The sequence below is a fragment of the Wolbachia endosymbiont (group E) of Neria commutata genome (assembly GCF_964026735.1).
GTDB lineage: Bacteria > Pseudomonadota > Alphaproteobacteria > Rickettsiales > Anaplasmataceae > Wolbachia.
The window spans coordinates 173,015-288,357 of the sequence record NZ_OZ034692.1 but is presented as its reverse complement, the minus strand read 5'-3'; the positions used below and the strand labels follow the sequence as shown (position 1 = coordinate 288,357).

The following is a 115,343-nucleotide window of genomic DNA, read 5'->3' as shown; positions in this document are numbered from 1 at the left end:
TGTATTCGCTGTTGCCCATGGTTTGATTGATGACGTCATATATTGTGTCACTGAAATGAAGTTAGAGGACCAAGAAGATCAACAGCTGAGCAAAAAAAGATTTTCAAATTTAGAATCACTTAAAAGTAAGTTTGAAGATGTTTTTGCAAAACTTGAAGAGGGTAAAATTACAGAGGCTGAGATATATGAAAAAATAGATAAGTATATCTCTTCAAAAAGAGGAAATGAAAAAAGCGAGAGAAATAGTCAAGTTCTTGAAGGAATGAAGTTAATATGGAATCTTTTTGTAAAATATAAAAAAGATGATAACAAGTTAACTGTCTTACTAAGTAATCACAACTTAAGCAGAGAAATCCATAAAATGATACCACCTGACTTTAGTGGATTATCGGGTGAGAATATTTTTGAGATTTTTGCTCAAGGTCGTAGTTATAATGTTTTCAAGTACTTAAAAGATAATTATGACGTTCCGCAAACAATGGGTAGTGAATGCGAAACACTCTACAGAGAGTGGAAAGAAGCAGATAAAGATGCGAAAAATTATGAACTTGATGATCTAGAGAAAGCAAAGCAAAAATATGATTATGCGAGTAATCAAGTAGTATTCATGCAATTGCGCAATAATAAACAAAAATTGCAAGACTTAGAAAAAGAGAAAAGTAGGCTAAGTAGTGAACATAATAAGTGCGTTACAGAACATCAAAATCTAGAAAGAAACGCAGATAATAAAAAAAAGGATTTAATTACAAAATTCAAGAAGGAAGTAGTTGAAGCTTTAAAGGATGAGAAAAAATATGAATTATGCAAACTAAGATCAATCTGCAATGTAGATGCGATTGCAAATCCCCAAGATAAATTCAGAGTTGGCTGGCGCTTCGATAAAGAAAAAACATCAGCGTTTAATGACCCATGGTTATATAATGCTATTATTAGGCAGACAGAAAAAGATGATCTACAACAACTGCAACAGGGTGTTGGTAGGTCTGGTCGTAGATCAGGGGCAGACGTATCGTCATCTTTTGTTAGTTCTTCTAAAATTGGCAAGTCTGCTAAGAAGGTGAAAAAACAACTTGACGATGGCGATCCTTTTGATGTTGGTGCAACAGAAGAAAGTAAAATTGACACACGAGAATTTGCTAAAAAAGTGACTGAGCAGATTAAAGATATTATTAGTGGATATGATGACGCTGGGGAAAGCGAAGTTGCCTCAGCAGTTGTTAAATGTGTTTTTGATGCACACCATGAGCTATATAATCACAGCGGATATAAAAATGTTGAGGCATTCAAAACTTTTATTAAAACTTTAGAAAATGTCACTTCCACACTGAAAGCAGAGTGCGAAGAGAAAGACATAAAAATAGGGGATGGCGCAATAACAATTAACATCAATGGTCTTGATTCAAAAATAGATAAAATTACGGGTGAATTGAGCGAGCTCTATGAAAAACTTAAGCCTCATAAGAAAGAAAGAGATAAAATTAAAGAGAAATTGAAAATAGATGGCAATTTTCTTAAACGTTTAATCATAGAACTGTGCACATTAGTGTTGCGTTTATGGCATTGGAGGCTTAATCCTACACAAGAAAAAATTACTGAAGTTTCGAAAAAAGTTGATCCACTTACCCTTAATGATAGGATGTTGCTTAAAAAAGCAGCAGCTCAACTTGCAAAAGAAACGAAACCTTCAGAGGCAGAGATAAAAGAGCTAGAAGCAAACAAGGCGAATTTGGTTAATGAAAGGACAGAGCTTCAAGATGCGTTCAACAAAATACACGAAACTGTTGGACCGATAAAAAGAGAAGATGGTGTAACGCAGAAAGAAATCACTGAGAGTGAAAAGAATAGCATTATAAAAGAGCAACTAGGCGGCATTGAAGAAGAGTTAAATAAGTTAAAAAAATCTTTAAGCGAATCTAAGAAAAAACATTATAAGGACTTGAATGCTTTTGAAACTGAAGGTTTGAAAGGCGAAATTGATATCCTGGAAATAAATATAAAGGAACTAAAAAGTAAATTAGAAGAGGCTGTTAAGCTATCAGATCTTGATCAAGCGTTACGTAATGCGCAAGAAAAACTTCGAAATGATATAAAAAATATTCAGTTGGTCTCTTCAGTTCCTGATTATACAAATAGAGAAAAAATCGAATCCTTGAACCACACAATAAAGGAGATTTCAGTTATTACTGAAAAATATAAAGATTTTTTCAACGAAGAGAACATTAGCATAATCAAAGAAAAAGTAACTACATTATTATCTTCATACAAAAGCACATCGTATTCGCTTCAACGCAGTGAAAAAGATAATATAGAAAGAGGAGTAAAAGAACTAAGCACAGCACTTATGGAAGGTGCTAAGCATATAAAAGCAATGCCAAGAGAGCAAGAGCAAGATATTAAAGAAAACTTGAAAAAAGCTCAGGAAAAAACTCTGAAAAACATAGAAAAGTGTAAAAATAAAACTCAGATTGAAGTATTGTACAATTTGATATGCGAAGGTATTGCTGATTTTGACATAGATAAAGCAACATACAATGATGCAAGAGAACTGCTTTCATACATTAATAAATTGACAGAAGAAAAGACAAGGCTTGAAAAAATACAAAAAACGCAAAAAGGATTAGCAAAAGAAATAGATGAGCTAAATGAAGCAAAGCGAAATTTACAAGACCCTGCTAAGCAGACGAATATATGTAATAGGTTATTAGTATATAAAAGTATTGAGAAGAATTATGGACTGAATCGCACTATATGGACACTGGCAGTGTTTTGCTATTTTCTCACAAATGATAAAGATAAGGATGATTACATCTCTTCTACGGTCTTTCTAGAGTTATTTACTAATATAATGATGCCACTGATGAATGACGGAGCTCTAAAAATGGCATTTGAAGCAATGGAATCCAGTGGTAACAGTTCAGCGGATAAAGTAGAGGAAATCAATAAACTTTACCAAAACTTAGTGGATAGAAAGTTTGATAAAATAGGAAAAAATGATGTTTCTAAAGTTTTCGGGTATATGGGCGAGATCCTATTGATGATTGCACCCGCAAAAGTTAATCATCATATCAATGGTATAAGTAAGGGCCTTAACTTACTAAATAATATTAATTTTGGTCAAACTAGTAATCCATCCAACAATGTGACAGCTAAGTTACAAGAACACTTAAGTAGCTTATTACAAAATCACTTAGGTAGCTTATCACAAAATCACTTAGGTAGCTTATTACAAAATCATTTAGGTATCAGTAATAATGATCTATCTAGCATGCTTATTAATTCACTGAGAGAGGGGTTTGAAGGAAAAGGTCTGAATTTACAATCGTTTAATCCTCTTACTCAAGAGATTTATACTGCTGACGTCAAAAGCGGAATTCCTATGTTTACAACAATGAACCTCCTTAAAAACGCTTTGTGTTTTGCAGCAGCTGAGCTAGATACATCAAAAAGCAACAAGTTTGTTAGAGCAGTAGTCAAAAAGGTCTCAGACACCAGTATAAAGGAAGCAAAAAAAACAATTAAAAAATTTGGTGAGGGAAAAGACCAAGATGATATTCTGAAGGACGTTTATGAATTTTTGATGATACTTTTAAATAAATTACAAAAACCTAACTCTGAAACTATCTGGAGTGATGATCTAACAGCAAGAGAGGAATTTGCTCAAATACTTCAACAACTTGCAGTTGCAGCAATAGCTGCATCCCAAAAGAAAGACTGTCCTGCTAGTTCTTTTATAGATCCAAGCCCAGATAGCTTAGATCCTGTGCAGGCTACAGCCAAAGATTTTATTGCTCGTCCGCCAAACCTAGATAACTCGAATACTACGAAGCGGCCTACAGCCAAAGGTCGTCCTCCTGTTGATTCTAATCTAAACTTCTGTCGCTTAGAGTCTGGGAACGATTGGTGGCAGAATCTGTCTATACCCATATTTAGTTTAGGGTAACTCATCACGTCAACTGATAATTCAGCGCTTTCTTGGATTACAGTTGATAATTTAGCCCAACAATTCTTTTCTAATTTCTTCCTTAATAGTTTCTATTATCTTAGGATCAAGTTTGCTTATCAGAGAATCGCCAATAAGTTCCTTTATCGGAGAGTCATCACTGAGCTCTTTTATTAGAGAACCATCACTAGTTATGATGTTTGGATTGTTTACAATCCGATTAATAGCATCGTCTACTGTTTTGGGATTAATTGCTTTCAGTATAGGTTTAATAATTGCATAGCCAGGAGAACCTTTACTATAAATTTCATTACTTTTATTAATGCAACCACCCGCACCATGTATGGTTCTTCTTGAGTTACTGCATTTACTTACCGTTTCATACTCTATTTTACCGTCTTTTATATATGGTATTTTATTATCTTCAGTAGGCTTAAAATTTTCTGCTTTTACAATTTTTCCTTCCAACTTTAAGTCTTCTCTGTGCAGCACCGTTTCTTTCTCCTCCCAAGGTTCTTTATCGGCACCCCCACCTGCAACTGTAATTAATGGCCGGCAATTTTGCTTTTTTAAATCACACATTTCTATTACAGTTGCACCTCCATTTTTATCTGACTCTATGTCTTCCCTATTACCACCTCCCTCAGTAACTTTAACTCGAATTATAGGGTAGTTAGGATCAATCTTCAATTTAGCTTTTATGTAGTCCCCAGGCATTCCTGATCTATCTTTCGTAGAATAAGCTTTGCCAATTATATGACCTGGTTCACCGCCACCCCATGCTTCTATTTCAACATGGTCATATTGTGACAAATTACCTGTATACTTGTCCCTGTTTGAAGGACCGTAAGTCTTAGTATTTTCCCAATGGTCTTTCTTAGCTTGCAACTGCTTCATTATTATTTCATGCAATCTCTTTTTTAAACCTTCTAAATCAAACCTGCATAATCTATCAGCATAAAAAACCTCTGTGCTGTTTGCTTTAGTCGGTACTTCCAGTATTTTAACTGTATCATCTTGTTCTTGTGAAATTTTTAAATAGAAATGTTGATTATTATCTTTATTCACATATTGTGTTGAGCGTTCACATACATTATTAAAACGCATGCAGCCTTCATCGCATTGATTACATCGTTCATTGCTTTGATTACATTGTTTACCATCTTGCTTACATTCTGCTTTGTATTCTGCATCTTTCAATTCATATACTATTTTACATTCATTCCAGTCTTGTTTTGCGTCCACTTGGCTAGTCTCTTTCACAATGCAATTCTTCCTACCGTTATTTTCCTCAGGAATGGAAACATATCCATGCTTATTAAATATCATTTCATTTAGTTGACTCTGGGGCTTTGCCAATAAGTCAACTGTTTCATTGCGTGGAAAGTAATAAAATTGATTTGATTCCTTTGAGTAAACGGTATTATACTTGGCGTAGTTTGCTCCAATCTTTTTTAGTGACATTACTTTATCTTCTCTTTCAAGAACAAACTCTTCTGGTTCTGGTTTCCAACCAGAAAGACAAAGCATTCTGCTCTTGTCATTTGCTTTATATTTTATTTCTATTTCTGGCTGTCCTAAATCATTTGATTTACAAATAGTGTTACCTTTTTCATCCTTTGCTGGTGCTTTGCATTCTGCTTCTATATCAGGAACATAGCCATATTCTTTCAAAATTTTAAAATCTTCACCTTTGCTTTGATTTAATATCTTTTCTATAATAGCGCCAATAGCACTTTGATTGTCACTGCTATCAGCAGTTTTTTTTATTATTTTTGGCTTTTCTACTTTTAATGATAGAGGGCCAATATTAGTAGAATTGGTATTAACGTTAAAAGTACAAGAATCACCACTGTAATCTCCACGTGCCTGCCTCGTACAACTTTCTTGACTCATCTTTATTTTTATTTTTAACGTATTGCTTGGGTTTCCAAGCGGGTCTTTTACTATTTCGACTATTTCAGGTTCTGGAGCATGTGGCGCAGGAAAACAACGACTGAATTGCCAATTTTTTTTGTCTATCTCTTGAGTTCCATAATATTCAGCACAGAGCTTACTTTTTTCTTTATAAGTTTCGAAATAATGTTTAGTGTTCCAGTTATCTGAAATAGAGAGCTTCTTAGCTTTATCTTTTCCATACTCTTTAGGAAAATCTATTTTTTTTCCAACTTTTCCGTTTTCATCTTTCATATTTCCAATAATCACTTTAACTTTAGGATCGAAATAATCATTCCTTTCATCGTCATCCTCTTTATTTGTTATAGGGACAATTCTCACTTGTGGTGGTGACATTCCAAGTTGTGTGCAGAATGGTGGAGGTCCAGGTGCAAGGGGAACCGGAGCACATTTTACTTTTGTTTGATAGCAAGTATCACAAACGTTTTGCATTTCGCCAGGGCGGAAAATATTATATCCTGAAAATGCTTTAGCACCCCATGCAGAAGCACCACTCATACAAGCACCTTTTTGCATGCAAGCACATATCTTAGGAGAATTAGCAAATTTCTCTTTTTCTTTATCAGTTAGACCATCTGCCCATTCCCATTTAAGACCTTCTCCCATTTTTGCACCAATGGATGTCTTATTTCCTTCCCAATCAATGAAAGTCATTGCAGAAACTGCAGCACCGGAAGCTTGAGTTGTGCCATTACCATATATTATTCTACATGAAGTTCCACTATATAATTCGTGGCAATACTCCGGATAACTCTCTCCACCCTTACTGCATACCTTGATTTTTGGATTGAAATAACCATCAATGCCTTGATCTTTTATCGCTATAACTTTGATTTCTTTACGCCATCCTTTCCATCCAAATGCTGAGGAAAATTCAGTATTACTTTCCGCATTCCATGGGCAATCCGCATATCCTTGATATGAAAGACCAAAGATCAAAAAGAATATCAATAAAAAATTAAACTTTACATTTCTCATAAAACACCGGTAACCAACCATTCACTTCTTCTCCTTGTTCCTTTATTGCCTCGTACATAAATTTTATAGTCTCTTTATTAGCTGAAAGCACATGTATTTCTTGCATATCTTTCAAATTTAAATTTAAAGTTACTAACCCCTTATATTGCTTTATTAAAAACAAGCCCTCCTGAGTAGGTGTTTGAAGAATTATATTCAATTCCTCTTTAGATAAAGAAAACGCCTTCATATAGAGTCTATTTGCATTGATATTCGGCATTAAAATTCTTGTATCGATATGTTTATCTAAATATTGAGTAAATTTACTTGCAAATGCTAGATTTAAGTTCTCTGTACTTAAAATTACTACAACATTTAATTCCGTCATTCTTTGCATCCAGTTATCAAACTCTTTCTCTGTAGGAAAAATATTGCTTATTTCCCATGCCTCATCCAAAACAAGTATTACAGGTGAACCGTCACATTTTGCCTCAAAAGAATATAAAAAATAGTAAAGTATCACGGACATACATTCTTTTTGTTTTGTGAGGTTTGCAGTATTGAGAGATATAGTTTTAGTTTCCCAGTCAATATCTGATTCATTGCCATCTTGAAATAAATAGGCGAACTCCCCATCACCACACCACTTACTTATACTGCCTCCTAAGAGACTTAACACCTCAGAGATTTGTGAAATGGAACGGGATTCCCTTGGTATTGCAAATATGGAATCCACAATTTTTTTTATCTTTTCTTCTATTTCTATAGAGATGTCACATACCATCCTTTTTATCAATTCAAACAGCATATTGCGATTGGCAGAGTTATCTTCAATGTTTAATGGATTAAACTTCAAGCTTTTATCTTTATATTTTGAATCAACTATATAATATTTACCACCCACCGCTTTAGTGAAAATTATCGATTTTCCAGTGTTATCTAATATGACAATTCTGGGATTAAATTTCCTTGATTCTGATAGTAGAAAATTAATAAGTGAAGTTCTGCCTGAATTTGGAGCACCAAGTATTGTAGTGTGACCATTTCTTTTTTTTCCATGAAAGTTAAAGAAGTAAGGATTCCCTATTTTTGAGAAAAAAACGGTTACTGCTTCCTTCCACTTTCCACCTTTTAGTGTTCCTGATGTAACATCATGCAACATGGCAAAACTGCAAGCGTATTTTGTTAATATATTTTTCGGTTGTGTAATGAAAGTAAAATTACCTGGAAGCTGCGCCCAAAAATGATTCTCCATATGTAAATCAGCTCTAAACATCATTAAACCAACTAACGCCATTATGGAAGATAAATCGTTAACATTCTCAGCTAATTTATTTCTGTCATCTGCAAATATTGTAAAAATAATTTTCTGTTGGCAAAAGTCTATACCAGCAGTCTTTTCAAGTTTTATTACTTCTTCTATGCCTGAATTTTGAATTAAGTTATTATCTTCACTAATCTGTAATATATTAATTTGTTTTTTAAACTCTTTTACTGCTTTGTTATTACTACTAAAGATCATTATTTCTGTAATAATAAGCTCAGAGTCAAGCTGCAAGCACTTATCTATATTGCTCAAAGTAACTTCCCGGTATTCCTTTATGCTAAAAATAGAGCCAAATTTCTGTTGATTTTCAAATATTGTTTGAAACGTATTGAAACCAAAAGCTATTTTTAAATTTCTAACATATTGTGAGAGGTCTTTTTCATGTATTGGATAATCTTTATGCGTCAACGTTACAATGTAATGCAGAAACTCTATCATTTCAGAGTATATTTCACCTTCATGAAATCTTAGACTCAGTTTTTTAGCCCCAAAAGGCTCTAGATCGTCTTGAATTAAGTCAGTTACTTCCTTGAGATTCTGATATCTTTTTTGTAAAGATAACTTATGTTTATTCTTTATATGATTGAAAAATAGTGAATTATTGCTAGATTCGCCAAAATCGCTAAGTAATATAACCACATACAATTCATTGATATACTGCAATTTACTATCAGTTAATTTATCAAACCAGGTTGAATGTAACTGGTCAGAAAAATCGTTAGTCTTGTCCCACTGTAAAGTAAGTTTATTAGGCTTTCTAACAGTATGAATCCAAACAGTAAAATATAGGCTATTAACATTTTTTGATATGCTCTTTCTAATTTCAGTTCTAAGGTCACTGTAATTATCAGCGGAAGAGTAATCTTCTAATTTGATTATTTTTAATAATTCTCCTTGCTTGGTTAGTATAGTTTCTTCATTGTAATGGCAAGCATAAGGAATAAAATCTAAATCAATATTTTCTAATAACGCTGAATTATTTTTCTTTTCAAGTTTATAGTTAATTGCTGGTGCTTTTATTTTCATACAACATATATATGTAATAATGTGTATTCACTTAAGAAATTAAAAATATTATAATAATATTTAATTAGCCTTTTTCTGCTCCGGAACAATGGACTTTAAGTCTTTTAAATTAAATTTCTCTTTTAAATAGTCTGTTGCTTTATCTGCGCTACCAAACATCATGATTAGTATACCAAACATTATTGCGAAAAAAATCAGCCCTCTGAATATTATTGCAAATGCCACTGCAGCTATACACACTCCTATAATTGTTGAAGGGCTCATATTTTCTACAGTTTCTTTGACCGAAAATGAAGAAATAAAGTTTTTTACCGTCTCTTGTATATCTTGTAACTCGTCACTTAAAGAGCTTGCTTCACTGGAATATGGTATAAAGAGGAAGCTGAGCAGAGTTATTAAAACCAAAATTTTATTCAATTGAATACACATCAACTAAATACCTTTAAAATATCTTCTTAATTATAACAACTTTTACATTAATAAACAATAGCTGAGTTCATTTGTACATCACAAGTAACCTATATTTAATTTACTCCCTCTCTTTTTGCAGCTTGATGAGTTAAACCCGTAGGTGATAATTCGCTTGAAGGAGAAGGAATGCACAACGCAGCTAAAGCTCCTATAGCAAATAATACTCCTATTGCTACTACCAACGAAGTTGCAATGGCAGGTGTTTTATTAGCTGACATAAAACCTGCTATAGCAAAGCAAGCCAGTGCTGCTACAGTACAACCAACTGTACAGAAATTTCTACTATTATCCTTTGTCACCCGAGTAGCTGACACTGAGATCTGCTTTTGTTCTTTCTGGATTTCAGCGTCACGCGCTGGAGTGACAACAGGTGTTGGCTCTCCTTCATTTGATCCAGGTGAATTTATACTACTATCATCATCACCTTTAGACTTATGTAATTTCTTACCTAATACACTTGGCCTTGGAGCTGGAGTAGGAGGCTCAGGATTTGTTTCCTCTTGTGGTTGTGGACCACTGATTTTTTCAACATCACTTAATATTGAACTTACACTTACTGTTCTTGATAATGTACCACCCTCAGACGAAATGCTTGTTACTGAACTATTTGTTGGTGATTCCGATCTTTCTTCACCGAATAGAGGTGAACCCATATAACCACTATCGTCGGGATTATATGGGTTCTCACTTGGTAGGCTTGGCCTTGGAGCTGGGATGGGAAGCTCAGGTTTTATCAGCAACTTGCTTCAAATTGTTTAGCAGGGGGTCTTAGCTATATTCCAAAGATCGGAAAGGCTTGTCTGTGTTAGCTATATGTCTTGAGTAAAAGCCTTTCATTAAAATTGTACTTTCATAAAAGCAGCTATATACTTTGTTAACTCATACAGACAAAGATGAATCAAAAAGAAGTTACAATATATACAGATGGAGCGTGTTCTGGTAATCCTGGAGCGGGAGGATGGGCAGCTATTTTATTATTTCAGGATAATAGAAAAGATGTATATGGTAGGGAAGAAAACACTACCAACAATAAAATGGAGTTAACAGCGGTGATCAATGGGCTGAAAGCGTTAAAAACTTCTTGTAACATTAGCCTGTATACGGATAGTCTTTATATTAAGAATGGCATAACAGAATGGATAAATAAGTGGAAGATCAATGGCTGGAAGACAAGTAATAAAAAACCGGTAAAAAATATGGAATTGTGGGAAGAGTTAGATAGTGTTACTTCACAACACAAAATTGATTGGAAATGGGTTAAAGCACATAATGGAGATAGATATAATGAGGAGGCTGATAATTTAGCGAGAAAAGCAATAATCGATGCTTAAAAAAATCATTATATTATCCTCTATAGTTCTATTATTCATATCCTGCTTCTTTGTTTTCTTTAAAGGTGAAGACTCTTTGGAATTTGATATTAGCTATATCGATTTTTACGTAAAAAATAAAATATCAAAAATATTTGCAGGCTCAGAAGTTAATTTGGAGAATACCTCAGTCATTTGGCACAGAGATGACAGAGATTCGCATCTAGTTATTACAGATCTGACGGTAGCAAATCCTAATTTTGCTATAAAAATTCCTAAGCTTTTTGTACATTTTAAGTTCAGTTCCTTATTCAAAGCTAGCACAAATTTCTCTCAGGTTTCGGCTGATAATATTCATGTATATATTAAACCTCCAATCACACCTGTCATTCGAGTAGCCGAAACTGGAATCCAGAAAAAAGAAGAACTAAGTGGTCAAGCTATTCAGATGACATCCGCTCGTGTTAGGGAGTTCTTTTTTAGCTTAAATGTAGGGTCGCAAATTGAATTTACTAACATTGCAATTAATGAAGGTACAGATGATGAGTTTTTTGTCGATAAATTATATATAGGCAAGAGAGAAAGTTTTAATGTTTTGAATATCAATATCCAGACAAAAGATAAAAAAGGACTACTGGATGATTTGTCCATTACTATAAAAAATCGCAATAATTTATTAAACATATATGGGACATTTTATGACCTAAAATTGCTACTATTTAGCAAGCTCTCTACATTAGTTAAAAGTTACAATTTAGATGAAAACATAGGATTAAAAGGAAATTTCTCATTAAAAATCAATGAAAAGAGTGAAATTGTAGATGGAAGCATATACGCATTAAATACAGAAAGTAAGAACTTAATTCACAATAGTGTAAATATAAATTTAATATATAGTAACAAAATTATTAGCGTAAAAAATTTCCATTTTAAATTAAAAGACACGTATCTTTCTTTGATTGGAAAAATGAATTTTAATACCAACCATGCTTTAATGAGGGTGAATATCAGTAAATTTACTGCGCAAGACTTATGCATTTATGTACCGAGCGGTATAGTAAACAATAAATTTCAGAGTTGGTATTGTGACAATATTGATGGAAATATTTTAAACACAGTTCTAAGCTTCAATGGCAAAATCAATGATTTAATCGATGATGATTTATCAGATATAGTAGTTACCGCTGATATAGAAAATGGCAGCGTAAAATTTGACGAAGATTTTGAACAAATTAAGGAATTAAATGGAGATTTGATTCTCAAGAACAACAATCTTAAAATTGCTGTAAATAGTGCTAAATTTCAGAATTTCACTATTAGTAGTGGCGATATTGAAATGAACTCTTTCGATAAGGAAAGTTCAGTGTTAACCATTGACGGCAGAGCTACAAGTGATGCTTACGCTTTATATGAGCCTATAAGATTTAAGCTGGATGACGTTATCACGATTGAAAGAGATCAAATAAGCGGAATGGCAAAATCTGCATTCAATTTTCGAATTTATAATCTAAGGATTGATGGCAAAAAAGTAGACTTTTCAGCAGATTTCCATTCTGAAATTGATGATTTAGCTATTTATAATGCAAGCCTTGGCGAATATGATATTAAGCTTAATTTTGGTAGTGATTTTATAGATTTAAATGGTAGTGGGATGGTGAATAATACACAACTGCTATTTGACCTAAAAAGTAACAATAAAAATGAGAGTTTTGCTTGGAATTTGACTGGAGATTTACCCGCCAAAATATTTAACCTTGATGGAGGCATTAGTGGTTATGTGAATGCAAATATAGAATCAGTGATAAATCAAGACAGGACTGGGCATGTGAGTGGTAATATAGATTTATCAGAGCTAGAGTCACATTCAAGTTATTTGGGATGGAAAAATCACTTTGAGGATCACAATAAAATTGCGTTTTCTGTAAATTTGAAGGGTAAGGATAAATTGTCGTTAGATAAATTTGATATTACGGGAAGTGATTTAAATATAAAATTGAGTGGAAAAGTAGAAAATGAAAATTTATATTTAAAATCTAGTAACTTTCAACTACCGGGCTATAATTTTATTATAGAGGTTGAATCAGGTAAAGAAAAAAATACCGTAACTATTTATGGCAAGACAATTAACTTAAGCGATGTTTTGGATTTATTCACCAAAGGTAATAGCAAGTCACATAACGACATAGAAGTTAACATGAACGTTGACAATGTAATGATGAAAGAAGGGATTATTATCAAAGATGCTAAGCTAAATCTCACATGTACCAAAGGTGATTGCAATGGAAGTCAATTTACGGGACAATTCTTGGAGGATAAAAGTAATATACTAGCGGAATATAGTGGAATAGGGCTAGAAGTATATGCCGATAATTCAGGGATGCTCTTACGTTCCTTGGGCATTAGTAAATCAGTGAAAAATGGTAAACTGTCTTTTTATCTGTCTCCTCAAAGAGAAGGTGAGGAGCATTATGGTATGCTATCTATTAGTAATTTCTATATCAGAGATGCTCCACTACTTACTACTTTATTATCTATGTCTTCACTTCCTGGTATTATGAACGCTATAAAAAATGAAGGTGTATACTTTTATAAATGTAGTGCACCTTTTTCATACAAAGACGGCATTATTAAAATTGAAGAATCTTGGCTTGAAGGTGCAGAATTAGGCATTAGCACTCGTGGTATGCTTGATATCAAAGATTATAAATTTCAGGTTGAAGGACAGGTAATACCGGCATATTCAATTAATAAATCTCTGCTTAGGATACCCATAATTGGAAAACTTCTTACCGGTGGAAAAAGCAGAGGAGTTGTGTCAATAGACTATAAAGCAAGTGGGGATGACAAAAACAGCAGCGTATTTGTTGATTTTATCTCTTCACTAACTCCAAGCCTATTAAAGAGGGTATTGGGAATATTTGATCACATTATGACAAAAACTAAACAACCATCACCTTATAGGTGATGGTTGTTTAGTTTAGAAAGTACTGTAGCTGTACATATTATTTTATGTCAAGAATAATCATGAATTCATTAGGGCTTGCATAGCCTAAAGAATTTTTTGCTTGCTCGTCGAGGAGGTCTAAATCTAAGCTTTTTTCGTATAAACCAAGGATTTTATTACTTAACTTTTCTCTTTCAAAAGAGATGCTCTTTAGCACAATTTTATTGTGCTCTATATCCTTTTTTAACCTTATTAGTACTGATAAACTGCGCTTACCTGTGACTATGCTAGCACTAAAATATAAAGTAAAAAGAGAAACGAGCAAGGCTAAGCCTAGATAGAGCAGATTTTTCTTCTTTTGAATTGTAAATACCACAACTTTAAGTGTAGAAATTGAGATATATATGATATAAAAAGGTGAATAAAAAACTAAGAACCTTGACGTGCTTTACATCTTGGCTTTACTTTATTTATAATGTAGATCTTACCACCCCTTTTCACAACTTTACAATTTTTGTCTCTATTTCGATGAGATTTTAGTGATCCTTTAACTTTCATATTCACAGTAAGAATGAAATTATCTTATATTGTGATAAATTATAAGAAGTTAGTCAATTGATAAATTTCTTACATTTTGTTGAAATATTGTATAATTGTAGCCGATACTTCCTCTATTGATTTTTGTGTAACGTCAATAATTGGCCAATTGTTCTGCTTAAAAAGCTTCTCTGATTCCTCAATTTCCTGTTGTACTTTATCATAATTAGCATACACGTTATTACTTTCATTATTAATTGAAGTAAGTCTATTTTTACGTATTTCTATTAGCCTACTTACATCTATTGTTAACCCTATTGTTAGCTTGTTTTTTAATTTTGCTAAGTCGACATAAAATGGTATTCCGCTAACAAAAGGAATATTTGCAACTTTATAGCCTCTATAAGCTAAGTACATACTAGTCGGAGATTTTGACGTACGCGAAACTCCAACCAAAATTATATCTGCTTTCTCAATATCTTGAATATTCTGACCATCATCATGATTAATAGTATAATTTATTGACTCAATGCGCTGAAAATATTCGTCATTTATTTCAGTATGTAAATTAAGTTTTTCGTCCTTTTCAATTTCAAGATAGGAAGAAATCTCTCTGATAATATGTGATAATATCGCGCGATACGGGATTGCCAACTTTATACAGTTGTCTTTTAAATATTTCCTTAGGTTATCATCAGTAATGGTGCATATAACAAAGTGATGCTCATCACTTTTACTTTCCATTTTTTCTAAAATTCCGTCGACCTGATCTTTTTCTTTGACAAAAGACCAAACATATTCAACTGTTTCCACAGAGCTAAAATGCTTCAGCGCTGATTTTGCAACTGATATAACAGTTTCACCACTTGAGTCTGATACCAAGTGCAGATTAAGTTTTTTAAGAGTCATGGTTTATAATAATATAAGATTATCTATAAAACACAACAAGCTATAATTTAATTAATTCCTATGAATTAAATATTAACTCTCCTGTAATGTGGTGAATTGTAAACATACAAATTGTAATTTTGAAGTTTTTCAACTATATAGACAAGAAGTAAGTAGACATTAGCTCGATGGAGAACCGCCAACATTTGCAAATTCTGCGCTCAATTACATTTATTGTTGGAATATTCCTATTATTGTTTAGCTTCACAATGACTGTTCCTATGATTACTAATAAATATCTCGGTTCTGAATGGAAAAACTTTTCAACTGGATTCATAATTACTTGCGCATTTGGTATAACTTTTATTTTATTAGGTAAATTAAATAAGTTACATGGCACAACAGCGATTTTCACGATTACTAGTTGTACCTGGATTGCTTTATCTCTATTTGCAGCTATTCCATTTTATTTTAACAATCTAAGTTACGTTGATGCACTATTTGAAGCAGTGTCTGGTATTACAACAACAGGAGCAACTATATTTGATAATATTGAAGAACAATCTCCAGGAATATTGCTATGGAGAGCAATGCTGCACGGCATAGGCGGTCTTGGTATAATAACTACAGGAATTGCAGTTTTTCCTAGTTTCAAGGTTCTGAGCTTAAACAATTTACTTTACTCTGAATATTCAGATGCTATCAAAAAGAGATTGCCACATACACGAAGCGTAGTAATTCACATTACAGCAATATATTACAGCCTTATCTTATTATGCATATTTTTCTATTATCTAGCTGGTATGTCACTATTTGATGCTATATGTCATGGTATGTCTACTGTATCAACTGGTGGATTTGCTAACTATAATGATTCTATAGGACACTATAACAATCCTACATTAGAAGTCATAACAATTATCTTTATGATTTTAGGCTCTCTGCCTTTTTTCAGTTACTTAAAAATTATAAGACGCTTGAATGTTTGCCATGATGAACAAGTTTCTTACTTTATCAAAATAATTATTATTTCATCTTTGTTTTCCTATCTTTGGTTGTATAAAAATACTGATCTGGGCATGCTGCTATCATTTAGATGCAGCACATTTACTACTACATCTTTAATTACATCCACCGGTCATGCAATTTGTGATCATGTAAGTTGGAGTTTCATTTCAGTCTTAACCTTGTTCTTGACCTTTTTTGGTGGTTGCAGTGGCTCTGCGAGCGGCGGCATAAAAATCTTCCGTTTAATAGTTCTTCTCAGGTCTATAGAGAATTATTTTCGTCTTTTATTAAACTCAGACGCAGGTGATAGGGTAAAGTTTAATAATAAAATCTTGGAAAATGATGAAGTTCATTCTGTTTTGATATTTTTTGCAATTTACATATTAACATTCACTATTTCATCAATAGTGATGTCTTACTTAAGTAATGCTGACTTTATAACCAGCATCAGTTCAGTTTCCGCCATGCTCACAAATTCTGGTCCAGGATTTAGTAATTTGATAGGTCCTTCAGGTAATTACGCTTCTTTCAGTTATGAAGTAAAATTGCTTTTATCGGCTTTAATGCTGCTTGGCAGGCTCGAGATATTACCTATTTATTTTTGTGCATACAGCTTATTTTCAAAGAAGTAAATTAAAAAAATTAATAAAATTATATAAAAACATAATATAATTATTGTATGGTTAATAATTTAAGACTATAGTTACCATATCATTAATAACTATCACATGGCAAGAATAGATATTACAGATTTTGAAAGGTTAATGTGCGATGGTAGGTTAAACAGAAAGGATAGATCACATATTATAAAGTATCTAAGTTATATCATAAGCATAAATAAGGGGATGGAATGTGAATTTCTAAGTAGTGAAGGTTTTCTTAAAGAAGCTAAGATTGTTTTAAAAAAGCAAGATCCTGAGATATGCGCACTACTGACTAGCTATACAAAATTTGGAAGATTAATAAGCAATAGTAAACTTAGCGAACGATACAAATTATATGCTATAAATTATGTAACATGTATTATTAATACAAATAAAGGTAAAAATTCTGACTTTGTTAATAATGAGGATTTTCTTAAAACAGTCAAAGTTATTTCAAATTGTAAACAGCAGGATTCGGAAATATATACACTGCTAACTAGTCATGTAGAAAGTTATATAAAAAGCTATATACAGCTAATAAACAATATAAGACTAATAAACAATAGCAGATTATATAAATCATATGAGATTATTTTACATTCTCCTATGCAACTTCGTTTGAAGTGTTTGAGTATTATGAGCATGGTGTCATGTGTTAATAATAACCAATATGAAAAACTTAACTTTATACCATATGCATTACTAGGCTCTGTGAACAAAATTTTGTTATGAAAGAATAATATGGAAAAAAGGATATAAAAAATGAGGAAAAAGCGGTAATTTAACCAAATTAAGCAATAAAAATGGAGAAATTACCATGAATAAAAGAAAACAATAGGAAGCAAATTTTAGAGTTTTTAAAAAACATAAAAGGGATACACAAAAAAGATGAAAACCGGCTGAGAAAATTCATGGAAGCAATATGGTATATAGTCTGGAAGTGGCGACTTTTGCCAAAAATTTACAGTAATTTACAGGAATATACACAGGAGATTTAAAAAGTGGTGTGAAAAGGGAATTTGGCAAAAGCTGCTTGAATATACAAAGCGGGATCCGGATCTAGAAGTTTCCATAATAGATGAGACAATCGTCCGAGCTCATGCTTGCTCTGCAGAATACAAGAAAAATTCCGGAGCTCAAGAGGCTCTGGGGCGGAGCAAAGGTGGCTTCACAACGAAGATTCATGCACTTGTTGATGCTCTCGGAAATCCACTTAAATTTATCTTGACTCCAGGTCAAAGGAATGAAATTACGCAAGCCGAAGCGTTAGAAAAAATGTCCATAACTCCGTTGTAGTAGCGGATAAAGGCTACGATAGTAATGCTTTTGTGGCTAGTCTTGAGGACAAAAAATGCGAAGTCTCCAAAAAGGAATTGAAAAGTGCAAAGAGATTATGACAAGCACGTTTATAAGGAGAGACATTTGGTTGAGTGTTTTTTTTGTAAAATAAAGCATTTCAGACGCATCTTCTCTCGTTTTGACAAAACTGCTGAAGTTTTTATGGGCTTTTTAAATTTCGTTGACGCACTTATATGGCCCTCATAAAATTTTGTTCACAGAGCCTAGAAAGATCATTATTCATAAAATGTCTTTCTATCTCTTCCAAAGATAGTGGTGTAACATCTGGTCCGTCTACACTTAATCCAAAAAGCCATCTTCAATGGTTCATTGATTTTATCAAGAACATCAATTTTATTAAGGATGTACCCACCAAACTCACTAACGGCATATTTACCAAATTCAACAATACCATAACCTTCAGCCAAACCTGCTAATGTACCCCTGACACCTAACACGCGAAATACATCTAACATGCTTTTGGCATATTGTACCACTCGCTTTGAGCGATGAGGTTTAACTATATCATTTTTACTTATACTGATTATTAACCCACCAATTTCTATACTAGCTTTATCACTAATATTTCTTTGCTTTAAAACATCGTTCCGTAACAACTGAACAACATCATCTTCCATAGTTGCAGCACTACTTAACTGCTCCTGATTCACACCTATTTCACCCTCCTCAAATGTAATTAATAAATTATCGTCACTATGAAGCTAAATGGTTATAAAAATTTACTCACACACCAAAATATGGTCTTGTTTTTAACACATGTGTTTTTAGTGTCAACAATCTTTTTAGGTGAATTTGATATGAATTAAAAATTCAATGAAAGGGAGAGGTCAAGTAAACAACTAGCTTGCAGGTTTACAGTCTATTACTATTGTGTTTACAATCTTATCATGAAAAAACTGCTTTCGTTTGTCAAATACTGCAAGTATTATCAAAATTATTAAAGCTCCCGACCACCATGTTGAGAGGTATATGATGAGTAATCCAACTTTTCTAATAACACATCTAATGGTTGCTTGCATTAAAGAAACATTTTCAAGTGTATTTGCATCTTTTACGCGTATACCACATAGCAATTTTCCTGGAGTCCAACCAAATTTTGTTATCATCAATGTTTCCAATACTACGAACAGTAATGTTTCTAATGATTAACATGGCACTGACATAAAAACTGAATCAGTACCAGAAAAGGCACCACTAAAAAAGTCAGCAAGAGATTCTCCTGATAATATGAACAAAATTAATAAATAAAATAATGCATAAAAGAGCAGAGATATCACTGCATCAACAAAATATGCTATAACACGCCTAGTTATTCCTGCATAATTTACTTTAATATCCATTTTCATACCTCACATGATTATGTAATGTATCGTGTTAGCAATTAAATAATAGTAAAATTGGTTTGCTGTTTGAATTAACCACAAAAGGAAAATTATGGACGTATAGTAAATCTTCATATATTTTAAGTTGAAATGATACGAATAGCACTGCTTGGTGGGAGCATAATGACTGCTCAGAGTAGATAAGGGTAGTTGGCTAAAATCCATTTTTCTCACATTTATCTACATTCATGTAGAAAACATATCTCTCTCCAGCATCACACAAAATTTAATTGTTTACTTCTCTTTACTCTTTGATTTTCTCAAAAAGGGCAAAAAAGCCACACTAGGTTGAGACAGTTTTCCATAAGATATGCATTATGAAAGTATAGTTAATGAATTATGGAAAATAATTTACCTACGCGGCTAAAATATATTAGGGAAAAAGTAGGCCAATGGCACGGGTTTTAGGGCTATGCTAAATTTGGCATAGATAAGTTGATGAAAAAACACGGTGGGACTGGTAGGACTCGAACCTACGACCAATTCGTTATGAGCGAACTGCTCTAACCGACTGAGCTACAGTCCCTTATTATCAACATTTATGATACACAAAAAAGTGAATTTGTCTATTAGCTTATTTCGCTATCAACCCAACTTGGTAAATCACTAATTGCTCCTACCCTTCTTGCAATTTCTTCACCATCTTGAAAAATAATTAACGTGGGTATAGATTGAATTCCGAGTTTGCCTGGCATTTCACTTCCTTCATCTATGTTAAATTTGCAGATTTTAATCTTGTCTTTTTTATCTTTAGCCAATTGTTCAATATGTGGCATTAAACTTTTACATGGCCCACACCACTCTGCCCAAAAATCAACTAATACAAATCCTTTGTAATCAATAATCTCAGATTTGAAATTCTGATCATTTACTGATTTAATATCATCACTCATAAAATACCTAAATTTAAAACGATTGTTTCTAATCTATAGCACATCAATTGGTAATTAATCAACCAAATTCTTACCAATGCTCAAACCTCGAATACAGCAGCCAAGAAAATCTAGAGCTAACTCAGGTAGGATTTACCGATTCGTCATCCCGCTGCTTGTTAGCGGGATCTACGTGAGATACCGGGAATAAGTCTTAAATTGTGTAAAAGATCCCCTGCGAAACGGCAGATATGATTTAAGGGTATTTTTTGTCATATCGAGTATTAATATAAACACTATTTAATATAATAAAAATAATTCTTTGCATAAAAATTTTAATAAAAAGCTGTAGACTTAAATAATTTATCGGTTATACATAGGGAAATATTTGTTAATTCAAATGTTATTTTTATTAATTAATTTGAGGAGTCATATAATGTTCACAGGATTAATAGGTCTACTTACGAAAGATCCAAAACAGAAACTAGCTGATGAGTTTATAAAATTCGTTGAAACTGGTGATAATGAATTGTTAAAAAATTATCAAATCCAAATTGGTAACAATTTTTCTAGAGGTGATAAAGGTTATATTAATCTTATTCTAAAAAATAAAGCTACAAAAGAAAAAGAATATTTCTCTGTAGGTGTAACGCCTTTCTTATGTAATCGAGAATCAGGTAATTATGGACAAGAATTTGCGTGTATTCGTAAAAAACAAAATGGCAAGAATACAAACATCAAAACTTATGAAATTCCTGGTGAAATGTCTTCTAGAATACAGCAACTTATAAGTAAAGTGACATCTAGTAGAGACAGCAGATTTCAAAATATTGAAGACTTTGCCGAGACATATCTTCCATTAAATAGTGAGTATGTATACCCAGCTCCTCTAATGCGACAAATAATTTCAGACGGAGCATTTGACGTTAAAAATGGAACAACAGCTACATGGATTAACAGACCGACAAATAGAACTGATGAAATACTTCCTGTATTCAATGGAACAAACGCAGTAGAACCTACTGCAGTACCAGCTATTGAAGGACAAGGGCCAGGAATATCAGCAGCAGAGTACTGGTTGGGCAGCATTAGGAGTAGGATTATTTATACTAGGAGTAGGAGCAAAAAAGCTTTATGATTATTGTTATAAAACCAGTGGATATGGTCTTCAAGACTTAGAAAGTAATTCAGGTAAGAAAGACGGAGCTAGACTCAAATCAGGAAATAATGCACCTAATACTGGCCCAGAAGTGAATCCATTACTTCCTGAGGGTGATGATCCACGAGAACAAGCTGAAACTACTTCTAAAACACTGGCCTATACGCCATCAAATAGTGTTACAAGTTTAGAACAAAGTTCAAGAAGTCCATCATCAGGCTTAAGTGTTTTACAAGGAGCTATTCATGAAGCGAGAAAAGTACTTGAAATGGTAAGAGCAAGTAGAGTTTCGGACCAAGGAACAAGTGATCAATCACCTCAAGCAGAAAATCCAAATAGTCCTAGCCTAGCACCATCTGGATCTCTTACAAGCTTACATTCTAATAGTACTGGAGTAAGCGGTGGAAGAGGCTAATTTCAATATTTAGGCCCACTAACCTAAAAACCCCGCTACTTGTTAGCGGGGTACCTGATAATTAATAATACCTTTACTATTATATGAAATAGGTACATCAGCATTTATAATTTTTCACTGTGTTACGTATATCAATTTTTATTATAATTTTATTACAATTTTCCGATCTCCATGCTAGTGAAGATTCTGAGATACAAAAAACCTTTAATAACATTGCTAAGCATATAAAAGTTGATAAAAAGCACGAAGATAATGATATTATTGAGAGAAAAAGTAATAAATTTAATATTAAAATCGCACAAAATTCTGACAAGAATTTTGATATACGTTCTACTTTTAGAAAGGCAAAAGGTTATTTTGAATCAGGGGACAGTGAAACAGCAATTTCTCTTCTTAATCAAATCACTACAAAAATTCCTTATCATAAAAATTCTTTAATTGGATTGGGCAATATTTACTATACCAATAAAGAATACAAAAGAGCTAAAGATATATACGTAAGGCTACTAAAAGAATATCCTAATAACTCTTATATATTAGAAAATTTTCTAACAATAATTGCGCAATACGATCCTGATTTGGCGTTGGAGGAAATGTTAAAGTTGTACAATACACACAAAAATTACGCTCCTTTATTGGCAAATTTAGGTTTAATCTATATGAAACAGAATGATTTTGCAAAAGCTAAGGAGTGTATGGTAACTGCAGTTTCTCTTGACCAAAATAACGCTTTTTATACCTATAATCTAGCTATTATTCTGGATAGTCTGTCAGATTTGAAAAATGCTGCAGCGTTTTATGCAAAACTATTGAACATGGCTACAGTCTCAAAAATCGTAAGTGAAAAAATACCTACACACAAAGTGGCAGCAAGGCTAAAATTTATAAAACTCCACAATACACGCTCAACAGCTTCATAAAAATTCTAACCAGCCGATTAAGCGAACGGTCTATTTTAACAAAACGTTTACCATAATAAACCATCATACTAACATGATTGTTAATTTATTATGGGTAATAATATGACAAACGAAAACAATACATCAACCAATAGCAAAGCTAACATAACAAGTCAAAATATGTTAAGTGTCAGCGGAGATTCGAGAGCACGTAGTAGCTCTGTTAGCGGACTGTCAAGTAATAACCGACTAGGTTCAACATTTAACCTTATGAAACAACAAAGTATTGGCTCACAAATAGATCTCTCTATAAATAATGGAGAGAATATAACAGAAAAAGATTTAGTGAAATTATATGATCGTATTAATGAGATATCAAAAGATAATTTCTTGATGTCTATTGACGAAATCATACAAGAATTACAAAAAGACCAAACAGATATAGCCTCCATATTAATTGATCGTTTCTTAAGTCAAGAATGGGATACTAGAAGTGATGATGGGCATTCTCTTCTCACGATAGCTATTCAAAGAGGTGATAAAGATAACATTAATTATTTGCTTGGTTATATGAAAGAAGAACTAACATTACATGATGCAGCTAAGCAAGGAAAATCGGAACCATTAAAGATAATAGTAAACTTTCTAAAGAATCAATTCAAGTTAGCGAGGGAAATTAATAAAAAAGATAGATATGGAAAAACACCATTACATTGTGCTGCTCAATCTGGAAGTCAAGAGTGCTTTCAGTTATTACTCACAGAAGGTGCAAGATTTTCTGATGACATATACAACAGAAGTGAACTGCTCTTTGTTGCTCAAAGTGGTAACATTAAATGTCTTGATTATTTAAGAGATAAATTTAAGAAAAACGGAATTTTTCAATTTGAAAATGAAATTCACAAAAAAGATAAATATGGTAATAATTTGCTACATTATGCTGCCAAATCTGGTAATAAAGAGTGTATAGAGCGTATAATTGGTGATCATATAGCATTTATAGAAAACAACAATGGTGACACTCCTCTACATCACATAGCAAGTATAGAAACAATTGAAGATAAAGAAAAGCATGGTGAAGCCATGGCCTTTTTAATAGAGAAAATGGCAGCTATGTTAATGACTGATGCATTCTTTGTAATCAATCAGACTAATAGGCTAGGCTATACACCATTACATTTAGCAGCAATCAACGATAATACAGTTGAAGTCATGAACATTAGTGGCAGTGCAGATGAGGGGAGTTTTAGATTAAGGACTCAATCTGACGGTCGCCAAAGAAAGGAAAAAATTATGAGCAATATAACAGAAGTACATGTTTCCTCCCCTCTTTCTAAGCATCTTTCTGATGTTAGGCCTTTCAAAGTAAGTGATAAGAGAATAATGTAAAATTTGACTATAATACCCCTTCTCCCAATAATCCAAATAGTGTAGGCTAAGGATTTAGGGTATGAGGAGTGTTGAATGCCGGCAGCATATAGATATAGTTAACGATTTAAGGAAAAAGCAATGGAGGCTCTGGACGCAAGGCGAAAGCAGAGAAGTTGTGGCAAAAAGATTTAAGATAGGAGAAACAACTTTGTATGAATGGCAGGTGAGGAAGAAGGAGACGGGAGATTTTGCATCGAAAAAGCCGGGAAGTGTAGGTTATAATCACAAAATTACGGACTGGAATGCTTTTGCTGAATTTGCGAAAAAACATGACTCAATCGGAAATAGCTGAACTTTGGGGCAATATCAGTCGCCAAACGATTCATCGTGCTCTCAAAAACATTGGATTTACAAGAAAAAAAAAGACCTATGGATATAAAGAAAGAAATGAAGAAAAACGAGCTGAATTTTTGAAGATTATAGCAACGTAAGCTCCTGATAATCTCGTATATATTGACAAATCTGGAATAGACAACACGGAGGATTATGAGTATGGATATTGCAAAAAAGGAGAAAAATTTCATGCTCTTAAATTTGGGTCAAAAAGTCAGCGAATTAACATGTTTGCAGCACTAAGCAAGAGAAAAATAGTGGCTCCATTGACTGTTGAAGGATACTGCAATACAGAGCTTTTTAACGCCTGGTTTGAGCAATTTTTAACTCCAATTTTATAGCCTGAGCAGACGGTAATTTTAGATAATGCGAGTTTCCATAAGTCCAAGAAAATGAGTGAGCTTGCCAAAGGAGTTGGTGCTGAAATTCTTTATCTTCCTGCGTATTCTCCTGATTTTAATGAAATTGAGCACCAATGGTTTCCTATTAAAATAGAGCAAGGAAAAATATCCCTCTCTTTAAATCTTTCTGTCAAGCTGTCGATTCTGCCTTTTTATGAGCCATTTGGATTATTATGAGAAGGGCTATAAAATCTGGTAAAAAATCCCCAGCTCAAAAATTATTAAAAACTATGCCGCAAATTTACAATTCCAGCAATAATATTAAATCTCATGTTATATTTTTTCTGAAAATTGCGGTAGGTGTGAGTCAGCATATTTTATACTATCTACTGGTGGTTGTTTTCTTTTTTTCCTGAGTAGCTTCTCTTACGTTTTTTGTTGTCTTTCGGCCGCTGCATAGGCTGCTCCGTAACGTCTGCTAAAATTTTTAAATCCTCTCTGGAGTCAGCGTTCTATCCTTTTTTATCGCAATTTTTTTGGCCAATAATGGCTCCATTTTCTTCAAAAGTCGGCAAATATTTGAGTTGTGCAAATTAAACAAAAAGCCCAAAAATGGATGCGTTATGTACGTTCTGTAATAAATTAGAACACATAAAATCCTGTCTTCTAGCTCCTCAACATGCGATTTTCTTCCGTGACATTTCTTTTTCGCCTCCATTTTTTCCCACTCTGGACGCACTTTTGCCACAATTTTTTCAAATTCAGATGTTGTGAGCCCTGTCAATTGTCTAAAAACATATGGTGTTTTTGCTATTTTTACGTAACTTATTGCCATCTTCCCTCTTCTAAAACTTTCATTTTACATGCTTTTTAGTCGTTTTCACCTACTTTCTACCTTTTCGCAGGAGGGCTATTAGAAAAAGATCAAAAAAATGATCCAAGTCTTTTTAAAAAAGTAAAAACTGTTGCAGATAAGGTTAAAAATGAAAAAGCGGATAGCAAGAAAATAAATTTTATACGGAAAGCATTGGTTCTTTTGGTGAAAAGGAAAAACTTGCGAAGGAATAGGCTTATCACTTCTTTGTGTTCCAGTTGTAGCCATTGCTGCTGCTCTTGCTATTCCTGTTGTAATGTTTTATGACGATATGAGAGAAGTAAGTAAATATGTTGTCCTAGAAGTCAAGCAGAAAGATATTATTGATAAGGAGGCAGATAATAAAGAAGGAGAAGCTACTAAACAAGGTGTAGAAGATAATAAATGGACAGAGACGATAAGAAAATAGCACTTATCTAAGTCACATACACATTTTATATAGAATATCAGCACTTTATCTGCATTAAATATGTAGATGAGGAAGAAACTTTTTGAAATCGTTGACTACCTTTTTCATATTGTACGATCAGAAGTCCTTATACCTTTATCGATAATGTACCTTACTATGTCTAGGTTCCCATATTCAGCAGCTAAAAGTAGGAGAGTCATGTTGTTACTTGCAATATTAACAAACTCCCTAACCTTTTTTATAGTATGTGGTATTACATAAAACCACACTTATTATTAAATATACTCAATTTAGTATCTTCAAATTTATTTACAAGGCAACATTTTTTTTGAACTAAATATTTTTTAAAAGAAACATGCTTTTTAGCGTTATCTTAAATTCTTTTATTTACTTATTTACTCTTTATTTTTTCAAAAATGGGCAAAAATCCCTATATAACGGAGAAATAGAGAGCTTTATTAACAGATTATGTAAAAATATGGGGATTTTTTAGGGAATAATTGAATACAAAACACCCCATGCACAATGGATTAAAGCTAGCTACTGTGGCGGATTTTGAAATATTCTGGAATTACCTTATAGAAAAGTTCATGGACATCAAAAAGTGGAGGTAAGCGGGATCGAACCGCTGACCTTCTGCGTGCAAAACAGATGCTCTACCAGCTGAGCTATACCCCCATCCAAGAAATTTCACTTAAAGTGTAAACCATTCAGGTTAAAGTGCAAGAAATATTATTTGCAGAACCTGCACACGAAAAAGTTATTGACATGTGAATGCAAGCTATAATATTAAGGCGGGATTAAGCTTTAGTAAACCTCTAAAAAATATACAAGAAAGTTTATAAAAATTTAACATAATTTTATTATAAAAATATCATCCTTAAGTTTGATATAAAAGCAAATTTTGATGTTAAGCGAATCTTTCTTAATTTAACTATGAATTGGGTAAACTGGAAAATAAATTTTATTTACTTTTGCAATATCTTAAGATCTAATGTCATTTTACCAATCAAAAGTATTGAAAGGGTTGCAACCTAAGCCAGTATGTTTTTTACTCTTTTTCTCAAAATATTACCTATTTATATCACAATATTTATTGGTTATTTAGCAGGAAAATTCCTTAAGATTGATAGAAATACTATATCTCAAATACTCTTTTATGTAGCTAGCCCAACAGTGATTTTATATGGAGTGTCTCATACAGAAGTTAATTTAAAAGTAATTTCTCTACCAGTTTTGATATGGTTTATAGGCAGTACAATGTCTTTATCAGTGTATTATATTTCTTCCTTTTTATTTAAGGATAATACAAGGAACATATTAGCATTTAGCTTGGGAAGTACAAGTATGGGCTATTTTGGCTTGCCAATTGCTATGGCTTTATTCGACGAAGATTCAGTATCTGTATATGTTGTCTGTTATATAGGGATGGCGCTATTTGAAAATAGCTTAGGATTTTACATAGCTGCAAATGGTATTTATACTGCAAAAGAATGCATGTTAAAGTTGTTCAAACTTCCTTCATCCTACGCAATGGTTCTGGGCTTTATTTTAAGTATATATGGTATACAAATGCCTACTTTTTTGACAGACGTGATGCTAAATATTAGAAGTACATTCGTTACACTCGGGATGGTATTACTTGGGGTAAGCATTGCACAAATTAAAAATTTTAAAATAGATTGGAAGCTTGCTTTAACCACTATCACAGCAAAGTACGTATTTTGGCCATTATTTGTCCTAGGAATTGTCCTTTTAGATAGGCATGTTATAGGAATATATGATGAGAGCATATATAAAGCATTGATGCTGCTTGCTATTATTCCAGTTTCTGGATCCAGTATAGTACTTGCTAATATCTTAAATTATCAACCGGATAAGGCTACTTTATTACTTTTAATTAGCGTTACAGTAGGGCTATTTTATGTTCCACTAATAATATCATTATTTTTCACTAAACTTGTCCCTTTTTAGTCAAAAAATCAAGCGCTGTAACATTTTTATGCTGAAAATGTGGAAAATATAAAGAGCGCGGCTATAATAAACTAGCTTTTAACCTTGAAAGATCTGAGTTCAATACTTAAATCTACTATAATAGTAGGTAAATAACGGAGCTCAAAATGCATAGCATAAAAGAAACTGAAAATTTAAAATTTGATGCTGAAGTAGGGAAGGTATTAAATATAGTAATTCATTCTCTTTATACCAATAAAGACATTTTTCTGCGCGAACTAATATCAAATGCATCAGATGCGTGTGACAAATTGCGCTATAAATCTCAATCTAATTCAAATTTACTGGATTCAAGTGATGAGTTAAAAATCACGATCAGAGTTAATAAAGATGAGAATGAGCTATGTATAACTGATAATGGCATTGGAATGAGCAGGCAGGACTTAATAGATAACTTGGGTACAATTGCGAGCTCTGGTACACAGAAATTTTTGGATGCAATTAAAAATAACAAAGATTCAAACCAAGCTGTTGAACTTATTGGTAAGTTCGGTGTCGGTTTTTACTCAAGCTTCATGGTTGCCTCAGAAGTGATAGTTGAGTCCAGAAAAGCAGGCGAAGAAGACTCATGGGTATGGAAATCAAAAGGAGATGGAGAATATTCAATAAGTAAACTAGATGAGCAAATTCCAAGAGGGACGAAAATCACGCTAATCATGCGTCCTGAAGAAAATGAATTTTTAGACAAGTTTCGTATTGAAAATATTGTCACTACTTATTCAGACCACATAAATTTTCCGGTTGAGTTTATAGATGAGAAAGGGGAAAGCGAAAAACTAAACAGTAAGGCTGCAATTTGGACTAAGCCGAAAAATGACGTTACTCAAGAAGAGCACAATGATTTCTTCCGCGGCGTTGCTCACGTTGGTGGGGAGCCTTGGATGGTATTGCACAATAAAAATGAAGGCGCAATTGAATATACGAATTTGCTTTATGTTCCATCCATCAAACCCTTTGATTTATTTCACCCAGATAGACGTTGCTCTATTAAATTATATGTAAATAAGGTTTTCATCACTGAAGATAATGTGCAAGTTATACCTCAATATCTACGTTTCTTGAAAGGCGTAGTCGATTCACCAGATTTACCACTAAACATCAGCAGAGAAACCCTGCAGAACAACCGCGTTGTTGAGCAAATCAGAAAATCTCTCACTAAACGTGTGATATCAGAGCTTGGAAAAAAAGCAAAAGACAACCTGGAAGAATATACAAAATTCTGGACAAATTTTGGTGCAGTTTTAAAGGAAGGCCTTTGTGAAGCTATGCCCACTGACGAAAGAGAAGCATTGCTTTCAATTTGTAGATTTCATAGCACAGAGGGTGATAAATTAGTCAGCATTGATGACTATATAAGCAGAATGAAACCTGAGCAGGAACAGATCTATTATCTAACTGGAAATAGCCTTGATTCAGTAAAAAACAGTCCGCAACTTGAAGGGTTTATCAGCAAAGGATTGGAAGTGCTCCTATTTGTTGATCTGGTTGATGATTTCTGGACTAGTGTAATTCATGAATATAAAGATAAAAAGTTTAAGTCTGTCACTCGTGCGGATGTGGATTTAGAAAAATTTTCTTCTGAAGAAGATAAGAAAAAAGATGAAGAAAATAAATTGGGTGCAGAAGAGTCAAAAGAAAGTGCAGAGTCTATACTGCAATATTTTACTAAAGTACTTGGCGATTTAGTAAAAAGTGTAAAAATTTCTAAAAAACTAACGGGCAGCCCTGTATGCCTGGCAGTTGATGAAGGCGCCATGGATCTTAGAATGGAGCGTTTTTTACGTGAGCAAAAGCAACTAAATTACCGCACTCCAAAAGTTCTGGAAATTAACACTAAGCACCTAGTAATCAAAAGTATAATGAAATCCCACACTGAAGGCGGTGAAAATTCTACACTGGAGGATATGATCCACTTATTATTCTATCAGGCTTGTATTGTAGAGGGTGAAGAAATAGACGATGCTAGCAGCTTTTCTAAGAAGTTAAATAACTTACTTGGCAAAATTGCTGTTTAGTGGTATGCTTTATTAGTTATTTTTATGGGGTAAAACATGTTTGGTTCTAATTTTCGCGATTTTGTATCACAAGATCCAGCTGAGATCAAAGACGAAAGATTGACTAAGAGTTGTCCTGAATTTGGAAAATCAGATTCTGGAAATTCTGGTAATTGCTCAGAGACTGAAGAAGGCAAAAGTTCTGATAGAGAGGCCGTATTAACACCTCAAGATGATAATTCACTTATTCAGTTTCTTATTGGAAATATTGGTGAAGGCCCTAAGTCATTTATCATTGAAGATGATAAAGAGGAGTCATTTGTTACTGTACCTAAAAATCTCACTTTTACTGAGATGACGGATATTCTAAATAGCAAGATTGATGATATACAAGACTATGAGAACAGATTGATTACGGATCTGGGTAGCGAGAACTTTAGAAACTTCTGTTCACAACAACTTAATTTAGACTTGCAAGGAAGAAGTGATCATCAGCATATATATTCAAATATACTTTCCATGTATAAGCGCAATATGGAGAATGGTAATCATGGTTACTCAGTGAAAGAACTGTTGCTTTTAGCAATTGCAGCTAATGATGATCTGGCAAAGAACTATCAGAATGTACTTTTTGCTGAAAAAAACTTAAGTATTTTACCGCTACTTGTTGGTGGTGAAAAGTATATTGAAATCTTCATAGAGAAATTTCCTGATCTTTATCAAAGCTTAAAAGAGAAAACAATTAAAACGCAATGTGGTCAAGTTAATTTCTTTTCAGCTATAGCGTTAAGAAAAGAGTCGAAGTTATTCAATGGAGTTTTTTTTATTGCTGGAGGGAAATTTCAAGACTTAAAAGAAATTTTACAACAACGACAAAGTATATCTGATTCTTTGTATGGTATATTTGAGACAGCATCACTAGTGCAAAACATAGGATTTATAAATATAGTGCTAAATTCTATAAAAATGGATGCTAAAGATACTAACGATCAAGATAAAAAAGATCTATTTAAAAGTAGTTTTATTACTCTTTTAGCAAGTGCAATAAGCCAAGAGCATGCTTCAGTTGTTGAACATCTGTGCACAAGATGCACTAAGAATGAAGATCCGGTAATTCAACAAATTTATAAAGAAGCATTTGCGGATGACAAAGTAATTCAGACATTTGATGCACAAATTATTAGTAAAATAAAAAATGGCGGTAATAATGGGGCAAGAAAAAGAAAAGAAGAAGTTTACAATTTAATTTTAAAAACAGCTTCACAAACTGGCAATATAGAATTCATAACAGAGGTATTAAAGTTAATTGAGAATGATCCTCAACTATCAAATGATCAAGATAAGCAAGTTTTCTTGCAAGATAGTCTGATTACTATTTTAGGGAGTGCTGTAGATGCAAAGAGTGCTCCAATTATTAAAGATTTGTGCACAAGACATAGTGACAGTATTATTAAAGCGCTGGAAAATAAAGAGGGAGAAGAAGTTAAAAAGCTAGCTGCAAAGAACATACTAAATAGTGTAGAGAAATTAGTACAAAATGCAGTAGAAGATAAGGATGTTAGTGCCTTAAGTTCTTATGTGAATAGTCTTGAATCCAGCGTTAAGTCCGCGCAACATGAAGAAAATTTACCAATAGTTAAAAGAATACATGAAATAGTAGATAAATTTGCTAAAGAGCATGATAAGGCATGGAGCACTTACGTTGATGGGTCTGCTTATGCTTTTCTACAAAAGACTATGGGCTATATTTCTCATGGTGAGTATAAAATAGTTAAAGGCCTTATTGCTAGATTAAGCAATTTAAGAAGTTTACTAGAAAATAAGAAAAATATCACAACACCACCAGTTGCAGAACAGTTGATTTCTCCAGTTGCAGCCAATAGTGCGGAGCCTAAAAGTGATAGCGGCGAACAGGCAGGGGAGAATGTTCTTGCAACACTGGGGCCTGCAGAGAATAATAGTAATTTAATAAGTAATAATAAGGGGGGTGTAATGGGTAAAGACGAAAAAAGAGATCTTGATAATTATTTGGCACAGTCGGAAGCAAGGGTCAATGAACTGCAAAGGCAAAATATTCTACACGCAGAAAGTGCTCAAAAAATTGGTGAGCAGTTTCTCGTAAGGGTTGAAGAAGTACGTCGTGAGGCAGCCCTGAGATACTATCAAAAAAAACATGGGCAAACCATTGACAAAGTTCTTGCAACGGGAGAAGAAAATCATGTTGATCCTAATGTTACAATACCAGAAAATAGAAAAGACAGTGGTTGCGGCAGTGGTAGCAGCACTCCAGAGCCAGAGACTCCTGCTGCAGTAAGTGGTGATCATTTCATTGAAGACGTGGTATACAAGGAAAATAATCGTGTTCAGCCAACACGGCCTAGTGGTAGCAGCACTCCAGAAATTCCTGAAAAAATACCTGTACTTAATGATACTCATACATCAGAAGCAAGTGATGAAAAACAAATAATAAATGACTATAACAAAGAAGGATTTACTCCTTTACACGTTGCAGCACAGAACGGCAATGTTAATGAGGGGAAGCGCCTAATACGATTGGGTGCGAATATTGAGGATACGTCAAAGTCAAGACATAGTGAAGGTAACACTGCATTACACTTAGCTGCAAAAGAAGGCCATAAAGATTTTGTGGAACTTTTACTTAATAGTGGTGCAGATGTTAATTCAGTAAGCAGTACAGGAAGTGGAGCTACTCCTTTACATGAAGCAGCGTACTATGGACGTTTAGATGTTGTAAAGTTGCTAATAGAGCGTGGAGCAAAGATTAATGCTGGAGATCGGCATAATGATACTCCTTTGAAGTATGCTTCTGCACAAGGCAACTCAGAAGTAGTACTATATCTTTTACAAAAAGGAGCAGACCTTTATTTACAAAGTAAAGATGGTGAAACTGCGTTACATAGTGCTGCTGAACATGGTCATCCTGGTGTAGCTTCTATTTTGATAGATGCAGCAGAAGATAAAGAGAAATATGTTAATGTACAAAGTCATTGTGTCGGTACTGCGTTACATATTATAGCTTACAATCGAGAAATAAATGAAGAGCACAAAAAAGTTATAAAATTACTACTGGATAATGTTGTATGTCCATATTTAGAAAATAATCCGATAACTAATGCTCTACTACAAAATGATTTTATAAAAGAAAACTCTTTAAGTATGGCAATAATGCGTAAGAATACAGAATTTATAGAGTTTATGACTTCGCTGGGTTATCCAGCTCCTCCACAAGTAACTCAAACAAAAGTGTCAGCACAAATCAGTGGTAATAATGCTCCTGGCACAGCTGAACCAGACCAAAATGCACAGGAAAGCAAATTGCCTCTTGCAGCTACTTTAGCGTTCACAGCAACTGGAGCTGGTGTTCTGATTGGTGCATTAAGCATGTATTTCGTTTTGGATGCTAGCTTGCTAGCAACAGGGATAGTAGCAGCTATAGGGGTTTGTTATCTGGCTGCTGCTGTTACTACTGCTATTGTATACTGCTGTAAGCCTAAAAGCTCAGGGGAATATAATAGCGTTACTGATGTTGGTGAGGGCAAACTTGCAGTATAGTAACTTGAAGAATAAAGATTGTAGTTTACCACTCAATAATTTATTATAATTGTATTAATTATTAGTAGATCAAAACTTGGTAAACTACGAAGAAATATTTTCAAACAAAATAAACGATATAAAAAGCGAAGGTCGTTACCGCGAGTTTACGCACTTTGCTTCTTTGCCTGGAAGACTTCCTCATATTATGGATTATGAAAGAAATAGGGAAGTAATCGTTTGGTGCAGTAATAACTATCTGGGAATGTCACAGAATGAGAGTGTCATTGCTGCTATTCAAAATTCATCGGTTGGTGCCGGTGGAACAAGAAATATATCTGGTACAACAAAAGAAGTTGTTGAGTTGGAAAAATCTTTGACTGATTTACATCAAAAGGAATCTGCTTTAACATTTGCTTGCGGCTACCTTGCTAATCAGACTACGCTCAGCACTTTGTCATCCGTTATTCCAAATGTGGTAATTTTTTCAGACGAGAAAAATCATTCTTCGATGATAGAAGGTATAAAGTCGGGAAAAAGACCAAAGCATATATTTAAACATAACGATGTTGCACATCTAGAACAGTTGTTAAATTCTATAGATAGAAAGACACCAAAAATAATAGCTCTTGAGTCCGTATATTCAATGGATGGTGATATAGCACCACTTAAAGAAATATGTGACCTTGCTGATCAACATAATGCAATTACTTACCTGGATGAAGTGCATGCAGTTGGAATGTATGGTCCACGTGGCGGTGGAATTGCAGAAATGGAAAGTTTGATGGATAGAATAACTGTTATTCAAGGTACATTATCGAAGGCGTTTGGAGTTATGGGTGGGTATATAGCATCATCAAAAAGCCTGGTTGATGTAATCAGGAGTTCTGCCCCAGGGTTTATTTTCACCACCGCTATGTCACCCGTTCTTGCAGCGGCAGCAAGGGCCAGTGTTGAGCACTTAAAGTCAAGTAATATTGAAAGAGAGAAGCAAAGAGAAGTTGTTGAAAAAGTTAAAATCTCATTAAAAAATGCAGGAATTAACATTATTCCTACAGAAACTCACATAATTCCAATAATAATCGGTAATTCAGAATTATCCAAGAAAGCATCAAAGTTATTATTTGATGAGCATGGGATATACGTACAGCATATAAATTACCCTACAGTACCCAAGGGAGCTGAGCGTTTTCGCATTACACCAACCCCTTACCATACTGATGAGATGATAAAACATTTGACTGAGTCTTTGGTGACAGTGTTTAAAAAATTAGAGCTAACTCAAATGAGGTTTACGAGTTGATAGCCAGTCAGTAAAGACGACTCAAAAGGGACCAGAGATTATGATGCTAGCAAAAAAATAATTTGATATGATTACTCTTACGCTTACTAAATTAGCTACTTAAATGTACAGTCCCGGAGTGTGATGGTATAATATATGAGAATGTACCATCAAAGGAGGATGCTATATGTGCATTCATTCGTGATGTTACGGAAAGCTCAATGCAAACCATCTGCTCTGTCAATTATCTGCCTAGTTGTTTGTAAAAGTTGGTATTAATATTAAAATTGATGAATTGATTTTATTTCCATTGAGATTTATTATTAGCAAATAGCCTGAGTAAAAATAATGAAATTAAGCGCAATCAGAGAAAGGTTTTTGAAGTTTTTTGTAGGTAATGGCCATGAGCAAGTTTTCTCTTCTCCTCTCATTCCAGAAAGTGACCCAACACTCATGTTCACAAATGCTGGCATGGTGCAATTTAAAAACATTTTTACTGGTATGCAAAAAACTGAAATGAACCGCACTGTTTCAAGTCAAAAGTGCTTAAGAGCAGGTGGTAAACATAACGACCTTGAAAACGTTGGCTATACAACTCGGCATCACACATTTTTTGAAATGCTCGGTAACTTTAGCTTTGGTGATTACTTCAAAGAAACCGCAATAGAGCTTGCGTGGAACTTTATTACTAAAGAACTGTCACTCGACAAGAGTAGACTGTCCATAACCATTTACCACACTGATGATGAGGCATATGATATTTGGCGCAAGATAAGCGGTTTTTCAAACGATAAAATTATAAGAATTGCAACAGATGACAATTTTTGGAGTATGGGAAACACCGGTCCATGTGGACCATGTTCTGAAATTTTTTATGACCATGCAAATCCTAATTTACAAGGCGACGATAGAGTGGTTGAAATCTGGAATTTGGTGTTTATGGAATTTAACAAGGATGAAGAAGGTAATTTGCATAAGTTACCAAAAAAGTGCATCGATACAGGAATGGGCCTTGAGAGAATAGCTGCAGTGATGCAAAATGTTCATGACAACTATGATGTCGATCTCTTTGCTGCTCTGATAAACAAATCACGAGAATATTGTGGAGGCATAGAAAATAAAGTAGCGCATAAAATAATTGCAGATCACCTGCGTGCAGCTACATTTCTTATCGCAGAGGGAGTGCTTCCTGGAAATGAAGGTAGAAATTACGTTCTACGCCGACTGATTAGAAGAGCTGTGCGTTATATCCACCTGCTTGGATATAATGACTCTCTATTACACCGTGTTTTTCCAGTGTTAATAGATAGCACAAGTTCAGCTTATATGGGAGATGTTTATCCAGAGCTAATTAGAGCTAAAAGCTTAATAGAGACAACATTAAAATCAGAGGAAGAAAATTTTAAGGACACTCTGATGAAAGGTATCAACCTTCTCGATAAATCAACTGCAAATTTAAATGCAGGTGACACTTTGCCTGGTGCAACAGCATTTAAACTATACGACACCTATGGATTTCCTTTGGATATTACACTGGATATTTTAAAAGAGAGAAAAATAAATTTTGACCAAAAGGGTTTTGATGATGCAATGGAAGAGCAAAAAGAAAGAGCGCGTGCTAAATGGGCTGGATCTGGTGAAAAATCAGTAGAGCAAGTATGGTTCGATTTAATTGATAAATTTGGCAAGACAGAATTTGTAGGCTATGAGCATAACGAAATAAATGATGCAAAAGTACTAGCCATTATTTCTGCCGATAATAAAATACTTAACTCTGCAAATGAGGGAGAAAAAGTAACTATTATACTTGATAAAACGCCATTTTATGGTGAGTCAGGTGGGCAGGTGGGAGATATTGGTAGTTTCATCAAGTCCGATGGAAGTATAACGATGGTGGAAAATACCAACAAAATTAATGATCTATACTTACACAGGTGCATTATTAAGTCTGGTTCAATTTCCGAAGGTGATATAGTTACAGCAAGTATTAATAAAGAAAGGCGGATGAACTTACGAAGAAATCATTCAGCCACACATCTTTTACATTTTTCGTTGAGAAAAGTTCTAGGTGATCATATAACCCAAAAAGGATCTTTGGTTGCACCAGATAAACTACGTTTTGATTTTAGTCACAATGCTCAGGTTACTCAAAATCAGCTATTTGGGGTAGAAGATATGGTAAATAGTCTAATAAGAGAAAACCATTGTACTACTACAAAGATTCAGAACATGAACCAAGCAATAAATGAAGGGGCTATGGCGCTTTTTGGTGAAAAATATGGTGATAAAGTTAGAGTTGTAAATATCGGAGACTCAAAAGAATTGTGTGGTGGTACGCATGTACAGTACACTGGAGAGATAGGTCTTTTCAAAATAGTCACAGAGAGTTCCGTTGCGTTTGGAGTGAGAAGGATTGAGGCTCTAACAGGACAAGAAGCAATTGATTATGTGCGTAATAATGAGATTAACCTAAAAAAAGTTGCAGAATTCGTAAAAGCACCAGTAAGCGATATAATAAATCGCTTGAATATTTTAAATCAGGAGCGTAAGGAATTCGAAGCTAAAATAAAAAATTTATATAAAAGACTTGTAAGCGCAGAGAATATAAAAAGCACTGAAATCGGTGAAATAAACTTTTTGAGTCACGCTTTTACTGGCATTCCAGCAAATATAATAAGGGAATTTATTTTGCAGCAACAAAAGTCAAAAGCGGTCATAGCTTTCACTGTAACAGAAGAAAATAAAACAGTGTTGATTGTGAAAGTCAGCAAAGACTTAATTAATAAAATAAACGCTAAAGAACTAGTATCTATAGCAACTGGAAAAAATTGTGGAGGAAATGCTGAACTTGCACAAGCAGGCTGTGATAGTAGTAATGTAATCTCAGATATTTATAATCACTTAGCAGGCTACACTGGTGCTTGAACAGCTATTAATAGATTAATCTATTAATAAAGAGTTGATTTGCCAGTATTTGGAATGCGGTCCCATGATTAAAGCTAAGTTTTCATAATTTGACTTTTTACATATTTTGATATATTATTTAAGTAATATCAATAATAAAATTAAAATGCCAATATTCAAAGAACTCAAAGAATATTTAATGGGATTATTCAAAAATAAAGTTAAAACCCCAATATCCAAAGAACGCAAAGAATATTTAATGGAAGTATTCAAACGTTCTTCCAGGATATTTGGAAAGATTGCTACAAGATCAGAATATCCTGGAGTGCCGAAAGAACAACAATTATCTATCGATTTAGGTAATAAAAAAATTTTTGGTATAAAAAACAGGATTTTACATTGGATAGAGAGTAAGTTTAAATATTTTTTTAAGCGTTATAATTTATTCCCAGAGGTTGGAACTGAAGAAAGAACAATTCCTGGAACTAATACAAAGGTTAAATATTTTACTCCAGATGAGCAAATTGAGCATGCTTTATACATTGGTGAAGAAAATGGAGATTTAAAATTATATACCTTAGAAGGTAAGTTATATGATACAACTAATGAGACAAGTAAAGGAAAAGAAGGCTATGTAGCTTATGTACTCACGCTTGATGGAAGATTAGTAACTCATGCACATGTTAATACTCGCACAGAAGAATATGCTTATCGTCATTCAATGCTTGCTGGCGGCGAGCCAGTTATATGTTCTGGTTTGCTTCAGGTAATAAATGGTAAGATAACGCACATAGATAATAATAGTGGGCATTACAAACCAGAAGCAGCAAACCTATATAAAGTTGTGGAAAAATTTAAGGGGCTGTTTTCAAAGAATGCAAAAGTTGTTTGTTATGGTTATTTTTACAGATTATTACAGCAAATTCCACTCATACGTAAAATTCCAACAAAAAAAGAAGAGTCAGTAGAAAATTTCTTAGAGAGAATGGAAAAAAAGGGGAAAGATAAATTAACTGAATATGAAAAATATTTTGCTAAAGTAAAGGAGCATAATGAGCAATATAGACAAAAGTTGTTTCTTACAAGTTATAAATCACCTACTCTTAAGTTTTTGAAAGAACTCGATGAAGATTTCAAAGTAAAAAAAATAACAATAGAGCATTCAATAAGAAAGATCATTGGAGCAGGTTATGGTCATAAACCAAAAATTGATATAATATATGATCAAAAAGAGATTTTGGGCATTAATATAACTTTTAGTTGTGAAGACGATAGTAATCGTTTCATCAAACTCTTAAAAGGTAAAAATTTTACCTACGAACTAAAGGACAAATTGACTATTTTTATAGACGGAAAACAAGCAAGTAAGTTCATACAAAATACTTTACAGATTAAAATAGACAGCATTGAGCAGTTATCTATAGCCCCCCTGCGAAACAACGTGAAGCAAGTTGCTGATAAAATCTGGTAAGAAATCCCCAGCCTAAAAATTATTAAAAACTATGCCTCAAATTCACAATTCCTGCTATAATATTAAATCTCATGTTGTATTTCTTCTGAAAATTGCGGTAAACATTTGACATTATTTTGAAGATTTTTATCTCGCGAATCTTATTTTCCACACGCATCCTGAACGATGCCAGCTTCCGATTATGCTCCTTTTGCTCCTCCGTTAGTGGCTTTTTACGGTGTTTTTTGTACGGAATCACAACGTTTTTCTGCAGTTTTTGCCAACCTTGATACCCAGAATCGGCATATTTTATGCTATCTTTGGCCAACAATTTTTCCTGTTTCCTTATGCGAAAATCATGCATTTGACCTCTATGCGACTTCGAAATCGACAGAATTTGCCCATTTCCCTCGATCACAATTTCGGTTTTTATTGTGGTTGCTTTCTTTTTTCCGGAATAACTTTTCTTACGTTTTTTGCTGTCTTTCGGCCGCTGTATCGGTTGCTCCGTGACGTCTGCTAAAATTTTTAAAATCCTTTCTGGCGTCAGCGTTCTATCCTTTTTTATAGTAATTTTTTTGGCCAATAATGGCTACATTTTCTTAAAAAGTCGGCAAATATTTGAGTTGTGCAAATTAAACAAAAACCCTAAAAATGGATGCGTTATGTACGTTCTGTAATAAATTAGAACACATAAAATCCTGTCTTCTAGCTCCTCAACATGCGATTTTCTTCCGTGACATTTCTTTTTCGCCTCCATTTTTTCCCACTCTGGACGCACTTTTGCCACAATTTTTTCAAATTCTTCTGTTGTCAGACCCGTTAATTGCCTGAAAATATACTGGGTCTTTGAAACTTTTGCGTAACTTATTGCCATCTTCCCTCTTCTAAAACTTTCATTTTACATGCTTTTTAATGTTTTTCATCTGTTTTTTACCTTTTCGCATGGGGTCTTATAAAGCATTCAATAAGAAAAACCATTGGAGCAGGTTATAGTCATAAACCAAAAATTGATGTAGAGCGTGATAATGGAAAGATCTGCGGTATTAGTATAACTTTTCATTGTAAAGATGATCGCAGTAGATGCATTGAGATTTTAGACTCACGACAATGTAGCTATCTATCATGTATTCACGAAAATAAATATAAAATTACGATGAGTGTAGAACAAGCTCATAAGCTTATAAAGAATACTTTACAGATTAAAATAGACAGCATTGAGCAGTTTGTACAACAACTCGATGTCATTCCAGCATAAGTGCTGGGTAAATAAATGTAACTTGCATTTTTTATGAATTATTGTTAGTATATGAAAGAAGTCGGGTGTAGTGGAGCATTTGGTTTGAATCCAAAGAGATGGGAGTTCAAACCTCTCCGCTACGATTTAACACACACTTTCATGCGTTATAGCTTTTTTAATGTATTACAGTTACATTATAACTCAACTCTCAAGTTTATAAAATAATTGACAATGTTAATTTTCTAATTTATAAATAGATTTTTGACCGAAGGAGGTATAGAATTTGATTGAAGTATCAGTTCATCATGGTGATGTAGACAGAGCTCTTCCAGTATTGAAAAAAACAATCCAAAAGGAAGGAAGAAGCTTGAAAATAAAAAAACGGTATCATGAAAAAAAATCAGAAAAAAATGCTAAAAAAAAAGCTGAAGCTAGAAAAAAGAGGCACCAGCAACAGTGCAGAATGCAGCGTTACGGTTGGTAGTTTTTACTTAAGTTAATTATTGGTTATTTTATGAATATTCACGAATATCAAGCAAAAGAGATTTTGCATAAATTTAATGTTCCAGTGCCAAGAGGTTTTATCATTATAGCTTCAGAGGGAATAGAGGCTCAGCTAAACCAATTAAAGTCTGATGTGCTTGTAGTTAAAGCTCAAATTCATGCAGGTGGAAGAGGTAAAGCTGGCGGCGTCAAACTTGCAAAATCTTCTGAGGAGGTTAAGAAGTTTGCACAAGGTATGTTAGGGTCAACTTTGGTTACTCATCAAACAGGACCAAACGGGCAGCAAATAAGAAAAGTGTACATTGAAGAAGCCTCAAGCATTAAGAAAGAATATTACCTAAGTTTAGTAGTTGATCCAAAATTAAGCAGGCCAACATTCATATTTTCCTCAGAAGGTGGAATGGATATTGAAGAAGTGGCAAAAAATTCTCCTGCAAAAATTGTAAAATTTGATATTGATCCTGCTGTTGGCTTTACGAGTTTTGATAACAGCAAATTGAACGGAAATTTTAGTCTGAATTCAGAACAAATAGAAAAGATATCAAGCATTGCAAAGAATGTATATGATGCATTTATAGCAACTGATGCAAGCCAAATTGAAATCAACCCACTGGTTGAAACTAATTCTGGAGATTTTATTGCGCTGGATGCCAAAATGAATTTCGACGACAATGCTTTATATCGTCACCCAGAAATTATGGAACTCCGTGATTATGATGAAGAAGTGAAAGAGGAAGTAGAAGCTTTAAAGCATGGGCTTAGTTATATCAAAATGGACGGTAGTATTGGCTGCATGGTAAACGGTGCAGGTCTTGCTATGGCAACGATGGATATAATAAAATACTATGGAGCAGAGCCTGCTAACTTTTTGGATGTTGGTGGTGGAGCAAGTAAAGAGACTGTAACAGAAGCATTTAAGATCATATTGTCTGATAGTAACGTAAAAGGAATTTTGGTGAACATATTTGGTGGCATAATGCGTTGTGATATTATTGCAAATGGTATTGTTGAAGCTGCAAAAGAAATGAGCATTAAAGTACCTTTAGTTGTTAGGCTATCTGGTACTAACTTTGAAGAAGGAAAAAAAATCTTAGAAGAATCAGGATTAAATATTATTGCTGCAGATGAACTTGGTGATGCTGCACAGAAGATAGTAAAAGAGGTGATGTAGAGTATGTCAGTTTTAGCAAACAAAGATACAAGATTAATATGCCAGGGTTTTACTGGTGCGCAAGGTACATTTCATTCAGAGCAAGCAATTGATTACGGAACAAAAATGGTCGGAGGTGTAACACCTGGAAAGGGCGGTAGCACTCATCTGAATCTGCCAGTTTTTAACACTGTAGCAGAAGCTAAAGAAAAAACCGGTGCAAATGCCACAGTTATATATGTACCAGCTAAATTTGCTGCAGACGCGATACTTGAAGCAATAGATGCAAGAATAGAGTTGATAGTTTGCATCACAGAGGGTATTCCTATACTTGATATGGTGAAAGTTAAGCGCGCCCTTATCGGCTCAAAAAGTCGATTAATTGGCCCTAACTGTCCTGGAATTATTACACCAGGAGAATGCAAAATAGGCATTATGCCAGGCCACATTCATAAGCGTGGACACATAGGAATTATGTCTCGTTCTGGAACTTTAACTTATGAGGCGGTCGCACAAACAACTGCTGTTGGTCTTGGCCAATCTACGTGCATCGGAATTGGAGGAGACCCTGTTCACGGTATGACATTTGTTGACTGTATGGAGCTATTTCTAAAAGATGATGATACTCATGGTATTGTAGTTATTGGTGAAATAGGTGGAAATGAAGAAGAGGATGTAGCACATTTTGTAAAGACAGAAAAAACTAAAAAGCCAATCGTTGGATTTGTTGCAGGTCAAACAGCTCCTCCAGGTAGACGAATGGGACACGCCGGAGCGATTATCTCTTCTAGCGGTGGAAGTGCTGATGCAAAGCTAGAGGTCATGAAAAGTGCTGGTATTGTAGTTGCAGAGACTCCAGCAGTAATTGGTCAAAAAGTGTTGGAAGTTATGAATTAGGCCCGCATTCGTAAACATTCGATGAAACAAACGGTTGGTTTTTTAGCTTTAAATTGCATCTGGTGATCAACGAAAAAGGAGAAATTCAAGGGGTTACACCACAAGTGTTGAAAGTGTCAGAAATGGTGTTATATAAGGTGATTAACGGCATCCTCCTGATATTAGCACAATCGAGCGTATAAAAGAATCATTAAGATCTAATGTAAATTGTAATAGTGCTATTTTAAATCCGTGTAAGTTGTGTCTGATCTTATAAACAAGAAATAATAAAGCCGTAATAATTATCATGTAAATATACACCTTCATGCCATTCATGGTATGACTCAAAAAGTGCTTATATCCAAGGTTTTGCTTTATAAATTTAAAGAATACTTCTATGTACCACCTGCGCCTATATACCTCTGTTACTTGCATAGCCGGCATTTCAAACAAGTTGGTCCAAAACCATATTTCATCTCCGGCTTTGTTTCTAATTTTTATTAAACGTAGTTCATGCTTTTTTGCTACTTTACTTTTTGCTTGATAGAGATTGACTATTATGTCCTCCAAAATTTCTGATCCATCTGGTTGTTGTTTTTGGGTAATTTCATTTTCTTTTATAATGTCGTACCTTCTTTTTAAGTGCATTCTTGTAATAAATTTATATTCCTTTTCGTCAAACTCAGCGGAAGTCCCTGTTTTTGCAATTCCCCTATCAAATAACAAAATATCCTCTTTTTCAACTTTAGCTTCATTAATCGCTCTTACCAATTCTATCTTCGCTACCTTCTTCTTGCCCTTTGCAAAATCTTATACTTGTTGGCAATTGATTCTTTAATCCCACACTTACCTTAACTTGACTGTCGTTACTCTACTTTTAACCCATCCTTTATAAGATATCCTGATAGATTTATAATTGTTGAATCGAATCTGTGTAAATTATGTGACGTTTTTTTGGTAATAGTTTTTCAACTTTGTTCATCAAATCAGTATATACTCCCTAAAAATAATCAGGGTTTATAAATTTTAGTCTCTTTGATAAACCACTATATGTTACTTTGTTTTTATCATCATTTTTGTCCATCACACACCTATTTATTACCATCTCTAGCGCTCTCAGGCTTGTTTTTTGTCCCATTAATATTAGTCTCATTAAACCCTTGAATACCATCTTATCAACTATTTAGTATTATATTTATCCACCTCATTTAATTTTCCTAGCTTTTCTAAATCCTCACCTTTGATTAAGTTTAGTATGCCTTCTATTTGATCCATTATTGCCTCCTTTCTTCTGCAACAACAGCTCTTTTATATCCTTTTTATATCACTTTCAACACTTGTGGAATTCGGCCTCGATATGATCTTGAAACAGACAGAATTTGCCCGCTTTCCTCGATCACAATTTCGGTTTTTATTGTGGTCATTTTTTTCTTTCTGGAATAAGATTTTTCACGTTTTTTTGTGTCTTTTGGCCGCTGTATCAGTTGCTCTGTGACGTCTGCTAAAATTTTTAAAATCCTTTCTGGCGTCAGCGTTCTATCCTTTTTTATAGTAATTTTTTTGGCCAATAATGGCTCCATTTTCTTCAAAAGTCGGCAAATATTTGAGTTGTGCAAATTAAACAAAAACCCTAAAAATGGATGCGTTATGTACGTTCTGTAATAAATTAAAACACATAGAACCCTGTCTTCTAGCACCTCAACATGCGATTTTCTTCCGTGACGTTTTTTCTGTCTTTCCTCTTTTTCCCACTCTGGACGCACTTTTTCCACTATTTTTTCAAATTCTTCTGTTGTCAGACCCGTTAATTGCCTGAAAATATACTGGGTCTTTGAAACTTTTGCGTAACTTATTGCCATTTTACTCTTCTAAAACTTTCATTTTATACACTTTTTAGTGTTTTTCATCTGTTTTTTTACTTTTCGCAGGGGGGCTATTGCTTTTCTTCTCAAGTTGTAACTATAGTACTTTCTAATACAAGTGATAAACTTCCATAATCGCCTTACCAACCAAAAGGTGTAGATTTTCTTGGTTGTTCATTCGAGGTCTGAGCCAACTTTTATTGTATGCCAACAATGCTCAATTGGATTCAGATCTGGCGAATACGTAGGCAGGTAGAGCAAATGGCAACCAGCGCTTTCTATTAATTCCTTCGTTTCAGGAGTTTTATGGAAAGTAGCATTGCCCATAATCACTGTGGTACCACGACCCAATTGTGGCAGCAACACTCCCTCCAACCATGCATTGAATACTTCTTTGTCACAACCTCCAGTGAAGGTCATGGGCGCAATAAAATTTTTCTTAATCCACCCACCTATCATACTGATTCTCTCGCGTTTTTTGCTAGGAATATCCGCATAAATTTTCTCTCCTCGTGGAGCTCTTGCATGTTCTCTATACGGCCTGTTGTCGACTCCAGCTTCATCTATATATACGATACTCAAATGGTCTATTTTGGCAATCTTGTCAGCAAATTGTTTTCTATCTTCATGGTTCCGTTCTCGGTAAAGCGTGGTCTTTTTTTTAAAGTAATCTTTAGCTGTTTTAGCCTATACCAAATCGAGCTAATTCCAAAACCAAGGTCATGTTTCATCTCCATTAGAGTATGATCTGGGTGTTTTTTAACATACTCTGCAAGCATTTCCGGGTCTATTTTTCGTATGAAACTGCTGTTTTTTGCTGGTTTTAGGCTTTCGCCATCAGCCTTCTTTCTTAGCCATCTGTATAACGTTGCTATTCCTATTTCTCAAAGTTCTGCAACCTCAGTTTTGGCTTCCCTTTTTCAACCAGAGCTACTGCTTTTTCCCTTAAATCCACACTATATACCATCTCTTTCCTCTTATACCTAAATGGTCATTATACCTTTATCATTCGTTTTGAAAAGTACTATATATTAGAAGTTACCATTAAAGGAGGAGTTGTGGTTACATGGGTGCGCCAGAACAACAGAGGAAGTAGCAAGAGCAATGCAAAATAGTCAAGAGAGCATAGCAAAGCTTGCTGAGCACTATACCAAAGACCATTATAAAATGGAAAAAACGCTTATTCACTAAAGATGTCACAATGGGCCCAAAGCAGCCAAGATCAACGGTTTTAACCAATGAGAAGGAAGCTATAATCGTTGCTTTTCGTAAACATACGCTTCTTCTGGCAGCATTCTCTCCTGCTTTCGTATCCTAAAATCATGCATTCGACCTCTATGCGACTTCGAAATCGACAAAATTTGCCCATTTCCCTCAATCACAATTTCGGTTTTTATCGTGGTTGTTTTCTTTTTTCCGGAATAACTTTTCTTACGTTTTTTGCTGTCTTTCGGACGCTGTATCGGTTGCTCTGTGACGTCTGCTAAAATTTTTAAAATCCTCTCTGGAGTCAGCGTTCTATCCTTTTTTATAGTAATTTTTTTAGCTAATAATGGCTCCATTTTCTTCAAAAGTCGACAAATATTTGAGTTATGCAAATTAAACAAAAAGCCCAAAAATGGATCCGTTATGTACGTTCTGTAATAAATTAGAACACATAAAATCCTGTCTTCTAGCTCCTCAACATGCGATTTTCTTCCATGACATTTCTTTTTTTTCTCAAGTTTTTCCCATTCTGGACGGACTTTTTCCACGATTTTTTCAAATTCAGATGTTGTAAGCCCTGTCAATTGTCTAAAAACATATGGTGTTTTTGCTATTTTCACGTAACTTATTGCCATTTTACTCTTCTAAAATTTTCATTTTACATGCTTTTTAGTCGTTTTTACCTACTTTCTACCTTTTCGCAGGGGGGCTAAGGTTGTGAAAAAGGGTGAACTCCAAATCACCCCATTTCAATTCTAGTATCACATTAAGCCATTATCATAAAAACTAAAGTGACTTTTACCTGTGACTATTATGTGGTCGATTAATTTAATTTTTACACCTTCACATGCTGCAGCTAAATCTATTGTATTTTTTTCATCTTCCTCCGATGGTTCTTGATCTCCGCTTGGATGATTGTGTGCTACTATAGCAGACGTTGCCTTGACCAATAGCCCTCTTTCGACTATTTCTCTTACGTAAAAAGGTGTTCTGTCTACAGTTCCGATATTTTGAATATACTCATGTGCCAAACGTCTACCTGAATCCAAGTATATCACTCGTAAACTTTCTTTTCTGAACTGCCCTATTGTTGCTTTCAAGTACTCTATTAGCTTTTCCATATTATCCATAATCGATAATTTTTTTAACTTACCTTTTCTGCTTTCTCCTTTTTCGCATACGGAATATAGTATAATCTCCAACAACTCATAATCAAGCAGAGAGCAGTCTTCGATTGATAGAATTCTAGTTTCTAATTTTTCTCTTCTTTTATTCTCACTATTACTCATAAAAACCTCCAAGTTCAACATTATATACAAATTCAGCGCCAGCTTTCTGACGCAGTAGTTCTCGAGGAATCACCCTTTTGAACTCCAAATTGTTTTTTGCAATGTTGTCGATGCTGTTTTTACCACCATATTCCCCTGATTTAAACCCAATTGAGCACTTTTGGTTTGCTATTAAACATGCTGTAAGAAAAATTCTACCAAATTTTTGGCCAAATATTAACAATGCAATTGAGTTTATATTTCAAGAATCCGGGAAAGCTTTTTTTGATTAGCTATATTATATTTTTAGCATTTCTTGTCTACTACTTATTTTACCGCTCCGCTGAACGGATACAGATGTACAGTCTCAGAGTATAATTGCATACGATCAAAAGCTGGCTCAGACTGAGAATGTACCAATATGAAAATCTACAGAGTTCATCCAGAAGATTTGCTAAGTGGCAAGATTTCTCCTGATATGATACAATCTCCAGATGCTAACTCCACAAATTTATCTGTTAGTTCATAAGGCGATATTAATTCTGATATATCTCTTCCAGAAAACGCTTGTTTATATATTCCACTATCCACAGGTCCTTCTGGATATACAGCATTTATGCATAGTTTTGTATGCTTTGTTTCAGATGCGTATATTTTCACCATTGTTTCCAGCGCAGCTTTACTTGTAGCATAAGGCACCCAATATGGGTAAGAAGAAGGAGAAAATGTCACTTCTGAAGTGATAAATATTATTCTTCCAGCATCAGATTTTTTTAGCATTGGATCTAAATTTTTTAGTAAGTACCAATTGGCAGTAAAGTTCGTATTCATTATGTTCTGAAATTCTTCAAGCTCATAATCTTGAATGAGGCTCAGTTTACCTAATACTCCAGCACATGTTATTAATATATCGAGCGCTCCTGATTCTGATAGATTCAAACTCTCTACCATACTTGCTAGTATCTCTACATTTTCAAAATCCAAAAGATCAAGCTGAATTAACTTCACAGAACCTTCTTTAAATTCTTCAAACCCTTCAATTTCACTATATAGTAGCTTTAGATTAGCAATAGATCTTGAAACCAAAATTACATTAGCACCTTCTCTCACAAACCTTTTTGCAACAGCAGACCCTATTCCACCTGAAGCTCCAGTAATTAAAGCTACTTTACCTTCTAATTTACCCATTTCTTTTCCATTAGCGAGATTCATTGAAATATTTTAACTGAAAATTAAATTTTGCTCCATAGATAAAAATTAAACTTAGCATATAAAAAAATAGTAACGACACTACCACGCCTCCTAAACTGCCATATATCAAGTTCAGCTGATCAAATGAAGCTTTCAAGTATTGCTTGAAGGCCGAAGCAGAAATTGTCCAAAGAATAACGGCTACACAAGATCCAGGAAATACATCTGAGAAATTTTGTTTTATGTTTGGTAACATAAAATATAACCAAGAAACAATCGTAAAAAGTATAAACTCAATGAGCAGGTATTTAGTATAACTTATGCCCTGATAGGTAAAATCAACTAGCATTGGTACGAGCGTAGAGAACACTATAGTTAGAGTTATAATAAGCGTGATCACTAAAAACTGTAATATACTGAGTACTCTTCTCCATATATAAGGTGGAGAAACAGGAACTTTATAAGCCTTATTTAATACTGTTCTGAATCCTTCAACTGTCGATGAAGCAGTCCAAACAGAACCTACTATTGCTAAAGTTAATAGACTTTGCGGTGGACCTGAGATTATCTCTCTAATACGCGGCATCAAAGATGCGAGAATATCCTGTGGCATGTTATCAATAATAAACACCCAGCCAATGTTATATTGGTCTAAGAAATTTGCAAACGTTGACGCCAAGGCCATTAAAACAATTAGAAAAGGAAATATTGATAACAAAAGTAAAAATGACAAGTACCCAGCATGCTCTATTCCATCATTGTAAATCGTGTCAATTAAAGCACGATAAAGGCAATAAACAATAGTATAAAATTTCTGTAGTAACTTATTCACTATAATCATGAACAACTAGGTAGAATATTCTAAATGAAATAAAATATATTTATAAGTAAAATAATCTGCCTTGCTATGCCAAAAATTCCCTACCATTTGCTAAAATTTCATCACAATGGAAAATAATTGAATATGAGGTAGATCATAAGAGGCATAATGAGAAAAATTTTTCTAATCATGAGACCCCCTGCGAAACAACGTGAAGCAAGTTGCTGATAAAATCTGGTAGAAATCCCCAGCCCAAAAATTATTAAAACCCGTGCCTCAAATTCACAATTCCTGCTATAATATTGAATCTCATGTTGTATTTCTTCTGAAAATTGCGGTAAATATTTGACATTATTTTGAAGATTTTTATCTCGCGAATCTTATTTTCCACTCCCATCCTGAACGATGCCAACTTTCGATTATGCTCCTTCTGCCCCTCCGTTAGTGGCTTTTTACGGTATTTTTTGTATGGAATCACAACGTTTTTCTGCAATTTTTGCCAACCTTGATAGCCAGAATCAGCATATTTTATGCTATCTTTGGCCAACAATTTTTCCTGTTTTCTTATGCGAAAATCGTGAATTCGGCCTCGATGTGATCTTGAAACAGACAGAATTTGCCCATTTCCCTCAATCACAATTTCGGTTTTTATTGTGGTCATTTTTTTCTTTCTAGAATAAGATTTTTTACGTTTTTTGCTGTCTTTCGGCCGTTGTATCGGTTGCTCCGTAACGTCTGCTAAAATTTTTAAAATCCTTTCTGGAGTCAGCGTTCTATCCTTTTTTATAGTAATTTTTTTGGCCAATAATGGCTCCATTTTCTTCAAAAGTCGGCAAATATTTGAGTTGTGCAAATTAAACAAAAACCCTAAAATCGGCAAATATTTGAGTTGTGCAAATTAAACAAAAACCCTAAAAATGGATGCGTTATGTACGTTCTGTAATAAATTAGAACACATAAAATCCTGTCTTCTAGTGCCTCAACATGCGATTTTCTTCCGTGACGTTTTTTCTGTCTTTCCTCTTTTTCCCACTCTGGACGCACTTTTTCCACTATTTTTTCAAATTCTTCTGTTGTCAGACCCGTTAATTGCCTGAAAATATACTGGGTCTTTGAAACTTTTGCATAACTTATTGCTATTTTACTCTTCTAAAATTTTCATTTTACATGCTTTTTAGTCGTTTTTACCTACTTTCTACCTTTTCGCAGGGGGTCTACTATCGTAGGAGCAACCGGAATTGTGAATTTGCAGCATGGTTTTTAATAATTTTTGGGCTGGGGATTTCTTACCAGATTTTATCAGCAACTTGCTTCACGTTGTTTCGCAGGGGGTCTAGTATGTCTAGTGATAAGCTGTTGAAGACAGCAACTCACCACCAAACTCACTGATATGTTATTTATTCAACAAGTAGTTGAGCGTGTGTATGCTCTGGTAATACATGTGTACGATCTAATGGTAATGGATAGACACAAATCCAGTCTAGAGGTGAGAAGGTATCATGACGCTCATTTACCATTGACATTAATTCATTTATATTCACAACTTCACCACTTACTTCTATGTTAAATTGCTCATGCTCAATCTTTATTACATCAAGAAAATTCATATATTCTAAATCAAGTTCCCTATTCCAATCTTCGATTGCCTTTACCCAATTTTCCCCATCTTTTTCCCAAACTACTTCTACTCTTATTGGAAAGCTATCAGTCTTTTCTTCATTTTCATCTTTTTCATAGTGCTCTGTCCAACTTATGCTGTTAGGATAATCTTTCATAAGTTGTTTAATTTTCACTATATCTTTTTCATCAAATCCTACATCTTTCATTTCTTCAAGATTAAGCAAAACTCCTACTTCAATTTTATTAGGTAGCATATTTCTTTCAATGATTGTATTGAGAAGATCATTATTGTCTCCAGCCTTGCAATAGGCAATGTCTCCTGAGTTTATTTCCCAAGTTATAGATACTTTGATTGTGGTGTTATAATTAACTTCTTCAGCATACACGCTAAAATCTATGCCGTTTTTCCCAAAAGTGCATATATACATATTTACCTTTTCAATTAATAAGGTAATAATATTATGCCATAAATATCTGATAAGTCAATACTTGCACTGTGATAAATTTTTTATTGTGTACAGGGGATAAGTTGCTACAATAAAAAAAGCAAGATTAAAGGTGTCAATGAACATACGTTCAGAAAGGTTTGAGTTATGCAGGAAGATGACAAAAAAGAAACAATAAAAGAAGAAAAAGGCATACTAGGATGGATAGAGTATAGACTGCCTATATTTTCTTTTCTAAAACATACCGCTTCTTATCAGGTGCCAAAAAACTTGAATTATGCCTGGAATTTTGGTTTTTTGGCTGGCATAGCACTGATTTTACAAATTATTACAGGCATATTTCTTGCTATGCACTATACTCCGCATGTTGACCACGCATTCAATAGCGTAGAGCGTATAATGCGTGACGTAAACTATGGATGGCTGATACGCTACACTCATGCAGTTGGAGCATCACTTTTCTTCATGGCGGTTTATGCACATATAATGCGAGGATTATATTACGGTTCTTATAAGAGACCGCGAGAGATGGTGTGGTTTGTTGGTATATTCATATTTTTTGCAATGATGGCCACTGCCTTTATGGGATATGTCCTACCTTGGGGACAAATGAGTTTCTGGGGTGCAACGGTTATAACTACCATGTTTTCAGCAATACCTTTGATTGGTAATAAAATAGTTATATGGCTATGGGGTGGCTTCTCTATCGATAATCCAACACTCAATCGTTTTTTTGCTCTGCATTATTTATTACCTTTTATTATTGTAGCGCTTGCTATGCTGCATGTTATTGCACTACACAGATTTGGCTCCGGTAATCCAAGTGGAGTGGAAGTAAAGTCAAGTAAAGATACCATTCCAATTTATCCTTACTATATAGCCAAAGATTGCATAACGTTTGGTTTGTTTTTTGTAATTTTATTTGCGTTTGTTTTTTATGCTCCCAATTATCTTGGACACCCAGACAATTATATAGAAGCTGACTCTATGGTAACTCCGGTTCACATAGTACCAGAGTGGTATTTTTTACCTTTTTATGCGATGCTACGTTCAATTCCAGATAAACTTATTGGCGTGCTTACCATGTTTGCATCTATTTTGGTTTGGTTTCTTTTGCCTTGGCTTGATAAATCTAAAGTCAAAAGTGGTGCTTATCGCCCCATATTTAAGAAATTTTTCTGGGTCTTTTTAGTGAATTTTTTGCTTCTTGGTTGGCTAGGTGGGCAGGAAGTAAAAGAGCCTTACATTACTATGAGTAGGTTATCCACTTTTTATTACTTTGCATATTTTGTAATAATTTTGCCGCTTCTTAGTAAGTATGAAAAGCCAAAGGAACCACCAAAAACTTTAAGTGACTCTGTGCCGGAGATGAAGTAATGCTGGTGAGAAATGTGTTGGTAATGCTTTTCATATTATTTCTGTCTAGCTTTGTATTTGCTGAAGAATTTCAACCATTGCCAAACAAAAAAATGGACTGGAAATTTGACGGAATTACTGGATCTTTTGATAGAGAATCAATTCAACGTGGCTATAAGGTATATAAGGAAGTCTGTGCTGCTTGTCACTCGATGAATAGGGTGGCATTTCATAATTTACAAGATGTCGGATTTTCTGAAGAAGACGTAAAACAGATTGCAGCTTCTTATCAAGTGAAAGCTGGCCCTAATGATTTAGGTGAAATGTTTGACAGACCTGGAGTACCTTCAGACTATTTTATTGCACCTTTTGATTCAAAAGAAGCAGCAGCGGCAAGCAATAATGGTGCAGTTCCACCAGATTTATCGTTGATTGCTAAAGCAAGACATGATGGTGCAAATTATGTTTATTCACTACTTACTGGTTATAAAGGTGATGAGCATGATGAAAATGATTTGTATTTTAATCCTTATTTTTCAACGGGCAGATTAGCCATGGCGCCACCATTGTCTGAAGGGTTAGTGCAATATGACGGTGATAGGGAAGCTACAGTTGAAAATATGGCATATGATATAGTGAGCTTTTTGCAATGGGCAGCAGAACCAGAAATGGAACGGAGGCACAAGCTTGGGTTAAAAGTAGTGGCATATTTTGTAATTTTAACAGTATTTTTTGTGCTAACTAACAAGAAAGTATGGAGTAAACTTTATAAGAAGAAATAGTTGTTAGCTCCCAATAGGTCATGTAGGTAGAGCCAACCTTTTGTCATTCCAGCGATCCGTATGATGTTATCCCAGTACCACTCCTCTTGTGTCGTTCTAGTGCTTATTTTTGTCATTAGACCTCTTTGAAACTAGCATAAAGCCAAAAAAGATCTATAATGAAGGTTTTGAGGTAAGGAAAAATAGCCCCCCTGCGAAACAACGTGAAGCAAGTTGCTGATAAAATCAGGTAAGAAATCCCCAGCCCAAAAATTATTAAAAACCATGCCGCAAATTTACAATACCCGCAATAATATTGAATCTCATGTTATATTTCTTCTGAAAATTTCTGTAAACATTTGACATAATCTTAAAAATTTTTATCTCGCGAATTTTATTTTCCACACGCATCCTGAACGATGCCAACTTTCGATTATGCTCCTTTTGCTCCTCCGTTAATGGCTTTTTACGGTATTTTTTGTACGGAATCACAACGTTTTTCTGCAGTTTTTGCCAACCTTGATAGCCAGAATCGGCATATTTTATGCTATCTTTGGCCAACAATTTTTCCTGTTTTCTTATGCGAAAATCATGCATTCGACCTCGATGTGATCTTGAAACAGACAGAATTTGCCCATTTCCCTCGATCACAATTTCGGTTTTTATTGTGGTCATTTTTTTTCTTTCCGGAATAACTTTTCTTACGTTTTTTGCTGTCTTTCGGCCGCTGTATCGGCTGCTCAGCAACATCCACCAAAATTTGTATTCTATACACTTTCTTGTGTTTTTTACCTATTTTTTGCTTTTCGCAGGGGGGCTATTGACATCACTGCCATTAAGTTAAGGAAGGAATGGCTAAAAATTGAACAAAAAAGTTTGTAGTGATTAAGGAGTTATGGCAAATGCTAAAACAAAATAGAGCAAACTTTAAAGTAGATAAACTCTTAGATGTAAATTAGTTAAGAAATAGCTTATTTAAAAGTCATTTTACAGAAGATTTGACAAAAGTTGCTCCAGGAATACTGTCTTTCAGAAATGAGTAGGGTAGTATTCAAAATACGTGTTTTCTAGCCCTTTTTTGGTAATTGAGTGAACGAACATCAGATATCTTATGAAGATCAACTTTCCTCCCCTTCCTTACAACTAAAGTGTTTGTTAAAAATAACTTAGATAATTGCTCCATAACGCAATCCATGTCCGATTCTGTAGAAAAAATATCGAAAGCTAAGTTTTTAATTGCATTAAATGAAACAGATTTATTAATGCTTTTTTCAAGCTTACTATCAGCTAGGTCTGCATTCAATGCCTCTTCTACATCTTCTGTCATAATACTTTCTAGGTTGCTAATAAAAATGGTTGACCAAAAATCCTGCTTAATAGTTTCAACACTTTTACCTGTAAAATTCTCTAAGCCTAACCTTCCTTTGAGTTTAGAAAAAAATGTTTCTATTCCCCAACGTAAGTAGTATAACTCTTCAAATTCCTCAACCTTAAATTGCTGCTCATCTAATAATGATGTAATTAGCACTTCAATTTCACCAGAGGAAAGTATGATTTTAACTAGCCTAAATTCCATTTCATCAGGTAATCCTAGCTTTCTTAGCTGCCTTGCCACTTTAATAGGTGCAGTAGCTACTGCTATTGTACTAGAGGGACTGCCCGGCTTAAACATATCGTTTACTTCACTAAAAGATGAACTTGGACAACGAATTACATAATTAATTTTCCTTTCCGTAAGCTCGGCAATAAATCGATAAGATACATACCCTCTATCACAGATTAGTAAGTCATCTGAACTGAGGCTTTCAAGCATATCGGTTGCTAAATCAACTTCATAACTGTCACCTCTACTTAACACCGATTTTATTGCAATATTATTTAGCACATCATAACAAGCTTCAAAGGTTGCACTTGTATAATCTTCAAACCTCTGAACTCCATTCCATACTGCTCTTGAGCCAAACTCCTCTATTACCTCATCACTTTTTGGTAGAATTAATATAGAAGCATCAAATGCAAGTACCCTGAAACCATGGTGAGTTTTAAACTCCTGATCCTGGTAATATAGGGAAACTACATCATCATTAAGTTCTGAAAATGCAGTATACTTTAGCTTCTGTCTTACTTGGGTAAAAGCACTTGCAGTAACTGTATAATCTCTCATCGTGTACAGAATAAATTCATTGAGCATCACTTGTAATGATTTCACACTTTTTCTGAAAATCAAAATGAATACATCAATAAAAGGCAATTTTCTTTTTCGTAGAAAGTCTTTTGGTGATACTTTGTGATCATTTATAAAGTTTAAACTTATCAATTTATTTTTTATGAATTCGATTATTGTTTTTTTTACTCATATTATTTTTCCTTTAAGTTTAGGAATTTTACTTGATTTATTAATATAGTCCATCCTTTTCTCTTAACTTAATGGCAGTGAATAAAACCTGAGCTTCCCATCCCAGCTCCAAGGCCAAGCCTACCAAGTGAGAACCCATATAATCCCGACGATAGTGGTTATATGGGTTCACCTCTATTCGGTGAAGAAAGATCGGAATCACCAACAAATAGTTCAGTAACAAGCATTTCGTCTGAGGGTGGTACATTATCAAGAACAGTAAGTGTAAGTTCAATATTAAGTGATGTTGAAAATAATTGTGAACGTTAAGCTCAAGCTTAACTTTTTCGCTTATTCTTTTTGCTTTTCATTATACACTAGATTTACCCTCACTATGCATTTGTAGCTAATATTTTACATAATAACTTAGCGTGCAAAGCTATGCAAGCATTTTTTTATTGGATGTTATAAATATGAATTTCAAAAGAATTCTGCTGTGTAACAGCCATTTCCTACAACCCAAATGTTATATTATATTCCTATTATTTACTTTGAAAAGTGCTATAGGTGCTTATTCCTCATTCCAGTCCTTCTTAAATATTGCAAGGCCCTGATCGGTAAGTGGATGTTTGATTAATTGTCTTAGTATTTTTGCCGGCACAGTAATTGAGTCAGCACCAAGCTTTGCAGCTTCTACAACATGCGCTGGACTTCTTACTGATGCAACAAGAATTTTAGTATCAAATTTGTAATTAGAGTATATAGTACGTATATCCTTAATCAGAGATAGCCCGTCATAACCTACATCATCAAGACGACCAACAAAGGGAGAAATAAAACAAGCACCGGCCTTAGCGGCGAGCAGTGCTTGTCCAGGAGAAAAACATAATGTGATATTAGCATGAATATTATGCTCTGTCAACAACCTTTTACAAGAAATTAATCCATCACGTGTAAGTGGTAACTTTACTATAATATTATCAGAAATTTTTGCCAGCTCGAGACCCTCTTTGATCATCTCTTCACACTGATCAGCAGTCACTTCAACACTAACAGGCCGCCCCTTCATAATAATGCATATTTCAGTCACTAAATCCTTACTCTGACCTTTGCGTTCGGATTTTGCTATTAATTTTGCTATTAATGAAGGATTAGTTGTTAGGCCGTCAGCGGAACCTTCTAATTCTCTAATTTCATTTAAATCAGCACTATCAAGAAAAATTTCCATATTAATATCCCCTTATCGCATCATATCATAATTAGAGTGACTAACAACAGGCGCACCTTTACCTACAAACATACTATATGCTGGTCGTTTTAACTTATTTAACTCTTCCTTTAGCATTTTTGCAACTTCAGGACTATTACTTTCAGCTAAATCCAGTGCTGTCTTACCATTAATATCTTTCATATTCAAGAGCATTTCAAGAGAAAGTTTATGCCTTGATGTATGAAATCCTGAACCTTTATATTGATTTGGAATTTTCTTTCTTAGATTCTCTATACAGGAAAGTATTAATTCCGTTTCACCAGTTCTTGCGGCAAAATGCAATACTGAATCAAAACATTTATATCCTTGATCCTTTTTAGGAGGAGAAACACCTCCTTTTTTTGGAGAACATCCTTTTTCCTTTAAATTATCTTTGAAATAAAACACCTCTTTTCTATCTTTACGTAATGTTTTAACCATTATATCATTTACAAAAACGAATATATCTGCTCCATTTTCACACAATACTTTAACTATACCCGAAGAACGCTTTTCAATAGCAGTGCGCATAGGAGTAAATCCTATATATTCTGAATCCTTGTCTTTATTTACATAATTTACATCAGCACCACTATTACATAATAATTGTACTATATTTAAAACATCACTTTCATTTTCATCTTTAGCACCAATAATAGCAAGAAATATAGGAGTAAACCCGTTATCGCTTATATGATTTACATCAGCACCTATTGCACACAATAAACCAACTACATCTACCAAGCCATTTTCAGCAGCATGATCTAATATAGTCATTCCATAGTCATCTGAAATATCGATATACTCCTCGATATCAGTACTGCCACTTTGAATATCTGGAAATTCATCTACCCTTAAGGGCTTGTATAAATCCTTCTCCAGAAATAAAATTTTTTATTTCCTCAATTCTTTGAGCCTTAATCCCTTCGTCAGAAGATTCTTGCAAAAATTCATCTATACAGGATACAGCTGCTCTGAAACCTTTATCATTAATATAGCCCAACAACTCTTTTTTTACCTCTAAACTTAACATAACAATGCCTCACTAATAAATTATTTTGCATAAAAGCTTTAATAAAAAAGCCTTTATATTTCTAAATTAATATTACAGAAAAGATGTTCATATAGTCAAGAGCATTTTCCATAATAGCATTTTTAGCATAAAATAACGCATAATTTATTATGGATTGATGTTATCAAAATTGTATGTTGAGGCCTTTATTTTTTATTAATCTCTCATCATGAATCAAATTATCAAAAACATGAACCTGATTGGTTATAATACTACAATTATTATTTGCAACTTCTAACACGCCATTATCAATTACAATTTTTTCTTCTTGTTGATTATCTATCTTAACAGTCACTACACCAGGCAATATATAAATTAAGTAAGGAGCATGGTTAGCTAAAACCATAAACTCTCCCCCCAATCCACTTAATGTAAGAGAAACTACATCGCTAAATGAAATTTTATTATCAGGAGAAAAAAACTGTACTTTAAAAGTATTCATAATCTTTAATTTCTAGCTTCAGCTTTTATCAATTCAGCCTTCTTTATTGCTTCATCTATATTTCCTACCATATAAAAAGCAGCCTCTGGCAAGTGATCATATTTACCCTCAATAATACCTTTAAAACTAGAAACAGTATCAGAAAGTGAAACAAATTTACCAGGCATACCAGTGAATATTTCTGCAACATGGAAAGGCTGAGAAAGAAATTTCTGAATTTTACGAGCTCTATCTACAATAATTTTATCTTCATCAGACAACTCATCCATACCAAGTATGGCAATGATATCCTGTAATGACTTATAAGTTTGCAAGATACGCTTCACTTCAGAAGCAATATTATAATGCTCTTCACCAATTATTTCAGCAGATAAAGACTGAGAAGTTGAATCAAGTGGATCAACAGCAGGATATATTCCCATTTCAGCTATTTGCCTTGACAATACTGTAGTTGCATCAAGGTGAGAAAAAGTTGTCGCTGGAGCTGGATCAGTTAAGTCATCTGCAGGAACATATATGGCCTGAACAGAAGTAATAGAACCTGCGGTAGTTGAAGCTATTCTTTCCTGCATTAAGCCCATGTCAGTTGCAAGTGTTGGTTGGTAACCAACGGCTGACGGTATTCTTCCAAGCAAAGCAGAAATTTCAGAACCAGCTTGAGTAAACCTAAAAATATTATCTACAAAAAATAGAACATCTTGATTTTCCTTATCACGAAAATACTCTGCCATAGTAAGCGCTGTTAAAGCTACCCTGGCTCTTGCCCCTGGAGGTTCATTCATCTGACCATAAACTAAGACAGCTTGAGACTTTTCTTGATCATCTATGTTAATTACATTTGAAGTAATCATCTCATGATAAAGGTCATTACCTTCACGCGTTCTCTCCCCTACCCCTGCAAACACAGAAAATCCTTTATGTGCTTTTGCTATATTGTTAATTAATTCCATTATCAGGACTGTTTTACCAACACCAGCTCCACCAAATAGGCCGATCTTGCCACCTTTCAGGTAAGGCGCAAGAAGATCTATAACTTTTATTCCGGTAACTAAAACTTCTTCTTGTATTCTTTGTTCTATAAAACTTGGTGGTGCCCTATGTATAGGCTCTAAGTCACACTTTTCACTCAGTGGACCACACTCATCTATAAGCTCCCCAACAACATTAAAAATTCTTCCTAAAGTTGCACGCCCAATTGGAACTGATATTGGAGCACCTGTATCAACGAACTCGTCATCTCTGGATACACCATCCGTGCTATCCATTGCAATGCAACGAACTATATTGTCACCTATATGCTGTGCAACTTCTAAAATTAAATGCTTGCCATTGTATTTTAATTTACTTCTTAGAGCATTTAAGATTTTAGGTAACTCATCTTCAAATCTTAAGTCAATAACTGCTTGAGTTACTTTAACTACTTTACCTATATTCATCTTTTTATTTTTATCACTTGACACTACAAAAGAACTTCTTAAAAAAATAAATTCTATATTGTTAATAGAGATTTTGCAACATTAAAACATTTGCTAGTTACGCTTTATTATAAACAGTGCAAACGCATTCAGTAACCAAGTAATAATAAAGAGCACTAAACTAAGCGCATAAGCAGCAAGAGTTTGCACACTACTAAAATCCTGATCTCCAGTGAGTAGTGTAGCAATTTGCACAGTGATTGTAGTAACCGAATGAAGAGGGTTAAAAGTCAAATTTGCGTTGATACCAATAGCCATTAATACAATCATTGTTTCACCTATCACCCTTGAAATTGATAATAAAATTGCACTCAAAATTGTAGGCATTGCATATGGTATTGTTATATGCCACATGGTTTCCGCCGGAGTTGCTCCGAGCGCCATAAAACCATAACGCAAGCTTTTTGGCACAGATCTTATCGCATCTTCAAGCAAAGAAATAATAAAAGGAAGAATCATTATTCCAATTGCGAGCCCAGCAACCAACGCACTCTCTGAATGTATACTCAAACCAAATAAATTTGCTATCCGCTTGATAAAGGAAGACAGAAAAACAACTGAAAAATATCCATATACAACTGTGGGAATAGCAGATAAAACTTGCAAAGCTGTGTTAACAACATAACGGACTTTTTCACTAGCGTATTCACTAATATATATTGCAGAAAACAAACCAAGCGGAATAACGACCACCATTGCCACAATAGTTATAAGCAATGTACCAACCAAGAGCGGCGCTATACCAAAACATCCTACCTTTTCTTCATTAATGATTACTGCGTTATGGCTCCATTTGAGGCAAAACAAGAACTCCGAAAGAGATACCTTATTAAAAAACCCAATAGATTGAGTAAAAATGGATAACATTATAAATAAAGTGACAAGGAACGATATAGCTAAAGCCAGAAATAATGAAAGCTTTATTATCTTATTCCTTTTACTTTTAAAGATAAAAGCAAACGCCAAAAAAAATAATGCAGATATGAATAAGGCTGTTATCACGCTTAGTATAAACTCATTTTTAATATATTAGCTTACAATAACATTTAACCATTATTTGACAATGAAGTAAAATAATCTATAATTTACAATTATATCTAATATAAAAACAATGAAGAGGACATTTCAACCAAAAAATTTGATAAGAAAGCGTAGGCATGGTTTTCGTTCACGTATGGCAACAAGAGCTGGAAGGAAAATCCTCAACAGACGCCGTTCACTTGGATGCAATAAATTATGCGCATAGTTAAGTTATCGAGTATAAAAAAAAAGATTTTTCCTTTGCTTTTAAAAACAGGTTAATAAATGGAAGTCTTTTTTATCGCGGGCTTTATGTATCGTTGTACGCTATAAAGGAAAGAGAACCTGAAAAACACATCCAGACCATTAGGTTAGGCTTAGCCGTCAGTAAAAAAACAGGAAAAGCAACAAAAAGAAACAAAATCAAAAGGCGCTTACGGATACTTGCTAAAACTAGCATTTTAAATCCAAGTAATGTAGGACACTACTACATAATATTAACTAACAAAAACATTATGCAAGCAAGTTATCAAAATTTACAAAAAGATCTAACTATTTGCTTAAAAAGAATAAAATAAGAAAAAACCTCAATTAAAGTATTTACAATTACTTTTTTAATGATAGTATGAATAAAATTATTTAAAATAAAGTTAATAGGTGTTTAATGGTAGGGGATAACTTTCAACAAAAAAAAGAAAAAATACTTGCATGGTTTAAGGAAAATGAACTAAACGCAGAAAATCCTAAGTGTCGAGGGTTAAAAGATCCAAAATCAATAATGCTACAAGCAATACTAATGGAAAGAAACCTAAACACAGGCTCTAATGTAAAAAACAGCTTACTTCAGAAAAATAATAAAGCTTTAGAAGAACCTCTTTCACAATTATCAGAAAACACTTTAGAGCAAGTAAAAGAAAAAACAGACAACCTGGCAACGTTTAAAAAGCCTAGTATAAAATTTTAAAACTCAAAAAAAAGATCGTATTACTTTCATTATGAAAGTAACCAGAATGCCTTAATTGATAAAATATAAAGAGATTTTTATAAACTTGGCAGCGACCTACTCTCCCTTTTCAAGTACCATCAGCGCTAAAAAGTTTCACTTCCGAGTTCGAGATGAGATCGGGTGTTTCATTTTTGCTATAGCCACCAAGTCAATAAAAATCTCTAATATAATCCAATAATTTAATATTTAACACTGCATATACACATATAGAAAGAAAATAAATCGATCAGGCTATTAGTACTAGTTAGCTTCACATGTTACCATGCTTCCACACCTAGCCTATCAACGTGGTAGTCTCCCACGGCCTTAATAGGGAAATCTTTTTGAAGAGGGTTTCTTGCTTATATGCTTTCAGCAATTATCCCATCTATACATAGCTACCCAGCGATGCTATTGGCATAACAGCTGGTACACCAGAGGTATATCCATCTCGGTCCTCTCGTACTAGAGTCAGATCTTCTCAAATTTCCTTCACCCACGGCAGATAGAAACCGAACTGTCTCACGACGTTCTAAACCCAACTCACGTATCACTTTAATCGGCGAACAGCCGAACCCTTGGGACCTTCTTCAGCCCCAGGATGTGATGAGTCGACATCGAGGTGCCAAACGGTGTCGTCGATATGAACTCTCGAACACCATCAGCCTGTTATCCCCGGCGTACCTTTTATCCGTTGAGCGATGACCCTTCCATACAGAATCACCGGATCACTATGACCGACTTTCGTCTCTGCTTGGCTTGTCAGCCTCGCAGTCAGGCAAGCTTATGCCATTATACTATCAAGCTGATTTCCGACCAGCTCTAGCTTACCTTCGCACGCCTCCGTTACTTTTTAGGAGGCGACCGCCCCAGTCAAACTACCCACCATACAATGTCCTAGTTTCAGATAATGAAACATAGTTAGGTATCAAAAGCGTAAAGGGTGGTATCTCAAGGGTGACTCCATTATAGCTAGCGCCATAACTTCAAAGTCTCCCACCTATCCTGCACATCACGCTTTTAATAGCAATGTAAAGCTATAGTAAAGGTGCACGGGGTCTCTTCGTCTAACCGCGGGTACCCCGCATCTGCACGGGGAATTCAATTTCGCTGAATTGATGTTGGAGACAGTGGAGAAATCGTTACGCCATTCGTGCGGGTCGGAACTTACCCGACAAGGAATTTCGCTACCTTAGGACCGTCAGTGTTACGGCCGCCGTTTACTGGGGCTTCAATTCGGAGCTTGCACCCTTCCTATTAACCTTCCAGCACCGGGCAGGCGTCAGACCCTATACTTCCACTTACGTGTTTGCAGAGTCCTGTGTTTTTAGTAAACAGTCGTTACTCCCTATTTTGTGCCACCTGCTAATAGTTGCCTAAAAACAGGTTACCCTTCTTCCGAAGTTACAGGTATAATTTGCCGAGTTCCTTCAACATCATTCTTTCAACACCTTAGTATACTCTACTCATCCACCAGTGTCGGTTTACGGTACGGCCTCATAAATATAAGTGCTATTTCCTGGGACTTCTTTTAAGCATAAACCAATCCAATAAGGTGTTATACAAATACAAAATCCGTCACACTTACGAGGTTCAGGAATATTAACCTGATTGCCATCGACTACTCCTTTACGGACTCGCCTTAGGAACCGACTAACCCTACGCAGATTAACTTAACGTAGGAACCCTTAGATTTTCGGTGAGAGTGTTTTTCACACTCTTTTACGCTACTTATGTCAGCATTCTCACTTCCGATACCTCCAGCAGTTTTCACAAACCACCTTCACAGGCTTACGGAACGCTCCGCTACCGCGCCTATCGATCGAAATCAATAAGCACCCACATCTTCGGTATACAGCTTTAGCCCCGGTACATTTTCAGCGCAGAAAAACTTATTTAGACAAGTGAGCTGTTACGCTTTCTTTAAAGGATGGCTGCTTCCAAGCCAACCTCCTAGCTGTAATGGTTTTTCTACTTCCTTCCCCACTTAGCTGTAATTTTGGGACCTTAGATAGTGATCTGGGTTGTTTCCCTTTTCACCACGGACTTAGCACCCGCAGTGTGTCTGCTGTATAATTAATTATCGGTATTCGGAGTTTAGTTAGATTTGGTAAGACGGTGAATCCCCCTAGTCTATCCAGTGCTCTACCCCCGATAACATACATACAACGCTCTACCTAAATAGATTTCGCGGAGAACCAGCTATTTCCAAGTTTGATTGGCCTTTCACCCCTAATCACAACTCATCCAATAATGTTGCAACATTAACTGGTTCGATCCTCCAGTGTGTTTTACCACACCTTCAATCTGGTCATGACTAGATCACTTGGTTTCGGGTCTAATCCGTAAAACTAAAACGCCCTATTCAGACTTGCTTTCGCTATGCCTACACCTAACGGCTTAAGCTTGCTTCACAGATTAACTCGCTGACCCATTATGCAAAAGGTACGCTGTCACTCTAATATACATTAATCACAAAATTGCTTTTGTAAAAGAATATAGAGCTCCAACTGTTTGTAAGCACTCGATTTCAGATTCTCTTTCACTCCCCTCCCGGGGTTCTTTTCACCTTTCCCTCACGGTACTCGTTCACTATCGGTCGTTAAGGAGTATTTAGGCTTGGAGGATGGTCCCCCCATATTCAAACAGGATTTCACGTGTCCCGCTCTACTCAAGGATTTAAAAACTTTCTACTTATACAGGACTATCACCTTCTATGGTTACTATTTCCAGAGTATTCTAATTCTTATTCTTAAATCACTGGCCTGTTCCGCTTTCGCTCGTCACTACTAACAGAATCTCGGTTGATTTCTTTTCCTTTGGCTACTTAGATATTTCAGTTCACCAAGTTTGCTTTACATATTTATTCAACATGTAATAACTAGCTAAACTAGTTGGGTTTCCCCATTCGGAAATCTGCGGATCAAAATTTGTTGACAATTCCCCGCAGCTTATCGCAGCCTGCCACGTCCTTCATCGCCTCTTAACGCCAAGGCATCCATCAAGTGCTCTTAATAATTTATTTACTGACTATATGCAGAATATGCAGAGTTAAATATTATTAAAATTGAATTGAGATTAAATTAATCTCTACCATAAAACTTGTCAAACATCTAAAAACTAAATTAACTTTTTATATCTTATAACCCAACAAATAATCTGTCAATGCTTTTTATACACAAAACATTTACTTACACTCGCAACAACAATATACTAATAATCCTTAAGTAACTAAAATCTATAATTTAGACATTTGTGTAATAAATTATGTACAATGAAAATTAATGAAAAAGATATTTTGTAGTATAAAATGTTTTAAAAATCAATTTTTCCTAAAAAAGATATGAACATTCGGGGTATTTTTAAGGTATGAAAAATAGTTTATCCTTTATAAAAAATGTTATTTTGAGTTTTATGTATAAGTTCCTTAGTGTGTTTAATGTCAAAAAAGTGAAGTACTTTGTTGTGAATAAATGTTACGCCCTTCATAAAGAAACGACAACACTTCTTGAAAAGTCTAAAAACCTACTAAACACCAATATTGAAATCGGTTTATATCACTTTTATAAAGGAAACATATCAGATGCAAAGTTAAGATTTTGGTTAATCAGTATATTTCACTCCAACTTACCTATTGTTTGGTACAACATTGGTAGATGCCATTTTGCAGTAGGAAATACAAACAAAGCTTATACCTATTTAACAAAGACGCTAAAGTTAGATAACGATCATCAAGAAGCGTCTTATTATATAAAAAAAATGACGAACCCAACACCCATTACAGAATTACCTAAAAATCTAATAAAGCAATATTTTGATTATACAGGTGAATATTTTGTAGAGCATTGGTTGATTGCTAAGCAATATAGAGGCCATGAACTTGTGCATATGATTATCACAAAAATCTTTAATGATTCCACTTCTAAACTTAGTATACTTGATCTTGGCTGCGGAACTGGAATATGCGGTCACTTCTTAAAAATACATAATGCTGGAAATCACATAACAGGAATTGACATTTCAAGTAGAATGCTGAATATTGCAAGAGGGTGCTTTATAAAAGGTAAACCTGTTTATAATGAATTAATACATATGGAAATAACAGAATTTCTTAAACAAGAGAAAAGTCACCAGTATGATGTTATTATCCTCGCTGAAGTATTACATTATCTACATGATTTTCAGTCAGAATTAGAATTAGCAAAAAGATTTATAAGTAAAAAAGGAGTTATCGTATGTCTAATAAGAAGAAAGGAGGGTGAAGGTGTTGACTTTGTAAACAAAGGAGATTATTTTCGGCACTCAGAAAGTTATGTTCAACATGTTGCAAAAGAAATAAGTATGCAAATAAGTTATATGAGTTACTGTAAAATATATGGCAGTCAGGTTGACGGTATCTTGTTTGCGTTACAGCATCCACAAAAAAATTCGAAAAGCCTAACTTAAAAATCGCTCAAAGCGATCTTTAAGTGTCTATATATCATATAAAGGATAATAAGAGGAATATTATGAATAACATTACTATTAATTATGAAAAAGACAGTAAATTGACCGACTTCGGGAAAGCAGTTCTGTCGGACAGATATTTAATAGAAAATGAAAGTTATCAAGACCTCTTCATACGTATTGCAAATTACTACTCTGACGATAAAGAGCACGCACAGCGCCTTTATGACTACATGAGTAACCTATGGTTTATGCCTTCAACACCAATACTCAGTAATGGTGGCACTAAAAGAGGATTACCTATCTCTTGCTTTCTTAATGAAACCGAAGACAGCTTGCAGGGAATAGTTGATTTATGGAATGAAAATGTTTGGCTCGCTGCACGTGGTGGGGGAATAGGTAGTTACTGGGGAAACCTGCGCTCAATAGGAGAAAGTGTGAAAGGTAGCGGTAAAACATCAGGAATTGTTCCATTTATTGTGGTACAAAATGCTTTAACGCTTGCAATTAGTCAGGGATCATTGAGGCGAGGAAGCTCAGCTGTCTATCTCCCAGTATCTCATCCAGAAATAGAAGAGTTTCTGGATTTACGCAAGCCAACAGGTGGAGACCCAAATCGCAAAGCACTAAATATACACCACGCTGTAATGGTAACTGATAAATTCATGCAAGCTGTTGAGAATGATCAAGAGTGGGATTTAATTAGTCCTCACAATAATAAAGTTATCTCAACAGTAAAAGCACGCGATATGTGGATCAAAATATTAACAGCAAGAATTGAGACTGGCGAACCATATATCATTTTTCTTGATGCAACAAATAATAATAAGCCAGAGTCTTATAAAAAGCTCAATTTAGACATTAAAATGTCAAATCTTTGTAGCGAGATAACTTTAACTACAGGTTATGATCACCTGAATAAGTCACGCACTGCTGTGTGTTGTCTATCATCCGTAAATCTTGAGTACTACGAAGAATGGAAAGACAATACACTTTTTATAGAAGACATAATGCGTTTTCTTGACAATGTATTAGAAGACTTCATAAACAAAGCGCCGGATGAAATGAAGCGAGCAAAATACTCTGCAATAAGGGAACGTAGTATTGGTCTTGGTGTTATGGGCTTTCATTCATTTTTACAAAGTAAAATGGTTCCTTTTGAATCAGTAGTAGCACAACAATGGAATAAAAAAATATTCAAGTATTTACGTGAACAAGCAGATATAGTTTCTAAAAAGCTAGCAGAAGAAAAGGGATCTTGCCTGGATGCTCAGGAAATCAACTTAATCGAGAGATTTACACACAAGCTCGCTATCGCTCCAACTGCTTCGATCTCTATCATTGCAGGCAACACTTCTCCTGGAATAGAGCCATATGCAGCAAACGTATTTATACAAAAGACGCTAACAGGTTCATTTGTAGTGCGGAATAAATTCTTACAAAAACTGTTAGCAGAAAAAAATCAAGACAATGATAAAATATGGTCTTCAATTTCAACAAACGAAGGCTCTGTACAACATTTGGATTTCCTTAGCGAATATGAAAAATTAGTCTTTAAAACAGCATATGAACTTGATCAAAGATGGATTGTAGAACATGCAAGTGATAGAACTCCATATGTTTGTCAGTCTCAATCAGTAAATTTATTCTTGCCTGCTAATGTACACAAACGTTACTTACACAAAATACACATGCTTGCTTGGAGAAAAGGGCTCAAGAGTTTATACTACTGTAGATCACAGTCAATGCAGAGAGCTGATAAGGTTTCGCATGATATATTTAAAAAAAGTGAAATATTGCAGCAAAAAACAGATATTAATTATGATGAATGCATATCATGCCAATAAATGCTACATAGAAATATAGATGAATTCCTAAAATGTATTCCAAAAAATAAGCGCATAATGTCCCTTGATATGGGAGGAAAACAGGTAGGAATAGCGTTTAGTGATAAAACACAACTTATAGCTACCGCCCATAGCATCTATCACAGAAAAAATATGCGTAAGGATTTGGGCTACCTGCACAGAATACTCAAAGAAAATGAAGCTGAATCAATAGTAATAGGGCTACCACTCTCAGCAAGTGGACAAGAAAATGAATGGTGTAGAGTCATAATTGAATTTGCAAATAAAATAATCAAAAAATATAAAGTAAATATATATTTACAAGACGAAAGCTTTTCTACATCTATGGCAACTCATGCGCTAAAAATCACAGGGATATCAATCACAAAATCAAAGAAAATAGATGATAAAATTGCCGCATGCATTATTCTACAGCGAGCGTTATACCAAGTTCCATTAGTGAACAAACGATTAGGCAATGAGGGAAATAAGAATATACCAGGAACGGTATAATTATAGAGATTTTGAATGGCATTGGTATCAAAATTATTAGATGAAAAAGTCGTTAAGTTAGCAAAAGAAATGTTAAAGAAGGTGAGAAATAATGCATATGTTGCAAAAAAACTACATGCTGTAATAGCAGCTAAAGAAAGCAGTATAACAGCTGTAGCAAAGGTATGAAAATTCAAGAACTGCGTTGACTGAATGGATAAAACACCTAAAGTTTGAAAGGACAGAAAAACTGTTTGCCCCCCCAGAGCGCCGTAGAAAAACCATACTGAATCAGAGTCAACGTGAGCAAATTGAGGCGTGGATAGAAGAAAATCCCAACATAACTATTAAGGAAGTGACAATTAGAGACCCCCTGCGAAAAGGTAAAAAACAGATGAAAAACATTAAAAAGCATGTAAAATGAAAGTTTTAGAAGAGGAGATCCCCTGCGAAACAACGTAAAGCAAGTTGCTGATAAAATCTGGTAAGAAATCCCCAGCCCAAAAATTATTAAAAACTATGCCGCAAGTTCAGAATACCCGCAATAATATTAAATCTCAAGTTGTATTTTTTCTGAAAATTGCGGTAAACATTTGACATAATCTTAAAAATTTTGATCTCGCGAATCTTATTTTCCACACGCATCCTGAACGATGCCAATTTTCGATTATGCTCCTTTTGCCCCTCCGTTAGTGGCTTTTTACGGTATTTTTTGTACGGAATCACAACGTTTTTCTGCAGTTTTTGCCAACCTTGATACCCAGAATCAGCATATTTTATGCTATCTTTGGGCAACAATTTTTCCTGTTTCCTTATGCCAAAATCGTGCATTCGACCTCGATGTGACTTTGAAATCGACAGAATTTGCCCATTTCCCTCAATCACAATTTCGGTTTTCATCGTGGTTGTTTTCTTTTTTCCGGAATAACTTTTCTTACGTTTTTTGCTGTCTTTCGGCCGCTGTATCGGTTGCTCCGTGACGTCTGCTAAAATTTTTAAAATCCTCTCTGGAGTCAGCGTTCTATCTTTTGTAATGTTGTCAGACCCGTTAATTGCCTGAAAATATACTGGATTTTTGCAACTTTTGCGTAACTTATTGCTATTTTACTCTTCTAAAATTTTTATTTTATACGCTTTTTAGTGTTTTTCATCTGTTTTTTACTTTTCGCAGGGGATCTCTTGAAAACACGTTCTCGCAAGTCCTCGCTGTATGGTTTGGGCATTTTTAACTCCATCTCGTTATTATTCAATCTATCATCTTACTATAAAATTTATCTAGGTAAACCTTATCTTAGTTGGCTATACCTTAAAATGCATTAGCTATGCAACAAAGCCATACAGACTTGGGGTTAATGGAGCCGCTGTTGGTCAAGAAAATCTACATTTTGGTAGGTAAGGCATTATGGAGATTTATTGTTTAGCTTACATACAGGCTCTAAAACAAACTTTACGCACAGCTTCAACTATATCCTCCACTTGTGGTAATGCTTTTTTTTCCAGATTTGCAGCATACGGAAGTGAAATGTCCTTACCAGTTACCCGCACAACTGGAGCATCAAGATAGTCAAATCCCTGTTCCATAACAACAGCTGAAAGTTCTGCTCCTATTCCTGCAAATGGCCATCCTTCTTCTACACTAACTAATCTATTAGTTTTTTTGACAGAGTTGATAATAGTTTCAACATCAAGCGGCCTTAAAGTCCTTAAGTCAATCACTTCAGCTTCTATACCTTCACCAACAAGCAAATCAGCTGCATTTAAAGCATCCATTACTTTTAGTGAGAAAGCAGTAATAGTTACATCTTTTCCTTTGCGTATAACAGCAGCTTTGCCTATTTCTACTAAATAGTCTTTATTTGATAATTCAGAATCTGGAACTTCATGCTCATGTCCATAAGCTATCTCATTCTCCAGAAATATAACCGGGTTTGGATCACAAATTGCAGCTTTAAGCAATCCCCTGCAATCGGAAGCAAAATAAGGTGCTACTACCTTCAATCCTGGTACGTGTGAATACCAAGATGCAAAGCATTGAGAGTGTTGTGCAGCAACTCTTGCTGCAGCACCATTTGGTCCACGAAACACTATGGAGCATCCAAGCTGACCACCTGACATATAATTTGTCTTTGCTGCAGAGTTCACAATTTGATCAATAGCCTGCATAGAAAAGTTAAAAGTCATAAACTCTACTATTGGCCTCAGACCAGCAAACGCTGCACCAACAGCAAGACCAGCGAATCCGTGCTCAGTAATAGGGGTATCAATAACCCTGTTTTCTCCAAACTCTTTTAGTAGCCCCTTAGTTACTTTATAAGCACCATCATATTCTGCAACTTCTTCACCCATGACGAACACATCAGGATTATTCTCCATTTCCTCTCTTATTGCTATGCATAAAGCTTCTCTTACACTTAGACTTGCCATGTATAAACTTCTATAGATTTCAATTCAATTAATATATCAAAATTATCAGGTGCAAGTAAAGCGGTATAACCAATAGAGTTTTAGTTGCAATAGATAAAATTTTATGGTAAATTCTCTTAAATGTGAAAGTGAGGTGGTATGCTTAGTGTTGCTAGATTGGGTTTTGTACGTGAAATTATGCGTGCTCATGTAGGTACGTACATTAGCGCATATCAGGAAATTTTATCGTCATCATATCAAAAAAAGTTTTACAGTGAAGAAACATATAAAGAAGCTAAAGGCAATATAGAAGAGGAGCTACTTAAAAACGAAGTAGATAACTTTATAAGATTCTTAGTCAAAAAGGATGTCGATTTTTTGTATATAATAAATGATCCATTTAGATATTTTAGTATAGGTATATTGGAGGAAGTGGATGATGAAATGCCAGATTTTTCATGTTCAATTAATGAAATATTTGATATTTTTATTGCTTTTAGATTTGATCACGCTGGAAATATAAGAGAAAATATTGCATTTGAGCAAGCTGCAGAAATTACCGAGAACATAGCTTCAAAAATAGAACCAAGTGATGAAGCTCTTGGTTTTGGATCACAAGATCCTTCAACCATTGTTAGATATTTAGACATCATTTCAGAAAAAGTTAAACTTCCTAATGAGGCAATGGAGTTTATCAACGTACTAAAAAATAATATATTTCCAAGTGAAAGTGGTAAATTTGTTATCAAGGATGTTGTTACAGCGAACACTCTACTCGACGTAGTACTCAGCAGAGATAATCATACAAAAAAATTAGATTGTTACAAACAGCTCAGAGAAATAATTGCTGAAATTTTAAGCTTTTCTTGCTGCCAAAAAGGAATAAGGAACTTTTTTATTAAGTTATCACGAGATAGTTTGATAAAATTGATACACTACAAAGAAAGTTTTTTGAAATTACTAAAATCAGATAAGCGCTTTAGTCTGAAGCAGGCAAGAAATATAATATTACAATTGATAGATCCAAGCATTTTAGACTTAACACTGAGTGCCAATAACCGGAATGATTCTTCTCAAGAAATAGAAAATTTCATTATAGAAGGAAATGCAATCCTATCTAATTCTCCAGCAAATGTTTATTCTCAAACAGAAATAGATGATTTTATTAAAGAAGCTCAAGCAAAAAACGGCATTGTATGTGGTGCTCTACCGGATTATGTAAGATGTTTAAAAATCTATTCCATATATTATCACTCTCATCCAATTTTCTATCATTTGTTAAATAGGTTAATACGAATAAATACATTATCTTTGGAACAGATAAGAAAATTCATTTAAATCATTGCTTTTGATACCACGAATATTGTTAATAATAATATATTCACAGGCCGTGAGTTTTTATTTAATGATTTTAGAAACATTATTCTCAATCAAAAAAGAGCAAATTTTGGTGCAGATTATATTATCTGTTATCTACTGGATAACAATATTCCTATTGAAGAAATAGGAGATTTTTTTTTCTGAACTCTTGAATCTACATGGGTACGATATGTTCTATAAACTGTTGTATGAAGAATATAACTTACTCAACACATCAGTACAGATATATTGCTGCATAAAAAATCATACTTCTTTAAGGGTAGAAGAATTTACTTTACCATTTGTAACTCAATTTATAAATGAAATTGAAGAATTTGATCATGACTTTTGGCAGAGGGAATACATTCCTGGTATACTTAAGATGTTACCTGCAACACTTCAGAATGCATCTCCAGACGTAACAATCAATATGCTTATGACTTTGAAATCAGAGTTACAAAATTGTTCCTCTTACAGAGATATAATTAAGTGCGTATTTGCTGCAGAACAAAATATCTCTAAGTTTTGGTTACAAATTAATGAGTTAATGAAATCATTTACTTTGAGTGAACAGAGTTTGTTAGCAATTAAGGGAGAGTAGACCGGTGGAACTTCCCCACCAGTCTCTCGCAGAACTGTGCATGAACCTCGCGACTCACACAGCTCCCATTATTCAGTCTTTTGCCCTAAACCAAGTGTCCAGTGGTAAAAAGTATTTGGCTCTTCTTTCCTCATTTTTCCTAGAAGTTGCCTTGCTAGTCTTCCATGATTTCGAAGCTTCTTATACTTTCTTCTGACCCACTTTTCTAGGTGCCGCTCTATGTTTCTCAGAGGTTTGTATATCTCTTTCCTGTAAAACCTGCCATAGTACTGATACCAGCCTCTGACTATTGGATTTACTATCTTTGATATTTCCTCTGATGTTTTGTGTGTATTTCGTAGTATTTTCCATGACCTTATGGTTGTAGTAATATTTTTCTTGGCCTTGTTGCTAATCGCAGGAAGAAATGAAACAAAATGCTTTCCTATTTTATTTCTTGCTAACCTGGGTCTAAATGTATAACCCAGAAAATCAAAACTTTGTTTAGGAAATTCACTTTTCCTATTGTCATCCTTGCAGTACACAATTTGTGTCTTTTCAGGATGTAATTTTAGCTTATACTCAGCCAATCTTTCTTCTATTGCTACCCTCATAAATTCTGCCTGCCTACTACTCTTGCAGTGCACTATCGCATCATCTACATACCTCTCAAATGCTATTGTTGGGCACTTTCGTCTCATCCACTCATCAAATACATGATGCATAAATATGTTTGAGATCAGCGGGCTTGTTGAACCTCCTTGCGGAACTCCTTTTTCCCTAACTACCTTACCGCCATCTGCTTGCTGAATTGGAGCTTTTATCCATCTTTCAACATACAGTATGACCCATTTGCAGTCTGTGTGCCTTTTGATAGCTTGCAATGCCAACTCGTGGTCCAAATTGTCGAAAAATCCTGCTATATCAAGATCTATCGTCCAATCGTACCACCAGCATCTTTTCCTCGCAGTTCCTACCGCATCCAGTGCAGATTTGTTTGGTCTATAACCATATGAATCTTCATGAAACTTCGGTTCTACTAACGGTTCTAGATACATTGTAGCTGCTGTCTGCGCTATCCTGTCCGATACTGAAGGAACACATAAAATTCTTTGTCCCCCTCCCGTACCTTTTGGTATTGCTACAGCTTTTACAGGCTCTGGAAAATAACTTCCAGATGACATCCGATTCCATAGTTTATAGAGATTATCTTTTAGATCTTCCTCAAACTTTGTTATCGAAACCTCATCTACACCAGCAGCACCCTTGTTTTTGGACACTTGTTTATAAGCTCTCCTAATAAGTTGCTTCGGTATATCAAAAGACTTTGTTTTATTCATTTACTCCTCCCTTTCGGTTGACAAATAACTAAAACTGAATAACTCAGCCCCTTCGCTCCATTCCCATTACAGAAACTTCTTCACTACTACGAGCTGATCCGCCCCTGTTTTCCGTATCGGTACTCTCACCCTTGGAGTTTAGCTCCTTGGATTTCTCCCTTATCATCGAAACGACAGGTTCCCGTAGTTCCACACAATAGCCTGAAATAGATTCATGCCACCTCTATGCCGGACGCCATCTACCCAGTAAACAAGTTCCTGATAGACTTATCCCAGGTTAATCAAGACCCCCTGGTTTTGACGCCACCTAATTGTTTTCGACACTTCATCAGTGGTTCACTTTCGTTCATCTTTCTATTCCATACATGACGCATAATTACGCCTTTTCCATAATGCTCACTACCTTGGCTCTTTACCAAAGCAGCTTATGGTTGTTTGAAGCCTGCTCTTGTAAACCGGCTTCGAGGGGCCCACCCTCATCTATTGCGTAGCTTTTGCACTTAGTTTGCTCTTTTCAGAACATTCTTTGTGTCTCTATGGCACACCTTCATTGACAACTCTTGGATCACCAAAAGTTGCAACATGAACGTCTTGAGCATTTTCTGCTTTGTTAAGACATAAAGCAGCTATTTTTGCAATAGCTCCTCCCATGCTATGACCTGTCAAGTTGAATTTAAAGTCTTGTATCTCTACTGTTTGTTCACTTGCATGAGTTGCTAATATTTTATAAAGGCTAGACCATGAGTCTTTAAACGCATTATAAAACCCGGAGTGCATTCTTCCACCTTCAGATAAAAGTTCACTCGATGTAGCAAACGTAACATTTACATCAGCCATTAAATCATAAATGTCTTTGGTGCCTCTGTAGGCTATAGTTACTTCCTCGCCTTTTGTGAAAACAAAACCTGCATGTCTTCCATCGCTATAAAAAAATGGAATAATACTATAGCCTTCATTGATCAATTCAGCTTTGGTTTTATATTTAGCTTCAGATAATTGTGTATCATTACTACCATAGGTGATCTTAGAAAAAGCACACATTTCCGATAATTTTTCTCTATTAAACCCAGCAATTTCTGCAACACTTTCATCAGTTTCACAATAAGGTAAAGAGTGTATTTCATTTTCATCAGGAAGGTTAATAAATTCGAAATCATCTCTTTCTTGATCATTCCCTTCTTCTATCTTAAGATCATATGTAAAGTTGACACTGCTCAATGGCAGAGTTGATTCTTCAACAACACCAAATTTTGAATTCGTATCAGCGGTTATGGTGCTGAACCAATTACGTAAAAAGTTAAAATCCATTATATTGACCTCACACAATACAATTAAGCTTGTATAAGAATAACAACATTAAATACTGTCGTAAACAGTTATATTATAAATAGCATTTTACAGCCCAAGGCAGAGGAATTTAGAAAAATCCCGTAAGAAGTGTGACCAGAGTGGGAAAAATAAGATTCTATCTCACACCTACCGCAATTTTCAGAAAAAATATAACATGAGGTTTAATATTATTGCCGGTATTGTAAATTTTAGGCACGAGTTTTAACACCTTTCGGGTTGGAGATTTCTTACCAGATTTTATCAGCAACTTGCTTCAAGTTGTTTCGCAGGGGGCTATTGATAAATTGCAGCAAGATTTATCAAGCACCCTAAAACAGCCGGGCTCAATTATTGCTTTATTAATATTTTATTGACTTGTACGAAAATATAAGCTATCATATTAATAGTTTAGGACAATATCATGGTAGATTTTTTTAATAGTGATGCAAATTTTTTTGAAGAAGGGACTTTTTATGTAATAATAGAATGTGGTAGAAACAATCAAGATTATAGCACATTTTATCTGGAACAAGGTGAAAATGGAGGTTTGATGTTTCGTAACCTGTTTACATACATAACGTCTGGTGGCAGTGTGCATAAAAATATAGTGCTAAATCTAGATGATATGAGCATTACAGAAATTATAGCTGATAACAAAACCGAAGCCTGTTATGTAAATCACTACAAATTGGATAGCGAAACTTTATTTTTGGATGGACAAGATTTAACATTCAATATAACTCCAGACGAAAAAAATCCTTCTCAAAAGTTCAGTTCAATTAGAATTCACAGACTTTAGAATTCAAAAATAATAGGCTCAAATTTTGAGCTTATTGCTAACAAAGCAATGCTATGTTTCTGATATGAGTCTTGACAATTTGTAGTGCAACCAAAAAAATAGCAGTGAAGCTACATAAATTCATTCTGATAGCCCAAATAATCCAGTAAGTCGAAACGACCATCGTGTAGTATAATTGGATGAATAATATTATCTCCAATTTGAAAATTACCTTCGTGGTCTTCAATTGTAACGTTTAGCTCTTGGGAACGGTGATCATATCTCTGATGATGATTTACATAATAAAATTGTTTATGCTGAAAAAAACCAAATTCGTCGATTAAAGTGCCTATTTTTTTATCTTTCACAATTTCATACACGTCAGCACTGCGATTCTCAGTGGATTGCGCTTCGAACTCGCCTTGTTTTACAGCAAATAATGGGGAATGCATGTAATAATACTTGCTCAAATCAATGTTTGCTGCATTTTTTATATACCTTAGGTCAATTGTTTTGTACTCTTCTAGTACGTTTGCATACTCTGAATTGTATTTTTTATAGTCAAAAAATAAATTTCCCAGATAATTACAAAAGGCTAATTTGTAATTATCAAGTCCATCTTCAACCACTTTGAGAAAATGAAAATCTTGGGGAATTAATATACTCTTGCCTGTTATATGATTACGTATATATAGGTTATTACCCTTGAAAAAGTACCCGATCTCTAAAAAAGTTGCAATGACCCCTACCCCTTCCAATTCAATATTTGCTTCTTGTATATTTTCATTAGTATCTCCTGGTACGATTTTCAATGCTGGCTTTTTCTGAAGGTCTTCTATGCTTTTTTGTAACTTAGAATCCAGAGCGAAGCTATTTACACCATCTCTTCCTGCTGGTCCTGGCGGACCTGGCATACCGTTTCCCCCTTTTTCACCCCTTGGGCCTTGTGGACCTTCAAGCCCCTGAACTCCATCTTCTCCTCTCTCACCTTTTATACCCTGTGGGCCTTCAGGCCCCTGAGCTCCATCTTCTCCTCTCTCACCTTGTGGACCCTCAGGACCATCTTCTCCTTTTAATGATCGTTTAAAGCGAGAACTGTGAGCTAGTCTATGTACAATCTCTGAAGAATCTGCATCTTGTCCTAGATCGCCTCGTGGACCTGCTGCACCATCTTCTCCTCTTTCTCCCTTCCTTCCATCTCTGCCTCTTGGGCCTCTTGCATTCCCTGGATCATTTCTTAATGCATCTGCAACAGCGTTTTGTAAATCAGCATTTCCCGCAACTTCATTACCGATAAATGTTTTTGCTTTGCTCGGATCTTGTAAATCAGCATTACTAAGCAAACGTTCAAATAATTTATGTCGACCGGTATCAGCTTTACCTTCAATGATTCGTATTATATCGTCGTATGTCAAACTATCTACCAACCGTTTAGACGCTCCCCAAGTAGTGACTCTATCAACAACCTCTTGCCTTATTATGTTAACCAACTCATCAGTTTTATTAGAAATAAGTTTTTCAGCAACTTCCGCAGGATCTGCATCTCTACCATCTCTACCATCAAGACCAGGAAGACCTTCTATTCCTGGCTGACCTTGGTTTCCTTTTTTACCTTCATAACCTGGCTCACCATCTTCTCCTTTTAATGATCGTTTAAAACGAGAACTGTGAGCTAGTCTATGTACAATCTCTGAAGGATCTGAATCTTTACCTGGATCTCCTTTTTCTGCCGGTGGACCTATAGGACCCTGCTTACCTTCAGGTCCTTGTGGGCCTTCAGGACCTACTGCACCATCTTTGCCTGGAGCTCCTGTATTACCAATAGGTCCTCTTGGACCTATTGCACCAGAATCTCCCTTGTCTCCCTTTTCACCTTTTTGCCCTTGCTTACCTTCAGGTCCTTTTGGTCCTATTGGACCAACTTTGCCTTCTGGACCCCTTGCCTTGCCTGGATCTGTTTTTAACTTATTTGCCACTCCCTGTTGCAAATCTGAATTTGTTGCTAGCTCCAATGATAATTTACTTTTATCTTTATCTGAGCCACGTCCACCAACCTTAACACCAAGAACTGCTTTTCCCAAATCATGTGCTTTTTGGTTAACTAATACATCAGCAACTTCTCCTGCAGTTGCACCTGCAGTACCATTCTGTCCTGATGGACCTACAGGTCCCTGTGGCCCTGCTGGACCTTTTACATCGTTTCTAAATTCTTGATCTCTCCTTAGTAAGTCTTTTACCCAATATGTTATTTTACTTGACAATGGATATTGTTGATTTAATAAATCTGCATTTATTACTGCTTTTCCTAGCTCAGTTGCTCTTTGATTAACTAATACATCAGCAACTTCTCCTGCAGTTGCACCTGCAATACCATTCTGTCCTGGTGGACCCTTTGCATTTCCAGGGTTTATTCTTAGAGCTTCTGAAATTTTCGTTTGCAACTCATGTTCCTTTGCCACTTCTGTTGATAGTGTTGTAAGACTCCTTCTTACAGTATTCATTATCTCACTTTTAAAGTTTTCATCTTTCATCAATTCGGGTTCAAGCAGCTCAGGCAAACGCCTACCACCAACCTGCGCGTTATATATTACATGTTTTAATTTACCTTCTCTTTCAAGTAATTTCTCTGCAACAATTTCAGCTTCAGAATCTGTTAGTCCTACTGTTGTTTTAGTGCTTGAGCTTGCTTTTTCTATTTCTGCCAGTAATTTATTATCTTCTTCATAATCGCTTAACTGTGTCTCTAATATATTTTGTTTTGTTGCTAATCGGTTTAATGTCTGTTCCAATTCCATTTGCTTGAGCAAAGCGTGGTCTATGTTTATTTCATCTAAAGAAAAAGTTACGTTTATACCATCGTTCCTAGTTCCGCTTTGATCTGAAAAGTACCATTCATAGCCACTTTGTCTCTTTACTAATGTTATATAATAGCTACGACTTACTATCTCGCATTTGTCAGTCTTACATACCACAATCTGATTGTTGTTATTAAACATACAATATTTTGATGGAAGGAAATAAGTCGTTTCGGAATCTGTATCATGTAATTCTGCTGAATATTGTATTGCTCGATCAGTCCCACCAGATTGTACTATAGCATCACTAGTAGGTCTTATTTGATACAAATGACCGTTATTTTTAGCTTTATGATATTGCATAAAGTCAAAATTCTGTAATCCTAATATCTCACTCTTCGTTAGTTTTTGCTCGTCCTGAATGAATCTGTTCCCACTAACCAAAAAATCATAGTAATTCGTATTGCTGTCTACTTCTAATTTTAAAGTACAATTGGTAGAGCTGATACAATCGCTAGAAGTTATTAATGGCCAATAATGATAAGGGTAAACAACTTTAAGAGATTTATTACGAGAATCATCGTGAAAATAAACCCCGAACATAGGAAATTCACCAATAACCCTTTTACTTTCTGTATCTTTTATCAATGCTTGATACTTAGGCAAAAATTGACTCTGTAATTGAACCTTCATATCATTATTTACAAGTTCCTGAGTCAGATTAGGGTATATTCTGTCTAAGCTTACTCCTTTTTCAATCTTAAATGTCTTCTTGAAAACTACATTGCCTGAGTTTGCTGACATGCTTATACTAGTTTCATCTATGCTTATTCTATCTAGCTGGATATAGTATAATTATTGAGTATGTATTAATTTGACAGCTAGGTGTGGCATATTTGATTTTAGATAAATTATGTTATCAACTTACTTATGGTTTTAGTATTGCTTTAAATTCACAAGTGATGTATAATAAAGAATATATGTTTTTACATAGGTACACTTATGGTAGATAAAGGAAAAGAAGAAGATGAATTTATGAAGCAGTATATGGATACTTGCAAAGAGCAAATAGAAAAGCTAGCTAAGGATCCTGAGTTGCTTAATCAAACTTTAAAGCCATTTATGCAAATGTCACAGCAGATTATGGCTGGCGCTATTTTGGATGGGGCTATCCCTAACATGATACCTGATAATAGTATGGACGTTAACAAGATGATTGCTCAGAAGAAAGCAATGATTGATTATATAAAAGCTAAGTATAAGGGATTAGTTAAACAATATAATCGTAGCGATGATGTAATCGAAGACCTGAATAAATATAGCAAGCAATTGAGAAGTATGGTCAAAAAATTAATAGAGAAGATTGAAGAAAGCGATCAATAATAACTGAAGATTTTAGTAGCGCAGAAGTATAGAACCCCAGGTTAGTCCTGCACCTATTGAAACTAGCAGTGTTAGGCTCCCTGGTTTTATTTTTGACTCTTTTATTGCATAATCGAGTGCCAATGGAATTGATGCAGCTGAAGTATTTGCATGTTTATCAACTGTGCTAATAACTTTCTCGATAGGAAGTTCTAATTTTTTTGATACTGCTTCGATAATACGAATATTCGCTTGATGAGGGATTAACCAATCTATGTCGGCAATTTTTAAACTATTGCATTTTAGCGTTTCTTTTATTGAGGCTATTAACTTATCTACTGCATGCTTAAATACTTCTCTTCCATTCATGCATATTGTTCCTGAATCACCAGTAGACGATATTCCCCCACTTGTACATAGCATATCCACATTGCCATCAGAATATAAGTCAGTTGATATTATGCCACTTGCAAGAGTCTCTGTCGTCTGAGTAGCTTGACACTGGGATCCACCATAGATTCCAGCATCACACGCTGGAATAACGCCAAAGTGTGCTGTCGATTTCATTATCACTGCTCCAGCACCATCCCCAAATAGCACGCAAGTGGATCTATCCTGCCAATCAACAATTCTAGACATTATTTCAGCACCAATAACGAGTGCGTGTTTAATTTTATTGTTAGAGTTTATGAGTGAGTCAGCAACTGTAACTGCATATATAAAACCAGAACATGCGGCTTGCACGTCAAAAGCAAATGCGTTTTTACATTTTAATTTATTTTGTACAATTGTTGCACAGCTAGGAAAAGTTTTATCAGGTGTTGTTGTTGCAACTATAATTAAATCGACATCATTTGCTGAAATTTCAGCATTTTTCATAGCATTTTTCGCTGCTTCTACAGCTAAATCTGATGTTAACTCTCCTTCACCTGCTATATGCCTTTGAGTTATTCCTGTCCTCTGTTTTATCCATTCATCATTTGTGTCAACTATCAATGAAATTTCATTGTTGGTAAGTATCTTTTCTGGCAAATAAGAACCAGTACTGAGTATAAAGCTTTTATTCAATGTTATTGACTCCATTAATTATTTTTTGATTTAAATTTTCGTCAATGGAGTTTACTGCAAATTTTATAGCGTGAGCAAAAGAAACAGCGTCAGAATTTCCATGACTTTTAATAACAATACCATTTAACCCTAAAAATATAGCTCCACTTCTAATTTTAGGATCAAAGCGCGCTAATGCTTTTTTTAATTTAGATTTTAACAACGTACCGAGTAATTTTCCTATCAAAGAATTGGATAATTCACCTTTTATTAGGTCTAGAAAAGTACTAGCAGTTGCTTCAGCTGTTTTTAGCATCACATTGCCAACAAACCCATCTGCAACAATCACATCTATATTGCCCTCTAAAAATTCACTTGCTTCTATATATCCTTTGAAATTGATGGAGTTTGAAGCATTTTTAAGTAGCTCAAAAGCCCCACGTACTGAGTCAGTACCCTTTACCTCTTCTTTACCAATATTGAGCAAAGCAACCTCAGGATTATCAATTTTTAGCGCTACCTTTGCAAATATACTCCCCATTAATGCAAATTGGAATAGCGAATCTGCATTACAATCAACATTTGCTCCAAGATCAAGCAAAGCAAAGCTTTTTGACTTAGTTGGACAGATGGAAACAATAGCAGGACGATAAATATTAGGTAAAGTCCCTAAAATAAATCTGGAAAGCGCCATTAGTGCTCCGGTGTTGCCTGAAGATATCACTCCGAAAGCTCTACCTTGTTTTACCGCTTCAATAGCAGCCCTCATACTTGAATCTTTGCGATGTCTTAACGCAAAAGATGGCTTATCATTCGCAAGAACGTTACCAGAACAGTGAGTAAATTCAGAATTAGTACTCACCTTCTTGTATTTTAAAAGCAAAGGAGATACTTCTTTCTGATCTCCATAAATGTGAAAAAAAACTTTTGTGTCTGAATCAACAAGATTGTCTAAAAAAAAACTGGCCCCTTGTATCACAGAAAGAGGCGCAAAATCGCCCCCCATAGCATCAAGCGCAACAACTATGTTATTATTGACCGTAGACAACATATCATAACAGCTATTCTGCCTGTTGCTTAATGAAGACCCGTTTCCCCTTGTAACTACCGTCAACTGCCACGTTATGAGGCAACATAAATTCTCCCGTTGTCGAACATACCACAATATTCTTAGGCTTAATGGCATGATGAGAACGGTGCATATTACGCCTTGATTTTGACTTTTTTGTTTTTGGAACTGCCAAGATTTCCTCCATTCTATAAATTGAAGTCTATTGGTAACATATTTTTTAGAAGAAGTAAACAGGTATAGTAAAGCAAGTAAGTTTTGCTTATGAAATTTAAGTTGTGAATCCCATTTGCAAGACTAAACAAGATTTTAAACGACTCTTACAGCTACTGAGTTAATATTTCTCTCTTTCCTGAATAATTCGGAGGACTGACTATCCCTTCTTTCTCCATTCTCTCCACGATATTTGCGGCTCTATTGTAACCTATTCTGAGCTGCCGCTGAATATAACTAGTTGAAACTTTTTGATCTCTTTGAATTATAGAAACTGCCTGATTATAAAGGTCATTTTCTTCATCTTGAGAATCACTATCTGCTCCTTCTGCAGAATTTTCATCTTCTTTAGTAATTTCCTCAATATAATTTGCTTCGCCTTGCATTTTTAGGTGATCAACAATATCTTGCACTTCGTTATCACTGACAAATGGGCCATGAATTCGAACGATCTTACCACCAGAGGCCATATAAAGCATGTCACCCATACCAAGCAATTGTTCAGCCCCTTGTTCGCCAAGTATTGTCCGACTATCTATTTTAGATGTCACCGCAAAACTGATTCTCGTGGGGAAATTTGCCTTGATTACACCTGTTATTACGTCCACAGATGGACGTTGCGTAGCCATTATTATATGTATTCCTGCAGCCCTTGCCATCTGAGCTAAACGTTGAATAGAGCATTCTATCTCTTTGCCTGCAACAAGCATCAGATCCGCCATTTCATCCACAATCACTACAATGTATGGAAATGTTTCCATTTTAATCGGTACTTTTTCAAATAAAGGCTTACCTGTTGTTGAGTTAAAGCCAATCTGTACAACACGCTCCAGTTCTATTTCGCTGTTCATCGCTTCTGTGATTTTTTGATTATAACCTATAACGTTGCGTACATTTAGGTATGACATCATGCGATAACGATTTTCCATCTCTTTTACTATCCATTTCAGAGCAATAACAGCTTTTTTTGGTTCCGTAACCACTGGAGTTATCAAATGCGGTATTGCATCATATATTGAAAGCTCTAGCATTTTAGGGTCTATCATAATCATCTTACATTCATCAGGAGTCAGCCTAAAAACTAGCGAAAGAATCATAGTATTGATTGCAACTGATTTACCAGATCCTGTAGTTCCAGCAACAAGCAGGTGGGGCATTTTGGTCAGATCTGCAATAATTGGTTTTCCGCTTATGTCCTTTCCAAGTGCAATTGGAAGGTTCAAATTTGAATTTTGATATTCAGGCGATTCAAGCAAATCACGCAGCATTACTATCTCTCTTTCCTTATTTGGCAACTCTATTCCCATAGCATTTTGCCCACGAATTATTGAGATACGTGCTGAAAGTGCACTCATTGAACGTGCAATGTCGTCTGCAAGACCAATAACTCGTGCAGATTTTGTGCCAGCTTGTGGCTCAAGTTTATATAAAGTTACAACCGGTCCATAACATATATTGATAATTTTTCCCTGTACGCCAAAATCATTAAGAACTTGCTCGAGCAGAGATAAATTTTTATTGCTTTCCATTTCGTTCAACTGCTTTCTCTGCAAAGACTCCTCCGCCTTAGAAAGCAAATGAACACTTGGAAATTCAAATTCGCCAGATGGCTCAAAAATTTCTTCGGTAGCTTTTTTCTTTCTTTCTTTTGGTGGTTGTTTTGTAGTCACTTGAGCTCTGTATTTTTCTTCTGCTAATATCGGAGCAACGTAATATTTAGGAATTTTACGTAATCTGAAGAATAGAATCCTCACAAATAAAGAAAGTATTTTTTTGCATAGGAAAAATAGCAAATAAGTTGTTCTCTTCCAACCAATTAGTCCAATTAAACCTATTGATGCTGCTACTGCGAATATGTAAAACGGAAAGTGGCTAATTAGTGAATTTCCTATTATTCCTCCATGTCTGTATCTTGTAGTAATATCTAGCAAAAGTTGTGATAATGCAGCACAAATTCCTAAATTGATTAATATTAAGTAGAGAATTTTTAGCAGTATTTTGGGCAGCCTAAAAACCATCAAACAGACCGCGGTTGTAGCTATTGTAACACTGGTTAATCCAAAAAATTGAACCAATACGTCAGCTAAATATGAACCTACGATTCCACCTAAATTTGTTACTTCCTGATCTGTAATTGTGTTTAATGATGGATCTTTGTAGTTGTAGCTAAAAACTGATATATAAATATATATTAAAAGTATTATATATACTGCAGATTTTAGATATTTTTTAAACATCTACTTAAAGTAGTAAATTATCGTATATTTTACAAAATGAATTGTTATTAACAATATCATTATAGACAAATCCAGTCCATTAAATGTTGGTATATATCTTCTAATAAATTTTAGTGGCGGGTGTGTCAATTGATTCAAAGTGCGCATTATGCTGCTGATAATCTCATTATATATGTTTATCATATTGAGCTTAATAAGCCAATTTAGAATAATCCAACAGATTAAAAGAAAGCTATAAAGGTCAAGCAATGTGTTAATTAAATATATAATTGGATGAATGACTTGCTTCAAATGATTATCAATATATTTATATTGCATGAAGGATTAAAAATCAAGTCGTGTCTAGTTTTTGTAATTTTATACTTATTTTATTATTTTTTTAATAAAGCTTCTTGACTATCTTAATTTATCAATACATAATAGATGTAGTTAATAATAAATAGGAGTTAAAAATGACCACACCTCATAATGAACAAGACAAATATGTAGTCATAGACAGATGTGAGAAAAGCTATGAATATAATGAAGAAGACCGTAAGGTTGTTTCTTTAAACAACACAGTAGCTAGCTTAGATGAATCATGGAGAAAATTAAAAGAGCACGCTTCTGGGAAGAGCTATGATATAGGTGTTGGGCTATGCGCTGTGGGCAATAAACTAAAAAAAACGTATAATAATATTACGCAAGCCTTGTCTGGCTTCTTATGTAACTTCTATGGTAAAACTGAAGAAAAAAAAGCTGAAGAAACAGAGATGGAAGAATTTATTTCCTTAAAGACAAAAAGGGATGGATTCATTAATGATGGATGGGAAATCGTTGATCATGATGATTGCCCGTCACCAGAAGAAAAGTTTGATATGAATAAAGGGAAAATCGTTGAAAATGAACAACCAAGAACAAATTTAAGCATCGCAGGAAAAGTATCTGATTTTATTGGGCGTTTTCTAGGCTAAAATGCAGACAATTTCTTTTTTCTACTACTTAGCTTTATATAGGTAGTAGAAAGAAGTGGGCGAAGCTCATAAGTAGACAATCCTCAATACACCACTTATTAGGTTTGCGGCCTCGTGCTTTTCTCTTGATCTAATCCTCTATTAAAATTTCGGTCATTTTTGTGAATATGCTGCGTTTTACTTCGAGTCTTTTACTGCTTGAAAAAGCTACCAATCTTATATTTCCAAATGTGTGTGTAAGTTGTGAATGCATTATTAGACCCCCTGCGAAACAACGTGAAGCAAGTTGCTGATAAAATCTGGTAAGAAATCCCCAGCCCAAAAATTATTAAAAACTATGCCTCAAATTCACAATTCCTGCTATAATATTAAATCTCATGTTGTATTTCTTCTGAAAATTGCGGTAAACATTTGACATTATTTTGAAGATTTTTATCTCACGAATCTTATTTTCCACACGCATCCTGAACGATGCCAGCTTCCGATTATGCTCCTTTTGCTCCTCCGTTAGTGGCTTTTTACGGTGTTTTTTGTACGGAATCACAACGTTTTTCTGCAGTTTTTGCCAACCTTGATACCCAGAATCGGCATATTTTATGCTATCTTTGGCCAACAATTTTTCCTGTTTCCTTATGCGAAAATCATACATTCGACCTCTATGCGACTTCGAAATCGACAGAATTTGCCCATTTCCCTCGATCACAATTTCGGTTTTTATCGTGGTTGCTTTCTTTTTTCCGGAATAACTTTTCTTACGTTTTTTGCTGTCTTTCGGCCGCTGTATCGGTTGCTCCGTGACGTCTGCTAAAATTTTTAAAATCCTTTCTGGCGTCAGCGTTCTATCCTTTTTTATAGTAATTTTTTTGGCCAATAATGGCTACATTTTCTTAAAAAGTCGGCAAATATTTGAGTTGTGCAAATTAAACAAAAACCCTAAAAATGGATGCGTTATGTACGTTCTGTAATAAATTAGAACACATAAAATCCTGTCTTCTAGCTCCTCAACATGCGATTTTCTTCCGTGACATTTCTTTTTCGCCTCCATTTTTTCCCACTCTGGACGCACTTTTGCCACAATTTTTTCAAATTCAGATGTTGTGAGCCCTGTCAATTGTCTAAAAATATATGGTGTTCTTGCTATTTTTACGTAACTTATTGCCATCTTCCCTCTCCTAAAACTTTCATTTTACATGCTTTTTAGTCGTTTTTACCTACTTTCTACCTTTTCGCAGGGGGTCTATTGATAAAAATTACGATTTATGTAATGAATGCAATAAAAAAATCAACTTTTTAACTAAGCATTACTGCAATGTTTGTGGCTCAGTAGCAGAAATTCTGATGTCTATACCACTACATAAATTCCGTTTATTTAAACGTAAATACAATCAAGCAGTTCTGCTTGCAAAAGAGTTGAGCAAGTTATCTAATTTATTTTATACGCCGTTTGCGATAAAACGTCTTCGCCACACTATCCCTCAGGCTGGTCTTTCACTTAAACAGCGTGAAAAAAACTTGAAAAAAGCTTTTAGAATGGATGGTAAAGAAATTATAAAAGACAAAGTTGTGATACTAATTGATGATGTTGTAACAACTGGAGCAACTGCACGATCCTGCTCTCAAGAAATTTTAAACTCCGGTGCAAAAGAAGTAAGGGTTTTGTCGCTTGCAAGGACGGTGAGCGATGTTTAATACGTAGCTAGGGCTTTGATTTTACACCTAATAACCTCAACATCACTGAACTCAAAGGTTTTACTCCCTATAATCTGAAATTTTTCATGTCCTTTTCCTGCAACTAGTAGTATCATGCCTTCATTACAAGCGATATCTATGCCTTGTTCTATAGCTTTTTTTCTATCTCCTATTTCCAACACGTCAGGACAATCTAATAAAATATCGTGACGAATTTTGGCTGGATCCTCATCACGTGGATTATCGTCAGTAATTATTACCATATCTGCATACATTTGTGCTATTTTACCCATTTCTGAGCGCTTTGTCTGATCGCGATTGCCTCCACATCCAAACACCAGAATTATTTTTTTATTAAAGTGCCATCTCAAGGATAGTAAAGATTGTTTTACTGCACTTGGAGTATGAGCGTAATCTACGAATGCAAAAGAATTCACTTTTTCCATTCTTCCTGATGGAGAGACAAGTTTTTCTATGCATATTTCTCCATAGTTTACTCCAGATGAGATGACTATACTAATTGCAGACAATAGATTATACGCTTGAAATTCACCTAAAACTGGAAAAAATGTATTGTAAATTTTATCGTTAATTTTAATTGTAAGGTGCTGGCCATTTGTAGTTGGTGTTTGTTTTAATAAAGTGATATCAGAACCTTTTTTACCGTAGGTTATAATTTTATTGTTGCGTTTTTCAGCTATTTTAAGCAATTCGCTGCATTCATCTATATCAGCATTTAATATTGCCGTTTCTCCTTTTGGTAAAACTTCAGAAAATAACCTTTTTTTGGCTTCTAAATACTCGCCTACATTCTTGTGATAATCTAAATGGTCTTGGGAAAAATTGGTAAAAGCTGCAACACTCAATTTTAATCCATGAATTCTATATTGATCAATTCCATGGCTTGAAGCTTCTAGAGCCAGGTGCTCTATATTTTTACTATTGATATCACGCAACGTGGCATAGAGCTCTTTCGCATCTGGAGTTGTAAGATGATTATTATTATCTTTTCTTTCGTCATTAATATATGTTCCAAGTGTTCCGATGGATGCAGCGCTATAGCCAGCATTTTGCCAGATTTGACGGCAGAATTCCACTACTGAAGTTTTTCCATTTGTACCTGTGACAGCCACAGTATATTTTGGATGTTTGAATTGATAAAATCTGCTCACTATTTCACTGTATATTTCTTGAGGGTTTGGGTGAAAGATCATAACTCTTGTTATCATCACAGCTCGATTTTTTTTCTTGCCAAGTACTGGGATGACACATGGCTCTGCAGAATTACTTTTCTCTGGTACAGAAACAAAAAGATATCCTTCCTTAACTATTTTGGGATTGCATGTAACACCGTTAATTTCAGCATCAAAATTAACATCAATGATATTATGCAATAACTCTTTCAGCTTCACGCTCTGTTTTATTACTCTCAAAATTTAAACTTGGCAATCTTTCCAACGCTTGATTAAGGTCAGAAATTAAATCCTCAGGATCTTCTAGTCCACAGAATATTCTAACGCAACTTCCACCATAGTCAGATCTCATTACTGACCGTGTCATGGATTTTGAGTCTACCGGTAAAATCAAGCTGTCACACCCTCCCCAAGAGGCACCAATACTAAAAATTTTCATATGGTCAACCATATAGCTGAGTTCTGCACACGAATATTTTCTATCCAATATTATACTAAATACACTACTTGCTCCTTTGAAGTAATTTTTCCATAATTTGTGCTGAGGATGTGAAGATAATGCAGGATATAAGACCATGTTGACCTTGAGATGTGTTTCAAGCCACTCTGCTACGTCCATTGCTGTACTTTTGTGTTGTTCCATACGTATGTGCAGAGTTCTAAGCCCTCTGTGGGCAAGATAACAGTCGTGCGATTGAACGGTAATTCCATAATTTTTGTAACTCTCATAAAGCAATTTAAAAACTTCGCCCTCAGCAATCATAGCTCCCATCAACAAATCTGAATGACCTGCTAAATATTTTGTAACAGCATAGAGCGCAACATCAATTCCATGGTCAAGCGGTTTAAACAACAAAGGCGTGGCCCATGAATTATCACAAATAGTTATTATTCCATGTTTTTTAGCAACATTGACTATATGTTCTATATCAGAAATTTCAAACGTCACAGAACCAGGAGTTTCTATCATTATCAATGAGGTATTACTCCGAATTAAACTGGCTATCTCTTGCGTTGGATCATAAAAAGTTACCTCTACACCTCTTTTTGGTAGCTCATTTTCAGCAAATCTCTTAAGTCGATAATAACTGTTATCTTGGATTAAAACATGTGAACCTGCTTTACTGAAAGTCAAAATGGCGAAAGTAAGTGCAAATAGTCCGGAAGGATAAATCAGCGCTTGTCCCCTACCCTCAATTTCAGCAAGTGCATTTGAAAGATAATGAACTGTAGGAGTACCAACATTACTATAGCTGTAATCCCTTGCAACACCATCATTTATCACATCGTGTATACTTTCCCCATTTGCTGCATTTAAGTAGTCCATATAACTCGGAAACAATACGGTAGAAGAATGATAAACTGGTGGGTTCATAGAACCTTTATACTCCTTAAATTTTCTTCCTGCTTTAACTAACAAAGACTCTTCTTTCACATTTTTATTATCTATTTTTTAAATTGTACTCACTTTGCGTATACAAATGAAGAGAAATAGCATGTATGAGCTTTATCTCGCTCTTTAATAATTCATAAATTAACCTATGCCTTTTTAAAGCACTCATTCCAGTAAAATCATCAGATATTAATATTAATTTAATGTGTGAAGGTAATGTCGAAGATGAAGCAAAATAATGATCTGCATGCTTTACCGATTCATCGATAATGCTAATATCTATTACAGCTATCGCACCGCATATCTTCTCTTCTATTGTTTTTAACATCCTTATCAAAAATCCCTTACGTTATTTAAAACCATCTTTCGTCCAGTTTTTAATCTTCTCACCCTTAATTTAATGGCAGTGTTGGCAATTAGTATTTTTATCATTACATTTTGGCGTTAAGTCAGGATAAAAAGTTACAATTGCATCATTTTTTCTCACAAACACTAATTGATAATCATCATCTTCCATTTTGTATAAGCACATTCCATCTTTTCCTAACTCCTTAAATGCCTTAGTTGCAGAAATTAAAATATCATCAGCATGAAGATTATATGCGTATCCATTTGGACATTTTACTTTCACTGACTCATCTTTACCTAAATATTGCATTCCAAATGTATAAACTGGAGGTTTGATATCTGTTTTATTACATAGAGATTTATCATTCCAAACCGCACCTGCCCATTGATTCTCTTGAGCTTCAACATATCTACCTACAAAGTGCATACCTCCCAACTCTGGTTTGTTTGGTTCACCACAAAAAATATGCCTAAACCCTATAACATCATCATGATGCCCAGTCAGTGTAAACCAGAGTTGAGTTAATTCCTCTTTGAATAATTCTAAACTTGCATTAGGTGTTATGACTTGATGATCAAGTTTATCATATATTCCTTGGACTATTTTTTGATGTTTTGGACAATCAAGCAAAATTTTAAAATCTTCTTTATCAGGATTTGCCCCCCAATCTCCACAAACACTTAGCACCCCTATATCAAAATTAGTTAACTCTGGAAGTAATGGCATATAATCTGGACCTGAAGAGTCTGTTTTGAAAAATGGTTCAAAATTAACCTGCGAACTTGAATCATAAAAATAATGATCCCTGACGTAAAAAATAAACCCTATTACTGGTATTATTAAGCATAAAATAAGTTTGAACGCCTTTGACATGGTCACAATCCAATCTTGATAAAAAAGCTAGACTACAAAAAACAATTTAAAAAAGCTTTAATCCAGTGTAGAGCGTTCTTGTAGTGCAGTGACTCCTGGCATTTCATCACCGCTCAGCCAATTTAAAAATGTCCCTCCACCAGTTGAAACATATGTGAAATCTTTATCAGCAAATCCTGCAGAGTTTATTGCAGATAAGCTATCACCGCCACCTATTACACTGGTTAATTTTCCTTCGCGTGTTAAGTCACTAATAACTTTCATTACTCCTTTAGTACCATTTGCAAAAGCTGGATGCTCAAAAACACCTATAGGCCCATTCCATAGCACAGTTTTACTATTTGCTATTATATTGCTTATTGTGCTAAAAGTTTCTGGTCCAATATCTAAAATTACATCGCCGTCCAAAATAGACTCAGTTTTTCTTAAAATGCTAGTGCTGTTATCAGAATTTACTGCAACAAGAACATCTTCTGGTACCACTATTTTACAATTATTTCTATTTGCTGCCTCTATAATACTATGCAAAGAATCATTTACACCACATTGAAAGAAGGATTTACCTATATTTACTTTATTAAACAATAAAAAATTATTAGCGATTGCACCGCCTAAAATTAAAAAGTCAACTTTTTCTGCTAATTTTTCAAGCATTTTTATCTTAGTTGAGATTTTTGCCCCTCCAACGATTGCTGTAATAGGCTTTGCTTTAAATGACACAGCTTTTTCTAGATATTCGAGCTCATTTTGTAAACAAAATCCTGCATAGGAAGGTAAAAACTCTGTAATGCGTGAAATAGATGCATGAGCCCTGTGAGAGCAAGAAAATGCATCATTTACATATATATCTGCTATGGATGCTAATTGTTTGGCAAAATTTGAATCATTCTTCTCTTCTTCTTTATGAAATCTTAGATTTTCCAGTAGTATAATATCACCTAAAACCATACCATTCACTGCTTGTTGCACTTTTTCACCAATGCAATCATCAACAAACCTTACCTCCTTGTTCAACAACTGTGACAAAGTTTCAACTATGTTTTTTAGTGACAGATTATTATCATGAATTTTTGGGCGCCCAAAATGCGACATAATCACAACTTTTGCATTTGTGTTTATCAAGTGCTGAATAGTAGGGAGTGACCTCAAAATACGCGTGACGTCGCTAATTTTTCCGTTTTTTATAGGAACATTAAAATCAACCCTGAGTAGGACGACTTTATTGTGAAGATCGCAATTTTTTATATTAGGTATGCTCATGGTAAAATTAAAGCTATAAAGCCACTATACAGAAATTTGGTCTAAAAACTAACCATTTTTCCTATGAACTCCTTTTGAAGTTGAATATTGAAAATTAACTGGAGAGTTATAAACAATCCTGTATATATCATGACAAGCCATGGCGCTTTCGGCAAATCCGTTTAGGATTAACTTTAATTTGCCTAAATAGGTAGCTATATCTCCAATCGCATATATTCTATCTTTACTGGTTTTAAGTGTAGCGGGATCAACAACTATGCGACTATGTTCTAACTTTATGCCCCAATTATTTATTGGACCAAGATTCATCGACAGTCCAAAAAATGGCAGTAAAAAATCAGCTGCTATTTCTTTTTCTTGCTTAGTTATAATGTCTTTCACTATTACTGAATTCAGCTTTCCATTGTTTCCAATTAGTTCGTGTAACTGATATGGCACTACAAGTTCTATTTTTCCTGCGTTTACCAATGATTCTAATTTATTTTTGGTTTCTGGAGTGCAACGAAATTCCTTTCTTCTATGTATCACATAAATTTTCTTTGCAATTTTAGAAAGCTCTACTGTCCAATCAGCTGCAGAATCACCACCACCTGCAATAACTATAGTTTTATCACAAAAATTAGAGATTTTATTTATGCTATAAAATACAGATTTATTTTCATACTCTAATATAGAGTCCAAAGGTGGGCGATTAGGTTCAAACATTCCGTTACCCGCAGCAATGATAACAGCTTTACATTTTACCTCTGTGCCTGTGCTTGTTATTACAGTGAAACTTTCACCATTATTATCAGAAATCTTTTCTACTTTTTGACCAAAATGATAAACAGGCTCGAATGGTGAGGCTTGCTCCATTAGTTGCTCAATTAGCTTTTGTGCAGTGATAACAGGATAACCTGGTATATCATATATTGGCTTTTCCGGGTAAAGAGCAGTGCATTGCCCTCCGGCTTGGCTTAGAATATCTATTATATGGCACTTCATATCAAGCATTCCTGCTTGAAAAGCAGTAAATATTCCAACTGGTCCCGCACCTATTATTACTATGTCAGTTTCCACACTTTCCACTTAGTTGATGATTTATTTATAAATATTAGTCATCTTTGCTAATAAGGTCAATTTAACGAAAGTAGACCTGCTGCAAATCTGGTAGTGCCCAGCAACTCACGATAGTTCGAGATAATAAAACTCCTAAGTCCGCATTGGCATCACTATGTATAATGCATCAGGATCATTCTCATCAGTTATGACTGTAGCACCATTACCATCAACCAAGCTAAATTTACATTCATTTTTTATGCAAGACAAAGCATCGAGCAAATAACGCGAATTAAACCCTATTTCTATAAGGGTATCATCATAATCCACCTCTATAGATTCAGTTGCATTGCTGCACTCTTGAGAATTGGAATGTAAAGTTAACTTATTTTTCTGTAAGGAAAATTTAATGGATTTTACTTTGTCAGATACAACAACGGAAACTCTATCAATAACGTCTGAAAGTTTTTTACTTTCAATAATCATGTGTTTATCTTGAGATGCCGGAATGACTGCTTTATAATCTGGAAAAGTTCCATCTATCAATTTTGATATTAAAACGTATTCTCCGCATGTAAACTTAATTTTTCTTTCTGAAAGTTTTATATTAACCTCACTGGGCTCATCTAATATTTTTAATAACTCCATAACAGTTTTACGTGGAATTATCACACCAAATCCACCGCTGACACTGCTAGGTTTAGGCTTTTTTATGCATGATAAACGATGACCATCAGTTGCAACACAGCACAGAAATTGCTTGTCTGTATGCGTGTATATTCCATTTAAATTGTACCTAGTATCATCTAGCGATACGGCAAATTTCGTCTTAGTCAATAAATCTATCAGATCTGTATTTAGTAAAGTGAAATCATATTTATAATCATCTTCCTCAAGAGCAGGAAATTTTTCTGAAACCACGTTTGGTAATGAGAAATTTGCGTTTCCACACGACATTAATAATTTTCCTTGATCACTTGTTTTAAAATTGATATCCAAATCAGCTGGTAACTTCTTCACTATATCATGCAAAGTATGCGCTGAGATCTTTACTTCTCCTTCTGCTACCACATTTGCAGGAAGCGAGGCAAATATTGAAATATCAAGATCAGTGGCCATCAATTTTATATTACCACCCTGTGCTTTAATATTGATACACGCCAAAACATCTATTGCGTTGCGCCTTTCCACTACACCACTGACTCTGGAAAGCGTGTTTAAAAGACTTGTGCGACTTACACTAAAATGCAACCTTTCACAAACAGAATGTTGTCCTTCAGTTTCTGTACCTGAATTTGCAATCTCCGGCATTACTAAGTTTTGAAAATATATTTTAAATGATATCCATGTCCTGTTTAAAGTAAAGCGTTATTTATATTTTCATAAGGGAGGCAGATAAAACTCCAATATATTAGGAAGTACTATAGCTATAGTTTTTCCATTTTATATTGTGGATCAGACGCAACTCCATATACTCTATTTGGCGGAGCAATTTTGTTCTTTATACCAAAAATCATGCCTTCAATTATTGCTGCAAGCACTTCTTCAAGGTTACAATCTGCTCCAGGAACACGATGCTCTAGGCGACATTTTTCACCAAAATTAGGAATTCTTATTGCAGCAGTTCGGTTGTTCACACCCCAACTGACCGTAGTTGGAGTGTGAATATCCGAATACTTGAATCTTAAATAAGAATCATCGCTTGGAGCAAAAAATGACATGTGTTTTTTCATCATTGCACATAATCCACCAATACTATAAAATAGGTAATCACTATACTTTTGTCCACGAATATAAAATAAATTGTTGTTGCTTGAATCAACTAAATTCACATGCACATTTAATGCGCTACCCGCTCTATCCAAATAAGGTTTTGCTTTAAAAGAGACATTACCACCAAGTTTTTGTACTATCTCAAAAAGTAGACCTTTTACTAGCTCAAAATGCTTAATTAAGTCGCCGTAGTGAGTATAAAAACCACTTTTTACCTCGTATTGATGTACAGAACTCTCTTTTTCACAAGAAAATCCAAGCGGAGCTATTTTAGCTCCAATATTACTGAGAAACAGGTCTTCTTCTACGCCTTCAGCATAGAACTCTAGTTCAATGCCAAATATTGCATGACAACCTAAATTACTTAACGTAATCATAAAATTGCCTCATTAGTTTATACGTATATCAATACTTTTCTTGTAATTTTTCATAAAATCAGTAGAATACTCATAACCTTGAAATACAAATGGTGCACATAAAATGATGAGTACGGAACTTTATCACTTTTTAAAATATTCTAAAGCTATAACAAGCAACACAACCTTTATTATACCAGAAATAATAAACGGCAATATCCCTAGGGCAACTGCTTGATTTAGACCTACATAAATAGCAAGCCAACATACTCCACAGGTATAGATAACAATTGTACCAGCTAGGCAACTTAGAAAGTTGCATATAAGGGGTTTACATTTCAACTTTAATAATTCATTGACAATACTCATAACTAAAACGGCAAATAAAAAGCCCCACAAATACCCACCTCTTGGGCTGAGAAAAATGTAATATCCTCCTGAAAAATTTGCAAAGACAGGTAATCCTGCTGCACCAAGTGATATATATGTAAACACAGAATAAAATGCTGTTCTGCGGTTAAATTGGAGTCCGATAAGCATTATTCCCAAGGTTTGCAATGTGATGGGCACAGGCTGTAATGGTATGCTTATTTGGGCCATTAAAAATAAGAGTAGAACACAAGATAATATATCAATCAGTGTTGATTTACTGCTAGACTCTGTTGTAAACATACTTCTCCAATAAAAATTAAATATTAATATATGTATAAGAGGTTTTGCAATTTAAATTTTGCTATATTGTGCTACAATGAATTACTTTGTATACTGCTAAATTAAAAATGATAAGCAAAAAAGACCTATTTGAGTTGATAAAAGCAAGACATAGCGGGCGTTCATACGACTCTACAAGGACAATATCTAAGGAAGAAATAGATATTTTAATAGAAGCTGTAAGATTGACTCCTTCATGTTTTGGTAATGAACCCTGGAGATACGTGATATGTAACAAACAGAACAACCAGGAAGCATGGGAAAAATTACTGAGCTGTCTTGATGAATCCAATCAAAAATGGGCAAAGGATACTCCTCTGTTAATCATATCTTTAAGCGCTAAAAATTTTCGTAAACCAGGCAAAGGAGAAAATCTTTGGGCTAATCACGATACTGGTGCAGCAAATTATGCATTAATGTTACAAGCTGCATCTATGGGTTTAATGGCTCATCAGATGGGTGGATTTGATAGAGATAAAATAGTGAAAGAGTTCAATATACCCAATGATTTTAATATAATGTCAGTGATAGCAGTTGGATATGAGGAAGAGAACGCTCAAATAAAGGAGAAAAAAAGAAGACCAATGGAGGAAATATTTTTTTATGGTGAGTGGCCAAATTAACTTACTTCGACCACTCTTCTCTTAATACCTTAAAAATAGGATTATTTGGTAAGTAATTTTTTTTTATGGTACCTTCTTCAATTGCTTGCCAATCTTTCCATAACAGTTTCTCTCCTCCAAGTTCATAATCCATACCATCCCACATGTCTTCACGAAAACCATAAACAGCAAAGTGCCAATTATATTTGTTAAAAATAGAAATAAGATCCTGGAAATAGCGCTCTAATCCTTTTGAAGAACGATGTCCACCAAATTCTCCAACAAGTATCCTATAGCTTGGTATTTTATGTTTTTCTTGAAATTTTTTAACAGGCTCTATATATGATCTGAGTGTATCTTTACTCCAGTACTCTGTTTTATTTGTATCAGCGGAACGAATATATCCTGGATAGGAAAATCTTCCTTGATTTAGCTTTAAGTTTGTATAAACAAAAGGCTCGTACATGTGAAACGAGTAAAGAACGTTATTATCACTAAGTGGTTTTAATTTATCGAAGGCTTGAGGGTCAGCATAGCTGCTGCTGTCCACTATTATAGGGGTTTCTTGATCAACTTGGCGGATACTATCTACCATACTGCTATAAAACCTGAACAAGTCTTTTTGAACTTGGCTTTGTTCTACATTGTGAATGGCAGAATTCTTAGTATTATAAAGCCTTTCCAAATGAGGTTCATTTAAAATATTATATCCAATAATGGCTGGATGATCCTTCAATTCTTTTGCAAGATCTTGCCAGAATCTTGCTGCTTGCTTTTGAAAATTTTGACTTTTCCATAAACGTAAATCATCTCTATCATTATTATTCTGCTTCCACCTTGATCCAGGTAAGCTGAGCATCGTTAAAACAACTGGTATTTTTTCCTCATTAAACATATCAAGAACATTCTTAAGCACTTCCAAATCTTCAGAAATTAGACCTTGATAATTGTCCGCATCACCGATAAGAAAATCACGTTGTTTAGTTTCAAATTCGTCAGGAGCAAGGCGAATAAAGCCAATACTATACTCTTTTGCTGCTGTAATTAAATCGATATCAACTTTTTTATTAAAGACGGTTGCCCCTTTTCTAACTTGAGATTGCCAGAAAAGCATTTTATTATTGTCTATAGATTTTGCACTGCAAAATACATTAGTATATAAAATAATTATCATTAGAAGAAAAATTTTCACTTATATGGTTTTTACTATAATGGAAAGCAATTTAACAAACCAAACGTCTTTTGTAAAGATGCACGGCACTGGTAACAAATTTGTCATTATAGATTCGCGTTTAACAAACAATTTAGATTGGGATTACAAAAAAATTGCTCACCAAAATAGTTGTGATCAAGTCATAGTGTTAACCAACTCTAGCGTGGCTGATTGTTTTATGCATGTTCATAATGCTGATGGAAGCAAAGCTGAAATGTGTGGAAATGCAGCGCGTTGTGTTGGATATCTGATAATGTCGAAGCAAAGCACTGAATATACCACAATCGAGCTAATAAATGAGCGTATTTTAGAGTGTTTCAAAGTAGGTGAGAAATCTATAAAGGTCAATATGGGGAAGCCTTTACTAAAATGGCATGAAATTCCCTTATCTGCTCAATGTGACACTCTTCATCTTCCCATAGAACTTGAAATGCTAAAAGACCCTGCTGCAGTAAATGTTAGTAATCCTCATGTGATCTTTTTTGTTGATAATATAAACGAAATACCACTGCAAAGCCTAGGCCCAAGGCTAGAAAATCACGAATTATTTCCTCAGAAAACGAATGTTAGTATTGCACAAATAGAGAGTTCTGAAGAAATAAGCTTAAGAGTTTGGGAAAGAGGTACAGGCATTACAGCATCATGCGGTAGTGCAGCGTGTGCAACACTTGTTGCATCAATACTCCGTGGATATGTAAGCACCAAACAAACTTCAGTGAATTTACCAGGAGGTAAGCTATTAATCAAGTGGGCAGATAACGTATTTATGACAGGTGATATAGCTATAGTACTTTCCAATACAAATAATATAACACTTCCTAATATAAATGATAAACCTCCTACTGGAAATTGAACTTTAATCCGGCCAAAAATACATATCCAGAGTTATTATTTATTATTGTAGGTTCTTTTGTATTAAACTTTACAAGATCAAGATAGTATGAAGTACCTAAAGCAAATGGATACTCGAGGCTTACAGCGTGTGACGTTAATTCTTTTGTACCTTTAGTAATATCTCTACCGCTATTGAAATATGTTAAGCTCAATTTACGACCATCAGTGTTATAAGCGATGCCTGCATTTATATAGTAAGTATTGTCTACTTTAAGGAAAGGACTACCAGATTTGCCGCCATTACCATATGAGAAAATACAATTCAGATTAAAAAATTTTACATTTAAACCAAAATTCCAATGCGCTAACTGATTACGGCGTTTACGAGCAGTTTCATTGCTTTCTAGTATCTCGTTATCTTTATCAGTGAAGTTCTGTCTAGCAAATTCACCAGTTAAAGCTGTAGTAAATTTTATGTCATCTGACAGACTATTGTGATAAGAAAGACCTCCAGCAATTAGATTACTATACTCTAAACTATTTTTTCCAGGAACATAACTAAACCCTAATTGAAAATTATAAATTTCAGGAGAAATATAGCTTATCGCTGATTGTTTTAGCTCTAATTTTAGTCCATTATAATCACTATAGATATTTGGCTTTACCCAAAAAGCGTTATCTTTATCATATCCACCGCCAGCACATTTTTTTGGTGGATTGTCTACTGTACAATCTATAGGTCCATTGTCACCACCACGCAAATTTGCATAATTTGCCCAATCACCATTTACTCCACCGCCTCCTGCATAAATTTTTGAAGTATTAAGCATACTCTGACTAACCAAACTTCTTTTACCGTATTCAATTGATCCAAGTCCCTGATTTTTAATGATAAAATACCGTTCTTCTGGGTTCAGCTTTTTTATATCAAGCGCTTTGAGGTTTGCGATACCAGAAACCTCTACTTTAACATTAAATCCCATTTGAGTATTTGGATAAACGCGTTGCAGATAAAGAAGGTGCAAGTTTGAATAACTTGAAGTCTTATCTTTAGGATTAGCCTTGAAAGAATCTTGATTAAAAGCGTAACCAAATTTCAAATCTACTTGTCCATCCAGTTCCGCATAAAATATTTTTTTATCAAGAATAACTCTGGCATTGACACTATTTTGCGAAAAGAGCAATATAAGCAGCGCTATTATTATATGTTTTATTTTCATGAAATTATATATTAATATGAGATTGTATACTAAAAAGATTAAATTTAACATAAACGAAAATAACTATGAAGACGTTTTTTAGCTGAGGGATTATGGATGACATCTAATTATCAAGAGATAGAGGGTTCAGTAACACTAAAAATCAAAGAACCAATTTTTTTGGATTCACACACAGCTCTATCAGAAGCTTTGTAACTGTGATTGCAGAAAACATCGAGCATAAAATTCCTATTGATAAAGTGACGGAAAAACCTCTTATTGCCCCACTGCCAATAATGAACATTATTCCTGCAGCAATTAACGTTGTGATATTTGAGTCCAGTATTGTTTTTATCGCATTTGTAAACCCTTCTTCAATAGCACGTTCCACTCTCTTGCCCGATTTAATCTCCTCACGAATGCGCTCAAATATTAAAACATTTGCATCCACCGCCATACCGACAGTGAGTGCAATACCTGCAATTCCAGGCAGAGTTAGAGTCGCTTCAAGCAGTGTAAGAATTAATAGTATGAGAATCACATTAAAAAGTAATGCAACAGAGGCCAGTAAGCCTAATTTACCGTAAATAATAATTATAAAAAGAGATACGGCTATTATGGAAATCATAGCTGCCATTTCGCCTGCTTTTATTGACTCTTCTCCGAGGCTTGGACCAATATTTTTCTCTTCAATTATTTTAAGTGGTGCTGGCAGTGCTCCAGATTTTAAAAGTATTGCAAGTTCGCTTGCTTGTTTTTCAGTGAAGTTGCCACTAATTTCCCCTTCTCCATTTAAGATAGGTTCACGTATCTGTGGTACGGTTAAGATTGTATTATCCAGAACAATCGCAAAAGGTTTTCCAACGTTTTCTTTAGTAATTTTCGCGAATTTTTTACTTGCTGTGCTGTCAAATTTAAAATGTACTGCTGGTTTACCAAGAGAGCCAAATCTAACTGATGCATTAACAAGTGCGTCACCACCTATTTCAGTTTTGCGAAATATTGGATAAGAATTACCTAAAGAATCTTTAAGTAAAACAGTAGTTTCATGATCTATATCCTGTATCTTTGCTACATTATTGTTTGCCAAATAGAAACTTAATTTCGCTGTTTTGCCAAGCAGAGATTTTATCTGCTCGGTGTTCTCCACCCCTGGTACCTGTACTAATATTTTGCTCTGTCCTTGCTTTTGTACACTAACTTCTTTTGTTCCAAGCGTATCCAAACGCCGCTGGACATTATTTATCGATTCCGCAGCTATTTCACTGATTAAAGAGTTTTTGTAATAAGGTTTATATGAGATAAAAATCAAAGAGTCTTTTTTATTCAGCTCTAAATTAGGATTCATTTTACTAATTAATAAAGATGCTTTTTTATAGTCATCAGCACTGCTTAAATTGACAATTACTTGCTCGCTACTTTGTACATTACATTTAATATTTTTTGAAAGTAATGTCTCTTTTATCTCATCAGCCAGCATACCTAATTTTTCTTTGAAGTAGAAATCTAAGTCTATATTCAGGAGTAAAGATGCTCCTCCTTTCAAATCAAGACCCAAATTTATTCTCTTTGCTGAAATAAAAAACTTATTATCAAAAAAATTTGGCAGTATCATGTATAGAGACAGCAGACAAATTAGTAATATTGAAATCGATTTGACTATAAGCCTGCTGAACATAAGCTATAATTTAAAGTTATAGAACTGATTGTAGATAAAATAACTATTAACTACAAGATAATGATGGATCTGCTTCCTTTTCCTTTGAAGAAAAGTGCTCAATTATAGGTAATATAATAAACTCATTCACTTTCTCAGCTATAGGGGTTATTACACAGAAGAATACAAAGAAACTTGCAAATGGTGCTATAGCTCCTATTACTGCACCTACCAAAGCTGGTGACCCCATTGCAAGCATGACTCCAGGAAACATAGCAATTTGCAACTGCAGCAATTCCAACTCCAATTAGAGAGCTTGTAGCTGTCCAAGCGACTATGTCAAATACTTCCTTTAAATCTTTTCTTTCACCATTTCCTTCACATAACTTTTTTAATGATAATAGTAAATGAAAAGTTAATAAAAGTGCAGGAACTATAAAACCTAAAACTCCACCAGCAACTAAAGGTGATAAAACTCTAGAACTGAGCCAAAGACCTTATAATAAAGATCCAGTTACTAGACCTACTGCTGACATTCCACCCAAAAGAGTCAATGCATTTTTCTCTTCTTTATCCATAATAACCTCTCAATATTCACCTAACATCTTTAACTCTAGCGTTAAAAATCAAAAATTGTCAAGTTGCAATAGTAAGCTCGATTTGGAACAATATAAATAATCAAACATGTGACTGAAATAAAATACATGCTAATACGAATCGGTACCAGAGGAAGCAGTCTTGCAATTGCCCAGGCTTTGGAGGCAAAACAAAAATTGCTGGATCTATTTCCTAGTTTATCCACTCAGATCATTAAGATAAAAACTTCTGGAGATAAACACGCCAGTGCAAACCTTGCTGAGATAGGTGGTAAAGGGCTGTTTATCAAAGAAATTGAAACTGAATTGCTTGAGAATAATATAGATATGGCGGTTCACTCACTAAAGGATATGCCTGCATTTTTTTCGAAAGATTTAACAATTCCCTGTGTTTTGGAAAGGTTAAGTCCACATGATGCGTTTATTTCTCATAAATATAATAGCCTTGAGGATTTACCATATCAGGCTACAATTGCTACTTCTTCAATCAGGAGAAAAGTTCTGTTGCTAGAGTTTAGGCCAGATTTAAATATAGTCCCGCTACGTGGAAATGTAACCACTAGACTAAAAAACCAAAATTTTGACGGGATAATTTTAGCTGAGGCTGGGCTGATAAGATTAGAAAAACATCACTTAATTACAGAAGTATTATCACCAAAAGTAATGCTCAGTGCAGTGGGACAAGGAGCAATTTGCATTCAATGTAGGAAAAATGATGTAAAAGTTATCGATCTTTTAGAGAAAATTAATAATAATAAGTCTTTTATAAGAGTGAAGTCAGAACGTAGTTTTATGAAGACAGTAAATGGTTCATGTTTTACACCACTTGCAGCGTTGGCTGAATATGTGAATGAAAATATGCTCAATCTTCGTTGTATGCTAGCAAATGAAAAAAACGTATACTTTACTGAGCGCACTTCTTTTGTGGAAGATGCAGAAAAAATAGGTGTAGATGCAGGATTAGAGTTGAAATCAAGATGCTTATAAGCTTACCTAAAGTACGTGGAGTCTATCGTTATAATGTTCCAATGTCTAAAATGACATGGCTCAGTGTCGGTGGACAAGCTGACGTATTATTTAAACCAAGTGATATTGATGATCTAACGTGCTTGATTAAAAACACTGAGCTGCCAATTAGTGTGATTGGTGCAACATCCAATATCATTGTTCGAGATAGTGGCATTAGAGGAATAACAGTAAGATTAGGTAAGGAATTTGCATATATAAAACATAAAGGTAACAACTCTATCGTTGCTGGGGGAGCTGCGTTGCTCAGCAATCTTGCTTACTTTGCAGGAGATCAACAAATTAGTGGATTAGAATTTTTAGCTGGAATTCCAGGAACGGTTGGTGGAGCGGTAGAAATGAATGCAGGAGCATATGGTAGTGACATTGGAAGTGTTGTGCAGTCTATAAAAGCAGTGAATTTGGAAGATGGAAATTTATACACATTTTCCAGTAAAGAGATGGGTTACTTTTATCGTGGACATAGTCTAAAAGGAAATTGGATTTTCGTTGAAGCTGAGTTTAAAGGGGCAAGCTCGGAGCATGAATTGATAGTGCAAAAAATGAAGAAAATTATTCACAAAAAAAATAAAAGTCAGCCAATAGCAGGAAAAACTGCAGGATGCATATTTAAAAACCCAAAAAACTGTCAAGCATGGGAATTGATTGATCAATCTGGATGTCGTGAATTGTGTATAGGAGGGGCTAAAATTTCAGAAAAGCATTGCAATTTTTTATTAAACTATAATAACGCAACTGCATCTGATTTAGAGAATCTTGGCAACAAGATACAAGAAGTTGTGAAAAATAAGTGCAATGTTGAGCTTGAGTGGGAGATAAGAATTTTGTGAATTTAGCGTGCCGTAAAGGAATATTAGACATACTGTAATTGCTATTGAGTAGAAGCATTATATCGGGTTAGATATCTCACCCAAAGAAACTTTTTTAGTATCGTTGATAAAGATTAGACCTGCTGCAAAACAAGAGAAAAGAGGATGAAAGTATGGTATAAAGAAGAATAGTACAAACAAAAGTGAGGCAAAATGAAGCTTTAACTACCATAATCTAAAGAAACATCCAAGAAATTTCCGCGATACAACAGGGCTAAAAGTAGAGAAATTTGAAAAAATAATTGAAAATATTTAAGATTCTACCTCATACCTACCGCAATTTTCAGAAGAAATACAACTTGAAATTTAATGTTATTGCCGGAATTGTGAATTTGCGGCATAGTTTTTAATAATTTTTGGGCTGGGGATTTCTTGCCAGATTTTATCAGCAACTTGCTTTACGTTGTTTCGCAGGGGTTCTTGGGAACTACCTATATGAGTTTCAAAAAAAGTCTATTGAAGAAAGTTATAAGTAAGATATAATGTAATTTTGCCGAGAGTGATCTAATGATGAAGTTTATAAGATTGTCGTCTAATGTGCTGATAGCGTTAGCGGTTGTTTTTTTGAGTTATTGTTACTTCACTAAACAAGGTATATTTGCCCCAACAGAAGTTCAGATAGGTGGCGATTTCTCTTTAATTAATCAAGATGGACAGGTTGTGCGTAGTAGTGATATAAAAGATAAGTATATGATGATTTTCTTCGGGTTTTCTTCATGCAAACGAATTTGTCCTATGAACCTTGGTATAATCTCTGAAACACTGGCAAAGTTGGATGATAAAATCAACGATAAGCTACAAACATTTTTCATCACAGTTGATCCAGAGCGTGATAGCGTTGAAAGACTTAAAGAATTTCAGCAGCAATTCGACCATAGAATACAGATGTTGACTGGTGAAAGAGAGAAAATAGACGAAGTAATCGCAAAATATAAAGTATACGCTAGTAAAGTTGGTGGAGAAGAGGAAATTAATCATTCTTCAATAATCTATCTTATTGCTCCTAACAAAGAATATGTTACACACTTTGCAGCTGATTTAAACTCAGATGAAAGTCAATCCGATAAGATCTTGGCCGAAATAAAAAAATATATAAACTGAACTTACCATACCTAGAAAAACTGAAGAGGAAGTTAAGATGAATCAAATTGTTCAGGAATGCAATAATTAATAGTAGAATGGCGTTATTGTTTATTATAAAAAATTTCTATGGACTGTACGTCTAGTGACCAAAATAATTACTTTTAATACTACTTTGAATATACTCGCTTACACCACTAATGAAGGATAAGCAGCTATTAACTTTGGATGTTACTGCTCCCAAACAAGATGATGTAGTGCCTAAATAACTCACAACTTCCGTTGGTTTAATTATTCCTTCTGGTAGAGAAATTTCAGGATGTAACTTAGCTTGAACGGCTAAAGGTTTTTTTTCAATATCTGGTATGTCTGCATCATCTATTTCTTTACACTTTCTTGCAAATGCAATTACCTTAGTTCTCTCATGAACGTGTTGTGTTTCAGTAAAAGTGAAAAATTGATCAAAATAGTCCAAAAGATCTTTATTTGCGATACCAGATACAATACAATCGATTTCCTTCACTACATTAGCTAGAACTAATGCATCATCACGATCTGTGTAAGCAAGTTCAATTATGGGATCAAAAAATTTATCTCGAGTAGATTGTCTGATTTTATTAAATTGATTATTAACTTTAACTATCAATGTAGCTAAAGCATGGGCTTTTTCACGATTAGTGAAACTTAAGTTTATCACATATTCATAATGTTCAGATTTTGTACACTGTTTTACTCTATTAAGTAGAGCGTTGTTGTCACGTATCCATGTAGCCAAGCTATAAGCTTTATCATGATCAACTAAAATTAAATTCATAAGAGATTTATAAAATCTATCCTTTGTGGGTTGGCTAAGATTGTTAAAAATTAGATCGATTTTTTTCACTATATCAGCTAACTCAAATGTCTTTTGTGGATTCTGAATTGCAAGACCTTTAAGATAAGCCTTAACATGTTCAGGAATATTATCTGATAAAGATTCAATTTGTTTCTGACTTTCAATAGACCCCCTGCGAAACAACGTGAAGCAAGTTGCTGATAAAATCTGGTAAGAAATCCCCAGCCTAAAAATTATTAAAAACTATGCCTCAAATTCACAATTCCTGCTATAATATTAAATCTCATGTTGTATTTCTTCTGAAAATTGCGGTAAACATTTGACATTATTTTGAAGATTTTTATCTCGCGAATCTTATTTTCCACACGCATCCTGAACGATGCCAGCTTCCGATTATGCTCCTTTTGCTCCTCCGTTAGTGGCTTTTTACGGTGTTTTTTGTACGGAATCACAACGTTTTTCTGCAGTTTTTGCCAACCTTGATACCCAGAATCGGCATATTTTATGCTATCTTTGGCCAACAATTTTTCCTGTTTCCTTATGCGAAAATCATGCATTCGACCTCTATGCGACTTCGAAATCGACAGAATTTGCCCATTTCCCTCGATCACAATTTCGGTTTTTATTGTGGTTGCTTTCTTTTTTCCGGAATAACTTTTCTTACGTTTTTTGCTGTCTTTCGGCCGCTGTATCGGTTGCTCCGTGACGTCTGCTAAAATTTTTAAAATCCTTTCTGGCGTCAGCGTTCTATCCTTTTTTATAGTAATTTTTTTGGCCAATAATGGCTACATTTTCTTAAAAAGTCGGCAAATATTTGAGTTGTGCAAATTAAACAAAAACCCTAAAAATGGATGCGTTATGTACGTTCTGTAATAAATTAGAACACATAAAATCCTGTCTTCTAGCTCCTCAACATGCGATTTTCTTCCGTGACATTTCTTTTTCGCCTCCATTTTTTTCCCACTCTGGACGCACTTTTGCCACAATTTTTTCAAATTCAGATGTTGTGAGCCCTGTCAATTGTCTAAAATATATGGTGTTCTTGCTATTTTTACGTAACTTATTCCCATCTTCCCTCTTCTAAAACTTTCATTTTACATGCTTTTTAATGTTTTTCATCTGTTTTTTACCTTTTCGCAGGGGGTCTAATTATTCGTACCGTTTGAGAAGGTTGGTCCATAGCAATAACATTTATAGCTTCTCTATTTTCATCATGAGTCTTGTTATCTTTGTTAAGAAGCTTATGAAGGCAATTTTTTAAAAAATTATATATATTGTATAAAAAATAAAACGTAAGTGGGACTAAAAAGTATAGTAGTACTGAGCTTAGAGCTGGAATATAGAACCATGCGGTAAAGGCTAATGCAGCACATGTACCTATTAGAAAAAGTTTTTCTCCTTCTTTTTTTAAATTAATTGTTGGTTTTTTACCACCATTTTTAGCATATAAATATGCTTTAATAGCTGCAGCGTTTAACATTTTTACCTCTTAAAGAGAATAATATATACGCATGATATATTTAAAAGGGAAATGCTCAATATTACGTTAAATAAATATATTAATTATGCATTGATATTTAATAATTTATTAAGTATTGACAATGGATATTCAAACTATGTGTAAAGTTTCGTCAAATTTTTAAGGAATCTTGACAATTTTAAGCTAATTTATATGCTTGAGTACGTTGATTCTACTTTAAAAACAATATGAAAAGTAAAGAGCATGATTTTCACTTAGTAGACCCAAGCCCTTGGCCGATTGCTATATCAGCAGCGATTCTTATTCTTGCACTTGGGTTGGTTGGTGCACTTCATAAGCAACTTTTTGGAATATTTGGTTTGATTTTAGGGGTTGCTTCCGTATCGGGAGTTTTGTTCTATTGGTGGCGAGATGTAATAAGGGAAGCCATTTATGATAAATGTCACACTGCTATCGTAAAGCATGGGCTCAAGCTTGCGATGTATGTATTTATCCTCTCAGAAGTTATATTCTTTATAGCCTTCTTCTGCTCATTTTTTAAAGCCTGGCTTGATCCAGTGTTTTTATTTGAAGCATTTTCCCCTGTAAGAAAAGTCCAGTGGCCTCCTGAAGGGATGTTACCTCCTGATCCATGGTCACTACCATTCATGAATACGTTAATATTATTACTTTCAGGCACAGCACTTACTTCAGCACATCACTCTTTACTTGAGAATAATAAAAAGAACATGATTAATATGTTATCCATTACTATATTGCTTGGAGTTTTTTTTATAATAGTGCAAGCCATAGAGTATTATGAAGCAAGTTTTTCTCTGCAAGAAGCAGGGGAAAAGCTAATCTATACGTCCAATTTTTATATGATTACCGGATTCCACTGCGTGCACGTCATAATAGGGCTAATATTTTTAACGGTGTGTTTGTTTAGAGCGCTAAAAGAACAATTTACGCCCCAAGATCATTTGTGTTTTGAGTTTGCCTCTTGGTATTGGCACTTTGTAGATATAGTTTGGATATTTTTATTTGTATTTATTTACTGGCTAAGTGCTTATTAAGTGATTAAGATAATAGGCCTTGACCCTGGAATAAGCAAAACTGGGTGGGCTATTATTAGCCTCAGTGAAAGAAATAACATTGAATTTTTGGGCGGTGGTACTATATCAAATGATAGTAAGCTCGATATAGGTGAACGCTTACATATAATTTTTGAACAGTTAAAGAAAGTAGTACTTCAATATTCTCCAAGTGAAGCTGCAGTAGAAAAAATTTTCGTTAATAAAAATCCAAAATCTTCACTAACTTTAGGATATGCAAGGGGAGTTGCAATTTTAGTATTAAAAACAGCAAATCTACCTATAAGTGAATATGATGCGAACTACATAAAAAAAAGTATCACAGGAAACGGCCATGCCGATAAAAATCAAATTATATTTATGGTGAAACAAATAATTAAAAATGTGAATGTCAAATGTCATCACACCGCTGACGCTCTTGCTACAGCAATTTGCCATGCTTATACGAAAGGTCCTGTTCTATAAAAAAATCAGGTGGATTGAAGACGCATTAGTATAGCCCTTTTCATGGAGCAAAAGGAGCATAATCGAAAGTTGGCATCGTTCAGGATGCGGGTGGAGAATAAAATTGTTGTTTCGCAGGGGAGGCTAATTATAGTCTGAGCCGGCTTTTGATCGTATGCCAGCAATACTCTACTTCGGCAGCAATATTTGCTTTTCTATTGTTTTTTAATCCAGAACTGAAATTGTAAGCTACTCATAGACCTATACTGTTTTTTTTGCTGCTTGTAATACACTTTGGACTTTATTTCCTAGTTCTTTCAGAGTGAAAGGCTTCGGTAAAAAGTGAAAATCTCCTATACTGATATCGCCATTCTTTAAAAAAGCTTCTTCTGCATACCCAGAAATAAAAATAACATTAATATCTGGCCTATGAATTAACGCTTCTTTAACTATTTCTGGACCACTGAACTCTGGCATTACTACATCAGTGATTATAAGATCTATATGCTGGCTTTTTTTACTGATTATTTCCAATGCCTTGCTGCCCATGCTAGCTTCCATTACATCAAATCCTTTTCTTCTAAGAGCTTTAGTGGTGAATTCTCTTACTGAATCCTCGTCTTCAATTAATAAAATTATACCGTCACTTTTAATCTCATTTACCACCGGTTTTTCTATTTGCTCGCCTTCTTCCTCTCTATCATACTCATCCAATACATAAACCATAGGAAGGAATATGCTAAATTTAGTGCCACTCTTCACTTTACTAGCAACATAAATATACCCTTCGGTTTGCTTAATAATTCCATATACAGTAGATAGGCCGAGGCCTGTGCCAGAAGTAATATCTTTAGTAGAAAAAAATGGATCAAATATTTTCTCAATGATATCACTGGGTATACCACATCCAGTATCAATTACCTCAATTACAACGTAATTTCCATGTTCAATTGCTTCCTTATCTGGAGAAAGCATACTCTGAGGTGTAGCATTCAATGAATCGATCTTTTGATTAAAGGTTTGTATGGTTAATTCTCCGCCATTTTCCATAGCAGCACTAGCATTAATTGCTAAGTTAATTATCACTTGCTCTAATTGTCCTTGGTCAGCTCTAACAGCACCCAAATCTCCATCATAATAAGTAGTAAATTTTATATTCTCACCTATTAACCTTTTTATCATCTCGCAAAGATTGGCTATTGTGCTATTTACATCGATAATTTTTGGCTGCATGGTCTGTCTTCTTGAAAAAGCAAGTAACTGCCTAACTAAATTTGATCCACGCTTCGCATTTTGTTGTATTTGTATTATATCTCCAAAAGACGGGTCACCGGCTGAGTGTTGTAGTAAAAGCAAATCAGAAAACCCTATTATTCCAGTTAATATGTTATTAAAATCATGTGCAATTCCGCCTGCAAGCTGTCCTATAGCTTGCATCTTTTGATAATGCTCAAGCTTAATCTCTAGATTTTTGTGCTCAGTGTTATCAATCAAATAACAAAGTATGAACATCGTTCTATTATGAAGAAATTTATTAAAATATATTTTCATGTCATTATCATTGTTAAGCTGTACATCAAAGGACGCATTATTTACTCTATTACTCAAAAAATATTCACTTATTTTTTTATGATAGTCGTTTGATATTAACGTAAAGATTGAATTATTATCTGGTCCAGCAAGCTTTATTAGTGCCGTATTTTTCTTTATAAAATTGCCGTTTGTATCACATTGTGCAATAGCAATTGATGAATTTGCAAAACATGGGTGTAATTGATAATCAGTAATATTTGATTCGGCAGGTGTAATGAAGCCATGTATATAGTTATGATTATACTTATCACAAAATATGGCAGTGCTCATATAAGCCTTGAATGGTGCGCCGTTTATAGTAAAAAATAGAATTTCATTACCGGTTGTTGTATTACTATATTTAGATTGGGATATAAAATCATTGATTGAGCTGCCCTTTTCAAATTTTTTCAGTTCAAATATGTCTAAAAATCTTTTATTTACAGATAAAATTACCCCTTTAGCATTTGCAATATAAGTTCCTATTCTATGTTTTTCTATTAATTCTTCATATACCTGCTCCTTATTCATTTGTGTTGCTTTTAACACAAAATACCCATGTGGCCTTGCTATTGGTGCTAACGATAAATTTAAAAATTCATTACTATTTATAGCAACCTGAGGATTATCTGGTATTGGTTCAAAGAGCAAAAGGAAGTTAGACACTCTATTTTTCTTGCTTAAGGCAATACATATCTGTACAGAAGAATTATTCTTTAGTGCGTGATAAAGTGCTTTTTTGTCTTTTTCTGAAACATCTCCCGCTTCAAGGATCTTGCCGAGCGTAACGTCATCATCTATATGGTCTTTAAATCTTTCATAGAATCTTGCATCAGCATAAATAACATCTTCATTCTTATGTAAAATAAGACAAAATTCTGTATTATGATTTAGTGCATTTGCAAATATTGCATTTTGAAATTCTATGGTATTTAGCAGATACCTGTAGCGTTTTACATTATATATTATAAAGAGAATCATTAGAGCGCTTACTAATAAATTAATCTCTATATTAGTATGTTGATCGTATATATCAAAAAAGTAGAGTGCTGATATTACTACTGGAGGTAGGAGCATAATAATTGCCATTACGACAATTGACATTCCATAATTTCTTAATATGAAATCAACTCTGTTCTCTTTTTTGCTATCTATGTATCTTTTACTCATTGTGCCTACAAAAACGTTTTATTATATTTATTTAATTGTTATAGATTAATTAATATCACTGATAGGTATGCTACTATAACTTTATATTAAATATCATGTGCTGTTTATCAAAAATATTAATAAAAGTAAACATCTAGTTAACAAAAATTATGGAAAAACAAAAAGAACAAGCTTTTGAATGGTTTTGTGCACTAAGAGATAAAATCATAGAGTCTTTCTTATCAATCGAAAAACAATCATCCATAGAGCCCAAAATTGAAAAAAGAAAGTGGGACCGTCCAGGTGGTGGTGGTGGTGAATCTACAATTATTTATGGTAAGATTTTTGAGAAAGTTGGTGTGAACGTTTCAAAAGTGCATGGAAAATTTGCGAATTCAGTTATCCATGAGGTTCCTGGTGCAAGTGAAAGTAATGGAGAGTTTTGGGCAAGTGGCATATCTTTAGTTTCTCATATGCAATCACCTCTTGTTCCTGCAGCACATATGAACACAAGGCTAATATACACCTCAAAACAATGGTTTGGCGGAGGAATGGATTTTACTCCAGTATATAAAAATGAAGAAGATTGTAAGTATATTTATGAGACAATAAAAACAACATGTGATGAATTCGATACTGAGTATTATCCAAAATTTAAAGAGCAATGTGATACCTACTTTTTCTTAAAACACAGAAAAGAGCCACGTGGCATCGGTGGTATTTTCTATGATAATCTGAATTCTGGTAATTGGAAAAATGATTTTGAATTTACAAAAGCAGTAGGCAAAACCTTCTTGGAAATTTATTCGCATATCATACATAAACATATGCAAAAACCTTGGACAAAAGAACAACGAGAAGATCAGCTAATAAAACGTGGCAGATATGTAGAATTCAATCTGCTATATGATCGTGGTACAAGGTTTGGTTTAATAACTGATGGAAATCCAGATGCAATCATGATGTCAATGCCACCGCTTGTTAGGTGGTTGTAAAAATAGTTCAAAGGTGGAACAAAGTTATGATGGAAGTAAGAGAGTTAAAGGTAGAAAGAGGCATATAATCACCGATACTCAGCTTTGTGCTTAATTGCTTTGTCAAAGCTGCAAATGAAAGGACAGAGGTCGAGTAAAAAATAGCATTAGATAACATAAAGAAAAAATATAGTAAAACTTCCATATTGTAAAATTGATCTAATCACAAGATCCGAGTAAGCTATTTTGCCTGGCTTCTAATATTTTTACATTCACTATTTTATCTTTATACTTCCCTTCCGTGTCATTAATGCATACCGATTGCATATACTTGCTTTTGCCAATAATTTGGTCTTGATGTTTACCTTTTTTATCACTAAACAATACAGGTATAGTTTTACCTACCGTATTTTGGTTAAATTCTAGTTGTTGTTCGCTGATTAATTTCTGTAAACGAAGCAAGCGCTCTGCTTTAACTTCTTCTAGCACTTGATCTTTTCTTTCAGCACCTGGTGTTCCTGGTCTTGGGCTATATTTGAAGCTATAAGCTTGAGCGTACTTGATTTTTTCTACCAATTTTATGGTTTCCTCAAAATCTTTTTCGGTTTCTCCAGGAAAACCAACTATGAAATCAGAGGAAAACTCTATTTCAGGATTCAGCTTGCAAAATTTATCTATTATTTCAAAATATTCCTCTGCAGTGTGTTTTCTGTTCATTGCGCGCAATATTTTATCGGAACCAGATTGCACAGGCAGGTGAATAAATGGCATGAGCTTGGGCTCTTCGAAATGTGCAAGGTAGAGAGATTCATTCATATCGCGCGGATGAGAAGTTGTATAGCGTATTCTTTCCAGCTTTTCAATTTTAGCAATATGGGTAATTAATTTTCCTAAATCCCAGACTTCTCCTTCACACTCTCCATGATAGGCATTAACATTTTGACCAAGCAGAGTAATTTCCTTCGCGCCATTTGCAACCAGTTTCAATGCTTCACGGAATATCTCATTTACTGGCCGTGAATATTCAGCCCCGCGAGTATAAGGTACTACGCAGAACGTGCAAAATTTATCACAACCTTCCTGTATAGAAAGGAATGCAGACGATCCTTGACTATTGCCATAACACTCATTTGGCAACTTATCAAACTTTGCCATCTCAGGAAAATCAGTATTGATTAGATGACCTTTACTTCTGCTTGCTTTCACTATCAGCTCTGGTAAAGCAGCAATGCTTTGCGGACCAACAACAATGTCAACAAATGGAGTCCTCCTAAACACTTCCTCACCTTCTGCCTGCGCA

The 115,343-nt window shown here is 34.5% G+C and carries 92 protein-coding genes, 2 tRNA genes, 2 rRNA genes and 18 pseudogenes (2 of these 114 running past the window's edge); 49 read left to right on the top strand and 65 right to left on the bottom strand.

Annotation, left to right across the window (positions count from 1 at the left end; all coding sequences use genetic code 11):
- Nucleotides 1-3,940: the 3' portion of a DEAD/DEAH box helicase family protein gene (locus tag AAGD89_RS01420; protein ID WP_341808536.1), read on the top strand. Its footprint begins 1,667 nt before the window's first position; the window shows 3,940 of its 5,607 coding nt (coding positions 1,668-5,607); its start codon lies beyond the left edge, outside the window; its stop codon occupies nt 3,938-3,940.
- Nucleotides 3,941-3,991: 51 nt separating this feature from the next.
- Here AAGD89_RS01420 and AAGD89_RS01415 read toward each other — a convergent pair whose 3' ends face one another.
- From AAGD89_RS01415 to AAGD89_RS01400, 4 genes are all read right to left on the bottom strand, one after another.
- Nucleotides 3,992-6,874, bottom strand: a complete 2,883-nt coding sequence (locus AAGD89_RS01415; protein ID WP_341808535.1) for a hypothetical protein — start codon at nt 6,872-6,874, stop codon at nt 3,992-3,994.
- Nucleotides 6,855-9,206 carry a type VI secretion protein gene (locus tag AAGD89_RS01410; RefSeq protein ID WP_341808533.1) on the bottom strand — a complete coding sequence of 784 codons (2,352 nt, stop codon included), beginning with the start codon at nt 9,204-9,206 and terminating at the stop codon, nt 6,855-6,857. The genes AAGD89_RS01415 and AAGD89_RS01410 overlap by 20 nt, the downstream gene beginning before the upstream one ends.
- A 60-nt stretch (nt 9,207-9,266) precedes the next feature.
- Complete coding sequence (locus tag AAGD89_RS01405; protein WP_341808532.1) at nt 9,267-9,635, bottom strand: hypothetical protein; 369 nt, start codon at nt 9,633-9,635, stop codon at nt 9,267-9,269.
- A 95-nt stretch (nt 9,636-9,730) separates the two neighbouring features.
- Complete coding sequence (locus AAGD89_RS01400; protein ID WP_341808531.1) at nt 9,731-10,417, bottom strand: hypothetical protein; 687 nt, start codon at nt 10,415-10,417, stop codon at nt 9,731-9,733.
- Nucleotides 10,418-10,570: 153 nt separating this feature from the next.
- Here AAGD89_RS01400 and rnhA point away from each other — a divergent pair, with 153 nt between their 5' ends.
- Together rnhA and AAGD89_RS01390 are read left to right on the top strand one after the other, a co-directional pair.
- Entirely contained in the window at nt 10,571-11,008 is a 438-nt protein-coding gene (rnhA, locus tag AAGD89_RS01395) for a ribonuclease HI (RefSeq protein WP_341808530.1), read from the top strand.
- A complete protein-coding gene (locus AAGD89_RS01390; protein ID WP_341808529.1) occupies nt 11,001-13,952 on the top strand; it encodes an AsmA-like C-terminal domain-containing protein in 2,952 nt (983 codons plus the stop codon). Before rnhA ends, AAGD89_RS01390 begins: the two co-directional genes overlap by 8 nt.
- A 37-nt stretch (nt 13,953-13,989) precedes the next feature.
- Here the strand turns inward: AAGD89_RS01390 and AAGD89_RS01385 are convergent, their stop codons facing one another.
- The 3 genes from AAGD89_RS01385 to AAGD89_RS01375 form a co-directional block, all read right to left on the bottom strand.
- A complete protein-coding gene (locus AAGD89_RS01385) occupies nt 13,990-14,307 on the bottom strand; it encodes an FtsB family cell division protein (protein WP_341808528.1) in 318 nt (105 codons plus the stop codon).
- 53 nt (nt 14,308-14,360) lie between these two features.
- The gene (gene ykgO / locus AAGD89_RS01380; protein WP_006279631.1) at nt 14,361-14,489 is read right to left on the bottom strand and encodes a type B 50S ribosomal protein L36; all 129 of its coding nucleotides are present in this window, start codon (nt 14,487-14,489) and stop codon (nt 14,361-14,363) included.
- Nucleotides 14,490-14,558: 69 nt separating this feature from the next.
- Complete coding sequence (locus tag AAGD89_RS01375) at nt 14,559-15,377, bottom strand: pyruvate, water dikinase regulatory protein (protein WP_341808527.1); 819 nt, start codon at nt 15,375-15,377, stop codon at nt 14,559-14,561.
- Between the two features lie 167 nt (nt 15,378-15,544).
- On the opposite strand from AAGD89_RS01375, the gene AAGD89_RS01370 reads away from it, so the two are divergent.
- The 3 genes and pseudogenes from AAGD89_RS01370 (at nt 15,545) to AAGD89_RS01360 (ending at nt 18,553) form a co-directional block, all read left to right on the top strand.
- Entirely contained in the window at nt 15,545-16,996 is a 1,452-nt protein-coding gene (locus AAGD89_RS01370; protein WP_341808526.1) for a TrkH family potassium uptake protein, read from the top strand.
- Nucleotides 16,997-17,092: 96 nt separating this feature from the next.
- The gene (locus tag AAGD89_RS01365; RefSeq protein WP_341808525.1) at nt 17,093-17,740 is read left to right on the top strand and encodes a hypothetical protein; all 648 of its coding nucleotides are present in this window, start codon (nt 17,093-17,095) and stop codon (nt 17,738-17,740) included.
- Nucleotides 17,741-17,829: 89 nt separating this feature from the next.
- Nucleotides 17,830-18,553: pseudogene (locus tag AAGD89_RS01360) on the top strand (IS5 family transposase).
- A 29-nt stretch (nt 18,554-18,582) separates the two neighbouring features.
- Here AAGD89_RS01360 and AAGD89_RS01355 read toward each other — a convergent pair.
- From AAGD89_RS01355 to trxA, 4 genes and pseudogenes are all read right to left on the bottom strand, one after another.
- Nucleotides 18,583-19,017 carry a hypothetical protein gene (locus tag AAGD89_RS01355; RefSeq protein ID WP_341808524.1) on the bottom strand — a complete coding sequence of 145 codons (435 nt, stop codon included), beginning with the start codon at nt 19,015-19,017 and terminating at the stop codon, nt 18,583-18,585.
- A 189-nt stretch (nt 19,018-19,206) separates the two neighbouring features.
- Nucleotides 19,207-19,707: pseudogene (locus tag AAGD89_RS01350) on the bottom strand (RDD family protein).
- A gap of 494 nt (nt 19,708-20,201) precedes the next feature.
- Nucleotides 20,202-20,275 (bottom strand) — tRNA-Ile (locus AAGD89_RS01345).
- A 43-nt stretch (nt 20,276-20,318) separates the two neighbouring features.
- A complete protein-coding gene (gene trxA, locus AAGD89_RS01340; protein ID WP_341808523.1) occupies nt 20,319-20,642 on the bottom strand; it encodes a thioredoxin in 324 nt (107 codons plus the stop codon).
- Nucleotides 20,643-21,009: 367 nt separating this feature from the next.
- Between trxA and AAGD89_RS01335 the strand changes: the two genes are divergently transcribed.
- The 5 genes and pseudogenes from AAGD89_RS01335 (at nt 21,010) to AAGD89_RS01315 (ending at nt 25,417) form a co-directional block, all read left to right on the top strand.
- On the top strand, nt 21,010-21,759 hold the full coding sequence (locus AAGD89_RS01335; RefSeq protein ID WP_341808522.1) for a hypothetical protein: 750 nt from the start codon (nt 21,010-21,012) through the stop codon (nt 21,757-21,759).
- Nucleotides 21,659-22,195: a hypothetical protein gene (locus tag AAGD89_RS01330; protein WP_341808521.1), complete on the top strand. Its 537-nt coding sequence runs from the start codon at nt 21,659-21,661 to the stop codon at nt 22,193-22,195. Before AAGD89_RS01335 ends, AAGD89_RS01330 begins: the two co-directional genes overlap by 101 nt.
- Before the next feature lie 128 nt (nt 22,196-22,323).
- Nucleotides 22,324-23,115 carry a tetratricopeptide repeat protein gene (locus AAGD89_RS01325; protein WP_410541868.1) on the top strand — a complete coding sequence of 264 codons (792 nt, stop codon included), beginning with the start codon at nt 22,324-22,326 and terminating at the stop codon, nt 23,113-23,115.
- Nucleotides 23,116-23,217: 102 nt separating this feature from the next.
- A complete protein-coding gene (locus AAGD89_RS01320; protein ID WP_341808519.1) occupies nt 23,218-24,483 on the top strand; it encodes an ankyrin repeat domain-containing protein in 1,266 nt (421 codons plus the stop codon).
- A 75-nt stretch (nt 24,484-24,558) separates the two neighbouring features.
- A pseudogene (locus AAGD89_RS01315) lies at nt 24,559-25,417 on the top strand (IS630 family transposase).
- 177 nt (nt 25,418-25,594) lie between these two features.
- Here AAGD89_RS01315 and AAGD89_RS01310 read toward each other — a convergent pair.
- Nucleotides 25,595-26,034: pseudogene (locus AAGD89_RS01310) on the bottom strand (transposase family protein); the annotation flags it as partial.
- Between the two features lie 295 nt (nt 26,035-26,329).
- Between AAGD89_RS01310 and AAGD89_RS01305 the strand changes: the two are divergent.
- Nucleotides 26,330-26,482, top strand: coding sequence for a hypothetical protein (locus AAGD89_RS01305; RefSeq protein WP_341808518.1), 153 nt, complete (start codon nt 26,330-26,332; stop codon nt 26,480-26,482).
- A 104-nt stretch (nt 26,483-26,586) separates the two neighbouring features.
- On the opposite strand, the gene AAGD89_RS07240 is transcribed toward AAGD89_RS01305, so the two are convergent.
- Both AAGD89_RS07240 and AAGD89_RS01300 read right to left on the bottom strand, forming a co-directional pair.
- A complete protein-coding gene (locus AAGD89_RS07240; RefSeq protein WP_410541867.1) occupies nt 26,587-26,682 on the bottom strand; it encodes an ankyrin repeat domain-containing protein in 96 nt (31 codons plus the stop codon).
- Between the two features lie 405 nt (nt 26,683-27,087).
- Nucleotides 27,088-27,160: transfer RNA gene (locus AAGD89_RS01300), tRNA-Ala, on the bottom strand.
- 366 nt (nt 27,161-27,526) lie between these two features.
- On the opposite strand from AAGD89_RS01300, the gene AAGD89_RS01295 reads away from it, so the two are divergent.
- The 6 genes from AAGD89_RS01295 to AAGD89_RS01270 all read left to right on the top strand — a co-directional run bounded on the left by AAGD89_RS01295 (nt 27,527) and on the right by AAGD89_RS01270 (nt 39,698).
- Nucleotides 27,527-28,456 carry an AEC family transporter gene (locus tag AAGD89_RS01295; RefSeq protein ID WP_341808517.1) on the top strand — a complete coding sequence of 310 codons (930 nt, stop codon included), beginning with the start codon at nt 27,527-27,529 and terminating at the stop codon, nt 28,454-28,456.
- A gap of 146 nt (nt 28,457-28,602) precedes the next feature.
- Nucleotides 28,603-30,510: a molecular chaperone HtpG gene (htpG, locus tag AAGD89_RS01290; RefSeq protein ID WP_341808516.1), complete on the top strand. Its 1,908-nt coding sequence runs from the start codon at nt 28,603-28,605 to the stop codon at nt 30,508-30,510.
- Nucleotides 30,511-30,546: 36 nt separating this feature from the next.
- Entirely contained in the window at nt 30,547-34,062 is a 3,516-nt protein-coding gene (locus AAGD89_RS01285; RefSeq protein ID WP_341808515.1) for an ankyrin repeat domain-containing protein, read from the top strand.
- A gap of 76 nt (nt 34,063-34,138) precedes the next feature.
- Nucleotides 34,139-35,344 (top strand): 5-aminolevulinate synthase, encoded by a 1,206-nt coding sequence (gene hemA, locus AAGD89_RS01280; protein ID WP_341808514.1) that lies wholly within the window; start codon nt 34,139-34,141, stop codon nt 35,342-35,344.
- Between the two features lie 327 nt (nt 35,345-35,671).
- Nucleotides 35,672-38,248, top strand: a complete 2,577-nt coding sequence (alaS, locus tag AAGD89_RS01275) for an alanine--tRNA ligase (protein ID WP_341808513.1) — start codon at nt 35,672-35,674, stop codon at nt 38,246-38,248.
- 145 nt (nt 38,249-38,393) lie between these two features.
- Nucleotides 38,394-39,698 carry a hypothetical protein gene (locus tag AAGD89_RS01270; RefSeq protein WP_341808512.1) on the top strand — a complete coding sequence of 435 codons (1,305 nt, stop codon included), beginning with the start codon at nt 38,394-38,396 and terminating at the stop codon, nt 39,696-39,698.
- Nucleotides 39,699-39,720: 22 nt separating this feature from the next.
- Here the strand turns inward: AAGD89_RS01270 and AAGD89_RS01265 are convergent.
- Nucleotides 39,721-40,554, bottom strand: a pseudogene (locus AAGD89_RS01265) (transposase).
- Between the two features lie 646 nt (nt 40,555-41,200).
- Here AAGD89_RS01265 and rpsU point away from each other — a divergent pair.
- Genes rpsU through AAGD89_RS07235 form a run of 4 tightly spaced genes read left to right on the top strand, consistent with a single transcriptional unit; the run spans nt 41,201 to nt 43,650 of the window.
- A complete protein-coding gene (gene rpsU, locus AAGD89_RS01260) occupies nt 41,201-41,401 on the top strand; it encodes a 30S ribosomal protein S21 (protein WP_341808511.1) in 201 nt (66 codons plus the stop codon).
- A 30-nt stretch (nt 41,402-41,431) separates the two neighbouring features.
- Nucleotides 41,432-42,592, top strand: coding sequence for an ADP-forming succinate--CoA ligase subunit beta (gene sucC / locus AAGD89_RS01255; RefSeq protein ID WP_341808510.1), 1,161 nt, complete (start codon nt 41,432-41,434; stop codon nt 42,590-42,592).
- Nucleotides 42,593-42,595: 3 nt separating this feature from the next.
- A complete protein-coding gene (sucD, locus tag AAGD89_RS01250) occupies nt 42,596-43,468 on the top strand; it encodes a succinate--CoA ligase subunit alpha (protein WP_341808509.1) in 873 nt (290 codons plus the stop codon).
- 53 nt (nt 43,469-43,521) lie between these two features.
- Complete coding sequence (locus AAGD89_RS07235) at nt 43,522-43,650, top strand: hypothetical protein (protein WP_410541859.1); 129 nt, start codon at nt 43,522-43,524, stop codon at nt 43,648-43,650.
- On the opposite strand, the gene AAGD89_RS01245 is transcribed toward AAGD89_RS07235, so the two are convergent.
- From AAGD89_RS01245 to AAGD89_RS01225, 5 genes and pseudogenes are all read right to left on the bottom strand, one after another.
- Nucleotides 43,610-44,218, bottom strand: a complete 609-nt coding sequence (locus tag AAGD89_RS01245) for a transposase (RefSeq protein WP_341808508.1) — start codon at nt 44,216-44,218, stop codon at nt 43,610-43,612. The genes AAGD89_RS07235 and AAGD89_RS01245 overlap by 41 nt on opposite strands.
- A 229-nt stretch (nt 44,219-44,447) precedes the next feature.
- Nucleotides 44,448-44,618, bottom strand: a complete 171-nt coding sequence (locus tag AAGD89_RS01240; RefSeq protein WP_341808175.1) for a hypothetical protein — start codon at nt 44,616-44,618, stop codon at nt 44,448-44,450.
- A 172-nt stretch (nt 44,619-44,790) separates the two neighbouring features.
- Nucleotides 44,791-45,306: pseudogene (locus AAGD89_RS01235) on the bottom strand (transposase family protein); the annotation flags it as partial.
- 177 nt (nt 45,307-45,483) lie between these two features.
- Nucleotides 45,484-45,912, bottom strand: a pseudogene (locus AAGD89_RS01230) (IS630 family transposase); the annotation flags it as partial.
- Nucleotides 45,897-46,184 carry an IS630 transposase-related protein gene (locus tag AAGD89_RS01225; RefSeq protein ID WP_341808888.1) on the bottom strand — a complete coding sequence of 96 codons (288 nt, stop codon included), beginning with the start codon at nt 46,182-46,184 and terminating at the stop codon, nt 45,897-45,899. The pseudogene AAGD89_RS01230 and the gene AAGD89_RS01225, both read right to left, overlap by 16 nt.
- A gap of 229 nt (nt 46,185-46,413) precedes the next feature.
- On the opposite strand from AAGD89_RS01225, the pseudogene AAGD89_RS01220 reads away from it, so the two are divergent.
- Nucleotides 46,414-46,594: pseudogene (locus tag AAGD89_RS01220) on the top strand (IS481 family transposase); the annotation flags it as partial.
- On the opposite strand, the pseudogene AAGD89_RS01215 reads toward AAGD89_RS01220, so the two are convergent.
- A pseudogene (locus AAGD89_RS01215) lies at nt 46,587-47,150 on the bottom strand (transposase family protein); the annotation flags it as partial. The pseudogenes AAGD89_RS01220 and AAGD89_RS01215 overlap by 8 nt on opposite strands.
- A gap of 126 nt (nt 47,151-47,276) precedes the next feature.
- A complete protein-coding gene (locus AAGD89_RS01210; RefSeq protein WP_341808507.1) occupies nt 47,277-47,804 on the bottom strand; it encodes a JAB domain-containing protein in 528 nt (175 codons plus the stop codon).
- Nucleotides 47,805-47,908: 104 nt separating this feature from the next.
- Between AAGD89_RS01210 and AAGD89_RS01205 the strand changes: the two are divergent.
- A pseudogene (locus AAGD89_RS01205) lies at nt 47,909-48,076 on the top strand (transposase); the annotation flags it as partial.
- A gap of 145 nt (nt 48,077-48,221) precedes the next feature.
- Here AAGD89_RS01205 and AAGD89_RS01200 read toward each other — a convergent pair.
- The 4 genes and pseudogenes from AAGD89_RS01200 to AAGD89_RS01185 form a co-directional block, all read right to left on the bottom strand.
- On the bottom strand, nt 48,222-48,995 hold the full coding sequence (locus AAGD89_RS01200; protein ID WP_341808506.1) for an SDR family oxidoreductase: 774 nt from the start codon (nt 48,993-48,995) through the stop codon (nt 48,222-48,224).
- On the bottom strand, nt 48,982-49,815 hold the full coding sequence (locus tag AAGD89_RS01195) for a YihY/virulence factor BrkB family protein (protein WP_341808505.1): 834 nt from the start codon (nt 49,813-49,815) through the stop codon (nt 48,982-48,984). Before AAGD89_RS01195 ends, AAGD89_RS01200 begins: the two co-directional genes overlap by 14 nt.
- Nucleotides 49,816-50,056: 241 nt before the next feature.
- Nucleotides 50,057-50,934: pseudogene (locus tag AAGD89_RS01190) on the bottom strand (transposase family protein).
- 257 nt (nt 50,935-51,191) lie between these two features.
- Complete coding sequence (locus AAGD89_RS01185; protein WP_341808504.1) at nt 51,192-51,842, bottom strand: hypothetical protein; 651 nt, start codon at nt 51,840-51,842, stop codon at nt 51,192-51,194.
- A gap of 165 nt (nt 51,843-52,007) precedes the next feature.
- Here AAGD89_RS01185 and AAGD89_RS01180 point away from each other — a divergent pair, with 165 nt between their 5' ends.
- Both AAGD89_RS01180 and AAGD89_RS01175 read left to right on the top strand, forming a co-directional pair.
- Nucleotides 52,008-53,237, top strand: coding sequence for a cytochrome b/b6 (locus AAGD89_RS01180; RefSeq protein ID WP_341808503.1), 1,230 nt, complete (start codon nt 52,008-52,010; stop codon nt 53,235-53,237).
- Nucleotides 53,237-53,998, top strand: a complete 762-nt coding sequence (locus AAGD89_RS01175) for a cytochrome c1 (RefSeq protein WP_341808502.1) — start codon at nt 53,237-53,239, stop codon at nt 53,996-53,998. Before AAGD89_RS01180 ends, AAGD89_RS01175 begins: the two co-directional genes overlap by 1 nt.
- Before the next feature lie 255 nt (nt 53,999-54,253).
- Here AAGD89_RS01175 and AAGD89_RS01170 read toward each other — a convergent pair.
- Nucleotides 54,254-54,743: pseudogene (locus tag AAGD89_RS01170) on the bottom strand (transposase family protein); the annotation flags it as partial.
- A 285-nt stretch (nt 54,744-55,028) separates the two neighbouring features.
- On the bottom strand, nt 55,029-56,315 hold the full coding sequence (locus AAGD89_RS01165; protein ID WP_341808887.1) for an IS4 family transposase: 1,287 nt from the start codon (nt 56,313-56,315) through the stop codon (nt 55,029-55,031).
- 180 nt (nt 56,316-56,495) lie between these two features.
- Here AAGD89_RS01165 and AAGD89_RS01160 point away from each other — a divergent pair, with 180 nt between their 5' ends.
- Complete coding sequence (locus tag AAGD89_RS01160; protein WP_341808501.1) at nt 56,496-56,642, top strand: hypothetical protein; 147 nt, start codon at nt 56,496-56,498, stop codon at nt 56,640-56,642.
- Between the two features lie 241 nt (nt 56,643-56,883).
- On the opposite strand, the gene AAGD89_RS01155 is transcribed toward AAGD89_RS01160, so the two are convergent.
- From AAGD89_RS01155 to pstC, 6 genes are all read right to left on the bottom strand, one after another.
- Nucleotides 56,884-57,540: a transaldolase family protein gene (locus AAGD89_RS01155; protein WP_341808500.1), complete on the bottom strand. Its 657-nt coding sequence runs from the start codon at nt 57,538-57,540 to the stop codon at nt 56,884-56,886.
- A 12-nt stretch (nt 57,541-57,552) separates the two neighbouring features.
- Nucleotides 57,553-58,338 (bottom strand): ankyrin repeat domain-containing protein, encoded by a 786-nt coding sequence (locus tag AAGD89_RS01150; protein WP_341808499.1) that lies wholly within the window; start codon nt 58,336-58,338, stop codon nt 57,553-57,555.
- Between the two features lie 67 nt (nt 58,339-58,405).
- Nucleotides 58,406-58,594: a hypothetical protein gene (locus AAGD89_RS01145; protein ID WP_341808498.1), complete on the bottom strand. Its 189-nt coding sequence runs from the start codon at nt 58,592-58,594 to the stop codon at nt 58,406-58,408.
- Nucleotides 58,595-58,757: 163 nt separating this feature from the next.
- Nucleotides 58,758-59,075, bottom strand: coding sequence for a F0F1 ATP synthase subunit epsilon (locus AAGD89_RS01140; protein WP_341808497.1), 318 nt, complete (start codon nt 59,073-59,075; stop codon nt 58,758-58,760).
- Between the two features lie 5 nt (nt 59,076-59,080).
- Nucleotides 59,081-60,511 carry a F0F1 ATP synthase subunit beta gene (gene atpD, locus AAGD89_RS01135; protein ID WP_341808886.1) on the bottom strand — a complete coding sequence of 477 codons (1,431 nt, stop codon included), beginning with the start codon at nt 60,509-60,511 and terminating at the stop codon, nt 59,081-59,083.
- A gap of 93 nt (nt 60,512-60,604) precedes the next feature.
- Nucleotides 60,605-61,561, bottom strand: a complete 957-nt coding sequence (gene pstC / locus AAGD89_RS01130; RefSeq protein ID WP_410541865.1) for a phosphate ABC transporter permease subunit PstC — start codon at nt 61,559-61,561, stop codon at nt 60,605-60,607.
- Nucleotides 61,562-61,661: 100 nt separating this feature from the next.
- Between pstC and rpmH the strand changes: the two genes are divergently transcribed.
- The 3 genes from rpmH to AAGD89_RS01115 all read left to right on the top strand — a co-directional run bounded on the left by rpmH (nt 61,662) and on the right by AAGD89_RS01115 (nt 62,534).
- Nucleotides 61,662-61,796, top strand: coding sequence for a 50S ribosomal protein L34 (gene rpmH / locus AAGD89_RS01125; protein ID WP_006279898.1), 135 nt, complete (start codon nt 61,662-61,664; stop codon nt 61,794-61,796).
- A gap of 94 nt (nt 61,797-61,890) precedes the next feature.
- Nucleotides 61,891-62,148 (top strand): ribonuclease P protein component, encoded by a 258-nt coding sequence (gene rnpA / locus AAGD89_RS01120; protein WP_341808496.1) that lies wholly within the window; start codon nt 61,891-61,893, stop codon nt 62,146-62,148.
- An 86-nt stretch (nt 62,149-62,234) separates the two neighbouring features.
- Nucleotides 62,235-62,534: a hypothetical protein gene (locus tag AAGD89_RS01115; RefSeq protein ID WP_341808495.1), complete on the top strand. Its 300-nt coding sequence runs from the start codon at nt 62,235-62,237 to the stop codon at nt 62,532-62,534.
- An 83-nt stretch (nt 62,535-62,617) separates the two neighbouring features.
- Here AAGD89_RS01115 and rrf read toward each other — a convergent pair.
- Both rrf and AAGD89_RS01105 read right to left on the bottom strand, forming a co-directional pair.
- A 5S ribosomal RNA gene (gene rrf / locus AAGD89_RS01110) occupies nt 62,618-62,724 on the bottom strand.
- 65 nt (nt 62,725-62,789) lie between these two features.
- Nucleotides 62,790-65,580, bottom strand: a 23S ribosomal RNA gene (locus AAGD89_RS01105).
- Between the two features lie 344 nt (nt 65,581-65,924).
- On the opposite strand from AAGD89_RS01105, the gene AAGD89_RS01100 reads away from it, so the two are divergent.
- The 4 genes and pseudogenes from AAGD89_RS01100 to AAGD89_RS01085 form a co-directional block, all read left to right on the top strand.
- Nucleotides 65,925-67,001: a methyltransferase domain-containing protein gene (locus AAGD89_RS01100; protein ID WP_341808494.1), complete on the top strand. Its 1,077-nt coding sequence runs from the start codon at nt 65,925-65,927 to the stop codon at nt 66,999-67,001.
- Nucleotides 67,002-67,063: 62 nt separating this feature from the next.
- The gene (locus tag AAGD89_RS01095) at nt 67,064-68,848 is read left to right on the top strand and encodes a ribonucleoside-diphosphate reductase subunit alpha (protein WP_341808493.1); all 1,785 of its coding nucleotides are present in this window, start codon (nt 67,064-67,066) and stop codon (nt 68,846-68,848) included.
- Nucleotides 68,849-69,361: a Holliday junction resolvase RuvX gene (gene ruvX / locus AAGD89_RS01090; protein WP_341808492.1), complete on the top strand. Its 513-nt coding sequence runs from the start codon at nt 68,849-68,851 to the stop codon at nt 69,359-69,361.
- Between the two features lie 15 nt (nt 69,362-69,376).
- Nucleotides 69,377-69,707, top strand: a pseudogene (locus AAGD89_RS01085) (IS630 family transposase); the annotation flags it as partial.
- Between the two features lie 143 nt (nt 69,708-69,850).
- On the opposite strand, the pseudogene AAGD89_RS01080 reads toward AAGD89_RS01085, so the two are convergent.
- Both AAGD89_RS01080 and AAGD89_RS01075 read right to left on the bottom strand, forming a co-directional pair.
- Nucleotides 69,851-70,378 (bottom strand): annotated as a pseudogene (locus AAGD89_RS01080) (transposase family protein); the annotation flags it as partial.
- 384 nt (nt 70,379-70,762) lie between these two features.
- Nucleotides 70,763-71,764 (bottom strand): pyruvate dehydrogenase complex E1 component subunit beta, encoded by a 1,002-nt coding sequence (locus tag AAGD89_RS01075; protein WP_341808491.1) that lies wholly within the window; start codon nt 71,762-71,764, stop codon nt 70,763-70,765.
- A 138-nt stretch (nt 71,765-71,902) separates the two neighbouring features.
- Between AAGD89_RS01075 and AAGD89_RS01070 the strand changes: the two genes are divergently transcribed.
- Both AAGD89_RS01070 and AAGD89_RS01065 read left to right on the top strand, forming a co-directional pair.
- Nucleotides 71,903-73,081 (top strand): hypothetical protein, encoded by a 1,179-nt coding sequence (locus AAGD89_RS01070; RefSeq protein WP_341808490.1) that lies wholly within the window; start codon nt 71,903-71,905, stop codon nt 73,079-73,081.
- A gap of 211 nt (nt 73,082-73,292) precedes the next feature.
- Complete coding sequence (locus AAGD89_RS01065; RefSeq protein ID WP_341808489.1) at nt 73,293-73,703, top strand: hypothetical protein; 411 nt, start codon at nt 73,293-73,295, stop codon at nt 73,701-73,703.
- A gap of 68 nt (nt 73,704-73,771) precedes the next feature.
- Here AAGD89_RS01065 and ltrA read toward each other — a convergent pair whose 3' ends face one another.
- Both ltrA and AAGD89_RS01055 read right to left on the bottom strand, forming a co-directional pair.
- Nucleotides 73,772-75,022 (bottom strand): group II intron reverse transcriptase/maturase, encoded by a 1,251-nt coding sequence (gene ltrA / locus AAGD89_RS01060; RefSeq protein WP_341807935.1) that lies wholly within the window; start codon nt 75,020-75,022, stop codon nt 73,772-73,774.
- A 534-nt stretch (nt 75,023-75,556) separates the two neighbouring features.
- The gene (locus AAGD89_RS01055) at nt 75,557-76,330 is read right to left on the bottom strand and encodes a lipase family protein (RefSeq protein WP_341808488.1); all 774 of its coding nucleotides are present in this window, start codon (nt 76,328-76,330) and stop codon (nt 75,557-75,559) included.
- A 151-nt stretch (nt 76,331-76,481) separates the two neighbouring features.
- On the opposite strand from AAGD89_RS01055, the pseudogene AAGD89_RS01050 reads away from it, so the two are divergent.
- Together AAGD89_RS01050 and AAGD89_RS01045 are read left to right on the top strand one after the other, a co-directional pair.
- Nucleotides 76,482-76,577 (top strand): annotated as a pseudogene (locus AAGD89_RS01050) (IS5/IS1182 family transposase); the annotation flags it as partial.
- A gap of 195 nt (nt 76,578-76,772) precedes the next feature.
- On the top strand, nt 76,773-77,150 hold the full coding sequence (locus tag AAGD89_RS01045; protein WP_341808487.1) for a hypothetical protein: 378 nt from the start codon (nt 76,773-76,775) through the stop codon (nt 77,148-77,150).
- A gap of 110 nt (nt 77,151-77,260) precedes the next feature.
- Here AAGD89_RS01045 and AAGD89_RS01040 read toward each other — a convergent pair whose 3' ends face one another.
- Nucleotides 77,261-80,728: a hypothetical protein gene (locus AAGD89_RS01040; protein WP_341808486.1), complete on the bottom strand. Its 3,468-nt coding sequence runs from the start codon at nt 80,726-80,728 to the stop codon at nt 77,261-77,263.
- Nucleotides 80,729-80,926: 198 nt separating this feature from the next.
- Between AAGD89_RS01040 and AAGD89_RS01035 the strand changes: the two genes are divergently transcribed.
- A complete protein-coding gene (locus AAGD89_RS01035) occupies nt 80,927-81,307 on the top strand; it encodes a hypothetical protein (protein ID WP_341808485.1) in 381 nt (126 codons plus the stop codon).
- Between the two features lie 12 nt (nt 81,308-81,319).
- Here the strand turns inward: AAGD89_RS01035 and AAGD89_RS01030 are convergent, their stop codons facing one another.
- From AAGD89_RS01030 to AAGD89_RS01010, 5 genes are all read right to left on the bottom strand, one after another.
- On the bottom strand, nt 81,320-82,354 hold the full coding sequence (locus AAGD89_RS01030; RefSeq protein WP_341808484.1) for a beta-ketoacyl-ACP synthase III: 1,035 nt from the start codon (nt 82,352-82,354) through the stop codon (nt 81,320-81,322).
- The gene (gene plsX, locus AAGD89_RS01025; RefSeq protein ID WP_341808483.1) at nt 82,347-83,384 is read right to left on the bottom strand and encodes a phosphate acyltransferase PlsX; all 1,038 of its coding nucleotides are present in this window, start codon (nt 83,382-83,384) and stop codon (nt 82,347-82,349) included. Before plsX ends, AAGD89_RS01030 begins: the two co-directional genes overlap by 8 nt.
- Before the next feature lie 10 nt (nt 83,385-83,394).
- Complete coding sequence (gene rpmF, locus AAGD89_RS01020) at nt 83,395-83,577, bottom strand: 50S ribosomal protein L32 (RefSeq protein WP_341808482.1); 183 nt, start codon at nt 83,575-83,577, stop codon at nt 83,395-83,397.
- Nucleotides 83,578-83,728: 151 nt separating this feature from the next.
- Nucleotides 83,729-85,852 (bottom strand): FtsK/SpoIIIE family DNA translocase, encoded by a 2,124-nt coding sequence (locus AAGD89_RS01015; protein ID WP_341808481.1) that lies wholly within the window; start codon nt 85,850-85,852, stop codon nt 83,729-83,731.
- A complete protein-coding gene (locus tag AAGD89_RS01010) occupies nt 85,853-86,131 on the bottom strand; it encodes a YggT family protein (RefSeq protein WP_341808958.1) in 279 nt (92 codons plus the stop codon).
- Nucleotides 86,132-86,304: 173 nt separating this feature from the next.
- Here AAGD89_RS01010 and AAGD89_RS01005 point away from each other — a divergent pair, with 173 nt between their 5' ends.
- Entirely contained in the window at nt 86,305-86,805 is a 501-nt protein-coding gene (locus AAGD89_RS01005; protein ID WP_341808480.1) for a hypothetical protein, read from the top strand.
- A gap of 328 nt (nt 86,806-87,133) precedes the next feature.
- Here the strand turns inward: AAGD89_RS01005 and AAGD89_RS01000 are convergent.
- Nucleotides 87,134-87,967, bottom strand: a pseudogene (locus tag AAGD89_RS01000) (transposase family protein).
- A 77-nt stretch (nt 87,968-88,044) separates the two neighbouring features.
- Here AAGD89_RS01000 and AAGD89_RS00995 point away from each other — a divergent pair.
- Nucleotides 88,045-88,494, top strand: a pseudogene (locus tag AAGD89_RS00995) (ComF family protein); the annotation flags it as partial.
- Here the strand turns inward: AAGD89_RS00995 and AAGD89_RS00990 are convergent.
- The 9 genes from AAGD89_RS00990 to AAGD89_RS00950 form a co-directional block, all read right to left on the bottom strand.
- A complete protein-coding gene (locus tag AAGD89_RS00990; RefSeq protein ID WP_341808479.1) occupies nt 88,491-89,906 on the bottom strand; it encodes a UDP-N-acetylmuramoyl-L-alanyl-D-glutamate--2,6-diaminopimelate ligase in 1,416 nt (471 codons plus the stop codon). The pseudogene AAGD89_RS00995 and the gene AAGD89_RS00990 overlap by 4 nt on opposite strands.
- Nucleotides 89,881-91,122 (bottom strand): cystathionine beta-lyase, encoded by a 1,242-nt coding sequence (gene metC, locus AAGD89_RS00985; protein ID WP_341808478.1) that lies wholly within the window; start codon nt 91,120-91,122, stop codon nt 89,881-89,883. Before metC ends, AAGD89_RS00990 begins: the two co-directional genes overlap by 26 nt.
- A gap of 7 nt (nt 91,123-91,129) precedes the next feature.
- Entirely contained in the window at nt 91,130-91,414 is a 285-nt protein-coding gene (locus AAGD89_RS00980; RefSeq protein WP_341808957.1) for a BolA family protein, read from the bottom strand.
- 63 nt (nt 91,415-91,477) lie between these two features.
- Nucleotides 91,478-92,302, bottom strand: coding sequence for an EndoU domain-containing protein (locus AAGD89_RS00975; protein ID WP_341808477.1), 825 nt, complete (start codon nt 92,300-92,302; stop codon nt 91,478-91,480).
- Between the two features lie 57 nt (nt 92,303-92,359).
- A complete protein-coding gene (locus tag AAGD89_RS00970) occupies nt 92,360-93,562 on the bottom strand; it encodes a phosphoglycerate kinase (protein WP_341808476.1) in 1,203 nt (400 codons plus the stop codon).
- Between the two features lie 48 nt (nt 93,563-93,610).
- Nucleotides 93,611-94,621, bottom strand: a complete 1,011-nt coding sequence (locus AAGD89_RS00965; RefSeq protein WP_341808475.1) for an NAD(P)/FAD-dependent oxidoreductase — start codon at nt 94,619-94,621, stop codon at nt 93,611-93,613.
- Between the two features lie 132 nt (nt 94,622-94,753).
- Nucleotides 94,754-95,911, bottom strand: a complete 1,158-nt coding sequence (gene dnaN / locus AAGD89_RS00960; protein ID WP_341808474.1) for a DNA polymerase III subunit beta — start codon at nt 95,909-95,911, stop codon at nt 94,754-94,756.
- A 116-nt stretch (nt 95,912-96,027) separates the two neighbouring features.
- Nucleotides 96,028-96,750, bottom strand: coding sequence for a glutamine synthetase (locus tag AAGD89_RS00955; protein WP_341808473.1), 723 nt, complete (start codon nt 96,748-96,750; stop codon nt 96,028-96,030).
- A gap of 123 nt (nt 96,751-96,873) precedes the next feature.
- A complete protein-coding gene (locus tag AAGD89_RS00950) occupies nt 96,874-97,401 on the bottom strand; it encodes a biotin transporter BioY (protein WP_341808472.1) in 528 nt (175 codons plus the stop codon).
- 107 nt (nt 97,402-97,508) lie between these two features.
- Between AAGD89_RS00950 and AAGD89_RS00945 the strand changes: the two genes are divergently transcribed.
- Nucleotides 97,509-98,063, top strand: coding sequence for a nitroreductase family protein (locus AAGD89_RS00945; protein WP_341808471.1), 555 nt, complete (start codon nt 97,509-97,511; stop codon nt 98,061-98,063).
- Nucleotide 98,064: 1 nt separating this feature from the next.
- Here AAGD89_RS00945 and AAGD89_RS00940 read toward each other — a convergent pair whose 3' ends face one another.
- On the bottom strand, nt 98,065-99,216 hold the full coding sequence (locus AAGD89_RS00940; protein ID WP_341808470.1) for a glycoside hydrolase family 5 protein: 1,152 nt from the start codon (nt 99,214-99,216) through the stop codon (nt 98,065-98,067).
- A gap of 37 nt (nt 99,217-99,253) precedes the next feature.
- On the opposite strand from AAGD89_RS00940, the gene dapF reads away from it, so the two are divergent.
- Nucleotides 99,254-100,108 (top strand): diaminopimelate epimerase, encoded by an 855-nt coding sequence (gene dapF / locus AAGD89_RS00935; RefSeq protein WP_341808956.1) that lies wholly within the window; start codon nt 99,254-99,256, stop codon nt 100,106-100,108.
- Here dapF and AAGD89_RS00930 read toward each other — a convergent pair.
- The 3 genes from AAGD89_RS00930 to AAGD89_RS00920 all read right to left on the bottom strand — a co-directional run bounded on the left by AAGD89_RS00930 (nt 100,095) and on the right by AAGD89_RS00920 (nt 103,240).
- Nucleotides 100,095-101,309 carry a porin gene (locus AAGD89_RS00930; RefSeq protein WP_341808469.1) on the bottom strand — a complete coding sequence of 405 codons (1,215 nt, stop codon included), beginning with the start codon at nt 101,307-101,309 and terminating at the stop codon, nt 100,095-100,097. The genes dapF and AAGD89_RS00930 overlap by 14 nt on opposite strands.
- 142 nt (nt 101,310-101,451) lie before the next feature.
- Nucleotides 101,452-102,966 (bottom strand): protein translocase subunit SecD, encoded by a 1,515-nt coding sequence (gene secD / locus AAGD89_RS00925; RefSeq protein ID WP_341808468.1) that lies wholly within the window; start codon nt 102,964-102,966, stop codon nt 101,452-101,454.
- Nucleotides 102,967-103,012: 46 nt separating this feature from the next.
- On the bottom strand, nt 103,013-103,240 hold the full coding sequence (locus AAGD89_RS00920) for a hypothetical protein (protein WP_341808467.1): 228 nt from the start codon (nt 103,238-103,240) through the stop codon (nt 103,013-103,015).
- Between the two features lie 409 nt (nt 103,241-103,649).
- Between AAGD89_RS00920 and hemC the strand changes: the two genes are divergently transcribed.
- The 3 genes from hemC (at nt 103,650) to AAGD89_RS00905 (ending at nt 106,537) form a co-directional block, all read left to right on the top strand.
- Nucleotides 103,650-104,528, top strand: coding sequence for a hydroxymethylbilane synthase (gene hemC / locus AAGD89_RS00915; protein ID WP_341808466.1), 879 nt, complete (start codon nt 103,650-103,652; stop codon nt 104,526-104,528).
- Entirely contained in the window at nt 104,519-105,397 is an 879-nt protein-coding gene (gene murB, locus AAGD89_RS00910) for a UDP-N-acetylmuramate dehydrogenase (protein WP_341808465.1), read from the top strand. Before hemC ends, murB begins: the two co-directional genes overlap by 10 nt.
- Nucleotides 105,398-105,943: 546 nt before the next feature.
- A complete protein-coding gene (locus tag AAGD89_RS00905; protein ID WP_341808464.1) occupies nt 105,944-106,537 on the top strand; it encodes an SCO family protein in 594 nt (197 codons plus the stop codon).
- A gap of 121 nt (nt 106,538-106,658) precedes the next feature.
- Here the strand turns inward: AAGD89_RS00905 and AAGD89_RS00900 are convergent, their stop codons facing one another.
- The 3 genes and pseudogenes from AAGD89_RS00900 to AAGD89_RS00890 all read right to left on the bottom strand — a co-directional run bounded on the left by AAGD89_RS00900 (nt 106,659) and on the right by AAGD89_RS00890 (nt 108,831).
- Nucleotides 106,659-107,534 (bottom strand): hypothetical protein, encoded by an 876-nt coding sequence (locus tag AAGD89_RS00900; RefSeq protein ID WP_341808463.1) that lies wholly within the window; start codon nt 107,532-107,534, stop codon nt 106,659-106,661.
- 53 nt (nt 107,535-107,587) lie between these two features.
- A pseudogene (locus AAGD89_RS00895) lies at nt 107,588-108,421 on the bottom strand (transposase).
- A gap of 56 nt (nt 108,422-108,477) precedes the next feature.
- Nucleotides 108,478-108,831, bottom strand: a complete 354-nt coding sequence (locus AAGD89_RS00890; protein ID WP_341808462.1) for a hypothetical protein — start codon at nt 108,829-108,831, stop codon at nt 108,478-108,480.
- A gap of 227 nt (nt 108,832-109,058) precedes the next feature.
- Between AAGD89_RS00890 and AAGD89_RS00885 the strand changes: the two genes are divergently transcribed.
- Both AAGD89_RS00885 and ruvC read left to right on the top strand, forming a co-directional pair.
- Nucleotides 109,059-109,886, top strand: a complete 828-nt coding sequence (locus AAGD89_RS00885) for a cytochrome c oxidase subunit 3 (RefSeq protein WP_341808461.1) — start codon at nt 109,059-109,061, stop codon at nt 109,884-109,886.
- Entirely contained in the window at nt 109,887-110,369 is a 483-nt protein-coding gene (gene ruvC, locus AAGD89_RS00880) for a crossover junction endodeoxyribonuclease RuvC (RefSeq protein WP_341808460.1), read from the top strand.
- 240 nt (nt 110,370-110,609) lie between these two features.
- Here ruvC and AAGD89_RS00875 read toward each other — a convergent pair whose 3' ends face one another.
- On the bottom strand, nt 110,610-113,090 hold the full coding sequence (locus AAGD89_RS00875; protein WP_341808459.1) for an ATP-binding protein: 2,481 nt from the start codon (nt 113,088-113,090) through the stop codon (nt 110,610-110,612).
- A gap of 149 nt (nt 113,091-113,239) precedes the next feature.
- On the opposite strand from AAGD89_RS00875, the gene hemF reads away from it, so the two are divergent.
- A complete protein-coding gene (gene hemF, locus AAGD89_RS00870; RefSeq protein ID WP_341808458.1) occupies nt 113,240-114,064 on the top strand; it encodes an oxygen-dependent coproporphyrinogen oxidase in 825 nt (274 codons plus the stop codon).
- A gap of 198 nt (nt 114,065-114,262) precedes the next feature.
- On the opposite strand, the gene miaB is transcribed toward hemF, so the two are convergent.
- Nucleotides 114,263-115,343 carry the 3' portion of a tRNA (N6-isopentenyl adenosine(37)-C2)-methylthiotransferase MiaB gene (gene miaB / locus AAGD89_RS00865; RefSeq protein ID WP_341808955.1) on the bottom strand. Its footprint extends 242 nt past the window's final position, so the window shows 1,081 of its 1,323 coding nt (coding positions 243-1,323); its start codon lies off the right edge, out of view; it ends in the stop codon at nt 114,263-114,265.

What these genes read in the sequence shown, in the direction of transcription:
- AAGD89_RS01415 (WP_341808535.1), bottom strand. Translation starts at nt 6,874, where the DNA reads ATGAGAAATGTAAAGTTTAATTTTTTATTGATATTCTTTTTGATCTTT.
- AAGD89_RS01410 (WP_341808533.1), bottom strand. Translation starts at nt 9,206, where the DNA reads ATGAAAATAAAAGCACCAGCAATTAACTATAAACTTGAAAAGAAAAAT.
- AAGD89_RS01405 (WP_341808532.1), bottom strand. Translation starts at nt 9,635, where the DNA reads ATGTGTATTCAATTGAATAAAATTTTGGTTTTAATAACTCTGCTCAGC.
- rnhA (WP_341808530.1), top strand. Translation starts at nt 10,571, where the DNA reads ATGAATCAAAAAGAAGTTACAATATATACAGATGGAGCGTGTTCTGGT.
- AAGD89_RS01390 (WP_341808529.1), top strand. Translation starts at nt 11,001, where the DNA reads ATGCTTAAAAAAATCATTATATTATCCTCTATAGTTCTATTATTCATA.
- ykgO (WP_006279631.1), bottom strand. Translation starts at nt 14,489, where the DNA reads ATGAAAGTTAAAGGATCACTAAAATCTCATCGAAATAGAGACAAAAAT.
- AAGD89_RS01375 (WP_341808527.1), bottom strand. Translation starts at nt 15,377, where the DNA reads ATGACTCTTAAAAAACTTAATCTGCACTTGGTATCAGACTCAAGTGGT.
- AAGD89_RS01370 (WP_341808526.1), top strand. Translation starts at nt 15,545, where the DNA reads ATGGAGAACCGCCAACATTTGCAAATTCTGCGCTCAATTACATTTATT.
- AAGD89_RS01365 (WP_341808525.1), top strand. Translation starts at nt 17,093, where the DNA reads ATGGCAAGAATAGATATTACAGATTTTGAAAGGTTAATGTGCGATGGT.
- trxA (WP_341808523.1), bottom strand. Translation starts at nt 20,642, where the DNA reads ATGAGTGATGATATTAAATCAGTAAATGATCAGAATTTCAAATCTGAG.
- AAGD89_RS01320 (WP_341808519.1), top strand. Translation starts at nt 23,218, where the DNA reads ATGACAAACGAAAACAATACATCAACCAATAGCAAAGCTAACATAACA.
- AAGD89_RS01305 (WP_341808518.1), top strand. Translation starts at nt 26,330, where the DNA reads ATGTTTTATGACGATATGAGAGAAGTAAGTAAATATGTTGTCCTAGAA.
- AAGD89_RS07240 (WP_410541867.1), bottom strand. Translation starts at nt 26,682, where the DNA reads ATGACTCTCCTACTTTTAGCTGCTGAATATGGGAACCTAGACATAGTA.
- AAGD89_RS01295 (WP_341808517.1), top strand. Translation starts at nt 27,527, where the DNA reads ATGTTTTTTACTCTTTTTCTCAAAATATTACCTATTTATATCACAATA.
- htpG (WP_341808516.1), top strand. Translation starts at nt 28,603, where the DNA reads ATGCATAGCATAAAAGAAACTGAAAATTTAAAATTTGATGCTGAAGTA.
- AAGD89_RS01285 (WP_341808515.1), top strand. Translation starts at nt 30,547, where the DNA reads ATGTTTGGTTCTAATTTTCGCGATTTTGTATCACAAGATCCAGCTGAG.
- alaS (WP_341808513.1), top strand. Translation starts at nt 35,672, where the DNA reads ATGAAATTAAGCGCAATCAGAGAAAGGTTTTTGAAGTTTTTTGTAGGT.
- AAGD89_RS01270 (WP_341808512.1), top strand. Translation starts at nt 38,394, where the DNA reads ATGCCAATATTCAAAGAACTCAAAGAATATTTAATGGGATTATTCAAA.
- sucC (WP_341808510.1), top strand. Translation starts at nt 41,432, where the DNA reads ATGAATATTCACGAATATCAAGCAAAAGAGATTTTGCATAAATTTAAT.
- sucD (WP_341808509.1), top strand. Translation starts at nt 42,596, where the DNA reads ATGTCAGTTTTAGCAAACAAAGATACAAGATTAATATGCCAGGGTTTT.
- AAGD89_RS01240 (WP_341808175.1), bottom strand. Translation starts at nt 44,618, where the DNA reads ATGGTATTCAAGGGTTTAATGAGACTAATATTAATGGGACAAAAAACA.
- AAGD89_RS01210 (WP_341808507.1), bottom strand. Translation starts at nt 47,804, where the DNA reads ATGAGTAATAGTGAGAATAAAAGAAGAGAAAAATTAGAAACTAGAATT.
- AAGD89_RS01200 (WP_341808506.1), bottom strand. Translation starts at nt 48,995, where the DNA reads ATGAATCTCGCTAATGGAAAAGAAATGGGTAAATTAGAAGGTAAAGTA.
- AAGD89_RS01195 (WP_341808505.1), bottom strand. Translation starts at nt 49,815, where the DNA reads ATGATTATAGTGAATAAGTTACTACAGAAATTTTATACTATTGTTTAT.
- AAGD89_RS01185 (WP_341808504.1), bottom strand. Translation starts at nt 51,842, where the DNA reads ATGTATATATGCACTTTTGGGAAAAACGGCATAGATTTTAGCGTGTAT.
- AAGD89_RS01180 (WP_341808503.1), top strand. Translation starts at nt 52,008, where the DNA reads ATGCAGGAAGATGACAAAAAAGAAACAATAAAAGAAGAAAAAGGCATA.
- AAGD89_RS01175 (WP_341808502.1), top strand. Translation starts at nt 53,237, where the DNA reads ATGCTGGTGAGAAATGTGTTGGTAATGCTTTTCATATTATTTCTGTCT.
- AAGD89_RS01160 (WP_341808501.1), top strand. Translation starts at nt 56,496, where the DNA reads ATGGGTTCACCTCTATTCGGTGAAGAAAGATCGGAATCACCAACAAAT.
- AAGD89_RS01155 (WP_341808500.1), bottom strand. Translation starts at nt 57,540, where the DNA reads ATGGAAATTTTTCTTGATAGTGCTGATTTAAATGAAATTAGAGAATTA.
- AAGD89_RS01150 (WP_341808499.1), bottom strand. Translation starts at nt 58,338, where the DNA reads ATGACTATATTAGATCATGCTGCTGAAAATGGCTTGGTAGATGTAGTT.
- AAGD89_RS01145 (WP_341808498.1), bottom strand. Translation starts at nt 58,594, where the DNA reads ATGTTAAGTTTAGAGGTAAAAAAAGAGTTGTTGGGCTATATTAATGAT.
- AAGD89_RS01140 (WP_341808497.1), bottom strand. Translation starts at nt 59,075, where the DNA reads ATGAATACTTTTAAAGTACAGTTTTTTTCTCCTGATAATAAAATTTCA.
- atpD (WP_341808886.1), bottom strand. Translation starts at nt 60,511, where the DNA reads ATGAATATAGGTAAAGTAGTTAAAGTAACTCAAGCAGTTATTGACTTA.
- rpmH (WP_006279898.1), top strand. Translation starts at nt 61,662, where the DNA reads ATGAAGAGGACATTTCAACCAAAAAATTTGATAAGAAAGCGTAGGCAT.
- AAGD89_RS01115 (WP_341808495.1), top strand. Translation starts at nt 62,235, where the DNA reads ATGGTAGGGGATAACTTTCAACAAAAAAAAGAAAAAATACTTGCATGG.
- AAGD89_RS01100 (WP_341808494.1), top strand. Translation starts at nt 65,925, where the DNA reads ATGAAAAATAGTTTATCCTTTATAAAAAATGTTATTTTGAGTTTTATG.
- AAGD89_RS01095 (WP_341808493.1), top strand. Translation starts at nt 67,064, where the DNA reads ATGAATAACATTACTATTAATTATGAAAAAGACAGTAAATTGACCGAC.
- ruvX (WP_341808492.1), top strand. Translation starts at nt 68,849, where the DNA reads ATGCTACATAGAAATATAGATGAATTCCTAAAATGTATTCCAAAAAAT.
- AAGD89_RS01075 (WP_341808491.1), bottom strand. Translation starts at nt 71,764, where the DNA reads ATGGCAAGTCTAAGTGTAAGAGAAGCTTTATGCATAGCAATAAGAGAG.
- AAGD89_RS01070 (WP_341808490.1), top strand. Translation starts at nt 71,903, where the DNA reads ATGCTTAGTGTTGCTAGATTGGGTTTTGTACGTGAAATTATGCGTGCT.
- AAGD89_RS01065 (WP_341808489.1), top strand. Translation starts at nt 73,293, where the DNA reads ATGTTCTATAAACTGTTGTATGAAGAATATAACTTACTCAACACATCA.
- ltrA (WP_341807935.1), bottom strand. Translation starts at nt 75,022, where the DNA reads ATGAATAAAACAAAGTCTTTTGATATACCGAAGCAACTTATTAGGAGA.
- AAGD89_RS01055 (WP_341808488.1), bottom strand. Translation starts at nt 76,330, where the DNA reads ATGGATTTTAACTTTTTACGTAATTGGTTCAGCACCATAACCGCTGAT.
- AAGD89_RS01045 (WP_341808487.1), top strand. Translation starts at nt 76,773, where the DNA reads ATGGTAGATTTTTTTAATAGTGATGCAAATTTTTTTGAAGAAGGGACT.
- AAGD89_RS01040 (WP_341808486.1), bottom strand. Translation starts at nt 80,728, where the DNA reads ATGTCAGCAAACTCAGGCAATGTAGTTTTCAAGAAGACATTTAAGATT.
- AAGD89_RS01035 (WP_341808485.1), top strand. Translation starts at nt 80,927, where the DNA reads ATGGTAGATAAAGGAAAAGAAGAAGATGAATTTATGAAGCAGTATATG.
- plsX (WP_341808483.1), bottom strand. Translation starts at nt 83,384, where the DNA reads ATGTTGTCTACGGTCAATAATAACATAGTTGTTGCGCTTGATGCTATG.
- AAGD89_RS01015 (WP_341808481.1), bottom strand. Translation starts at nt 85,852, where the DNA reads ATGTTTAAAAAATATCTAAAATCTGCAGTATATATAATACTTTTAATA.
- AAGD89_RS01005 (WP_341808480.1), top strand. Translation starts at nt 86,305, where the DNA reads ATGACCACACCTCATAATGAACAAGACAAATATGTAGTCATAGACAGA.
- AAGD89_RS00975 (WP_341808477.1), bottom strand. Translation starts at nt 92,302, where the DNA reads ATGTCAAAGGCGTTCAAACTTATTTTATGCTTAATAATACCAGTAATA.
- AAGD89_RS00970 (WP_341808476.1), bottom strand. Translation starts at nt 93,562, where the DNA reads ATGAGCATACCTAATATAAAAAATTGCGATCTTCACAATAAAGTCGTC.
- dnaN (WP_341808474.1), bottom strand. Translation starts at nt 95,911, where the DNA reads ATGCCGGAGATTGCAAATTCAGGTACAGAAACTGAAGGACAACATTCT.
- AAGD89_RS00955 (WP_341808473.1), bottom strand. Translation starts at nt 96,750, where the DNA reads ATGATTACGTTAAGTAATTTAGGTTGTCATGCAATATTTGGCATTGAA.
- AAGD89_RS00950 (WP_341808472.1), bottom strand. Translation starts at nt 97,401, where the DNA reads ATGTTTACAACAGAGTCTAGCAGTAAATCAACACTGATTGATATATTA.
- AAGD89_RS00945 (WP_341808471.1), top strand. Translation starts at nt 97,509, where the DNA reads ATGATAAGCAAAAAAGACCTATTTGAGTTGATAAAAGCAAGACATAGC.
- AAGD89_RS00940 (WP_341808470.1), bottom strand. Translation starts at nt 99,216, where the DNA reads ATGATAATTATTTTATATACTAATGTATTTTGCAGTGCAAAATCTATA.
- dapF (WP_341808956.1), top strand. Translation starts at nt 99,254, where the DNA reads ATGGAAAGCAATTTAACAAACCAAACGTCTTTTGTAAAGATGCACGGC.
- AAGD89_RS00930 (WP_341808469.1), bottom strand. Translation starts at nt 101,309, where the DNA reads ATGAAAATAAAACATATAATAATAGCGCTGCTTATATTGCTCTTTTCG.
- secD (WP_341808468.1), bottom strand. Translation starts at nt 102,966, where the DNA reads ATGTTCAGCAGGCTTATAGTCAAATCGATTTCAATATTACTAATTTGT.
- hemC (WP_341808466.1), top strand. Translation starts at nt 103,650, where the DNA reads ATGCTAATACGAATCGGTACCAGAGGAAGCAGTCTTGCAATTGCCCAG.
- murB (WP_341808465.1), top strand. Translation starts at nt 104,519, where the DNA reads ATGCTTATAAGCTTACCTAAAGTACGTGGAGTCTATCGTTATAATGTT.
- AAGD89_RS00905 (WP_341808464.1), top strand. Translation starts at nt 105,944, where the DNA reads ATGATGAAGTTTATAAGATTGTCGTCTAATGTGCTGATAGCGTTAGCG.
- AAGD89_RS00890 (WP_341808462.1), bottom strand. Translation starts at nt 108,831, where the DNA reads ATGTTAAACGCTGCAGCTATTAAAGCATATTTATATGCTAAAAATGGT.
- AAGD89_RS00885 (WP_341808461.1), top strand. Translation starts at nt 109,059, where the DNA reads ATGAAAAGTAAAGAGCATGATTTTCACTTAGTAGACCCAAGCCCTTGG.
- AAGD89_RS00875 (WP_341808459.1), bottom strand. Translation starts at nt 113,090, where the DNA reads ATGAGTAAAAGATACATAGATAGCAAAAAAGAGAACAGAGTTGATTTC.
- hemF (WP_341808458.1), top strand. Translation starts at nt 113,240, where the DNA reads ATGGAAAAACAAAAAGAACAAGCTTTTGAATGGTTTTGTGCACTAAGA.